Raw genomic sequence first — 112020 nt, forward strand, 5'->3', positions numbered from 1 at the left:
AATAGTGTGCCGTGTCGGTAGCACGTGCCATATTGGATCCCATGACTTCCACTTTGCCCGTGCTGCTGCTGTTCATCGGTCTCCTATTGGGCGCCGTTCTGGGCTGGTTGGCCCACTCCCACTCCGCCTCCCGCTCCGCGCCGAGCGAGGAGCACCGGGCGCTGCAAGAATCGCAGCGCCGCCAGGCCGAGCTGCAACCGCTAGAAAAGGCCATGGATAGGCTCGGATTCCAGCTCCAAGAATTGGAAGAAGATCGCACCGCCCACTTGGCTTCCCTGTCCAGCCAAGTGCAGGCGGTAACCCGCACCTCTTCCCGGCTAACGGAGCGCACGGATCAGCTCGTTACCGCGTTGCGCTCTCCCAATGTGCGCGGCCGGTGGGGCGAGATTCAGCTAGAGCGCGTCGTCGAACTCGGCGGCATGACAAGGCACGTGGACTTCGATTCCCAAGTTTCAGCTCCCCTAAACGGCCGCATCGTGCGCCCGGATATGCTCATCAACTTGGCCGGCGGCAGGCATATCATCGTCGATGCCAAGGTCCCGTTTTCTTCCTACCTCGACGCGCTAGAAACCGAGGATCCAGAAGAACACGCTGGCTACCTGCGCCGCCACGCGCACCAGCTGCGCAGCCACATCCAGGCGCTGTCCCACAAGGACTATATTGAGGCCTTCCAGCCCACCCCGGAATTCGTGGTGCTTTTTGTGCCCGCGGATCCCTTCCTCGATGCGGCGCTGTCGGTCGATCCTGAGCTCATCGAGTTTGGTTTTGAACGCAACGTCGTCATCGCCACCCCGAGCTCGCTCTTCGCGCTCTTGCGCACGGTGGCCATGGGATGGCACCAGGAAGATATTTCCGCCAAAGCAAAAGAAGTCCAGCGCCTAGGCCGCGAGCTCTATTCGCGGCTCAATACGCTCTCGGAGCACTACGGCAAGGTGGGCCAGAGCCTCGAAAAGGCAGTGGAGGCCTATAATTCCACGCTCTCTTCGCTGGATTCGCGGGTGGGCGTGACCGCCCGCAAGCTCCACGAAATGGAGATTCCCGGCCGCACAAACCGGGCGCCTCGCGAGCCCTCCCCCATTGATACGTGGCCGCGCGGGACAAATTATTCCTAAATTCTAGGCGGTTTCACTGCGTGGATATAGCCATTGGCCCGCGCCAGGCGGTAGGATTTTGCGACGTGTCACTAGCCAAACAACGAAAGCCTACCGCCGCGCAACGCCTAAGCATGCCGAGCATCTCGCTACTGAAAGGCCTTGGGCTATTGGCGGCACTTTTGATCACCGGCGCATTGATTTCCATTCTTGCCGGCTCCATAGGCTGGATGTACTTTGCCTTCCTCATCATCAGCTCGCTACTCATAGCGCTCATCGTTGAGGAACGGGGCTTATTCCTGTCCATCGCGTCCATCCCCATCTTCTACGCGGTAACCGTGGTGACGGCGGGAATCGTCATCACCAAGTCCAATGCCCCGGAAGGCACCAGTTTTTCTAAGACGTCGCTGCTGACCTCCGTGTACCCGCTGGTCCAGAACTTCCTGTGGTTGCTTATCGCGGTCCTCGGCGCGGCTGCAATCGGCATCCTGCGCTGGATGCGTTTCCGCAAGACCGCCCAGCGCGCCGTCAACCAGCAAAAGGTATCGCGGCGCGCGGACATGAAGCGGGATCGCCAAAACCGCGCTGAGCGGCTCTCCGTGGCGGAACTCATGGCGCGCGATAGAACCGAAAACGGACAGGTTCAGTCCCCACGCGCCTCCCGCCGCAGATCGCATGCACAGGCGCAACCGCCGCAGAAGCCGCAGGATCGCATCCGCGGACGCGACCGAGAAGAGCGCCGCCGCGAGCAACAGGCAGAACGCGAAAATCGCTTGCAGCCGGATCCGAACCGGCGCGCGGGGGACGTGATACCACCGGCTCCCGAACGAGGCCCCTCCTCTTCAGCAAAAGACGAGGCTGCCAAGAAGCAGCGGTGGGACGATAATCTCTATGAGTAAATAAAACCGTGAGCTCCCGGCGCTCTTTACGAGGCCGCGGGGCTCACGGTTTTTCGTTGCCTCTAGGCGGTTACGCGCTAGGTGCGCGCGGGGCGCAGGTCGCGCGGCAGCGCGAAGGTGATGGATTCGGTGGAGGTGGTTACTTGCTCCACATCATTAAAGCCGCGATCATCCAAGTACTCGAGCACCTCGCGCACCAAAAGCTCTGGCACGGAAGCGCCACAGGTCACGCCAACGGTCTCTACGCCGTCCAGCCATGCTTCATCGATTTCTTCGGCAAAATCCACCAAATGGGAGTCGCGCGAACCCGCCTCGAGTGCAACCTCTACCAGGCGCACCGAGTTGGACGAGTTCTTAGAACCCACCACGATCATCAGATCGCACTTCGGCGCGATGGCCTTGACGGATTCTTGCCGGTTTTGGGTGGCGTAGCAAATATCATCTGACGGCGGGTTTTGCAGGTGCGGAAAACGCTCGCGCAGCTTATTGACGATGACTACGGTCTCATCCACCGAGAGCGTGGTCTGCGAAAGCCAAATGAGCTTTTCATCCTGCAGGTAATCCGGCAGCTTGTCCACGCCGTCGATACCATCGACCAGGTGCGTAACATCGGGGGCCTCGCCCGCGGTGCCTTCTACCTCTTCGTGGCCTTCGTGGCCCACGAGGAGGATGTGGTAGCCATCGCGCTCAAAACGCTGGGCCTCCTTGTGCACCTTGGTCACCAAGGGGCAGGTGGCATCCAGGGTCAGTTGCTTGCGCTCTTGCGCCTGATTACGCACCGCCGGGGAAATGCCGTGGGCGGAAAAGACGAGGTGGGCACCCTCTGGGGCCTCGGCGGCCTCTTCAACGAAGATGACTCCGCGCTTGGCCAAAGATTCAACGACATAACGGTTGTGGACGATTTGCTTGCGCACATAAATGGGTGCGCCGTATTTTTCTAGCGCCTTTTCTACGGTCTCGACGGCGCGGTCCACTCCAGCGCAGTAACCGCGCGGTGCCGCGAGGAGAACATTTTTACCATCAGTCATGCCTCCCAGAGTATCGAAAGGTAAAGCAAAACAATAGTAAGGCCTATCCAGCAGGGAAAGCGCCCATCTAGGCCACCCAAGCGGGGCGCCACGGGCCCTGAGCACCTACACTAAAAGGCACTGTATGGCGCTGTACAAGGAAAGGGTGGCTGCGTGAACCAACCGGCAAATACTCCAGAGACCCCGTGGCCCGTGGGCCAGGTCAATGACCAGGTGAAGGGATGGATCGAGCGCCTAGGATACCTGTGGGTGGAAGGCCAGTTAACGCAGATTAATTACAAGCCCACCTGGAAGCTGTCCTATCTCACCCTGCGCGATGTCCAGCAGGAAAAGTCGGTGCAATTGACTTGCTCGTCCTCAATGCTGCACAACTTGCCCACGCCGCTAAAAGATGGCGACCGCGTCATCGTGCACGGCAAGCCCGCCTTTTATGCCGGCCGCGGATCCTTTTCCCTGTGGACCACGGAGATCCGGCACGTAGGCATCGGCGATTTGTTGGCGCGCATCGAAAAGCTACGCGCGCAGCTTGCCGCAGAAGGCCTCTTTGATCCCGCGCGCAAGCGCCCGCTTCCCTACCTCCCGCAGAAAATCGGCCTGATTACAGGCCGCGGTTCTGCCGCCGAGCGCGATGTCATGGCGGTTGCCCGCGACCGGTGGCCGGCCGTGCAATTCCGCGTCATTAATACTGCGGTCCAGGGGGCGAATACCGTCCCCGAGGTGATTTCCGCCCTGCAGGAGCTCGACGCCGATGCGCAGATCGATGTCATCATCATCGCCCGCGGTGGCGGTTCCGTCGAAGACCTCCTGCCCTTTTCTGAAGAAGCCCTGCAACGCGCCGTCGTGGCCGCAAGTACCCCGGTGGTCTCCGCGATTGGCCACGAGCCGGATAGCCCGGTGCTCGATAACGTGGCGGATCTGCGCGCGGCGACCCCCACGGATGCCGCCAAGCGCGTGGTCCCGTCGGTGGCAGAGGAACGCGCCGTCATCGCTGAGGCGCGGTCCCGCATGGCGGCGGCCTTGCGCGGCTGGGTAGAACGCGAGCGCCGTGGATTGGATAATATCCGCTCCCGCCCGGTGCTGGCCGATCCGATGACGCCCATCCGCGCCCGGCGCGAGGAAGTAGAGCGCATGCGCACGAGTATGCGCCGCGAGCTGCGGGTGCTGCTGGATCGCGAGACCCGGCACGTGGAATCCCTGCGCGCGCGGGTTTCTGCTTTGGGGCCTTCGGCCACGCTTGCCCGTGGGTATTCTATTGTCCAGGTCTTGCCCAAAGATGGCAGCGATCCGGAGGTCGTCAGCTCTTATGAGCAATCACCGCCCGGCGCGCAATTGCGAATTCGCGTGGGCGATGGTTCCATCACCGCCGTGTCCATGGCCTCCCAGGCCGCCGATTAGCCAGAAATAGTAGGAGAATTGCTGATGTCAGATGAAACCATTGGTTCCGGCCAGCCGGGCCAGGATGCCTTTACTCCCGTAGAGGAGTTGAGCTACGAGCAGGCGCGCGATGAGCTCATTGAGACCGTCAAGATTTTAGAGCTCGGCCAGATGGGCCTGGACGAGTCCCTGAAGTACTGGGAGCGCGGCGAGGCGCTTGCCCGCACGTGCGAGTCCCACCTGGATGGCGCCTCCAAGCGCGTGGAAGATGCCCTAGAGAAGGCAGAAAACAACGAGCAGCAGGCCGAGGAGGGTGAAGAGTAGTGCAGATTTATGGTTACCCGGGAAAGCGGATTGATTTCGTATCCAAATCGGCATCGGCAGGCTCCATCATGGGCGGCGATTCCCGCGCGCTGGTAGAGGAGTTCTTCGGGCCGGCGCATACCAGCACCCAGGTTTCGGGCACCGAGGAGGAACTCAGCTACTTTTCCCGGTCCATCGTGCTGCTGCTTGCCGATGCCCACGTGGTCCAAGTCTCCATCTACCCGCAGCGTTCCCAGCGCGAGCGCGTGGATGTCTACCTAGAAAAGATGCGGCTGAGCGGCCTGGATGCCGCTGGCTTAGAAGAAGCCACCGGTAATACTGAAGGAATCACGGTGGAAGCGGACTCTGAGGGGCTCAGCGAGGTTACTTTCCGCTTATAGGCTTGGCCTTGATAAAGGCCTCGGTGGCGGCGGCGAATTCTTCATCGGGGGCCGCGCCAGAGATGATGAGGCGGGCATCGCCCAGGTCAACAATCCACAAGCGGCGCACCGAATCGTCATCGCTTGCCAGCACGCGCACCTGCTGACCGGCTACCTCGCGCGTAGAGTTCAGCCCGCGGTAGTTCGCGTCGTATTTTTCGCCCGCGTCTTCTGCAGAAACCTGCGTTTGGGTGGATTCCACGTAATTTCCGTCCGCAGTCAGCCAGCTGACGACGGTGGCTGTCTCGCCGCCTAGCTGCGAGCGGCGGGCCGCATTGGCTTGCCAGCCTTCAGGCATCTGGGGATCTCGGATGGCGCCAATACCGGCGCGGGCCTGCGTATCCAGGAAGGTCTCCTCGTCTACCTCTTGGACTGGGCCTTGCGCTGTTTCCGGATTGACCGAGCAGAGCCCGGTCGCGCCCACCACGAGCAACATCATGACGACCACTACGAATAGGGACAAAATGATGTCGCGAGCGCCTTCGAAAATCTTCGGTCTTTGTTCTGCTGCCACGCGCCTTAGTATCGCATGAGCCGCCGTGAAAGTGCCACATGCCTCCCGCGTGCGCACATTCGCGCCGTTAATGCCGCCAATAACAAGGAAAATCCCCACAAAAGGGGCCCCAAATCGGACCTATTGGCGCCAAAAAGTGCCAGAATAGGAAAAGTAGAACACTAAGCGCGTGGGAATTACCCCCACGGTGAGAACACATGGAAGGCAACCACTACACATGTCCGAAAATACTTCTTATTTGCCCGACCGTAACTTGGCCATGGAGCTGGTGCGCGTGACCGAAGCCGCCGCCTTGGCCTCTGGCCGCTGGGTTGGTCGTGGCATGAAGAATGAGGGCGATGGCGCGGCAGTCGATGCCATGCGCAAGCTGATTAACTCCGTGGCGATGAAGGGTGTCGTCGTCATTGGTGAGGGCGAAAAGGATGAGGCCCCGATGCTCTTCAACGGCGAAGAGGTCGGCACCGGTGAGGGTGCGGCGATGGACATCGCCGTGGATCCCGTGGACGGCACGCGGTTGATGGCTGAGGGCCGCCCCAATGCCATTTCCGTGATCGCCGCCGCTGAGCGCGGCACCATGTATGACCCGTCCGCGGTCTTCTACATGGAAAAGATCGCCGTGGGCCCAGAAGCCGTCGGTTCCATCGATATCAACCAGTCCGTGCAGTGGAATATCGAGTCCGTGGCCAAGGCGAAGGGCCTGCGCACCGCGGATGTCACCGTGGTGGTTTTGGACCGCCCGCGCCACGAAAAGCTCATCCAGGAAATCCGCGAGGCTGGCGCCAAGGTGCGCCTCATCATGGACGGCGATGTGGCAGGCGCCATCGCTACCTGCCAGGATTCCAACTCCATCGACATGATGATGGGCATTGGCGGCACCCCTGAGGGCATCATCACTGCCTGCGCCATGCGGTGCATGGGCGGCGAAATCCAAGGCAAGCTGTGGCCAAAGGATGAAGAGGAAGCGGAAAAGGCCCGCGCCGCCGGACACGACCTGGATAAGGTCTTGGGCACCAATGACTTGGCCTCCTCCAAGAACTGCTACTTCGCCGCCACCGGCGTGACCAACGGTGACATGCTGCGCGGTGTCTCCTACCGCAATAATGGTGCCTCCACCCGTTCGCTGGTCATGCGTTCCAAATCCGGCACCATTCGCTACGTCGATTCCTTCCACAAGCTAGCTAAGCTGCAGGAATACTCCGTCGTGGACTACTCGGACCCCACCAAGAACTAAACCTCACCCCCAAATGGCGGGGCGGGCTCGGGCTTTTCGCGCTCTAGTTTTTAGCTTTTCGCCATACTGGGGGTAGACGCACACATTCAATTAACCGAGGTGATTTTCATGACCGAATACCGTACCGAACATGACACTATGGGCGAGGTTAAAGTTCCCGCCGATGCCCTGTGGCGCGCACAGACCCAGCGCGCGGTAGACAACTTCCCCATCTCCGGCCGCGGCCTGGAAAATGCGCAGATCCGCGCGCTCGGCCTGCTCAAGGCTGCATGCGCACAGGTCAATAAGGATTCCGGCAGTCTGGATGCGGAAAAGGCAGACGCGATTATCGCCGCCGCGAAGGAAATCGCAGAAGGCAAGCACAACGACGCCTTCCCCATTGACGTCTTCCAGACCGGCTCCGGTACCTCGTCCAATATGAACACCAACGAGGTCATCGCTTCCTTGGCACATAAGCAGGGCGTCGAGGTTCACCCGAACGATGACGTCAACATGGGCCAGTCCTCCAATGACACCTTCCCCACCGCTACCCACGTGGCGGCTACGGAAGCTGCCGTCAATGACCTCATCCCTGGCCTAAAGGTCCTGCACGAGTCCCTGACCAAGAAGGCGAAGGAATTCGCGGACGTCGTCAAGGCCGGCCGCACCCACCTCATGGACGCCACCCCAATCACCCTGGGCCAGGAGTTCAGCGGCTACGCCCGCCAGGTAGAGCTCGGCATCGAGCGCATCGAGGCTACCCTCCCGCGCTTGGGCGAGCTCGCCATCGGTGGTACCGCCACCGGTACCGGACTGAACACCTCCGCAGAGTTCGGCGGCAAGGTGACCGAGGAACTCAAGAAGCTCACCGGCGTTGAGAAGCTGAAGGAAGCAGAAAACCACTTCGAGGCACAGGCTAACCGCGATGGCCTCGTAGAGTTCTCCGGCGCCATGCGCTCGGTCGCCGTATCCTTCAACAAGATTGCCAATGACCTGCGCATGCTGGGCTCCGGCCCGCTGACCGGCCTGGCAGAAATCCACCTGAAGGACCTGCAGCCTGGTTCCTCCATCATGCCGGGCAAGGTCAACCCGGTTATCCCTGAGGCGGTTACCATGGTGGCCGGCCAGGTCGTGGGCAATGACGCAGCCGTTGCTTTCGGCGGCGCACAGGGCCAGTTCGAGCTCAACGTCTTCATCCCGATGATGGCGCGCAACGTGCTCGAGTCCGCTCGCCTGCTGGCCAACTCCGCCCGCGTCTTTGCTGAGAAGTGCGTGGACCACATCGAGGCCAACGAGGAACGCATGAAGCACTTCGCGGAGTCCTCCACGTCCATCGTGACCCCGCTTAACTCCGCCATCGGCTACGAGAACGCCGCCAAGGCCGCAAAGCACGCCCTCAATGAGAAGATCACCGTCCGCCAGGCCGTTATCGACTTGGGCTTTGTTGACGGCGAGAACCTCACCGAGGAAGAGCTGGACAAGCGCTTGGACGTATTGAGCATGACCAACCGCGAGCGCGACAATATCTAATTTAGTCCGCGTTTAGCGCTACAACCCCCGCTCGGAAATCACTTTTGAGCGGGGGTTTCGCATGCCTCGACGCGCTTCCCAGGCATGGCAAGCGCGGGTAAAGAAAGGGGCATCGGCAAGCGCAGGCTGTGAACTACAACATAGATTCAGCGTACACATCTACAAAATCACCCATTTTGCACTTGGTGCAAGTTTGCACCGAGTGTAAAGTTGCATTTTGTGCAAGAAGAACTATCACTACGCGAGCAGAAACGCCTAGAAACGCGGCTACGCATCGAGGATGCCGCCACAGAATTGGTGGATAAGCATTCCTTTGGCGAGGTCACTATTGAAGAGATCTGCGAACTAGCCGGTATTTCTCGGCGCACATTTTTTAATTATTTCGATTCGAAGGAATCCGCCGTGCTTGGGGCGCCAAGCGCTGACTTCACCGCGGAAATGCGCGAGTATTTCCTCCACGAGCCCACCACCAACATCATGGAGCTCGTCCTTAACCTGGTGGAACAGCACATGGAGAGCCATCACGTTAATCCCACGATTCGGGAGAGACGCAAGCGCATTGCTAATGACCCAGAGGCGGCCGCCGCCTCCATTAGCCGCAAGCGGGCGAAATCCATCGAGCTTATTGGGCTCATTGAGGAGCGCCTTGACCGGGAACCGGAACTGCGCGTCCTCGAGGGTCATTCCACGGCAACGGAGGCCATGGTCATCGCCGGTGTGGTCCGCGAGGCCCTCTGGCTTTCCATCGCCGCCCCCGATAGCGATTGCAGCGACGCCCTGAGTTCGCGTCTGAATGATTCACTGACTTTGATTAATGATGTTATGAAAGGAATCCGATGGTAGATACAGCCGAAAAGGCTCCTGCGCAGGGCCAGTCGCGGGCGGATAACCTGGGGCTCATTTTCTCTGCGCTGGTGCTCACCATGTTGATGAGCTCCCTGGGCCAGATGATTTTCTCTTCCGCTTTGCCAACGATTGTTGGTGAGCTTGGCGGCGTTGACCACATGAGCTGGGTCATCTCCGCATTCCTTGTCACCATGACCATCGCCATGCCGATTTCCGGCAAGCTGGGTGACATGCTGGGCCGCAAGTGGCTCTACATTGGAGGCATCGCCGTCTTCGTCGTGGGCTCCGCCATCGGCGGTTTCGCCGATTCCATGACGGTGCTCATCATCGCCCGCGCCGTGCAAGGCTTTGGCGCTGGGTTCATGATGATTTCCTCGCAGTCCATCATCGCTGAGGTCACCTCCTCCCGTGAGCGCGGCAAGTTCATGGGCATTATGGGCGGCGTCTTTGGCCTGTCCTCTGTCCTTGGCCCCGTCTTGGGCGGCTGGTTTACTGATGGCCCCGGCTGGCGCTGGGGCATGTGGATGAATATCCCGCTCGGCCTGCTGGCCATGGTGGTCTGCATCCTGGTACTCAACCTGCGTGTGGGTCAGGCCGATATGAAGCGCTTTGACTGGCTCGGCGCCACCTTCATCGCCATTACCACCGCCTCCCTTATCCTCATGACCACCTGGGGCGGCACCGAGTATGACTGGGATTCCTCCATGATCCTCGCCCTCGGCGCCATCACCCTCGTCGGTGCGATCATTACCATCATCGTGGAATTGCGCGCTGCCGAACCACTCATCCCGGTTCGCCTGTTCAAGAATCGCAATATGGCCCTGACCACCCTATCCGGCGTCATCTTGGGCCTGGCCATGTTTGGGGTGCTGGGCTATATGCCCACCTACTTGCAGATGGTCCATACCCTATCGCCCACCAGCGCTGGCCTGATGATGATTCCGATGATGATTGGCCTTATCGGCACCTCTACCGGCGTCGGCTTCATCATCGCCCGCACCGGCCGCTACAAGATTTACCCGCTTGTCGGCCTTACCATCACCGCCGGTGCACTGTTCTGGATGTCCCGCCTCTCGGTAGACACCTCGCTCACGCAGCTGGGCTTCGAATTCCTGGCCTTCGGCATTGGCCTGGGCATGGTGATGCAGGTGCTCGTCCTCATCGTCCAGAACTCCTTCCCACTGTCCCAGGTGGGCACGGCCACTGCGGCGAATAATTTCTTCCGCCAGATCGGCTCTGCCCTGGGCGCTTCCCTGGTCGGTTCCATGTTCATCAACAATATGCAGGATGAGATGGCCAACCGCCTGCCGCGGGCCATCCAGCAGCTCGGCCCTGAGGGCGCGGCTTATGCCGAGAAGTTTGGCAATGCGGACGGCAATGCCAATAGCCTGACCCCAGATTTGGTCTCTTCCCTGCCAGAGCCGCTCGAGCAGGCAGTATTGAATTCCTACAATGACGGCCTTACCCCAGTCATCGCGCTGATGGTGCCACTCGTCATCATCGCCCTACTCGTCCTGCTTCCCCTGCGCGAAGAGCGCCTGAAGGAGACGATCGATTAGGGGAGCTGCATGCGCTGCGCGAAAGCCTGCCGCTTGCCGATGCTCCCATCGAGTCCGCCCTTGGCTACCCACTCGGCGGCCTCGCGAAGTAGAAAACGACTAAAGGCCGTAGCACCCGGGATAATTAATCTGCTCGGCAGCGCTACGGCCTTCGTGGTTACGAGGCACAGTGTATTTAGCGGTTCTTTTCCTCCGGCTTGGGAAGCAGGAGTTCGTAGACATCGGTATCGCGCCACTGACCGGCCAACTCGCCATAGGTCATCTTGGCCATGTGGGAGTAGGTGCCGACCTTTTCAAAGCCGCGGGACTTGTGCAGGCCCGCAGAGCCTTCATTTTCTGGGAAGATCCAGGAGTGAATGGCCCACTTGTGCAGGTCCTTGCACACCTCAATGAGGCAATCGAGCAAGGCCCCGGCGATGCCACGGCCTTGGGCATCAGATCCCAAGTAGATGGAATCCTCCACCACGCCGTGGAAGACGGTGCGCGAGGAAATCGGGGCGGCCGAAACCCACCCCAATACCTTGGAATCATCGTCCGCCTCAACGGCTACGTGCACCGAAGCCATGATCTTGGAGTTCGTAAACTCCTCGTAGGTCAAGGAACGGGTCTCATAGGTGGCATGGCCGGTTTGCAGGCCCTGCTCGTAGATCTCCCGCATCTGCGGGTAATCGGCCGACGTGAAGGGCCGGATACGGAAATCCTTTTTCTTTTCGTCCGCAGACGTTTGCTTGGCGTTCTCGCTCATAGGCACCATTATTACTGGTCTTGGGTGATTTTTGCCATATAAATTTGATTAAATTCGCTGTCTGCGAACACGCTTTCATCCCTCCCCTTAGTCATTGCCCTCCAACAGATCCGTTACCAGCTCCGCAATGGCAGAGCGCTCCGAACGCTGAAGGGTAATGTGTGAGAAGAGCTCATGGCCCTTGAGCTTTTCGATGACCGCCTGTACCCCATCGTGGCGGCCCACCCGCAGGTTATCGCGCTGGGCAACGTCATGGGTGAGTACTACTCGCGAGCCTTCCCCCAAGCGCGAGAGCACGGTAAGCAAAACATTGCGCTCCAGCGACTGCGCCTCGTCCACGATAACGAAGGCATCGTGCAAAGAACGGCCGCGAATATGGGTCAGCGGCAGGACCTCGATGAGCCCACGCTCGTGGATCTCCTCCAGGACATTGTCAGAGACTAGACCTTCCAAGGTGTCATAGACCGCCTGGGCCCACGGGTTCATCTTCTCTGACTCAGACCCCGGCAGGTACCCCAGCGATTGCCCGCCGACGGCGTACATGGGCCGGAAGACCACGATGCGGCGGTGCTCACCGCGCTCTAAGACCGCCTCCAAGCCGGCGCATAAGGCCAGCGCGGATTTGCCGGTGCCTGCCCTACCGCCGATGGACACGATGCCAACCTCCGGGTCCAACAGGAGATCGAGGGCGATGCGCTGTTCCGCCGAACGACCCTGCAGGCCAAAGGCATTTCGATCGCCGCGTACCAGGCGCATCGCCCCGTCCGGCATGATGCGGCCCAGGGCAGATTGCGCTCCGGCAACCAAGGTGATGCCGCAGTGCACCGGCAAGTCTTCCACTGGGGTGTCATCGTCCGTGACGACCCCATCGAGCAGCACTTCGCCATCGCTGTAGAGGGCATCGATGAGATCCGTGGTGGTATAGGCGGTGGCCATGCCGGAGTACCCAGTCAAAATGACGTCCTGGGCGTGGTATTCATCGGCCTGCACGCCCACGGCGCCGGCCTTGACGCGCAGCGGTACGTCCTTGGTCACTAGGACCGTGTCCTTGCCCTCGTGCGCGAGGTTCAAGGCGCAGGCCAAGATGCGGTGATCTCCTTCCGGCCCGCGGAATGCGGCCGGCAAGAGCGACTGATCTTGGTGGTTGAGCTCTACCCGCAAGGTACCGCCGGCCACGTTGACCGGAACGGGTTGGTCAAGCGCCTCATAGGTAGCGCGCAGCTCTTCCAAAAAGCGAAGAGCTTGGCGGGCGAACCAGCCAAGCTCCGGGTGATGACGTTTTCCTTCCAATTCAGAGATAACCACGACGGGAAGGACAACCTCGTGTTCGGCGAATTTTCGCAGCGCCCACGGGTCAGATAATAAGACCGAGGTATCAAGGACGTAGGTCTTGGTAGCGACGTCATTTTCCGTGGTGCCTAGTGGAGTAGAAAGTACAGAGGGGCGAGTCATGATGGCAGGAATCTTCCTTTGTGAAGCGGTAGAAAGCTGTTCTTCCTTGTCTATCTCCCCCAGGACCGCTAATGATCGCGATCCTTTAGGGGTTGCCACCCAACCTAAGCACCCAAGGTTGAAATCACATGGGTGGAAGATGAACTTTAAGAAAACGACAAATCCCTGCGGGAAAACCCGCAGGGAAAGTGACGAGAGTGTTCGGCGTGCCGCTTGGGCAGGCGCCGAATTTTAGCCTCTAGGCCTCGATATCAGCCTTGAATTGGCCGTCTTCACCCTCGGTCCAGGAGATGGTGCCGTTGCTAAACTCTTGGGTCCAGCCGTTCGCCTCGGCTGCGTCAGCCTCTGGCTTGGTAGGCAGGCCAACGGAGGAGGCGAGGCCGCCCTCGTTCACCCAGGTCTCAGCAATCTTGCCGATGACCGGCTGTGCACCCGTCTCCTCAGAGTATGCCAAGTACTTGCCACCCTCGAAGGTAGCCAGGGTGCCCTCATCGGAGGACTCTACGCTCTGCACGTCGCCCCACTCGGCCTGCTTTTCCTCGATGGCAGCTGCAAGATCAGCGGGAACTTCTTCCTCGCCATGTGCAGTGGTGATGGTCTGGGTTTCGCCCTTGGCGCCCTCTGCGTCACCGTCCTTGGAGCCGGTTGCCTCTGCGGCAGCGGAACCAGCGGCATCGGTGGCATCGGATGCGGCAGAACCAGCAGCATCCGAGGCGTCTGCGGCTACGGAGCCAGCGGCATCCTTTGCGTCATCGGCGGCGTCCTCTGCATCCGAGCATGCAACGAGAGCAACGGAGAGGGTTGCGGCCGCGAAGCCACCTGCGATACGACGAGTCATCTTGCGCATTTCTAGATCTACCTTTCGATTTTCAGCCGAAAATTAGTTCACTGTAGTTTTAGGCCGCCGTTGAGGCGAGCGCAGCCCACCGTAGACCCCAAGTGCACTATGCCGCCACTCTGTGCACCGAGGTTTGCGCGGTTCAGGCTTCAGTTTATCGCCGTTTGCGCTGCTTAGGGCGTTTCTTTTGTTTCTGTAACGGATTGTTAACAATCCTTCGAGACTGTTTGGCTTTAGCTTTTTCGCGGGCCGTGCGCTTCGGCTTCTCCTGCCTGGAGGAGCGGGCGGTACGCCCCTTAGCGATGCCCACAAAGTCCTGGATGGCCTCATTATCCTCCGCCTTCCGCCAGACCAAGGCAATTTCGGTGACCGGCACCTCGCTGCCCTTCAGCGCAAGCGGAACCACCTGTTTCTTGCTGAGGATTTTTAGCAGCGGCAGCGGTGCGATGGCGATGCCCACATTGGCCGCGACCACCTGCAGGGCCTCGCGCACGGCGGCGATATCGACCTCACCGGCATCGGTGAGGCGGTAGTTGAGGTGTTCATCGGAGACATCGGCAAGCGCCAGCGCCTCGCCCACCTCCGCATAAACTGAATCTTTCGGGACCGCAATGCCAGGGGCCTCCTCATAGAGGCGGACCACGTGGAAGGAGTCATCCAGGCGCGCATCCGGCAGGCGCGTTAACGCCAGATCCACGCGACCTGCGAGCAATTCCGCCATGCCGTCATCCGCATCGATGGTAGATAAACCGCCGTGGGCAGTATTGTCCTGAAATCTCTGAAACCATTTTCCAGGTTCCGTACCGGTCACAAAGGCTAAGCGCAGCATGGAGCACAGTCTACTGAAAGTGCTACGGTTAAACCGTGAGTGAACAACATAACCAACAGCAACCGTCCGGTACCGCGATGCGCGCGCAGACCGCCGCTAAGAAGCTGAATATCTATCTGCCCGCCGCGCCTGAAGAATTTCAAAATAGCGCGGTCAGTCACGAGGAACTGCGCGAGCTGCAGCACAATCCCCCGCAGTGGCTGCAAACGCTGCGCCGCGAAGGCCCCCACCCCCGGCAGGAAGTTGCCCACAAACTGGGCATTTCCGTTACCGCGCTAAAGAAGAATGACATGGATAAGCCGCTGACCACCGCGGAGATCAGCGAGCTTTTGGAAAAGCAGCCGGAATGGCTGCAGCAAGCCCGCGCCACGCTAGCGCAGGCTCGCGGCCACGACGTCCACAAGGACGCCGCAGAGGATTCCTCAGAAGATAAGGACTAAACCAGCTTCCAGTCCTCGAGGCCCTCATACAGCGGGTAGTCCTCGGCGATCTTATCGACGCGCCGGCGAAGTGCCTCGACATCGGCATTATTGCCCTGCGCCAAGGCGGTACCGATGACATCGGCAACCTCGGTGAAGGCTTCCGCATCGAGGCCACGAGTGGCCAAGGCGGAGGTGCCGATGCGCAGGCCCGAGGTGACCATCGGCGGGCGAGGATCGTTCGGGACCGCATTGCGGTTGACGGTGATTCCTACCTGGTGCAGGAGATCTTCTGCCTGCTGACCATCGAGCTGCGAATTGCGCAGATCCGCCAGGACGAGGTGGACATCGGTGCCGCCGGAGACGACGTCGACGCCAGCTGCCTGTGTATCTTCCGCCAAGAGGCGATCAGCCAGAATGCGGGCACCCTCGAGGGTGCGCTCCTGGCGCTCCTTGAATTCCTCGCTGGCCGCAATCTTCATGGAAATGGCCTTTGCCGCCACCGCGTGCATCAGCGGTCCACCCTGCTGGCCGGGGAAGACATTGGAGTTCAGCTTCTTTGCGTATTCCTGCTTGGCCAAGATCATGCCGGAGCGCGGACCGCCCAAGGTCTTGTGCACGGTGGTGGAGACGATATCGGCGTGCTCTACCGGGTTCGGGTGCAGGCCCGCGGCAACCAGACCCGCGAAGTGGGCCATATCAACCCACAGGTAAGCGCCCACCTCATCGGCGATTTCGCGGAAGGCCGCGAAATCCAGGGTGCGCGGGTAGGCGGACCAACCGCCGATGATAACCTTTGGCTTCTCCTTAATTGCCTGCTCGCGCAGCTTATCCATGTCCACGCGCATGGTCTCTGGGTCCACGCCGTAGGCTGCGACATCGTAAAGCTTGCCGGAGAAGTTCAACTTCATCCCGTGGGTCAGGTGCCCACCGTGGGCCAAGGACAGGCCGAGGATCTTATCGCCCGGTTCCGCGATGCTGGCCAGGACTGCGGCATTAGCCTGCGCGCCGGAGTGTGGCTGCACGTTAGCAAATTCCGCGTTGAAGAGCGCCTTCGCACGGTCGCGGGCGAGATCCTCAACAATATCGACGTGCTCACAGCCGCCGTAGTAACGACGCCCCGGGTAGCCCTCGGCGTATTTATTGGTCAAGACAGAACCCTGTGCCTGCAGGACGGCGCGCGGCACGAAGTTCTCAGAGGCGATCATTTCCAGGGTTTCACGCTGGCGGGAGATTTCTCCCTGGATAGCGCCGAAAACATCTGGGTCAAGATCGCGCAGGTCAGTATTGAAAGAAGCCATATAAGACTAGTCCTCTTCTCGGTAGGAAGCAGTATGAGCCATTACATATCATAACCTTTCGGCTACCTTACAGGGGCAAATTTTTCATTCCCTTGTTACGGCGTGCGACAATTAAGCCATGGCGCGCAACCTGGATTCGAGCCCCTACCTCGACTTTGACCGTGAAACCTGGCGTGAACTACGCAAATCGATGCCGCAGGTGCTGACAGAAAACGAGCTTGAAGAACTTCGCGGCATCGGTGACCGCATTGATTTGGACGAGGTCGCAGACGTCTATCTCCCCCTCTCCCGCCTTATCCACATGCAGGTCACCGCCCGGCAGCAGCTCACCGCCGCCACCGAGGCCTTTTTGGGCAACCCGCCCACGCACGTGCCCTTCGTCATTGGCGTGGGCGGTTCCGTGGCCGTGGGTAAATCCACCACCGCCCGCCTCCTCCAGGTGCTCTTGCAGCGCTGGGACTCGCATCCGAAGGTGGATCTGGTTACCACGGACGGATTCCTCTTTCCCACCCAAACGCTTAAAGAGCGCGGTCTAATGAAGCGCAAGGGTTTTCCCGAATCCTATGACCGCCGCGCGCTCATGCGCTTTGTCACCGACGTCAAGTCCGGAAAGCCCGTGGTCAAGGCGCCACTGTATTCGCATATCACCTATGACATCGTCAAAGATCGCTACCAAGAGGTCAACCAGCCCGATATTCTGATTTTGGAGGGCCTCAACGTCCTTCAGACCAGCCCCACCCTCACCATTGCGGATCTCTTTGATTTCTCCGTCTACGTCGATGCCCGCACGGACGATATTGAGCAGTGGTACATCGATCGCTTCCTCACGCTGCGCAATACCGAATTCCGCCGGCCGAATGCGCACTTCGCCGCCTATGCGGATATGGATGATGAGCAGGCGCGCGCCCAAGCCCGCGAAATTTGGCAATCCATTAACCTGCCGAACCTGGTAGAAAACATCCTGCCCACCCGCGTGCGCGCCTCGTTGGTATTGAAAAAGGGCTCGCATCACCTCGTTGAAAAGGTACGAATGCGAAAAATTTAGCCGCTACTTGCCAAAGCGGCGCGAACGCTGGGAATAATCACGCAGCGCGCGCAGGAAGTCTACCTTCCGGAACGCCGGCCAATAGGTATCGGTGAACCAGATTTCTGAATAGGCCGCTTGCCACAGCAGGAACCCGGAAAGGCGCTGCTCACCGGAGGTGCGGATCACCAAATCCGGATCCGGCAGGCCCTTGGTATACAGGTGTTCTGTGATCGAGTCTGCGGTAACTCGCTCCGCCATCTCGGCCGCGCTGGTACCCTTTTCGGCCTCGCTGCGCACCAATTTTTGGACGGCATCAACGATTTCTTGGCGCCCACCGTAGCCCACAGCCACATTGACGATGACGCCCTGGTTATCCTTGGTTTCCTCGGCGGCATCGACCATGCGCTGGGTTACCGGCGCGGGCAATAAATCCAAGTTGCCTACAAGGCGCACCTGGCAATCCAAATCTCCCCGGGACAGGTGCGTGACCACATCTGAGATGATGTCAAAAAGCAGCTGCACTTCCTGCTGGCTGCGCTTCAAGTTCTCCGTGGATAAGAGGTAGATGGTGACTACCTCAATATCGGTATCGCGACACCACGCGATCATCTCTCCGATTTTCTTCGCACCCTGGCGGTGGCCATGGCTAATATCAGTAAACCCGGCTTCCCGCGCCCAGCGGCGGTTGCCGTCAGCCATGATCGCCACGTGCTTCGGCTGTGGCCTGCCCTTGATAAGCCGCACGAGGCGCGCTTCATACAAGGGGTACATCAGCCGCTTGAGAAATGTCACGTTGATTACTCCAGCCGGCTAGAAAATCGACTTCTTGCGGTTATCGTAAAGGCCAGCTTCCTTCAGCGCCGCATCCACTGCCTCTTCATCGAATGGATCGATCCCGTGGTCTTCAGCGAACATGGTACGCCGGCGAAAGCGCGAAAAGCGGCGGTGGAAGTTCCAGCCCGCTACCAGCACGGCAACGCCTAGGATGGCGAGAATAAGCAGTCCGATGGGCGAAGCCTTACCAAACTCAGGGCCCATTGGTCCGCCCTCAGCACCTTCTGTGCCTTGCGCAAGAACAGTGACATCGTGTGCGGCAAGGAAAAGGGAGTCATAGACGCTCATATTTTAAGTCTCCTCGTTCTTTTCAATGCCCGCAAATAAATCATTTTCCGGCAGCGAGGTCGATACTCGAGTCTTAGCTAGCTCAAACTCCTCCGTCGGCCACAGACGCTGCTGGACCTCCACGGAGGTGGCCAAGAATGCGCCCGCAGGATCGATCTGCGTGGCGTGCGCCCGCAGCGCATCGTCGCGGTTTTCGAAGTAATCGGCGCACTCCACCTGAGTGGTAACGCGAGCCATGATATCGCCAAAAGCCGTATCCCAACGCGCCAGCATAGGGCCATACGGGCTGGGCTTTCCCTCCTCAAGGAGGAGATCGTGGAACATCTTCATGCGTTGGTATACAAAGCCATGCGAGTAGTACAGCTTCAGCGGCTCCCAAGGCTCGCCCAATTCTGGGTGGTAGTCAGGGTCGCCTGCTTTATCCCACGCAATCATGGATGCTCGGTGAACCATCAAGTGGTCCGGGTGCGGATAGCCGCCATTTTCGTCGTAGGTAATGATGACCTGCGGGCGGAATGAGCGGATAACGCGCACCATTTCCTGGGCCGCTGCATCATCGCCCATCAAGGCAAAGCAGCCTTCTGGCAAGAGGTCTTCCATGCTCTTGCCTTCCTCAGGATCCGGCAGGCCGGAATCAACGTGGCCTAACCACTGGTGCTGGACCCCAAGCGCGCGGGCTGCCTTAGCCATTTCCTCGCGGCGTACCTCAGCCATGTTTTCCTTAACACCAGGACGGTCCATAGCCGGGTTAATAATGTCACCGCGTTCACCACCGGTGCAGGTTAGCACCATTACATCCGCACCTTCTGCAGCGTAACGGGCCGTAGTCGCAGCACCCTTGGAGGATTCATCGTCCGGGTGTGCGTGGATTGCTAGGAGGCGAAAGTCGCTCACTGAAAATCCATCCCCTTTAAAACTAGCTTTTAGAACAGATCACTATCTTAGTAGATAATGGGAAAATGGTACTCCTCGGTTAAAGTAGGGCTATGACTTCCGCCGGAAATTCTCGCTCCGCCGCGCGCTACGGCTCGCGCGATAAATCACAAAAGAACTCTGGTAGCTGGACCAATAAGGCGCTGGTGTTGATTTTCGCCGCCATGCTCGTCACCCTTCTTTATTACGGTTTCCAGTATTTTCGGGAAAAAGAATCCGTCAATGCGCAGATCTCTATGGTCACCCAGGAGGTTCTCAGCGATGACACCACGCGCGTCTGGGTCGATGTGACCCGCAATCACACCGATGAAGACGCCTATTGCATCGTGCAGGCCTACGATTACTCCAAATCCGAGGTGGGCCGCCGCGAATTCGCCGTTCCTGCCGGCGGAAATGAAACCCACCGCATTGCTGTCGATGTCCCCACTAATGCCCGCGCCGTCGCCGGTGGCGCCTATGGCTGCTCCGGCAATATCCCGGATTACCTGGATATGGACAACCCCGACTACGCGGAAAGTCGCTAGCCCCATGTGCTAGGATTTGTACAGCCTAGAACTGGGCATTTGCCTGGTTGCATACTTAACTTCGGTCCCGCCATCATCGCGGGGCTTTGACCACTATTCCACAGCACGGAAGGTTTTAGAATGGCTGAGCAGCAAAAGCAGTACATCACCCCAGAAACCAAGGCAAAGCTCGAGACCGAGCTGCAGGAACTCATCGATCACCGCCCTGAGGTTGCGGCGGAAATCAATGAGCGCCGCGAAGAGGGCGACCTGAAAGAAAACGCCGGCTACGATGCCGCCCGCGAGATGCAGGACCAGGAAGAGGCCCGCATCAAGCAGATTTCTGAGCTGCTGGCTAACTCCACCACCGAGCGTGGCACCATGCAGGAAGGCGTTGCCTACACCGGCAGCGTCGTTCACGTGTACTACAACGGCAACAAGGACGATAAGGAAACCTTCCTCATCGGTACCCGCGCCGCTGCGACCGACAACAAGGACCTGGAGACCTACTCCGAGCAGTCCCCGCTGGGCGCCGCCATCATCGGTGCACAGGAGGGCGAAACCCGCGAGTATTCCGCGCCAAACGGTAAGACCATCTCGGTGACCATCGAGTCGGCTGCCCCATACGATTCCGCCAAGGCTGCCACCCCGCGCGAGTCCTAATTTCCTCCGTCCACCCCACTACCGCCTTCACTACTCTGGAGAAAGAGCACATCCCCATGAAGAAATTCTCCCGTTTCGCCACCGCTGGATTAGTATTTACCGCCGGCCTTTCCTTGGCCGCCTGCCACCCGCCGAACGAGCAGGATTCTGAATCCGGCAAGATCGACAACGCATCGACCTTTACCGGCGAGGCACCGGCACAGAAGAATGCTGAGACGTCTTCCTCTGCTGCTACCACCGAGCCTGGCGTGGATCCGGAGGGCCTGCAAAACGGGGTCGAGGAACCTGAGCAGCTGCCAAACGCTACCGCGACACAACTGCCGCAATAAAAATAAAAGAATTGGGCTGAAGGATACTTTCCTTCAGCCCTTTTTCTTTCCCCAATTCACTACCTAGGATTCTCGCGCCCAATTGCCGATGACCCCTGGCACGACCGCCGGCGGCTCGCCCAACAGATCCCGCTTATTCGGATCGCGCTCAACCTGCGTGGTTACCGCCTTCACCCGGTTTTTGTCATTTCCCTGACCCCGGGTTCCCATCATTGGTGCAAAGGCCCGCATGCCAGCAGCCGGTCTCCCGGCACCGGATTTAGCACCTGCGCTATTGGCTGCACCTCCCCCGCGCACCACAGCTTCACGCGCAGCGCCCCTTTCGAGGTGTCCGCGGCTACCGTTACCGCCGCTGCTATTGCCAGCGGCTTCTCCTGCGGCCCGAGGAAGCGCGCCTCCCACGCCGCGGGCGCCGACCCCCTCACCGGCACCACCGCGTAAGCCTGCTCCGCCGCGCGCAGCGGTTCCGCCAGCGCCCAATCCAGGGGCGGAATTTACCAGTGCGCCCATATTTCCTCCTGCTCCAGAACCAGGCTTTCCGCCCGTACCGATGGCCCCGCTGCCGAGCCCGGCCAGCGAATTGAATCCGCCTCCGCGAAGCGCGCCAGTGCTTCCACGTCCAGTTCGCCCGCCGAGTCCAGGACCACCCGCTGCACCGGCAATACCGGTTCCTGTGCCTACCCCGGATCCGGCTCCGGTACCAGAACCTGTTCCACGTCCAGCACCAAGCGGTGCTCCCATCCCGGTAGAACCGAGTCCACCGCTACCGCTGCCAGCTCCAGCACCAATACCCGCGGTACCGGGAGCGGCACCTGCGGTTGGCATAGATCCTAAGTGGCCATGCGATGCCGTCGCCCCAGGAAGTGAGGCCCCACTGGTTGCGACATCGCGACCGCTGATGTCTATACCGTCGCCCACACCTAGCTCAGAAAGCGCCCTTCTGCCATCTGCATGCAATTGTTCCTGGAACGCGGCGGTTTCCTCTGGAGTCATGCCGACGGATTCCAAATCGTGGACCGTACCATTAGCCACGTCAAAGTTTCCCGGCCCCACATCACCGCGGGCAATAGCTTCCTGAATTGCACGCGGCCAGACGACGTTATCGGTGTTGTATTTCTGGCCATCGCCCTCTACGCCTGACAAACCAGCATCTACGCCGCCGCCTCCGGAGGCTGGCGACTGTTCCATCAGCGGATGTTGATTAGGCATGGCGTCGATGGCAAACCTCTGGAGATCCGGCTGCAGCTTTGCCAACGCCGCCTTCTCTGCGATTTTTCGCTTCGCTGGGTCAGGGATTTTCATAATATCCATCGCCATGGCCATCGCCGAAGGCTGAATCATCATCAACCGCGAGTGGAACCCAGTAAGCTTTTCTCCCATTGCTGCGGCATTGGCCACAAAGTGCTTTCCCGAGGCTGCCACTTCCCTAATCTTCGCCGCCGCGCGCGACGTCGTTTCGCTGTCATTCTCACTTTCCAGGGACCCTGCGGCTTCTTCAAGCCCGCTGACGATCTCCCGAACCTCAGAACCTAACGACGCCCAACGCGCATTAGCTTCAGACACACTCCAAATCTGCGTTGACATCAAGTCCGTCGCCAACTTGGTAATCGATGTGCCGACGTTAACTACCGGAGGAGTAAAGGCGAAGGGGCTATACCCCGGCTCCGGCTGGTCCATAATCGGCATCGATTCAACACCAATCTCACCACCCGCATCAGCGATATCCATCGCCCTACTATTTGCAACTTCTTGGGCTTCAAAGCCTCGAGCCTCTTTACTCAAGGAAGCGGTCAACCAATCCAGTTGCTCGGCAAACTTAGTGATGGATCTTACTGCGGATCCCGGATCAGTAGAAAGTACCTTTTCATGTACCTCACCAACATGATCCAATCCGATAACCGGTGTAAACCCTCTATTTAGTGGACTGTCTTTATAATTTGCAGCGGATTCTGCAGAATTCACAATTTCTAGAATTTCACGAGCATTCTTATCGAGATTTTCGATACTTAGCTTCATCATTCCCCCCGACTCGTTATCATTTCAAAGCCAGATATATTTCATTGACTTGTTTGCAAATTTGTTCAGGTTCGCCCAAAAAATCTACGAACGTAATTGTCACCAGTCCCCGTGAAGTATTAGTTGAACTCATACAACTTGAGCGTGTAAAAATCTCACTCCGATAAAGTATGTTTTCGTTTCCATCCTCTCTTTCAAGTTGCACAATATAATCTGCATCCAAGTCTTTAGCAGCCATGTGCACATTTTGGGCGCTAATCGAAAATTCAACGCCATCGTCCAACCGTTGAAAGCTACAGCTTCTAATCCCTGAGGTAGTATCGGTCGAGTCTTCTACACGCCTAAAGCCTTTCAATTCCAGCTTTCCCGACGGAATCTCCGTACATGGATCGAATAGCTCGAAATCTGGGTCAGCAGGATCAAATTCTCCCAGTGGCGGTAGTACCCCGGAATCCTCATCTCCCGTGGCGCCGGTCTCCCCCCGAAGACCGGCGCCGGCACTCGAATACTCGCCTTCGGGGTGTTCCGAATCCCCCGGATTGTCTTCCACATCATCCCCCTGGCTCCCGTTGGCATCACCCGCGCCATCGACTGAACTAGTGCCATCAGTTTCTGCCGTCATCGCGGCATCTTCTGATGCGCTCTTCGAGCCGACTTCCGCAGCGCAGCCACTCAGCGCGACCGAGCTGACTACCAGCGCTGCTACGGTTGCCTGACGTTTCACAACAATCCTTCGGTTACTCCCTTTAGACGAGCTGGAACGAGAAGAAAATAGAGGAGAGAACTCTCTACCTTCCGGTTTCCCGTTCCCGCCACATAGCATGCATCAATCGTGCAAGAATTTCTCGTTGAGAGCGCAAATTAGTCAATTTTTAACTATCTCATTAGTCTCATTCGCCACATTTAAATCTTTTCAAATGGTGAAATTAGCTGCTCATTAGCTGTCTTAAACCTGAATCCCCGCTCCTACCCGCTTAAAACCTAAAGAACGACTTAATACCCCCTGAATTACCCCAATAATTACACGCCCGTAAGCCAAAGGAAAACACAAAAATGGCCCGCACCGAAGTGCGGGCCGAAAGCGCGGAGAGGCTTAGTTGCGCTGAACGTAGCTCAACAGGCGAAGGATTTCGGTGTAGAGCCAGACCAAGGTCACGGCCAAGCCAAGGGCTACGCCCCATGCCTGCTTGGCAGGAGCACCGGCACGGATAAGGCGGTCTGCTTGGTCAAAATCGGTCAGGAAGGACAGAGCAGCCAAGACAATGCAGACCAAGGAGAAGATGATGGCGAGGGGGCCACCATCGCGCAGCGGATTGAAGTCGAAGAAGATGGCACCCAAGAAGTTAGCGAGAGCCATTACCGCGACACCTGCAATGAGGCCGACCAAAATCTTAGTGAACTTTGGAGTGACCTTTACTGCACCGGTCTTGTAGACAATCAGCATGCCGATGAATACACCGATGGTGCCAACGATTGCCTGGCCAATCAGTGCCATGCCATTAGAACCACCGATGGTGCTGTTGGCGAAGACGAAGGAGAAGCCACCAACGAAAAAGCCTTCGAATACTGCGTAGATGAGGGTCGCAGCCGGGGAACCCCACTTACGGCCAAAGGAGGCCACGAGTACGGTGATGAATCCGCCGATACCGCCGACCAGCATAAGCATCATGGCGGTGCCCGGGTTCATGGTGCCTAGGTAGAAGTTGATAGCAGCGGCCACGATAATGATGCCGAGGGTGATGCCCGTCTTGGTGACGACGTCATCCACGGTCATGGGGCGAGGGGCTTCGCTCGCGTAGCCGGAGCCGGGGTTCTGCTGCTGGCTAGTTTCAGTCAGCGAGGTCATAACCGGATTGCTTGAACGCACGGTTGTCCTTTCTCAGTGATGTACGAATCATCTTTCTCATGTAGATCAACGTCATTACGCCTCACAAAGTTCCTCATTTAGAATAATTTGTTCAAGATTCCAAGAAATTTATTGCTGGACCGGCCCCTCCTGTGACCTGTCCCGAGTTTTGTTGCTAGGAACTTGCTCTCGTGTCGGGTGAGCCGCCGGAAAGGTTCTCGGCGTAGAACCACAGCTGATTGCCAAGGATTTTCTGACTACAAGGCGGTCCACTATGGTGAACAGCTCCTCCAGGGCTCTAGCGGCCCTATTTCCTGCCGCTCTGCTATCAATATTTCGCTAGCCATCACACCCTGTCAGGTGCACCGCGGATTTACTATCCGCAGTTTCGATATAAACTTAAAAGAGGCATCTTCTTCATGAGCTAATCCTCGTGTGCCTAGACAGTCATACTTCGGCTGAAAGTGAAGGAATATCTTGCGTTTTACACTCATTTCCATTGCCACAGCAATCATCATGACGCTGGCGGGCGCTAGCGCATTTTTCATCCCTGCATTCATCGCAGTCGGAATTGCCATCGACGGCAACAACCGGAAAAACCGTACAACCTAAAATTATTGACGCGGGTTCAGACAAGGAGCTGTGGACCGGCCGGGATATAGGCTGCACGCGTCTTTGGCTCGCAGATGAGGTGTGCGAATGGCATGCGAACAGGCTAGGCTCTCCCAGCCAGTTCAAACGCTAGGCTCAGCCATACGAAAAATCTCGAGACACCTTAGGAGCGGTGTCTCGAGACTTCACAACGTGCCCCCAGTGGGACTCGAACCCACACTGAATCGATTTTAAGTCGACTGCCTCTGCCGATTGGGCTATGGGGGCGGGGTGCAAGGAATAGTGTAGGACACTATTCCTAAAAAGAGTTAATGAGGGGTAGATTCACTAACCAGACCTGCAATGATGCCGTCCAGGATGTCTTTTTCGCTGATGAAGAAGCTGCGTGCATCGCTGGTGCGCTCGATAAGCTGCATGATTCCCTCAACGGCTACTGCCCCACCGCCGATGACATCGGCGCGGCCAGGGTGAATGACGGGATTCAGGGCGCGTTCCTCGGAAGGGATGCTAACGAGTTGCTTGAGCAGCACCCGCAGGGCATCAAAACGCAGCTCCGAGCCGTGGATTGCATCGGGGTCATAGCGCTCTAGGCCCTGGGCAAGGGCGGATAGCGTGGTAAACGTGCCCGCACAGCCCACAATGGTGCGCGCCTTGGACATGGGGACGATCTTTTCCACCTCGCCCATACGCTCTGCCACGTATTCGGAGGCGATCTCGATTTCTGATTCTGTGGGCGGGTCGGTGCGCATGATGCGTTCGGTCAGCCGCACGCAGCCCATGTACGCGGAGTGCGAACCTAGAATCTCTTCATCGGCGGTGCCCACGACGAATTCGGTGGACCCGCCGCCCAAGTCAATGACGCAGAAGGGGCCACGGTCCGGCTCCATATCGGCTACCGCGCCGTTGAAGGACAGGAGTGCTTCTTCTTCGCCGGAGATAACCTCCGCCTTAGCGCCGGATTGGATCTGACCCAAAAGCTCAGCGGTCATATCGAAAAATTCCTGCTGGTTTTTCGCATCGCGGGTGGCACTCGTTGCCACCATGCGCACGCGGGAAACCTTCTCAAACTTCATCTGGCGCACATAGCCCTCCAAGGCCACGCGGGCGCGCTCTAAGGCATCGGGGGCAATTTCACCCGTTGCATCCACGCCTTGGCCCAGGCGAATGATTTCCATGGTGCGGGTAATATCGCGCACCTTGCCGTCTTCATCGATCTCAGAAATTAACAGGCGAATGGAATTGGTACCGCAGTCAATGGCTGCCACGCGAGTCATGTCTTACTCCTATTCCGCGTTGGAAAAATCGAACTCCGCCAGGTCAATGCCCAGATCTTCCACCGTGGGCCAATCCTGCGGAATCGCCGTTCCGCGAAGCTTACCGTGGTCGGCCGCCATGGCCACGGCCTCGGTGCCGAGGCGGAAGTGCTGTGGGCCTTCGGCAAGTGCATAGGCGATGAGCACGTGCAGGCACTTCACCCGCTCGGGCATGCCGCCGCCAGAGAAATCAGTGCCCAAGTCCTCAATCTTGTTGCGCTTGGCCAAGAAGTGCTCGTGGGCGTGGTGATAGTCCGCGGCGAGCTCTTTGTCCTCGGCTAAGCGGGACTCCATCCACTTCATCACGTGGGCGACCTCCAACCGGGAGGCTTCCGCGGTGAGGCGGGGATCGGTGAGGTAATACAGCGTGGGAAATGGGGTGCCATCCGGCAGCTTGGGAGAGGTTTTAATCACGGCCGGTTGGCCGTCCGGCGTGCGGAAGGATATCTCCAGCACGCCGCGTGGGGTGCGGCCCAATTGCTCGGAAACGATGACTAAATCTGCATCAGTGACGGTCATGCGAACAATTATCGCACATCGCCGCTTTCCTCAGGCGCTGGCTCGATCGGCAGGTGATGCGACTCGCCCGCTGGGGCCTCTTCCTCGGGCGGTTCTGCCACCGAATCCCACAGCACCTCAAACCACGGGCGCGAATCCTCCTGCTCCTTGCTATTGGTCGTGACCTGGTTATCGGGCTGGATATTCGGATCGAGGATGCGGTACGCGGTCTCACCCTGCTCTACCACGCCGAAGCGCCGCCGGGCTTCCTGCTTGATATAGTCCTCGGATTTATATTTATCGATCTCTTCCAACAGGGCATCTTTTTCATCCTGCTTCGCGGCAATCGATTCATTGAGCCGGGCAATTTCGGAGCGGCCGTGGTAGTAATTGCGCAGCGGCACCGCGATGATGACGAGCATCAACAAGACAAAGACCACGATGACGGTCATGCCGACGATGCTCATGCGATCGGGCTTGCGGTTCTTCTTTTCCTGCGCCCGCTGGGATTTGCGGATATCCGCAGCACGCGAGGCCACCGGAACCCTAGTGCGGCTCCGGCGGCGCTCCGTCTTCTTCTCACGTGCCATAGGGTTACTATCCTAGCGCCGCCACACCAGTAACACGGGCGTGGCACGCGCGGAAATTCACCAACTTTCTCGGGCGGTTTCAGCGCCCGGAACAGGTGCTGCGCAATGGACCTTTCGCGGCCACCCTACACAGAAAATGGTGACACAACGAGCAAGTCCCCGCCGCACCTTTTCGGGGTGCAACGGGGACTAAATTCCTAGCGGCGTCTAGCTTCTAGACTAGACCGCCAGGCCTTAAGCGTTGAAGCGTGGGAAGGCGGAGCGGCCGGCGTAGACGGCGGCATCGCCAAGCTCCTGCTCAATGCGCAGCAGCTGGTTGTACTTAGCCACGCGCTCGGAACGGGCCGGGGCACCAGTCTTGATCTGGCCGCAGTTGAGGGCGACAGCCAAGTCAGCGATGGTGGTGTCCTCGGTCTCGCCGGAGCGGTGGGACATCATGGTGCGGTAGCCGTTGCGGTGCGCGAGCTCTACGGCATCGAAGGTCTCGGTCAAGGTACCAATCTGGTTGACCTTTACCAGCAGCGCATTGGCTGCCTTCTTATCGATGCCCTCCTGCAGGCGAGCCGGGTTGGTGACAAAGAAGTCATCGCCGACGATCTGGACCTTATCGCCAATAGCGGCGGTCAGGGTGGTGTAGCCTTCCCAGTCGTCTTCCTGCAGTGGGTCCTCGATGGACACGATGGGGTACTCGTTGATGAGCTCCTCGTAGACCTTGGACATCTCCTCGGCGGTGTGCTCGCCGCCTTCGAAGTGGTACTTGCCGTCCTCGTAGAACTCGGAGGAAGCGACGTCGAGGGCCAGGGCAACGTCCTTGCCTGGCTCGAAGCCGGCCTTCTTGATGGCCTCAACGATGACGTCGAGCGCAGCGCGGGTGGAATCGACGGAAGGAGCAAAGCCGCCCTCATCGCCCAAACCGGTGGACAGGCCCTTGTCCTTCAGGACGGCCTTCAGGGAGTGGTATACGCCAGCACCGATGCTGAGAGCCTCGGTGAAGGTCTCTGCGCCGATGGGGGCAATCATGAACTCCTGCACGTCCACGCCGGAGTCAGCGTGGGAACCGCCGTTCAGGATGTTCATCATGGGAACGGGAAGAACGTGAGCGTTTGGGCCGCCGATGTAGCGGTAGAGCGGCAGCGCGGCGGACTCGGCCGCGGCCTTAGCGGTAGCGATGGAAACACCGAGGATGGCATTGGCGCCGAGGCGGGACTTATTATCCGTGCCGTCCAGCTTGATGAGCGCCTGGTCAATGAGGCGCTGGTCATCAGCTTCGAGGCCAGCGATTTCATCGCCGATTTCCTCGTTGATGTTTTCTACGGCCTTCTGCACGCCCTTGCCCAGGTAGCGGTCGCCGCCGTCGCGCAGCTCGTGTGCCTCGTGCACACCGGTGGATGCGCCGGAGGGAACGCCGGCAACGCCGTGGGCGCCGTCCTCCAAGAAGACCTCGGCCTCTACGGTCGGGTTACCGCGGGAATCCAGAATCTCGCGTCCAAATGCGTGGATGATACCAGCCATGCTGTAACTCACTCCTTATAGATGATGTTCGTCGCTGAGCCACTTAGTTCAGTTACAGGCCCAATTGTTCCAGAAAACCGCAACGCGTGAGGCTAGCGAGCCGGTTGCGGTACCGAGTAGGCATTGGCCGCGTGGGCTACCTTGTCCAGATATTCCCTGGACTGGTTGTAATTTAAGATGGCCTCTTCCCACTGATCCGGGTTACTGAGATCCCTATCACCAAAGCACAAGAGGTTCGCCGCGCCCAGGGCGGCATCGTCGATCTGGTTCGGGTCGGCCTTGCCATCGCCATTGGCATCGCCGCCGACGGACTCCCACGAGGTCGGGATGAACTGCAACGGACCTACCGCGCGGTCAAATTCCGTATCGCCATCGATCTCGCCATTATCGGTATCTGGGGTGTGCGCGGTGTTATTCGAGCCATCCAGGGTGATGCCGACGATCGGCGGCTGCGGATAGCCGTTGTCATCCAGCTTGGAGGACTTAAACCAGTTGCCGTTATAGGTGCCGTGCCGGGTTTCTACAAAGCCCAAACCCGCGAGTGTATTCCACCGCAAATTGCACCCCGGGTGCTGCTGCCGAGCGATAAGTTCCGCGTTGCCATAGGCACGCAGCGCCTGCGGCGGGATATCGGTCGCTTCTGCCAAATCCGATGCCCAGTGGGTGAGCTTATCGGCCGTGCGGCCCGGCGCGTTGACATCGATATTGGCCACCTCTTTTCCACCTACGGGCGGGGTGGCATCTGGGACCGAGGAATCATCGGTGGAATTGGATACAAATAGCCCCATTACCAGCGCAATGATGATTACTACGGCTAGTCCGCAGCCCCCGATTGTTCGCAGCAGCCTGTTCATGAGTAGCCATCCTACTAAGTGACATTCACCCCGCCGGATAACTACACGCGCCCGCCGCGCGTAAAAGTCCCTGAGACTCTTAGCCGGCTTTTACTCCCGCGATTTCCCCTCCGCCCAGAGGCGGTTTTGTTCTTCTACGCCCACTATGTCCACCGTGCCATCAAAGAGATACGGCGCGCGGGAGCGCATCTTTCGCACGAAGCTAGCGGCGACATCGTCAAGCGAGAAGGTGGAAATCTCGGCGTGAAAAAGCACCTGCAGGAAGATATCCCCAAGCTCTTTGAGCAAATCTTCCTCGGGCGCGCGCTGGCGCACGGCCGCCGCAAATTCGCCTGCCTCTTCTTCTAGGTACGGCAAGAGGGATTCATGGGTCTGCTCGCGTTCCCATTCGCCGATGCGCCGGGCCGCCGCCATGGCGCTGCGCGCCTGCATCACGGCATCGTCAAGCGACTCGGCTCTAATGACCTGCTCGCCGGTGGCAATGCGCGCCTGAGTTTCTGGATCGTGTTCATCGGTGGTGACCAAGGTGCCGGTGGCATCATCGCCGCTTAAGAGATCCGAGAAATTCCACCGCACTGATACCGGCACTTCCCCGGTGAACTGAACGGGTCCATATAACCTGCCATAGGCGCGCATGGGGATCATGGTGGGCCAGCGTTCATCGAGCAACAGGACTGTCATAGCTACAAAGTCTATCCCGTGTAAATTCTCAAGTTCCCTTTAGCGGGGCGGGCGCGGTACTTTAGGCCAATGACCTCCAGCCAAAATAAGTCCCACTCGGTGTCGTTGTGGACGCTTGTCGCGCTGATTATTGGATCCACCGTCGGCGCGGGCATATTTTCGCTACCCCAAAATATTTCCTCCGTGGCGGGCCCAGGTGCCATGCTCATCGGTTGGTTGGTGGCGGGCGTCGGCATGCTCTCGGTTGCCTTTGTCTTCCAGATTCTGGCCTACCGCAAGCCCCACCTGGATTCCGGCGTCTATTCTTATGTGCGCGCTGGCCTGGGTGATTTCATCGGCTTTACCTCGGGCTGGGGCTACTGGCTGGGCTCAGTGATGGCGCAGGTGGGTTATGCCACCCTGTTTTTCAATACGATTGGGCATTACCTGCCGCTTTTCGATGCCGACCACCAATGGCCCTCTGCCATCGCCGTCTCCCTCCTATCGTGGGGAATCTTCGCCGTTTTGGCCCGCGGCGTGCAACAGGCCGCATTCATGAACCTGGTGACCACGATTGCCAAGATCGTCCCCATCCTGGCCTTCATCGTCTTGGTCGCGTTCATCGGCTTTAGCTGGGATAAATTCACCCTGGATTTCTGGGGCCAAAATTCCAATGCCAGCGTCTTTGAGCAGGTCCAAGGAATCATGCTCTTTACCGTCTGGGTCTTTATCGGCGTAGAGGGTGCCTCCGTCTATTCCAAGCAGGCCGCTAAGCGCACCGATGTCGGCCGCGCTACCGTCATTGGCTTTTTCTCCGTGCTGGCGCTCTTGGTTTCCGTATCCACCTTGAGCTTTGGCGTGATGACCAAAGAGGAGCTGGCCGCGCTGCCGGATAACTCCATGGCTTCGGTGCTTACGGAGGTCGTCGGCCCGTGGGGCGGCGCGCTGATTTCCATCGGCCTGTGCCTCTCGGTCCTCGGAGCTTACGTTTCCTGGCAAATGCTGTGTGCTGAGCCCATCGTCATGATGGCCATCGATGGCCTTATCCCCCGCCGCATCGGCACCATCAATGTGGCCGGCGCCCCGTGGGTAGCCCAGCTGATTTCCACCTCCGCCATCCAGATCTTCATCGTCGTCTTCTACGTCAACGAGGCGTCTTATGCCGCGATGGTACAGCTCGCCACCATCATGTACCTCCTGCCCTATATCTTCTCCTCGCTGTATCTGTTGCTGCTAGCGATACGCGGCAAGGGCGTGACCCACCCGCACGCCGGGACGCGGTTCGATCTATCTGGGCCGGATATTCCCAGGCGCGAAAACCGGCGCCACTTTGGCATTGCGCTGGTGGCCTTTGTGTACTCGCTGTGGCTGATTTACGCCGCCGACCCGGTTTATATTCTCTTCGGCGCCCTCGCCGTTGTGCCGGGACTTATCCCGTATGTGCTCACCCGCCTATCGCGACGCGAGAAGCTTTTTAACCGATTTGAGTGGTCCATCGTCATCGTGGTGTTGGTGGCCGCCATCATCGCTGCGGTCGGCCTCGCCCAAGGATCGCTGGAGCTCTAGCCGCCTCGCCCGCCAGCCACGGGCCATCGCAAGTGGTCTTCAACACAGACAGTTTAGTACGGTTATAACACCCCACTTATTCCCGTGACTATCACTTTTTGGAGCACTTGTGACTCAAACGAATGTTGGCGTCATGCCCTCTGCCACTTATGCCGGTTCGGACACCGAAACAGGTAAGGCCTGGGCCGAGCGGATCAAAGAATTAGCGGAGCAGCGCAATGCCGTGATCCTGGCCCATAATTACCAGATCCCGGAGATCCAAGACGTTGCCCACCACACCGGTGATTCCTTGGCGCTCTCGCGCAAGGCGGCGGAAACCGATGCAGATATCATCGTCTTTTGCGGCGTGCACTTCATGGCGGAATCCGCCAAGATCCTTTCGCCAAATAAGAAGGTTCTCATCCCCGATGAGCGCGCTGGGTGTTCCCTGGCAGATTCCATCACCGCCGATGAGCTGCGCGCCTGGAAGGCCGAGCACCCCGATGCCCTCGTGGTCAGCTACGTCAATACCACCGCTGAGGTCAAGGCGCTAACCGATGTCTGCTGTACCTCCTCCAATGCCGTCGACGTGGTCAACTCGCTGCCGGCGGATAAAGAGATCCTCTTTTGCCCAGACCAGTTCTTGGGCGCCTACGTCAAGCGCGAGACCGGCCGGGAAAATATCCGCATTTGGGCCGGTGAGTGCCACGTGCATGCAGGCATTAGCGCCCAGCAGCTAACCCAACAGACCCAAGACAACCCGGACGCGGACCTGTATATCCACCCGGAGTGCGGGTGCTCCAATTCTGCATTGTACCTGGCCAACGAAGGTTTAGTGCCGCAAGAGCGCGTGCACATGCTCTCTACTGGGCAGATGATCACCCAGTCCCAGAAGCAGCCCCAAAACAAGGTGCTCGTTGCCACCGAGACCGGCATGCTGCACCAGCTGCGCCAGGCCGCACCAGACATCGATTTCCAGGCCGTCAACGATCACGCCGAGTGCAAGTACATGAAGATGATCACCCCAGAGGCCCTGGAGCGCTGCCTGGTGGAAGAGACCGATGAGGTTACGGTGCCAGAAGATACCGCGAATGCGGCGCGCAAGTCCCTCGAAGCCATGATTTCCATTGGCAACCCCGGCGGGGGCGAGTAAATGGGAAACCTGCGCCTGCCGGATTGCTCCGGGCTCATTGCCACGGCCTTGGATGAGGATTTCGCTTATGGGCCGGATTACACCTCGCTTGCCACAGTGCCGGGTAAGGCCCGTTGCACGGCGGAGTTCACCGCGCGCGAGGCCGGTACCATCGCAGGCTTGGGCCTTATAGAGCAGGTCCTTGATGCGACCGCCCAGCGCTTGAGCCAGTGGGGCGTGGATACAGGCCCCACGCTTGGCGATGCCCCCTCTATCACCCTCCACTCCACCGACGGCGACCGCGTTGCCCCAGGCCAGGTCATCGCCACGGTGCAGGCGCCTACCCTCTTGGTGCTCACCGCTGAGCGCACCATGCTCAATATGGTCTCGCACGCAAGCGCCATCGCGACGCAGACCCGGCGTTGGGTCGATGCCATCGCAGCAGCGGCGGCGGACACAGGAACGCCGGATGGCGTTAACCAGGCCCAGGTGCGCGATACCCGCAAGACCCTGCCTGGCCTACGCGCGCTGCAGAAATACGCCGTGCGCGCCGGCGGCGGGGCAAACCACCGCATGGGCTTGGGCGATGCCGCCATGATTAAGGACAATCACGTGCTCGCCGTGGGCGGCAGCGTAGCAACGGCCCTGCGCCGCGTGCGCGAACACGCCCCGGATATCCCCTGCGAGGTCGAGGTCGATACCTTAGACCAGCTCGAGGAGGTGCTCCCGCTGCACCCGGATATGGTCCTGCTGGATAACTTCGCGCTTGCCGATGTCCACACCGCCGTCCACCGCCGCAACACGCTCAGCCCAACCACGGCGCTAGAAGCCTCCGGCGGGTTGCAGCTTGAAAACGCCGGCGAGTACGGCACCTCGGGCGTGGACTTTATCGCCGTCGGTGCCCTCACCCACTCGGTGCGCGTGCTGGATATCGGCTTGGACTTCTCCTAAGCGCCGACCGGCTACTCGCCTACGCTGATGACCGACCCGGCGCCGGCTTCCTCGCCGGAGACGTTGATGGGTTGGACATCAAAAAGCGCGCTCAAGAAGTCCGCCGCCCACTGGATGAGCTCCTCATCGCGCAGCTTGGGCGAAGTGACATTGCGCCCAGCCTTGGGGAAAGGCACATTGATGGCCTTGGCCGCGGCCCGGAAGCTCGAGCCCGGGTAGAGGCGCTTTAGGCGCACCTGCTTGGAATCGGGCAGTTCCACCGGGTGGAATTTCACGCGGGTGCCCTGCACTGTAATGTCTGCCACCCCGGCGCGGCGGGCTTGGTGGCGCAGACGCGCCACGGCGAGCAAGCGCTCGACCTCCTTGGGCAAGGGGCCGAAGCGGTCTTCCATTTCCTCCCGCGCCGCCGCGAGATCCTTGTTGTCCTGCGAGGCCGCGAGCTTGCGGTAAACCTCGAGGCGCAGGCGCTCGGAGTCGATATAGGACTCTGGAATGTGCGCATCCACGGGGAGATCGATGCGGATTTCCTTCGGACCCTCGTCTGTTACCGCAGGTGCCTCGCCGCGGGCCAGGGACTTGAAGGCCTCGACGGCCTCGCCCACCAAGCGCACGTAGAGGTCGAAGCCCACGCCTGCGATATGGCCGGATTGCTGGGCGCCTAGCACGTTGCCGGCACCGCGCATCTCCAGGTCCTTCATGGCCACGGCCATGCCGGCGCCCAGATCGTTGTTCTGGGCGATGGTGGCCAGGCGGTCATAGGAGGTCTCGGTCAGCGTGGCACCCTTGGGGTACAGGAAGTAGGCATAACCGCGCTCACGGGAGCGGCCCACGCGCCCGCGCAGCTGGTGCAGCTGCGACAAGCCCATATGGTGGGCATTTTCCACGATGAGCGTATTGGCATTGGCGATATCCAGGCCGGTTTCCACGATCGTGGTACAGACCAAAACGTCATACTCACGGTCCCAGAATCCCTGGACGGTCTTTTCCAGCACGTCCTCATTCATCTGACCGTGGGCGACGACGATGCGCGCTTCTGGCACCAAGTCGCGCAGTTCGCGCGCCTTCTTTTCAATATCGGAGACCTTATTGTGGATAAAGAAGGTCTGGCCATCGCGCAACAGCTCGCGCCGAATAGCGGCCGCGACCTGCTTGTCCTCGTAGGCACCGACATAAGTCAACACCGGGTGTCGATCCTCTGGCGGGGTGAGGATGGTCGACATTTCGCGGATGCCAGCCATGGACATCTCCAGCGTGCGGGGAATCGGTGTCGCGGACATGGTGAGCACGTCAACGCTGGCTTTCAGCGCCTTAATGTGTTCCTTGTGCTCTACGCCAAAGCGCTGCTCCTCATCGACGACGATAAGGCCCAAGTTCTTCCAGTGCACGCCGGTTTGCAGCAGGCGGTGCGTGCCGACGACGATGTCAATCGAGCCATCGGCAAGCCCCTTAAAGATCTCCGTAGCTTCCTTCTTGGAGGTAAAGCGCGATAGGACCGCCATCTTGACGGGGAAACCGGCCATGCGCTCGCTAAAGGTATCGAAGTGCTGCTGCGCCAGCAGCGTGGTCGGCACCAGGACGGCGACCTGGGTGCCATCTTGGACCGCTTTGAAGGCGGCGCGAATGGCGACCTCGGTCTTGCCATAGCCCACATCGCCGACGACCACGCGGTCCATCGGCACCGTGGATTCCATGTCCTCTTTCACCGCGTCGATGGCCAGCATCTGGTCTTCGGTTTCAACGAAGGGGAAATTATCCTCCATCTCCGCCTGCCAGGGGTTATCGGGCGCGAACTGGTGGCCCGGTGCAGCCTGGCGCTTGGCATAGAGATCCACCAATTCGCCGGCGATCTCGCGCACGGCGGCGCGCGCCTTCTTCTTGGTGTTCTTCCAATCCGAGCCGCCCATCTTGGAAAGGTGGGGCGATTCGCCGCCGGTGTATTTGCTCAGCAGATCCAGCGAATCCATCGGCACCCACAGCTGGTCCGCCGGCTGCCCGCGCTTGGAGGGCGCATACTCCAGCACGATGTATTCGCGCCGGCTGGTCTCATCGCCAGATTGGATGGTGCGCTCGGCCATCTTCAAAAACTTGCCGATGCCGTGCGTTTCATGCACCACAAAATCGCCCTGCTTGAGCGCCAGCGGGTCCACCTTATTGCGGCGCTTGGCCGGCCGCCGCTTAGCGTCTGCAATATCGCCAACGCGGTTACCGGTCAGATCCGTTTCCGTGACCACGACGAGCGGGAGTGCCTCAGCGTCTTTGAGCTTGCGCACCTTGGGAAAGACCAAGCCGGCATGGCTAAGCGCCTGATACAAGGTGACCTCGCCCGCGCTGGGTTCCCAACCGGGGGTTGCCACCTTGGTGCGAATGCCCTGCTCGGCAAAGCGTTCCACCATGCGCTTGATGGCGCCCTGCGCGGGCGCGATAAACGCCGCGCGCCCGCCGACGTTGGTATGCGCGAGCAGCTGGGCCATCATGGCGTCGATTTCTTTGATATCTCCGCGCGGGGTGGGCCCGGGCTCGAACTCGAGCGGCAGGGTTTCTTCCTCTGGCCCGGCCAGCATGCCCGGTGGGGAAAATGTCCACAGCGGCTGGCCGGCCTCGCGAATGGAGACCTCCAGAGACTCAAAGGAGCGGTAGCTCGAACCTTCGGTATCGAGCCCTTCCGTGGACAAGGGGCCATCCGCGCCCATGGCCGCGGCCTCCCATCCGGCGGCCAGGAATTCCGCGTCGGTCTTTTCCAGATCCTCCACGCGGCGCCTGATCTTTTCCGGCGCCATCATCACCACGTGCGTGGCGGCGGGGAGGAACTCGGAGAGGGTGATCAGTGGGGCATCGGAAAGCACGGGCAAAACCGCCTCCATGCCTTCAGCCGGAATATGTTCGCTGACCTTGGTCAAAAGCTCCACCAGCGCCGGGTTTCCGGTATGCGTCGCCGCCAATGTGGCCGCGCGCTGTGCCACCGCATCCGTAATCGGCAGCTCGCGGGCGGTAAAGATATCCACGCGACCGACCTCGATTTCCGGGATGGTGCGCTGGTCAGCAACAGAAAACTGGCGGATATCGGTGACCTCATCGCCCCAAAACTCTACGCGCACCGGGTAATCCAGGGTGGTGGGAAAGACATCGATAATGCCGCCGCGGGTGGCAAACTCACCGCGCTTGGCCACCATGTCCACGTGCTTATACGCCCGAAATTCCAGGCTGCGCACCACATCATCGAAGTTATACTCGTGGTCTTCTTCCAGATGCACCGGGGCGCGGCCCTCGATGTCCTGCAGGATGGGCTGGGACAGCCCGCGTGCGGCCGTTACAATAATGCGCAGGTCATCAATGTTGTGCAGCACCTGCGCGCGCTTGCCGATGATATCCACGCCCGGGCTCAGCCGCTCGTGCGGCAGCGTCTCCCACGACGGGAACATCGCGACTTTATCGCCCATCATGGCGGTAAGCTCCGCGGTGAGATCCTCGGCCTCGCGGCTGGTGGCCGTGACCGCCAGCACCGGCGCATGGTGGGCCAAGGTGCCAAGAGCCCAAGGGCGCGCCTGATCGATACCCGTAATGTGCAGGTCCTGGCCCACATTGGCCACGAGCCCCTTAAGCTTCGGGTCTGTGGCCGCGACCTTAAGCAGACCTGCCAGCATTGGCGTCGCCATTTACTTCCTGCCTCCTAGCTTGGGCTTAATTTCCATACCGGACAAACCATTCCAGCATAGATTGACTATATGCGTAGCGACGACTTCCTTATCCGGTTTATCCGGGCTGCGCTCATCCAACCACCACTGCGCCGTGGTAGACACCATGCCCACGAGGGCCTGCCCGTAAATATTGGCCAGCTCCGGATTAATACCGCGGTGTTCAAAAGCCTCGCCCAAGATATAGGCCACCTGCCCCACCGCGGCATTGAGCAGCGTGGAAAAGCTGCGTTCCTCGCCCGGCTTCGAATCGCGCACCAAGATGATGAAACCATCGGTTTCTTCCTCAACGTAATTCAGCAGCGCCATCACGGCCTGCTCGATGCGCTCGCGCCAACTGCCTTCTTCTAAAGAATCCTTAATGACTTCTTCCAGCGCCAGCATCTCCCGATCCACGACCACCGCATACAGGCCTTCCTTGCCCCCAAAATGCTCGTAGACCACCGGCTTCGATACGCCGGCGCGGGACGCAATCTCTTCGACGCTCGTGCCTTCAAACCCCAATTCCGCAAAAGCAGCGCGCCCAATAGAAATCAATTGCTCGCGGCGCTCGCGCCCGGTCATTCTCTGTCGAACCATGCCCTCTACCCTATCCTTTGCCCCACCCCTACCTAGTAATTTGTTATTTACCCGGGGGCGTCAGGTACGCTATGACTACAGCATTCGCTGTGGTTCCCCATGGTGTAATCGGCAACACTGCGGTTTTTGGTACCGCCATTCTAGGTTCGAGTCCTGGTGGGGAAGCATTTTTATTGCCCGTTGACCGGTTTTCTGGTTACGGGCTCTTCTTTTTCTCCCGGTTGCCTTGAATTCTTGGGTCATTGCAGCAAAGCAAACGCCTCACAGGAAAGTGAGGCGTCGCGGTAAGTATGGGAATCAATGCGGTATGGATACCCGCTATTTATGGGTGATAAGTCTGAGACTTGGCCCATCTGGCGCTTGCTTTTAGTCTGAGACTATGGCTCCAGCACCTAGCCGGAACATACGTCATCTCTTCAACTCTGTCAAAGACTTCTCGTGGCTCATCTACAATTTCAGTGGGTCTGTCCGATAACCAGCAGGATGCGCAACGCCTTCGATTAAAACAGGTAGGTGCACAAGAGGAGATGACGAAGGAGAAGGGCTGCTCCTGCAACCACATTATTGAATCCCCACCGCTCAACGCTGTTGCTACCAGTTGGTCCGCCAATAAGAAAACCGTCCGGTGCGCTAGATGCGCATCGGACGGTTCCGCTGGGTTCTCAAAAAGAACCAATTATTGAGTGCTCTGTATAGTCACAAAGCCTATACAGAAGCAATATGACCTATTTAGCGGTCGACGCTAAGTACCAGGCCGTTCTTGTCGATGTCGATGTCAACGCCACCAACTTCAACTTCCCAGTAGCCGTCGTTGTCCCACTTGACCTTGCCTTCACCATTGTGGGCACGCTGCAGAACCTGGGTCACTTCATCCTTGGTCAGGCGCTCTTCGGTGAGGTCACGCTCTGCCTCACCGGAGTAACCGGTGATTTCGGTTGGCAGGTCGTTGGTAGCTGCGTTGCCACCAGCCTGGCCGCCCTGACCAGCGTTGCCGCCGTTCGCGTTAGCATCAGCACCAGAGGTAACGGTGACGGTTTCCTTGCCACCATTCTGGTTGCTCTGGTTGCCCTGATCAGTCGACGCAACGGTCTCAGTAACGGTCGCTGGGGCGGAGCTGCCGTTATCGCTGCAGGCCACCAGAGTCAGGCCCAGAGCGGCGGTTGCAGCTGCGATGGAAACGCGGCGGTAATTCTTCATTTTCATGTCTTCAACCCTTCTTGTGAGTCTTGTGAGTTTTCCCAACGTTTGCTGGGGAGGCGGTGTCTAGCCTCTGAGAACTCCAGCTCGACACGATTAGTGAGTATACCTATAGGGACATATCAATCAACTATCGCAAGCCCGAAATGTGAGGCATATATCACAGTAGCGCGCGACGTGACCGTGGTTATGCTTGCCTTAATACACTTAGCCGACCCTTCAAGACCAAAAGTCGCCACCGCATGAGCTGAGGGCGGGTCAGGTGTTTTGTGTGAGAGGTCGCGATTATAGATATTTGCCCAAACCGTCGGAGCAGGCCACGGCCATTTAGTTGATGGCCTATTTCCAGCCCTGCCCTTTTACTTCTTGGCGTAGCGCATGCCTTCTATGACGTCATCATTGTCAAAGATGACGGGCTGGCCGTATTCCAGATCGGGGCCGTCGTCGTATTTATGCATCAGGTAATCATTAAGCTACTGCATGTCCTTCACCGTTACCGCCTGGTAAGGCATATCGAAGGCAAGCTTTTCTAAGAATAGGTAGCCATCCTCATATGGCACGGCAACGCCGGTATGTCCGATGAAAAGCGTGGCCGGTTCGGTCAAGGTATCGTGCGAGAATACCGAGACCACTCGGGCATCGGTATCCGCGAACTCGATGCCGCGGTCTTTAAAATAAGCCTTGATATCGGCGATGTGCTGCCCTGGATCTTGTTCCATGGTGGTTTCCACATTCCCATAGAAGGCCTCGAACTTGGCGCGCTCGGCTTCATCAAAGATTTGATCCGGCGCATTATCTAGGGACTGTTGATCTAAAAACAGCAAGGAGTCATTGGGATTGTCCTGGTCATCAACGGAAAAGAGCGAATCCGCCAAGGTGAAGGTATTGATGCGGCAATTGGTACCCACATAATCCGCGTGATGGTCATTCCAGGCCTTTGAAATGGCCTCCACATCGTAGTCCGGATCCTGCGTCCCGTAATCCGTGAAGCCTTCGGCCACCATGCTGTCCGTTGGTACGGCAGTGTTGTATTCGTCTACCAATTCAAAAAAGCCGTCGATGCTTTCTTGTGGCACTCCGGCATCGGCAAGCGCGGTGCGGGCTACTTCTTGCGATTGCTTATCGACGAGATTGCTCATCGTCATCCCCGCCAGAAGCTGCGACGCATCGGCATCTGCGGTCGGAATCTCCGTATGCTGTGCGCTCGCCGACTTTGAGTGCGCGGCGGCACTAGAGGACGACGCAGATTCGGAACCACTCGCAGCTTGATTCGTGTCACCACTATCGGGATTCGAGCAGGCCGCTAACAATAAACACGCTGCCACGGAAGGGACAGTTAGGTAGGAAAAGCGCATCATCACATGCTAGCGAAAAAGAGCACTCACACGATAGGCCGGTAGACATTTTGCGGGTATTTCTGGCAATTTTCGCACCTATTAGCGAATTTACTCGGTGGGCACATCCTTATGTCCGACCCACCTGATTTAGTAACTGACGTTGCAACTTCGCACCTTTGGCCGCGATTCGACGAGTGGTGCACAATTTTCACTCCCCCACCTACATTGAAAGGAACGCTCACCATGAGTACCCCCTCCTCTTCTCCGTCTCCGTATTCCAATAACTCTCAACCCGCGGGCCAACCACCGGTGGGTCAACCACCAGCTGACGCGCCGCAGAAGAAAAAGGGCGGGTGCCTCAAATGGGGCGCAATCATCATCGGTGTCCTCATTGTTATTTCCATCATTGCGGGTTTGGGCGGCAGCGATGATGAAAACAGCAGCAGCACAAACTCCACGGACCAAACCACCCAGCAAGACACTGTGGAGGCCAACCCAGAAGAAGAGGCTCAGGAGGTTGACGCAGGCGAAGATTCTCACGCTGCGCAGGATGACCAGGACGTCCCGCGCGAATTCAAGAATGCCCTGAAGAGCGCAAAGGTGTACTCAGACACCATGCACATGTCCAAGCAGGGATTGTACGACCAGCTCAGCAGCGAGTACGGTGAGCAATTCAGCCCGGAAGCCGCCCAGTACGCCATTGATAATTTGGAAGCGGACTACCACGATAATGCTCTTCAAACGGCTCGCAATTACGAAGAAATGATGAGCATGTCCCCCAACGCCATCTATGACCAACTCGTCAGCGAATACGGTGAAAAGTTCACCGCAGAAGAAGCACAGTACGCAGTGGATAATCTGTAGTCACCCTCACTAGCATTGAGGCACCACTGCACTCGAAAGGATTCCTGCCATGAACGCTCCACACTCCACGTCTTCCCCGGAACCTGATGACGACTCCCAGGAGCCGTTGCCTTTAACCAAGGATCCATTCCTTAGGTGGAGCGTTCTTGTCCTTATTATCCTTGTCATCATCGCCATCGTCACCAACCTGCCTTAAAGCTGGCGACGGCATGGTCCGACTAGGCGTCTAGTCCCCTAGCGCTTGCGCCGGCCGCGGCGAAAACCTTTTAGCTCCGCCTTCTTGGCAATCGCGGCCACCTGTGCCGCGGTGTAGTTCACCGGCGCGACCCCGGCGCGCGGCAGGACCCAGCCCCGCCAGTAGGAGATGATGGCCATGCCACTGCCGACGATCGGAGAAACCACCATGCCCATGGCAAATTGGTCATAGGATGCAAAGGTCACCATGACGATGCCGGTAACGATGGATGGCACCGCGTAGAGGGGGCTGCCGCCGAAAATGGACGGGATTTGTCCAGAGGCGACATCGCGGACCATTCCCCCACCAACGGCGGTAAGAACTCCCAAAAATACGCACGGGATCATGGGCATGCCCGCAGCCAGTGCTTTCACGCAACCGGTGGTAGACCACATGCCCAAAATGATGGCATCGCCGTGCTCGCGGAAAATCTCCCACGCCTTTCCCTTCAGTTCAATAAGGAAGGCGGTCAGCGCGCCGGCGCAGGCAAGGCCCAGGTACCAGGGGTCTGAAATAGCGGCGGCGGGGCCGTCATCGATAAGCATGTCGCGGATCATGCCGCCAGCCAGGCCAGAGAAGAGGGCGAGGAAAATAAATCCCACGATGTCGAATTCGCGGCGGCGGGCAATCGTGCCGCCGATGATGCCGTTCAAAGCCACTCCGATCAGATCGAAGGCCTGGTACATCGTGTTGATGAGGGGATCCACGTCGTGCATAACAACTACTGAACATAGCCGATCACACCGGTTTCGCCCTTTCCAGGGGTAGCTGGCGAGTAAGGTTGATAGACGGTCTCTTATGGCCGGATTACAGTGTTCTCCCGCTTTGTCTCGGTTATCTCGAAAGTTCTTTCATGTCTAACTCAAATGCCAGGTACTTCATCTGGTCCAATGGCCTGCAAAATTTAGGCGATCAGATCGTTGCCTCCAAAACGGTGCTGCCAGCACTCTTTAATGCGGCAGGCGTTCCCGCCTTCTTCACCGGCCTGCTTACCCCTATCCGGGAATCTGGCTCCATGCTGCCGCAAGCCGCCCTTACCCCCTGGGTGACCACGCACCGCGCCCGCAAGCGCTTGTGGATGATCGGCTCGACCGGCCAAGCCATCTCCGGCGCCGTCATCGCCCTCGCCGCATTCTTTATCCGCGGCGCATGGCTGGGCGTGGTCGTGCTTCTCGCCTTGGCGGCGCTGTCCTTATTCCGCGCTCTGTGTTCTATTGCGGGAAAGGACGTGCAGGCGCGCACGATTTCCAAGGGCCAGCGCGGCCGGGTCACCGGATCAGCAGCGGCCTTGGGCGGCGGGGCCACCCTGTTAGCCGGTGTCATCTTATTCCTCTTGGGGGATCTCACGATTTCCACTATGGGCATCGTTTTATTGGTCGGCGCTTCTACCTGGGCCATTGCTACGTGGGTATTTTCGCACGCGGAAGAGCCGGTGCCGGAGGGGGAGCAAGAGGGCATCGATAAGAGCTGGTGGTCAGATACCTGGAAGCTTTTTACTGGCGATGCCCAATTCCGCAACTTCGTCATCGTTCGCGCCCTGTTGCTGGTCTCGGCACTTTCTACCGCATTTATCGTGCTGCTGCACGATGACCTTTCCGGTATCTACGGCTTCGTGCTTGCCTCCGGTCTGGCTTCGCTCGTAGGTGGGCGCGTTTCTGGCATATTTTCGGATAGATCCTCCAAGAACACTATGGCGGCTGGTGCGGCCATTTCCTCCGTCATCATCCTGCTCATCGTGGTTAGTTCCCATTGGGCCCCAGACTCCGTGAATGCTTGGGTCATGCCGCTCGGCTTCTTTGCCGTCAACCTCGCGCATACGGCAGTCCGCGTGGCCCGAAAGACCTACGTTGTGGATATGGCCGGCGGCGATAAAAGGACGCAGTACGTGGGTGCCGCTAATACAATGATGGGCATTATTTTGCTCATCGTGGGTGGTATTTCTTCCGTCATCGCTCTCGCGGGGCCAGAGGCAGCGTTGATTTTCTTGGCGCTCGTTGGCTTTGTTGGCGTGTGGCGCGCGGGCAGCCTAAAGGAGGTTTCTCGCACATAGTTTAAATAGGGACTATATGATGAAGCCCGAAGAACTAATCAAACTCAACCCCCAGGAGTTTTGTTGACCGTGGAAGCAACTACCCCAAGTGCCGTCGTCGTCCTCGCGGCGGGCGCCGGCACGCGCATGAAATCCACAAAGCAAAAGACTTTGCACGAAATTGGCGGTCGCACGCTGCTTGGACACGCGCTGCACGCCGCGGCGGGAATTAACCCAGACCACCTCGTGACCGTCGTGGGCCACCAGCGCGAGCAGGTCTCACCCGTCGTAGAAAAGATTTCGAATGAGCTGGACCGCGAGGTTGTGCAGGCCGTGCAGGAAGAACAGCGCGGTACCGGCCATGCCGTGTCCTGCGGGATTTCCCGGATTTCGGATTTTGAAGGCACCATCATCGTTACCAATGGTGACGTGCCGCTTTTGACCCCAGAAACCATCGAGGGGTTGCGCGATACCCACACTGCTCAAGGCAATGCGGTCACGGTGCTGTCCATGCGCCTTGCAGATCCCACCGGTTATGGCCGCATCATTCGCGACACGGATGGGTCTGTCTCCGCCATCGTGGAGCACAAGGATGCCACCGATGAACAGCGCTTGGTTGATGAGGTCAATTCCGGCGTTTTCGCTTTCGATGCGGCAGCATTGCGCGATGCCCTGACCAAGCTTGATACCAATAATGCGCAGGGCGAGCTTTACATTACCGATGTCCTCGAAATCGCCCGCACCGCTGGGCATGGCGTGGGTGCGCACGTGGCCGCGGATCCGCAGGAACTCGCCGGCGTCAATGACCGCGTGCAGCTGGCCGCCGCTGGCCGCGAGCTCAACCGCCGCATGGTGGAAAAGGCTATGCGCGGTGGCGCCACCATCATCGATCCAGAGACCACTTGGATCGGTGTCAATGTCACCATCGGCACCGATGTCACCATCCACCCCGGCACCCAGCTGTGGGGTGCAACGAGCATTGCCGATAATGCCGAGATCGGCCCAGATTCCACGTTGACGAATATGCAGATCGGTACCGGCGCGTCCGTCGTCCGCACCCACGGCAGCGATTCCGTCATCGGCGTCAACGCCAAGATCGGGCCTTTTACCTTTATTCGCCCGAATACCATCGTGGGCGAAGACGGCAAGCTCGGCGGCTTCGTGGAGGCGAAGAATGCCGAGCTCGGCCGCGGTACCAAGGTGCCGCACCTTACCTATATTGGTGATGCCACCGTGGGCGAGGAATCCAATATCGGGGCATCCTCGGTCTTCGTCAATTACGACGGTGTGAACAAGCACCACACCACCATTGGCAGCCACGTGCGCACCGGCTCGGATACGATGTTTATCGCTCCGGTCAATGTCGGTGATGGCGCGTACTCCGGTGCGGGTACAGTAATTAAAGACGATGTTCCCGCGGGAGCACTCGTAGTCTCCGGTGGCAAACAGCGCAATATCGAAGGCTGGGTTGAAAAGAAGCGTCCGGGCACCCCAGCGGCACAAGCCGCAGCCCGTGCACAGGACAACGAAAAGTAAAGGGGCATATTCTCCTATGACTGGCAAGGTAACTGGTAGTAGCAAGAACATGAAGCTCTTTTCTGGGCGCGCACACCCAGAATTGGCAGAGGCAGTGGCAAAGGAACTTAACACCGATCTGGTTCCTACCACCGCCCGGGACTTCGCCAATGGCGAAATCTTTATCCGCTTCGAAGAGTCCGTGCGCGGCGCTGACTGCTTCGTCATGCAATCGCATTCCCAACCGCTCAATAAGTGGTTGATGGAACAGCTCATCATGATCGATGCGTTGAAGCGTGGTTCCGCCAAGCGCATCACCGCAATCTTGCCGTTCTACCCATATGCGCGCCAGGATAAAAAGCACTTGGGCCGCGAGCCCATCTCCGCCCGCCTGGTCGCAGACCTCCTGCAAGCAGCCGGCGCGGACCGCATCGTCTCGGTGGACCTGCACACGGACCAGATCCAGGGCTTCTTCGACGGCCCTGTGGACCACATGCACGCCCAGCCCATCTTGACTGACTACATCAAGTCCAAGTACGCCACCGATAACATCGCCGTCGTCTCCCCCGATGCCGGCCGCGTGAAGGTTGCCGAAAAGTGGGCTCACGACTTGGGCGATGCCCCGCTGGCTTTCGTGCACAAGACCCGCTCCAATACCGAGGCCAATAAGACGGTCTCCAACCGCGTGGTGGGTGAAGTTGAGGGCAAGGACTGCGTGCTTCTCGATGACATGATTGACACCGGCGGCACCATCGCCGGTGCTGTGCGCGTACTCAAGGAAGCAGGTGCAAAGAAGGTCATCATCGCCTGCACCCACGGCGTATTCTCTGACCCCGCCCGCGAGCGCCTGTCCGAGTGCGGCGCCGAGGAAGTCATCACCACCGATACCCTGCCGCAGTCCACCGAAGGCTGGTCCAACCTCAAGGTCCTGTCCATCGCCCCGCTTCTGGCTCGGACCATCCACGAGATCTTCGAAAACGGTTCCGTAACTACCCTTTTCGACCGCGCATAAGCGTTTAGCCGGTCGCACTACACCTCACACCCCGCCCTTCGCGCTCACCGTGAACGGCGGGGTGTTGGTGTTTTCCATCCCCGTGAGCGCCAAGGGCGGCGCAGGTACACGCAAGCACTACCGCACTACCGCCTGCTGTTCTCCCACCCGCCCTTCGCGCTCACTGCGTAACCCGAGCTACAGACATACGCGCCGCCGGTGAGCGTGAAGGGCGTAATCAGAGGAAAGGGCGCGAAGGAAGATTAACGGGGTGGGTTTTGGTTTCGTCGGCCGAGAGATGCTAATCTAACTCAGTCTCGGCGAGGGCGACTCAAAAATTGGGAAGCCGTTATCGACGCGATTGAAGTTAGAGCATGTTGCTTTTATTGACGCCTGCGATGACTCGTCCAAGACGTTCATCGGCAGGCTTTCGTCGTTTTTATAACTTCGATAGCCTCGCCGCACTACACCGACAAAGGAGATTGCATCATGGCAGAGCGCCCAATTATTAAAGCAGAACCACGTACCGTCTTTGGCAAGGGCTACGCCCGCCGCCTGCGCCGCGACTGGAAGGTTCCCGGCGTAATCTACGGTAGCGACCAGGAGCCCGTACACTTCGCAGTGCCGCTGCTGGACATCCAGTCCCTCGTTCGCAACAACGGTGTCAACGCCGTTCTGGAGCTCGAGATTGAGGGCGAGCAGTACCTGACCATGGTCAAGAACGTTGACCAGAACGTGCTCACCATGGACATCGACCACGTTGACCTGCTGCTGATTAAGCGCGGCGAGAAGGTCGAGGTTGAGGTTCCGATTACCCTGACCGGCGAGTCCGCACCGGGCACCATGCACATCCAGGATGCAGACGTCCTCATGGTTGAGGCTGACGTACTGAACATTCCGGAAGAGATCGAGCTGTCCATCGAGGGCCTCGAGGACGGCGAGGTCATCACCGCCGCCGACATCACTATGCCGGAAGGCACCACCCTGGTGGCAGACCCAGAGACCGTTATCCTCTCCATCACCCTGCCTGAGGTTGACGAGGAGCTCGAGGAGGCCGCTGAGGCTGCCGAGGAAGGCGGCGCCGACGCTGGTGCCGACTCCGTCGACGAAGAGGGCGAAGGCGAGTCCTCCGAGTCCGACGACTCCGAGGAGTAATTTCCCACTCCCCCAAACGCATATCGCCGTGAGCATTGCTGCTCACGGCGATATCGTGGTTTTATAGATGGTTTTATAAATCTTGTCCGGCAAGTTCACGAATTCTAGGCGTGATTTCGATCTTGCCTTTGCCTTCCTTAGCGCGTTTGATAATGAGCCGCGCAGCAGCAACTTTGCTACTAGGAATCTTTTCAGTTTCGCGATCATCTTCAGGTAGTTTTTCGGGCATGGGACGCACCTCCTTAATCACTACGATACTTCTCCAAGTCCACCGCTGTAAGAGGTATTTTTAGCAACCGAGCAGCAATGATACTCGGCGGCATATTCTATGGAGCATGGAAGTGTATTTCCAATAGAATTTCAATCTATGCGACAATAATGCAGTGACTCCACTACTCGTAGTAGGCCTTGGCAATCCTGGCCCGAAATATTCAGGCACGCGGCACAATATCGGCTTCGACGTTGCCGATGAGCTCGCCGGTGAATTAATGAGCAGCTTTTCGGTACATAAGAAGACTAATACCGAGGTTGCGGAAGGAATGCTATCCGGCCGCAAGGTAATCTGCGCTAAACCGCGGTCCTTTATGAATCTTTCTGGCGGGCCGATCAAGGCACTCGCCCAGTACTTCCATCTGGCGCCCGCGGATATTGTGGTGGTGCACGATGAATTAGAGTTCGACTTCGGGACCGTGAAATTGCGCCAAGGCGGTGGCGATCACGGGCACAACGGTCTGCGCTCTACTACGAAGTCGCTCGGTACTAAGAACTATCAGCGTCTTTCCATCGGCATCGGAAGGCCGCCAGGCCGGATGGATCCGGCATCGTTTGTGCTCAAGCCATGGTCCAACCAAGAAAAGGTGGAAATCCCTATCCTCTGCGCTGACGCGGTAGCAGAAATAAGGAGTGCGCTAGACTAGCTGGCATGAAATTGGCTACTCTTCGCACCGCGTTCGGCACCTCCGCAATCCGCATTGAAGGCGATAATGTGGGAGTGGAGCTGGACTACGAAGACGTAGGAGCGCTGCTGCGCAGCGAAGATTGGCGCAAGGCCGCACAGCTATCCGGCGAGCCGATAGTCTTTGATCAGCATGATTTAGAAGCAGTCGTCCCAACGCCAGGAAAAATCATCTGCGTAGGCCTTAATTACGCCAAACATATCCGGGAAATGGGCCGCGACTTTCCCGAGCACCCCACGCTGTTTATCAAGTTCGCCGATGCCCTGACCGGCCCCTTCGATGACGTCTATATCCCCGAATACGCTACCCAGAAGCTGGACTATGAGGGTGAGCTAGCGGTGGTCATCGGCGAGCGCGCGCACCGCGTAACCCGCGCGGACGCATTGGATTACGTGGCGGGGTATTCCATCATGAATGACTACACCCTGCGCGATTTTCAGCGCCAGACCAGCCAATTCCACGCTGGCAAGTCTTTTTATCGCACCGCAGGGTTTGGGCCTTGGCTGACCACCCCTGATGAATGGGCGCCAGGTGGTAGCGCGCGGCTGACCACCACGGTTAATGGCGAGGTGCGCCAGCAAGACAATACCGATGACCTCATCTTTTCCATCGCTGAGCTCATCGAATTTTGCTCACAGCTCTATCCCCTCAACCCCGGTGACGTCATCGTGACCGGTACGCCCGAAGGCGTTGGGTTTGCCCGCGACCCGCAACAATTCCTCCAGGATGGCGATACGGTAGCCATCGATATCGAAGGGCTCGGCCATATTTCTAATACCACTCGCTACGGCGAGCCCGGCCTCTAAGCCTGTTGCACATACCCCGCACATGCTGTGGCTGGGTTCTCACTCCAACGAGGGCACACCAGTTTTCTAGATAGGGCTACCAAGCCGTTAAGCTGGAAGAATGAGCACCAAAAGCAGCAAATCCCCTAAGAAGCTGAATAAGAAGGCCTACGAAAAAGAGCTCGAGCGGTTGCAAGCAGAGCTCGTCGATATGCAGCAGTGGGTCGTTGAAACCGGCGCCCGCGTGGTCATCATCATGGAAGGCCGCGACGCCGCCGGCAAGGGTTCTGCCATTAAGCGCATCACGCAGTACCTCAACCCCCGTACCTGCCGCATCGAGGCACTACCGGCCCCGAACTCGCGCGAGCAGGGACAGTGGTATTTCCAGCGCTACGTGGAAAAGCTGCCCACCAAGGGCGAAATCGTCATCTTTGACCGCTCTTGGTACAACCGCGCCGGCGTTGAGCGCGTCATGGGCTTTTGCACCGACCAAGAATACGTCCGTTTCTTGCACCAGGCTCCCACCTTTGAGCAGATGCTTGTGGAAGACGGCATTATCCTGCGCAAGTACTGGTTCTCTGTCTCCGATGAAGAGCAGATTAAGCGCTTTGAATCCCGCCGCAATGATCCGCTGCGCCGCTGGAAGCTCTCCCCCATGGATCTGCAATCCATTACCCGCTGGGAGGACTACTCCCGCGCCAAGGATGCCATGTTCATCCACACCGATACCCCGACCGCGCCGTGGTACACCGTGGAGTCCGAGGATAAAAAACGCTCGCGCATCAACGTCATTTCGCACCTGCTCAATACGATCCCTTACGAGAAGATCGAGCGCGAGTTGCCGGAGATCCCGCACCGTCCCGATTCCGATGGCAAGACCTACGAGCGCCCAGACCGCGAAGAGTTCCGTTACGTACCGGATGTAGCCGCCAAGCTAGAGGACTCGTCTAAAAAGAAAGGGAAGAAGAAAGGCAAGAAGGAGGACAAAAAGAAGTAGTCCCCCGAAGGCGTACTACTATGTCCGACTATGAGCATTGACACCGTGGCAAAAGCACGCTTAGGGGATAAAATCCTCACCGCGGTGGCAGCGCTCATCGCGCTGTTTTATCTCATCGGGGCTTGGGCGGCTCCAGGAGCTATCGAGCTCATCCAAGCAGCGCTTTCGCTTTTATTCTTGCCCTTCATCTGGGTCTGGCGTACCAAACCAGTACTCAGTGCAGCTGGCTTTATTGTCCTCCTTGGTGCGTGGGCCGCGGCGTGGATAAGCCAGCTACCAGCCAACCTCGGGGTTACTCCATGGGCATTGACCGCGCCGATGGCCGTCTACGCCACCTCCCGCTACGTGGAACGCCGCTCAATTCCCCGCGCGGTGCTTACCGCGGCGCTTTTGGGTTCCTTTATATCGCCCGCGATGTGGCGCATTGACCCCGAGTCCTTTTTATTATCTTTCCAGCTCGATCGCCGCTACATCACCTTGCTGGTGGTGCATTGGGCAGTGCTCGGCAGCGCCTATTTCATCGCCGCACGCTATTTTGACCTGGATAGGCAACGCGAGCGCTTAGCCCAAGAACGATTCCACCAAGCGCAGGAGGAAGAGCGCTTACTCGTCGCCCGGGAATTGCACGATGTCTTGGCCCATTCCCTCACCTTGATCAAGGTTCAGGCAAATGCCGGGATTATCGCCGCGCGAACGGATTCGACCGCCGCAGAGGACACCTTGAAGAGTATTCGCGATGGTGCGGATTCCGCGCTGGAGGAAGTGCGCGGCATCGTCACGGCACTACGCAGTACGGGGCCTACGGCTTTGGAACCCGCGCAGCAGCTCGAGCATGTACAGGGCATCATCGATGGCTTTCGCACCGCTGGTCTGGAGATTGACGCGGAATTGCCTTCCTCCTTCGAGGTTTCCGCGCTGACTCAGCTAGCCCTGGTGCGCATCATTTCTGAAGGGCTGACCAATGCCTTGCGCCATCAAGGCCCCGGCACGCATGTGCAGCTAAAACTTACGCTTTCCGATGCCGCACGAGTCACCCTCACCTCCACCGCTACGTCGCCTACGCCCAGTGAGGTATCCGGCAGCGGCGTGGGTTTGGTGGGAGTTAAGGAACGCGCCCAAGCGTTAGGCGGACACTTAACCAGCAATGGTGATGCCCAGAAATTTACACTGACTGCGGAACTACCACTACACAAGGACAACCATGCCTAAGATTCGCGTCATGCTTGCAGACGATCAAGCAATGCTCGTCGCTGCCTTATCGACCATCTTGAACGCGCAGGAAGATATTGAGGTGGTGGCTACCGCAACCTCCGGAGCCGATGCCGTTTCCTTGGCACTTCGCCACCGCATCGATGTGGCCATTTTGGATATACGAATGCCGGGCATGGATGGAATTGCCGCGGCCCAAGCCATTCTTTCCCGCACCCCTAACTGCCAGATTATCATGCTCACCACGTTCAATGAAGAGGATCTGGTATCGCAATCTATTGCCGCCGGTGCGCATGGATTCTTGCTAAAAGACGCCGACCCAGAGGTTCTGGTAGAAGCCGTACGCGACGTTGCCAGGGGCGAGTCTGTCCTCGCCGCCCAGGTAACGGGCCCTGTTTTAGAGGGCTACCGCAAGGCGCTAACGCACAGCCAGCTCAGTCCGCACGAGCGCCAAGGACTGAGCCTAGTTACTCGGCGCGAGATGGAGGTGCTCACGCTCATCGCGCGCGGTGCTACAAATAGCGAGATTGCCGGCCACATGTCTATCGCAGATACCACGGTAAAAACGCATGTCTCCGCTCTGATGTCCAAGCTAGCTGCACGCGACCGCGTGGCTTTGGTACTGCTGGCGCACAAAGCTGGCATTGCCTAGCCTCCTACTGTGGTAGGACTACCCCGGCGCGAAGACCGTCTCGAGGGCTGAAGATCAAGGCAGTAGCGCGGCTCATACTTTTCGTATGAGCTATGAGGTTTCTTTCGAACACATCACAAAGTCTTTCGGCTCCCAGGCAGTACTGCGGGATATAAGTTTTCACGTTTCGCCTGGCCGCGTACACGCTGTGCTCGGGAGAAATGGCGCCGGCAAGTCCACCTTGTTTTCCATTTTCCTCGGGCTGCTACCCGCCGATTCGGGAACGGTGCGCGTGGCTGGCAAACCATGGTCACGGGAAGTTCTCGACCATGTTGGTGCCTCGGTTAACGGGCCGGCTTTCTATGGCCACCTTTCTGCTACGGATAACCTCCGCGTGCATACCCGCCTTCTCGGATTGCCTGATACTGAAATCGACCGTGTCTTGCACATTGCTGGTCTAGCCGGGGCTGGTTCTAAGAAGGCAAAGTCTTTTTCCACCGGAATGAAAGCCCGCTTGGCCTTAGCCCAAGCCCTACTCGGTGATCCAGAAATCTTATTGCTCGATGAACCGCAAAATGGACTCGATCCACAGGGCATCGCGGAGCTCCGCAAACTCCTCCAGCAGCTCGCCGCCGCTGGGCACACAGTCGTGGTCAGCTCCCATCAACTCGGTGAGGTCCTTCACCTAGCCCACGACATCACTATTTTGTCCCAAGGCACTATCCGGTACTCCGGCTCCCTACAAGAACTGGCCCCCAGCGGTGAATTGGAAGCCGAATTCTTCCGCCTGACTTCTGCAGATGGTGAGACCGATGAGTAACCAGTATCGACGGTATCTCTCAGCGGAACTACTGCGCAGCCGCGGCAGCGCCCTGCAGTGGTTACCCTTGCTCGCCCTGCCTCTGGTGGTAATGACGGTATTCTTTTCAGCCTTCGCCTCCTCCGCCGAGGACGCTACCGGGGTTCTTGGCTGGCAGTCCATGTTTATCACCGGCATGTACGCTCCACTCATAGCGCTTTTTGCTGGCGTTCCAGAGCGCCGCGAGGTGCTCAGCCGCGGCGGCGGCACCCTATGGCGCCGGCTTCATCCTCGCTACGAGCACGCGTCCCGGTTCCTCTTCGTCGTGGTAAGCCTCGCAGTTTTTCACCTTCTTAATTTCGGTCTGTCCTGGGCGGCGGTTGCAGCGCAAGGGCGTGCAGACCACCAGCTGCTTCTCATCGCTGGGGCTTATTCTTTCCTCGGAGCCATCGGCATCGCGGGGCTTGCGACCGCATGCGCCCGCAGGCTGGGCCTTGCCGTCACACTTATCCTCGCGGTTATCTGGCAGGTCATTAGCGTGCTTCCTCGCGTTGTCGAGGGGCAGCTATGGTGGGCCTTCCCACCCGCCTGGCCGCTGCGGTTACTGTTACCTGCGCTGCGTATCCACCAAAATTCGGTTCCGCTCGAGCCTGGCGATCCACTCCTGCAGGAAAGCCCTCTTCCTGCACTGGCGTTATGCCTCATCCTCGCTGTAGCAGGCTCTTTGACCGCGACCATGACGCCTCGGCGAGTACGTCCGCTTTCCCGACGCCGACGCGTAGCGATACCCACGACCAGTACCGCCGCCACGCCAGCTCAAGGGTGGCAGCCTGCGAGTGCCTCTCGTGCCGCTGCCTGCTCCCGCCTTTCCGATGCGCTCCGGGGCTTTCACCGGGCCATAATGACGCCAGCGGTCATTACGTGCTTGGTATTAAGCGCCTTAGCGCTGATCTTTATTGCCCTTTACTACCCACCACGCTATGTACAGGGATTCTTCGTATTTCTGCTTCTCCCCGTGGGTGCCGGTGTACTTCCTGTACTGGTCTGGCCGGGGTTCTCGGGCGCGTGGCCGATTGTCTATACAGAATCTCGCCACTGCTCTACTGCCCTTCTCCTGTGGTTACTGGGCATCATCGCAGCGGTGTGCACGTGTGCTTCGGTCGCAGTTATCTTCGCGGGTGAAGCCACCCTAGCTGTGCTCGCCCAACTGCCGCTAGCCATCGGCGTCGGGTACGTGCTCGCGGTGGTCTCGCTCATCATGGTGATCCGCTTTGGTATCTGGAGCTCGCTAGTTCTCACCATCATCGGCACCATTGTCTCCGTGACGGTAGGCGGCGATGTCCTTGCAAAGACCGTCCTCTGGCTCGTTGCTTTCCCCGCCTGGCCGATGAATGCGGATTCTCCTGGCCGCTACGCCTGTGCTGCGATAATGACCCTGCTTTTCGCCGCCATTACTTCGTGGGCCGCCAGGCGGTTGCTGCGCACACGGGCACTTCGCCCTACCGATTAAATAACTAAGGCCCGCGGGGACTCCGCGGGCCTTAAACTATGCGAGCTTAAAGCTCAGAGGGAGATACGCGCTTGGGCAGGACCACCGGGCGGGCATTAGAAAGCCCTTCCACCACGCGGATGACCTGGTTGGAGTAACCAAACTCGTTGTCGTACCAGACATAGAGCACCAAGTGCTTGCCGGAGGCGATGGTGGCGATGCCATCGACGATGCCGGCATTGGTATTGCCCACGAAGTCGCTAGAGACGACCTCTGGGGAGGCGATGTAGGAAATCTGCTGGCGCAGATCCGAGTGCAGGGAGACGTTACGCAGGAAGTCATTGACCTCATCGCGGTCGACTTCTTGCTCCAGCTCCAGGTTAAGCACCGCCATGGACACATCCGGGGTGGGAACGCGGATGGCGTTACCGGTCAGCTTGCCCTCGAACTCCGGCAGGGCCTTGGCCACGGCCTTGGCGGCACCGGTGGCGGCAAGAACCATGTTCAGGCCAGCGGCGCGGCCACGGCGCTCGCCCTTGTGGTAGTTATCAATGAGGTTTTGGTCATTGGTAAACGAGTGCGCGGTTTCCACGTGGCCGTGCGCCACGCCGTAGCGGTCATTGATGACCTTGAGCACCGGGGTGATGCCGTTGGTGGTGCACGATGCGGCGGAGAGGATCTTATCGTCATCGGTAATAGCGGAATCGTTGATGCCAAAGACGATGTTTTTAATATCGCCCTTGCCCGGCGCGGTCAGCAGCACGCGAGCCACGCCCTTGGCCTCCAGGTGCTGGGACAGGCCTTCCTTATCGCGCCAAACACCGGTGTTATCCACCAGCACGGCGTTGTTGATGCCGTATTCGGTGTAATCGATCGTGGCTGGGTCATTGGCGTAGATCATCTGGATCTTGGTGCCATTGGCCCAGATAACCTGTTCTTCCTCATCCACGCTGATGGTGCCGTTGAAGGCGCCGTGGACGGAATCGCGGCGCAGGAGGCTGGCGCGCTTGATGATGTCCCCTTCGCCCTTATTGCGCACCACGATCGCGCGCAGGCGCACGCCGCCGTAAGCAGCCTCGCGGGCGACGAGGATGCGGGCAAGGAGGCGGCCGATGCGGCCAAAGCCGTACAGCACGACATCGGTTGGGTCGATGTCCTCGCCGGCACCGACGATTTCCGTGAGTTCATCTTCGAGGTAGCGGCGCAGGTCATCTTCGCCCGACTCTTCAAAGCCCAAGAGGAGGCGTCCGACGTCGATGGACGCGGAGCTTAGGTTCATATCCGCTAACTCGGACAGGATGGGCAGGGTTTCTGCCGTGGAGAGCTGGCGCTGGGCAATGCGGCGTCCGTAGCGGTGGGACTTGATGATGTCGATATCGGTCTGCCCCACCAGCGGGCGGCCGAAAATGGTGGCGACGACGTTGTTATTGCGGTGCAGTTGGTGGATGAGGGGAATCATCTGTTGCGCCAATTCGAGGCGCTCGTTCCAGTCATCATGTCCAATATGTGCGTTCGCAGTCACGAGGCTCCATCCATTTCTATTTCGGGGGTGGCTAGAAATCTTCGCCCCAAATTTTAGCGTGTATCAGTGTTTGTTTTGGCATAGGGAGTCCAGAATGTCTGCGACACTACCCCCGCAGATTTTGGCGGCCGGCTCACCTACGAGGCAGTAGGCTACGGCATCATCATGCTGCGCTCGGCGTTCCTTGAGCACGGAATTAAGCATGGGATATATCGGGGGTAAATCGGGGTGGGCGCGGGTGTAGTCGGTCTCTAAACCGCGTGCATGCCGCCCCGAAAAAGCGCGGGTGGATACGGTGGCCCCGCCGCGTTGGAGAAGCTTGCGGTTGTAGTCACTGGTTCCGGCTTCTTTAGTCAGCAAAAAGGCAGAGCCGCACGATGCGGCGGCCACGCCGGGCAGGCTTAATACCTGGGTCACGTCTCTTGCCGTACGCAGCCCACCTGCGACAATCAGCGGGATGTTCGGTGCGACCGCGTGAACGGCTTCATGGACGGCGGCGATGAGATCTGGCAGGGGCCGATCATCGGGAAGCGCGGTGCGGTCCCACGTGCCGCGGTGCCCGCCGGCAGCGGGCCCTTGTACGCACAGCGCGTCCACTCCCAGCGTGGCGGCGGTGCGGGCCTCATCGGGCGTGGTGACGGTGGTCCAGGCCTCGGCGCCCGCGGCGTGGATGCGGGCAAGCTGCTCAGAGTCAAAGGTGCCGAACATAGACCACACGACGCGCGCGCCGCCCTGGAGCGCCAGCTCGAGCTTGTCATGGAAGCCGAAGGAATAATCGGGATCCGGCAGCGTGGCACCTTCGGCCGCAGCCAATTCCGCGGCGGCGGCCAACTGCTCGGGTGTTAACGGATCCTGCGGGCAAAACAGGTTCACCCCAAAGGGGATGCCGGCGCAGGCATCAATCTGGCTGCGGGCAGAGTCCACGCTGGCAGACCCGAGTCCCAGGGTGCCAAAGGAACCGGCCTGATGCGCGGCGCGCACCAGATCCACGGTGGTAGGCCCGCCCGCCATGGGCGCTGGTATTACGGTTCGTCGCAAAGATTGAATAACCTGACTCATAGGAAACTACTGTACCAAGCTAGAAAGGCGCATTCGTGGCAGCTTTGACAGATTTTATTGCCCGGATTTTCTGCGGTCCCTCGCCAGTGCAGCAGGGGCTGGATCCGGCCGAGTTGGAGGCAGACTGGCTCATCATTGGCCTGGGAAATCCCGGCGCGAAGTACGCCGCCACGCGCCATAACGTGGGATATATGGCCGTGGACGATGTGCTTGCCCAAGGCGGCGACGTGCTCGAGCCGGTGCGCGGGATGGACCTCGAGGTAGCCCCGCTGCGCTGGGGCGATACCCGCGTACTGGCGGTGCGCACGATAACGTTTATGAATCTCTCTGGCGATCCGATTGCCCCGCTGGCGCGGGCTTTGGGTGTTGCGGCAGACCACATCATCGTCATTCACGATGAGCTAGACCTGCCTGCCAATAAGATTCGGCTAAAGCAAGGTGGCAATGAAAATGGGCACAACGGGCTGAAATCGCTCACGCACAACCTGGGCACGCGGGATTATGTGCGCGTGCGCATTGGCATTGCGCGCCCGCCCAAGGGCTCGTCGATTCCGAATTATGTTTTAGCACCTGTCGATGCCGGCCCCGGCTTCGATACCGCCATCGCCACCGCCGCCGAAGCCGCCCAACTCATCGCAACGCAAGGGCTCGTACAAGCCCAAAACCGCATTCACTCGCGCTAGGACTGGGAAAATTTCTCCAGCGCCTGCGGGCTGCCGGCGGCGACGATGAAGTCGGTGGGGGCGAGCTGGGTGGCATCGGCAAGCGGGGCCCAAGCACCCTCCACCTGGCAGACTGAGACCAATTGCACGTGGTGGGTGCGCCAAACCTCGCCCAGATCGAGCGGACGCCCTGTAACCGAAGAGGGCGCGGCCATCTGCGTCACTCCGTAATACGGGGCGATCTCAGCAAAGTCGCGGAAGCGCCCGCCCAAGAGGTAGGCCACGCGGCGGCCGGTATCGCGCTCCGGGCGGATGACGTGGTGGGCACCAATCTGGCGCAGGATGCGCTCGTGGGCCTCCGAATTGGCCTTAGCCCAAATATCCTTGACCCCCAGCTCCACCAGGTTGGAGACGGTGAGGATGGACGCCTCCAGGTGCGAGCCGATGCCCACGATAACTCGCTCCACCTCGTCGATGCCTAGTTGGCGGAGCGCCGCCGGATCGGTGGTATCCGCGGAAATAGCCTCGGTTAAGTGTGGTGCTCGTTCGCGCACGATCTTTTCATCGGAATCGATTCCAAGGACCTCTACCCCATGGCCCATCAGCTCGCTAGCCAGGGAGCAACCAAACCGCCCCAAGCCAATGACGACAACAGGGGCAATGTCGAGGGTGGCGCGGGAGTGGCCCAACGCCTTGAAAATGCTAGCCAATGAAGGGCCTTTCTTCGGGGTAGCTGTAGCGGCGGCCGAGGTTCTTGGCCGCCAACGCTGCTACCAGGGTGGTTGGGCCAACGCGGCCCAGGTACATGATGAAGCACAGCACGATTTGTGAGGGCGCGGACAAACTGGCGGTAATCCCGGTGGATAGGCCCACGGTGGCAAAGGCGGACATGACCTCGAAGGAAATCTGATCGCCGCTAAATTGCGGGTCGAAAAAGCGCAGCGCCGCCACGCCGAGGGTCACCACCAGCACGCCGGCAAAGCTCAATGCTAGCGCCTGCCGGGTAACACTGTGGGGAAGGCTGCGGTGGTAGATGGAGGTCTTTTCCTTGCCCAAAAACTCCGCCGCCATGGCGGCCAATAGCACGCACGCGGTGGTGACCTTGATGCCGCCAGCGGTACCGGCCGAGCCGCCGCCGATAAACATCAAGGTATCGGTGCCCATGAGCGTTACCGGGTGAACCTCACCGTAGTCGAAGGTATTAAATCCGGCCGTGCGCGGGGAGACGCTGGCAAAGAACGAGTTGAGGAGCTTCTCGCCCCACGTCATCGGCGCCAGCACGCCATTCCACTCCGTCAAGGCAAAAAATATCGTGCCTGCCGCAATGAGCACGCCGGTGGCCGCCAGCGTCATCCGCGCGGTAATTGAGATGCGACGCGTCGCCTCTGACCCGCGACGCACGTGGCGCACCAATTCCGCCCAGACTGGAAAACCCAGCCCACCACCGATGACCGCTCCGGCCAGCGGCAAGAGGATCCAGGCATCGCCGACAAAGGGCACGAGGTTATCGCTATTGGTGCTAAACCCAGCGTTATTAAAGGCCGAAATGGCGTGGAAGATGCCCTCCCATAACGCCCGCGGGAAGGAATGCCCGTAGCCCACCATAAGCCGCGCGGTGACCGCCGCGGCGATAATGCTTTCTACCACCGCGGTAAAGGCGAAGGTGAAAATCAGGGTGCGGCGAATGCCACCGGCGAGGATGGGCCGGTTTTCATAGGCGCCGGTCTTGCGCGCCTTAAAGCTAATCCGGCCGGTCAAGAGCAGGCCAGATAGCGAGGCCAGCGACATAATGCCCAAACCGCCCAATTGGATAAGGGCCAAGATGACAACTTGCCCGGCCGGGCTCCAGAAGCTGCCGGTATCGACCACGACCAAGCCGGTCAGTGAGACCGCAGAGGTCGCGGTAAAAAGCGCGGATAAAAACGAGGCGCGGGAATCTCCGGCCTCGGCGAACGGCAGTAAGAGCAGAACCGTTCCTATCAGGATGAGCAGTAGAAACCCGGTGGCGGTTAGCCGCGCCGGTCCCCACTGCCGCAGAAAAAGCAGGCGCTTCACAAGCCGGAAGTATAGACCTGTCCAGCCCCAAGCGGAACTGCTAGGCGGGGACGACGCGGATAAATATCACGGAAGGATATCGCGGACGGATGTCGCGACCATGGCTAGAATCGGGCCCATGACTTCGCCGTACTCCGCAGCTAGGACCATCGTGATTACCGGGGCATCGTCAGGCATTGGTGCCGCGGCCGCCCGGCAGATTCACCGCACCCGCCCGCAGGATAACCTCGTCATCATCGGCCGCAATCCGGACAAGACCGAGGCCATCGCCAAGGAGGTGGGAGGTAAGTATTTCCTCGCCGATTTCGAGTCACTGGCTCAGGTCCGCCAGCTGGCCGATGACCTGCAGCAGCTAGAGCGCATCGATGCCTTGGGCAATAATGCCGGCGGTATTTTCGATGGACCCACCATGACCGCCGATGGATTCGAGTGCACGTGGCAGGTCAACGTGGTCGCGCCGTTCCTGTTGACGTCCCTGCTACAAGACAAGCTGCGCGAGAGTAACGCCACCGTGGTCAACACGGCGTCGTTGGCCAATATGGTGATGTCGAATTTCGATCCGGCAGATCCCAATACACTGGAGCATTTCAGCCCAGAGCGCGCCTACGGCAATGCCAAGCTGGCGGATATCTTGCTCGCCCGCTTTATCGATGCCCACGGCATCAACGCGGTGTCCTTTCACCCGGGCGTTTTAGCCACCGAATTTGGCAAGTCCTCCACGGGGCTTACGGGCAAGTTGTACTCCGGGGTCATCGGCAAGGCCTTTGGCACCGCAGAGGCCGGCGGCGAGAACTTGGCCTACTTCCTTACCGGTACCGAAGGCATCCATTTCCAGTCCGGGGAGTATTACAATAATAGGCGCACGCTGGGCGTGCAGCGCCCGATTGCGAAGAATACCTCCGTGGCCCACCGCGTCTTTGAGGATCTGGGCCGCCGCCTCAATGTGGAGTGGTAGCGCTCAAGCATTAGACTATGGCGCATGAGTTCTGTCGCTTTTGAGGCCTCGCGCCGCCGCACGTTCGCCGTTATCGCCCACCCGGATGCCGGTAAGTCCACGCTGACGGAGGCGCTGGCGCTGCATGCGCACGTGATTAATGAGGCCGGCGCAGTCCACGGCAAGGGCAACCGCAAGTCCACCGTGTCTGACTGGATGGACATGGAGAAAAACCGCGGTATCTCCGTGGCTTCGTCTGCGCTGCAGTTTGAATACGCCCCGGAGGGACACGAGGGCGAGCCTTATATGATCAACCTGGTCGATACCCCAGGTCACGCGGACTTTTCGGAGGATACCTACCGCGTGCTTACCGCCGTGGATGCCGCAGTGATGCTTATCGATGCCGCCAAGGGCCTCGAGCCGCAGACCCTCAAGCTCTTCCGCGTCTGTAAGGCGCGCGGCCTGCCCATCGTCACGGTGATCAACAAGTGGGACCGCGTGGGCCGCGAGCCACTCGAGCTCGTCGATGAGATTGTGAACGAAATCCAGCTGCAGCCCACCCCTCTCTACTGGCCGGTGGGCATCGCGGGCGATTTCCGCGGCCTAGCTCACATCAATGATGACGGCGAGGCCGATAATTACATCCACTTCATCCGCACCGCCGGTGGTTCCACCATCGCACCGGAGGAGCACTACGATCCCGCAGGCGCGGAAGAAAAAGAAGAGGATGTGTGGGAAACCGCGGTGGAAGAAGCCGAGTTGCTTGCCGCCGATGGCGCACTGCACGATCAAGAGCTCTTTGAACAGTGCGTGACCTCCCCACTCATCTTCGCCTCGGCCATGTTGAACTTCGGTGTCCACCAGATCCTGGATACCTTGTGCGCCATCGCCCCAGCCCCGCACTCCCGCGAATCCGATCCCAAGGCCGTGGAAGCGGCCACCAGCGCCATCGATGAGGTGCGTGAGGTGGCCGATGACTTTTCCGGCGTCGTCTTCAAGGTGCAGGCAGGCATGGACCAAAAACACCGCGATAACCTGGCGTTTATGCGCGTGGTCTCCGGTGAATTTGAGCGCGGCATGCAGGTCAACCACGCCCAATCCGGGCGCACCTTTTCCACCAAGTATGCCCTCACGGTCTTTGGCCGCACCCGCGATACCGTGGATACCGCCTACCCGGGCGATATCGTCGGCCTGGTCAACGCGGGCGCACTAGCGCCCGGTGACACCATCTACTCCGGTAAAAAGGTGCAATTCAAGCCCATGCCCCAATTCGCCCCTGAGGCCTTCCGCATCCTGCGCGCGAAATCACTGGGCAAATACAAGGCCTTCCGCAAGGGCTTGGAACAGCTCTCTGCCGAAGGCGTGGTGCAAATCCTGCGCAACGATGCCCGCGGCGATGCCTCCCCGGTCATGGCGGCGGTCGGCCCCATGCAGTTCGAGGTCATGCAGGCCCGCATGGAATTCGAGTACAACGTCGAAACCGTCACCGAGCCCATCCCCTACTCCGTGGCGCGGCGTACCGATGCCGAATCAGCCCCAGAGCTGGGCCGTCAACGCGGCGTGGAGATCTTTACCCGCCAAGACGGCGAGCTCATCGCCCTATTTGGCGATAAGTGGAAGCTCGCCTTCATTGAAAAAGAACACCCCGAGCTGACCATGGAGACCTTGGTCGCGGATTAGTCCCCCGTGGCAGCGTCGTCGTTGCCAGATCACGCGGGTTAATCCCGCGCCCGCGCATCCCCTGGAATTTTCTCCCCCAACGCCTCCGTCAGGCGTTTTTAAAACAGCAGCATGACCGGGATGACCACGATCTTCATGAACTGCGCCACCACGATGGTGGAGGTATAGCCGGTGAGGATGCGCGAATCTGAGCTGGTACCCGTGGCGTAATTGACCACCGCGGGCTGGCCAAAGAGGCCGGAAATACCGCCGGAGGTACGGGTTTCGGATTGCCCCATAAAGCGGCTGGCCACCGCGAAAATCCCGATGATGATAACGGCAATAATCGCAGCCAGCACCATGGATTTCAGGCCCATCCAGGAAAAGGCGGTGGACACAAAGGCCTCGCCGGAAGACAGTCCTACCGAGGCCAGGAAGATGGCAAGCCCCCACTGCTGGAATGCCGTATTGATAGGAGACGGAATCTGCCACGGAATGCGGCTGGTGCGGTGCAGGGCGCCGAGGACCAGACCGGTAATCAATGGGCCCAATGCAAACCCCAATTCGAAGGACGCACCACCTGGCAGCGGAACGACGATGAGGGAAATGAGGTAGCCGATGGTCAGTCCACCGCCGAGTGCAACCCAGTTAAGCTGCGAATACGCGGTCACGGAATCGCCAAAGTAATCGCGGACATCGCCCAGACGGTCTTGCTTGACCACGATCTCTAGATCATCGCCGGATTCGAGGTGGGTTTCATTGGTGGCAAGAAATTCCTCATCGCCGCGGCGCACCCGCACGATCCGCGCGCCATAGCGCGAAAAGAGGTTTAATTCCTTGACCTTGCGGCCCTCAATGTCCTCATTGGAAATGGCCACGGTCTCATTGACCAGGGCTTATCCACGAACGGGGTTTGGGGCTGGCGCTTTCCCAGGGCACTGGTAAGCTCTTTGGCTTTTGCCTTGGTCACCAGCACGCGCAGGACATCGCCGCGGTGCAATTCCGGGTTATCGCCCGGCACGTCGATGTCACGGCCGCGGCGGATGGTAGCGATGATGAAATGATCCGCGAATTTCTCGCGCAGCTCGGCGTAGGAGATATCGCGGGTGACCTTAATCGTCCGCGAGCGGAAAATCTTTTCCGCCGAGTGGTCTTGGTCCTTCTGCGCTGGCCAGCTATGCCGCAGGACGAATGCCACAAGGAGGATGGCCACGGCCACGCCGACCGGATAGGCCAAGGAGTATCCCACGGCGGGCAGCTCCTCGCCGGATTGCTGCTGGGCCACGGCAAGCGACGCCGTGGACGTCGTTGCACCGGAGAATACGCCGGTCACCGTCAGCGGCGATAACCCCATGAGGCTGCCGATGCCCAGCGCCGCGGCCGCCGCGGCTATTACCGCCACAGTGGCGAGCAGCATGTGTTTTAGCTGGGTGGAAAAGCCCTTGAAGAAGGCCTCGCCGGCAGACAGGCCTTGCATATAGATAAAGAGTCCCAAGCCCAGCTCCTGCAAGGAACTGAGGATATTGTCATCTAGATCAATAAAGGATCCGAAGGCTAAGCCGACAAAAAGGGTACCCGCCGCGCCGAAGCGCAGCGGGCCAAAGGGAATCATGCCAAATAGCGTGCCGAGCACGATCATGAAGAAAATGCTCAGCCAAATATTGCCATCAAAAATCGCTAACACGCTGTGCAATCTTAGGAGCTTGGCGCGATTTAGCTAGCTGAAAATGCTTGGCACCGTGCACCGAATACCGCCATTAGTGCAGCGCACGCGATTATCCCTCCTGATGCCGCCAAGAACCAGGAGGGCGATCTCACACCGCCGTGCAGAGGTGAGCTAGTCCAGCAGGAATTCTTTCCACTTTGGCCACTCAGCATGGGTTTGCGCCTTGCCAGCCTGGTAATTCGCCCGCAGCTTATCCACGTTGCGCTCGGTGGAGGCCACCTGCATATCTTCTGGGAAAAACAGCTGCGCCTTGCCCTGGCGCTCTAGCTCGAGGAGCCGGTCCTTGGCCGCGTTATAGATGGGCGGGCGGCCAATGAGGGCATCGGCAATAGCGGGGTACTTGCGGAAGATGCGGCGGGTGATCGCCGGGCGCGCCACCTCAGGGCGGACATACCCGCGCGGCTTGGAGCCGATGAAAAGGAATTTCTCGTAGCCGGCCTCCTCTGCCTGCTCGATGGTAATGCCGCCGGATGAGCCCAGGGCACCGTCCACATAGGGCGAGCCATCGATGATGCGGATGGGCATAAGCAGCGGCAGCGTGGACGAGGCGCGCACCCGCACATACAGATCTTCCGGTTCTGTCACATCATCGCGGGTCCAATACACGGATTCGCCGGTATCGGCCCGCGCGGCGGCAAGCACCATATCCGCTGGGTGCTGGCGGTAGGCATCCCAGTCAAAGGGCATATCCTTATCCGCGGAGCGCTCATAAATATATTCCGCATTGAAATAGCCATTGCCGCGCACCAGCGAGCCCACGCCACCGAAGCTGGGGTTATTGACAAAATCCGTGAAGGATTCTTCCGCGCGCTTGGCATCGTGCGAGAGGTAATTGACCGTGTGGGAGGCGCCAGCAGATACCCCGCCCACCCATCCAAAGGTGACGTTTTCTTGGATGAGTTTGACTATGCAGGCGGCGGTATAGGAATTGCGCATTCCGCCGCCTTCGATCACTAGGGCGGTGTTGCTGGCATCAATCATGGTCTCCCATAGTACGCGCGGCGATGTTACGGCGGTCAACCCGCTACCTGACTGCGCGGCTAGACTTGAACGCTATGGGATTATTGGATGCTCTTGCCAAGCTCACCGGGAATGGGGCGCCGCAGTTGGCGCGGCCCGATTCCGCGGCGACCACCATGCAGGTGGACCGGCTGGATATTAGGACCGCCGGCCAGCTCATCATCATTATCACCGGCCAGCAGGGCGCCCGGGCCCTTGCTGAGCGCGCCGCCTCGCGCGAGTCCGCAACCCTCATCTCCCCCACCACCACGGCGCATTTCCCCGCCGTAAAGAAGGATGTGCTGCCGGTCAAAGATCCCAAGCACGGCTGGATTATCCCCATCACGCCCTCACTGGCGAGCGCGCTTTCCCAGGCAGAGCTTGCGGGTACTCCGCTTGCCGATGCCCCCACTTCCAGCGAGTACGAGCTATCCCCCAGCCTCGCGGTGGTGGTGGAATAATGCCTATCTACCCCTTCCAAGGAAAACGCCCGCGCATCCACCGCAGCGCGTGGATCGCGCCGAATGCCACCATCATTGGTGATGTGGAAATCGGCCCGGATTCTTCCGTCTTTTATGGATGCGTGCTGCGCGGCGATGTTGGCCCCATCCGCATTGGCCGCCGGTGCAATATTCAGGACAATAGCGTTATCCACGTGGAACGGGAGGCACCGTGCATCCTTGAAGACGATGTCACGGTAGGCCACATGGCCATGCTCCACGGCACCCACGTGGGTGCCGGCAGCCTAGTGGGCATGTCCGCTACCCTGCTATCTCGCTCCACCATCGGGCCCGGTTCGCTCATCGCCGCCGGCGCGCTGGTGCGCGAGGGCGCGGAAATCCCGGCGCGCTCTTTGGCCGCCGGCGTCCCAGCCACCGTGCGCCGCGAGCTTTTCGCCGAGCAGTCCGCGGCGTTTATCCCACACGCCGCGCGTTATGTGGACCTTGCTCAGCAGCAGTCTGCCGCTGAGCTCGCACTTGATGATGTCTACTTTGACTAGCGCATCCCTATAGGTTCACGACACCCATGATGATGAGGAAGACGGCGACGATATAGCCGCCGATGAGCGTGACCCGCGTGCTGTTTTCGCGCGCCGCCGCAAAGACTCGCCCCGCAGCTGAGTCTGGGTGGGCGCGCACCACGGCGATGAAAAGCCCGCAGATCACCGGCAGGGACAGCGCCAGGGTGGCGTACCACAAGAGGCCGCCGTATTGGGCGGCGAGCGATAGATCCTGGGTGGCCAAGAACATGAGGCCGAAATAAAACGGCACGGAGGTCAGCGATTGGACCACGCCCATCACGAAGCCGATCAGCACGGTGGTGATGGAAGGCGTGCGCAGCGGCTGCAGCATGCGCCCGATCAAGGCATTGGGTTTGCCTTGGGAGTGCCAGGCGCCAAAGGCCAGTGCGATGCCGACGATAATGAGGATGCCGCCGGCAATCGGTGACTCCAAGATGGCCGCGATCTGTTCGCGCACGCCCAAAAGGACGAACATCACCACGGCCGCAGCGGCGAGAACGCCCAGCCAGTCGCCCAGGATGACCAGGCCTGCGATCCAGCGGTACTTCCCGCGCGGGAGCATGATGCCGATGGCTACAAGGATGCCAATGAGCAAGGCATTGACCGAATCCAAGAGGGCGAAACTTACCGCGTGAATCATGCGCGATAGTCTACCTATCCTTCCCGCCGCCCTGTGCTTTCTGGCCGCGCGTGGGTTATAGGTCACATTAAAGAGCTACTATGCCCACCTGCACCTTATTTTGCACCACATGTGCAGGATTGCATAGACTATGCACGATTTTAGAAGCAGCGCCCACCTCTCTCACTCATAAAGGAGCTCGCCCATGTCCAAATTCCTCTACCGGCTGGGAAGCTGGTCCTACCGCACGGTATGGCCCTTCCTCGCCTTCTGGCTCATCGTCTTAGTGGCGATGGTTGGCCTCACCGCCGGCTTTGCCAAAACCCCGAACCCCAACTTCGCCATGCCGGAGATGGACTCCACCACCACTCAAGAAGAGATGATGGAGCACTTCGATCAAGATACCGATGCCATGAGCGCCCCGGAGGGCACCGTGGTCATCCAAGCCCCTGCGGGCAAGGAGCTAAGCGATGACGCTGTTGCCGGGGGCATCGACAAGCTGCTCCAAGACCTCAAAGACACCGGTGCGCTAAAGAACGAGGATGAGTTGGTCAGCCCGGTCCTCGCCGCCGCCGGCATGGAAAAGCAGATGGGCGAGCAGATGCGGGCACAGGGCATGCCCGAAGAGCAGATTGCGAAGAACCTGCAGCAACTTTCTCCGCTCAGCGAGGACAAGACCACCGGCTCCGTCACCATCGCCTTCGATGCCGCTGATGTCATGGACATCAATGATGACGATATGGCTGCGGTCACGGATGTCCTGCACAAGCATGACGGCGAAGGCCTTTCCGTTAAGTACCAGGGCAATGCCTTTGCGATGGCCGATGCCGGCATGAATGGCAGCGCTGAACTCATCGGAATGGTGGTTGCCGCCATCGTGCTGCTGGTGACCTTCGGCTCTTTCGTAGCTGCCGGCATGCCGCTAATTTCCGCCGTCATCGGCGTGGGCATTGGTATCCTCGGCGTGCAGCTGGCCACCATCTTTACCGATACCGTCTCCGATATGACCCCGACGCTGGCCTCCATGATCGGCCTGGCCGTGGGCATCGACTATGCCCTCTTCATTGTCAACCGCTTCCGCAATGAGCTCATCACTTCCTCGGGCCTAAATAACCTGACGCCCAAGGAACTGGCCAAGGAACTGAAGAAGATGGATAAGGGCACCCGCGCCCACGCCATGGGCATGGCGCTGGGCACCGCCGGCGGCTCCGTTGTCTTTGCCGGTACCACCGTGGTCATCGCGCTGGCGGCCCTGACCATTATCGGCATTCCGTTCCTGTCCACCATGGCTATCGCCGCCGCCGGAACCGTGGTCATCGCCGTGCTTGTGGCCAATACCTTTATCCCCGCCGTGCTGGGCCTGCTGGGCACCAAGATCTTCGCCGGGCGCGTGCCCGGCCCCAAGGTCCCAGACCCCGAAGACGAGAAGCCAACCATGGGCCTGCGCTGGGTCCGCCGCGTGCGCGCCCACCCGTGGCTGCACCTCGGCGTGGGCGTCATCGTGCTTGCCATCCTGGCCATCCCGTTTGCGAATATGCGCCTAGCCATGCCTACCGATGGCTCCGCCAAACCCGGCACCCCGCAGCGCGAGGCCTACGAGATGTCCGAGGAGGCCTTTGGTCCAGGCCGCAATGCCCCGATGATCGCCTTTGTCAATGTGGAAGACGTCTCCGAGCAAGACCGCATGCCGGTCTTCCAGGATCTGCTCCACAAGTTCAATGACACCGAAGGCGTAGACAACGCCCAAATCATCCAAACCACGGACAATGGCGATGCCGCCCAGATCATGATCACGCCGACGACAGGTGCGACCGATGAGAAAACCACCGAGACCTTGGAACGCCTGCGCGAGTACCGGGGCGAGTTTTCTAAGGACGGCGGCTCCTACGGCATTACCGGCATCACCCCGATCTTCGACGATGTTTCTGAGCGGCTCAATAGCGTGCTTGTTCCCTATGTGGCCATCGTCTTGGGCCTTGCCTTCATCGTGTTGATGCTGGTCTTCCGCTCCATCTGGGTCCCGCTCATCGCCGCCGCAGGCTACGGGCTGTCCGTGGCCGCCACCTTCGGTATTACCGTCGGCATCTGGCAAGAGGGCATGTTCGGCCTCGTCAACGACCCGCAGCCGCTGCTATCCTTCCTGCCCATCATGCTCATCGGCCTGACCTTTGGCCTGGCCATGGACTATCAGGTCTTCTTGGTCACCCGCATGCGCGAGGGCTACGTCAGCGGCAAGACCGCTGCCAACGCGACCTCGAATGGCTTTAAGCACGGCGCGCGCGTGGTCACGGCAGCAGCACTCATCATGATTTCGGTCTTCGCAGCCTTCATCTTGATGGACGAGCCATTCATCAAGACCATGGGCTTTGCCCTGGCTATGGGCGTGCTTATCGATGCCTTCGTTATCCGCATGATGGTCATCCCCGCCACCATGTTCCTCCTAGGAGACAAGGCGTGGTGGTTTCCCAAGTGGTTGAATAAGATCGTGCCTAATATGGATATCGAGGGCGAAGCCCTGCACAAGGAGCGCGAGGCGCTCCTAGGCTTTCAACACGACAAGGTAGGAAAGGTTCATCGTGACTAGTTTGCGCGAATCCAAGAAGCGAGCAACGCGCCAGGCCATGTCTGATGCCGCGGCCCGCCTCGCCTTGGACGGCGGCGCTGAGGCAGTCACGGTCTCAGGTATCACCAGCGCCGTCGGGGTCTCCCCGCGCACATTCCACAATTATTTTTCTTCGGTGGCGGATTCCCTCTTGCACTACACCGCGGATGTCCTCGAGGCATTCGCAGAAGATATTCCCACCGCATTTCCCGGCGAGCCCATCTCTTCGGTCTTGGAATTAACGCTCATTGATGCCCTCGACAACGAATACATGGAGCTGCGCTCGCTGCACAGCCTGTTCAAAATCGGCGAAGCGATGGAAAACCTCAGCCACACCGCCGAGGAAAAGAAGAAATTCGATAGCGTCACCCACAGGATCATCGCTGCTTTTCAAGAGCGCTACCCCGAATATTCGACCTTCGAGCTCACCATCATTTTGAACGCGTGCGGCAGCACCGGCAATGCCTGCCAGCAAGAGCTGAAAAGGCGCTGCGAAATGGGCAAGGCGCCCAGCAAACGGGAACGCGATGAGCTGGTCCACCACGCCTTTGCCACCCTGCGCGGCCTCGTATGAGGTTTCAGTATCCTCGTAGGTAATTATGGATACTTCAAATTCGCTTGCCCAGGCCACCCGCGATGCCTGCTTTATTCAGGCGGGCCTTGACGCCGCCTTCCGGGCCCGCCTGGGTGATACCACCGACGTGGAATTTAATTTCCTCACCCCCTCGACGGATGCCGAGGGGCGCCTTAGCCACAATCAGCCCGTGGAAATCCGCTGCAGCTCGTCCTCCAGCGTCAAAGACTTCCGGGGCACGCGCATCGCCGTCATCGATCGCGCCGCCTCGCCCACCTGGCGGTGGGCGATGCAAGCGGAAACCGATCTGCCGCAGGGCGGGGATGATCCGGCGAAGTTTATCCCCCTCGCCCGCCTCCTGGCCGGCAATGCCCCGGTGCTGCGGGCGCGGCAAGGCGATCATGAGGCGATCATCGCCGTGGATTTTCATCCGCGGCTCGATTTTCCCACCAGCATTGCCGCGGGGCTTCGCCGCAGCGCGCCGGACATTGATGAGCAGCGCGCGGTGCACGAACTCGCCCACCACTTGGGCATTACGCTCGCAGAGACTGGCGCGGGCTCCCCTGCGGAGTCTGCCGAGCATTATTCCGATGGAACGACGCTGCATTTTTCTAGAGCACTGGGTGCGCCGCAGATCACGGCAATCGAGCCGGGCATGAAGGATACCCGCATTATCGAGGATGCTTTCTATTACGGCATGGAGCACCAGCTGTATTTCCAGGGCAATTTCCCGGAGGCCACGGTGCACCTCGATCTGGACGGTGCCACGGCGGAGATCCGCCACTCTGGCGGGAGGGACGAGGCCACGGCGGTGCTCATCGCCACCATTTCGGAGGATCAATTCTTGTGGTCTTGGGCCGATCCCGCGGTCAAGGACACCGCAGCCGCGCAGGCTGCCGCGAACCTGTACCGCTTCGGCATCGATCACCAGGTACCGGCGCTAATCCGGCCCGCGCTACCCTTGGACTACGCGCGCGCCCGGCAGGTACCGCAGCTGGCCCTGCCCATCCTGGGCATGTGGACGCTGGTGGGCACCACGCTTGCCGATGGCCGCGTCGGCCTCGCCCTCCTCGATTCCGAGGCGCTGCATCTGCCGCAGCCCACGTCAGCGGCCACGGAGGCAACGCTCGCAGTGACCCCGCCCCGAGAGATCAATGAGGCGCAGGCCCGATCGGCCTACGCCTCCTTCCGCGGGATTAACCTTTAGCTAATACGCCGCGGATGGCGTCTACATCCACCTCCGCGACGCTTGCGGGGTTAAAGGCCGCGTCATTGGATTTATCTACCAATACCGCGCGCACGCCATCGGAAAAGTCATCGCGGCGATACATATAAGCGCCCAGTTTCTTTTCCAGCTCGAGGGCATCGCGAATGCTCGAGCACTGCGCCTCTGCCCGGTAGAGCTCCAGCGCGGCCACGATGGAGGTCGGGCAGGCCTGCGCGGTGAGCTTATCCACCAGCTCCTTCAGCTCCGGGTATTCCTTAGCGGCCGCGGTGATGTCCTGCCAGGAATCGTGGCGGAAGCTGGCCTCGATCCCCTCGATGAGCTCTGCAAGCGGGGCCTCATCTTCTGGCTGCACGGAGTGCTGTTCCAGCGCGGCATCAATGCCCTTATCAATGACGTCGCTGGCAAACGCATCGCCGTCTTTTACGTAGTCAGTGGCCAGCCCGCTCCACACGAGGTCTGCGGCGTACATGCGGTAGCCGGTAATACCCCAGAACTTTGCGAGCTCTGGCGAGGCCTTACCGCGCGTGCCCACCGCGTTTTGGGAGGCATAGGCCATGCCCACATCCGTGACATAGCCAATATTCATCTCCGGCATGGAGGCGAAGGTCTTGTCCGTGACCACGCAGTGCGAGCCGTGCGCGGAGACACCAAGGCCGCCACCCATAGCGATGCCATCCACCAGCGCGATGACCGGCTTAGGGTATTCCGCGATATCCCCGTTGAGGGTGTACTCCGAGGCGAAGAAGTCATCGACCTCGTCGTACTTGCCGTCGACGATGCCATCGCGAGCCATGCGGACATCGCCACCCGCGCAATAGGCCTTGGGATTGGTAGAGGTCAAAAGGACCTGCTCTACCTCGTCATCACCCCGCCACTTATCCAAGGCAGCGGCGATGAGATCGATCATTTCTGGGCTGAGAGAGTTGAGAGCCTTTGGGCGGTTGAGCTCAATGACTCCGGTATGGTTGCGGATTGAGGACACGATAGGTGCATCATTAGTCATATCCTCTATTGTGACACACAACTCATGTACCTAGCTACCGTTTGCGACTTCACAGATAGGTCTTAATTTTGCTTCCACAGCTTATCGCCCTAGACATGGACGGCACCCTGCTCGATGGAAACGGCGACTTGCCGCCAGGATTCGCGGCGACCAGCCAGCGCGCAACCGAGCTTGGCGTCACCCTCGTTCCGGCATCTGGGCGCCAGCTCGCCACCCTGCAACAGATGTTTCCTCATGAGGAGACCTTTATTGCAGAAAATGGCTCCGTGGTCGTGCACAATAACGAGCTGCTGAGCACCACTCCCCTGCCGTCATCGGCCGTCCGCGCTGCGGTAGCGGCGCTCGACGCGGTGTCCCAACCCCACACCGTGGTGCTGTGTACGCCAGCTACGGCGTTTGTGGAAAGGGGCATCGACAGCCAAGCCTCCACCGAGATCTCCAAGTACTATAAATCCATCAGCTGGGTAGATGATCTCCATGATCTGCTCGATGAGGAGATCATCAAAATCGCCGCCTTCTGCGCCGATGGCAGCGAAAGGCACCTCCACGATCCGCTGCGCGAGGCCGTGCCTGAGCACAATATCGCGGTATCTGGGGCAGTGTGGCTCGATGTCATGGCGGCCGGGGTAAATAAGGGCGTGGCGCTAGAAACCATGGCGTCGCTGCTGGATATCCCCCAATCCCGCACCGCGGCTTTTGGAGACTTCCTCAACGATTTCGAACTCCTCCAAGCCGCCGGAACCGCCATTGCCATGGACAATGCGCATCCTAAGCTCAAGGCGATTGCCGATACCATCGCCCCGCCCAATACCGAGTATGGGGTGCTGACAGTGCTGAATCAGCTTTTTGACAGCCAACAGGATTAGACTTTCTTTTTTCACCATCTATCCGCCAAAACATTGCCAATTTCCCGCGCCACGCCGTGCTCTCTACTTTGGGTAATGGCGCTTCTCGCGGTCTAAAATTGGCCGACTAGTACATTTTCGTAGTGCAATGGGAGTTCACGTGAATCGTTTTCTGCGCTCGCTGCTGGGGAAGAAAGATTCCGAGCGTAATGAGGCCACGCCGCCCACGACGCGGCAATCAGATGGGCCTACAGGTGATTCCTCCACTGGGGCTTCCACGCCTAATTCCGGTATCCCTACCGGGCCGGATCCACATGCCCGCAATAATCACGAGGCGCGCACGGAACACCAGCCGCCCACCTCGAATGCACAGGATGGCACTAAATCCTCGCACGCACAGCCCACGGATCCCACCCGTGGGTTCGCTCGCCAATCCCGCCAGGTGGGTAACCCCACGCCTCAAGACAAGAAGCCTTCTCGAAACCAGGGCGCACAGACCCCCAAATCCGCTGCGGCCAAACGCTCTGCCCAAGACAAGCAGAATAATTCTGCCCAGAAGAAAACCGGAGCAAAGCCACACCAGCAGGTAAAACCGGCCACGCCCAAGAAACCACAGAAACCGCAGCAACCAGCCGCCGAAACGAAGGAATTTCCCGCCAGCCCCTCCGGCACTTCCCGCGCGTCCGGGACCTCTGGCGCTTCCCGAACTTCTACTCCCGCCGGTTCCAAAAATTCTTCCCGCTCCAATAACTCCGCTGGCACTCCTCGGCCTTCCGACGCCAATCGGTCCACCGGCACCGGCACCGCGAAGCCTTCCGACGATGCGAAGAACTCCGCGCAGGGAACCACGGAATTTCCCGCCCAGCAGTCGTGGCCTGCCCAAAGGCCAGAGCAGCGCAAGCCTGAACAGCGCAAACCTGAGCAAGGCAAAGCCGAGCAGCGTAAGACAGAGCCGCGCAAGCCGGAGCAGCGTAAGCCAGAGCAGCACACATCTGGGCAGCAACAACCTGTTCAGCGCGAGCAGGAGCAGCGCCAGCAAGAGCAGCGTCAGCAGGAACAGCGCCCGCCAGAACAGCGTAAGTCTGCACCGCACCAACCGGAGCAGCAGGCATCCGGATCCGGGCGTCCGCAAGCAGAGCAGCGCAAGCCTGCCTCTGCGCAAGAGCAAGAATCAGGGATTCCTGCTGGAGAAAAGGCCGCCGCAATGGGGGCTTCTCAACCACAGCGCATTCCTGCCGAACAGACCGCACGGGAGCACCAGACCGCGGCCGTTCAGGCTGGCCAGCAGTCTTCTCCGCACGAGACACAAGACGCCAATAAATCGAAATATCCCTTGCAGAACCAGCAGAACGACTCCGAAGTACTCGCAGTCCCGCCAGAGGATAAAAACGTGCGCAAGAAGCGGCACGCGCGGCTGCGCCAAGTCAAGGGCCTTGACGGCCTGCGCGGCCTCGCCGTTATTGCCGTGGTCTTATACCACTTCTTCGGTGATGCCCTACCCGGCGGTTACCTGGGCGTGGACATGTTCTTCGTCCTCTCCGGCTTCCTTATTACCTCGCTCCTCGTGCGCGAGTACCGCACGTCCGGAACGATTAGCCTGAAGGACTTTTGGGTGCGCCGCTTTAGGCGCATCTTGCCCGCCGCCGTCGCCGTACTCGTTTTCTGTACCGCAATCGTCGCGTGGATTGGCGGCGATTTGGCCGTCGGCCTGCGCCAGCAATTCTTCGGCACCCTGTTCTTTGTCAATAACTGGACGCAGATTGCTACTTCGCAGTCCTATTTTGCCGATAACGAAGTACAGGTCTTTGCCCACTACTGGTCGCTCGCGGTTGAAGAGCAGTTCTACCTCATCTGGCCGCTGCTCATCCTAGTTATTTTCCGCGCCTCGTCGCGCCAGCCGCGCCGCCTTCCGGTCGTGGTCGCCAGCGTGTTGGGCTTGGCATCCTTTGCGGCCATGTGGTTCATCTTCACCCCAGGCGAAGACCCCACCCGCGTCTACTACGGCACGGATACCCACGCATTCGGCTTGTTGACCGGCGCGGTCCTCTCCTTGTTGATGACCTCTACGAAGTCCGATCCCAACGCGGATTCCTGGGCCACCTCCGGCAAGGTCGAAACCCGCGCCGCCGGCATCATCGGCTTCTTGGCGCTTATCGGCTATGTCGCGCAGCTATTTCTCATGCCTGACGATGCCGAATTTACCTACCGCGGCGGCCTTTTCCTCACCAGCATCCTTGGTGCCCTCATGGTGTGGGGCGTCATCCACGAGTACGGCCCAATGACGCCGCTGTTTAGGACGAAGGTCATGCGCTGGTTCGGTCAGCGTTCCTTCTCGCTGTACCTGTGGCACTGGCCGGTCATCATGATTTTGGAGGCACTGTTCCACGGCAATCAGAATTCTGAGAATACGTGGATTCTGGGCCTTGTCGCCGTCCCCATCTCCCTGATCCTTTCGGAGATTTCTTATCAGTTCATCGAGAACCCATTCCGCCGCGGCGGGTACAAGAAGACATGGAAGAACTACTGGGCTGCGCGCCCAAGCTTCAGCGAGCTCAAGGACGGCTTTGGCAAGGCCATGTGGCCAGTGGTCCCGTTGTTGGTTGTCGCTTCTTTGGTTGGCGTTGTCTACGGCGTGGTCAACTCCAACGATAAGACGGAATTGGAGCAGCAGCTCGACCAGCTCCAGCAGCAAAACCAGAATAATAATCCTGTCCCGCCAGAGGCGGCCGCACCCTCCACGCCGCCTGCCGAAGATAAGGAAGACGACGCAAAGAAAGAGGACGATACTAAGACCCGTCCGATGCCACAGGGCACGAATATCACCGCAATCGGTGACTCGGTAATGCTGGCGGCCAGCGATGCCTTAAGCCAACGCTTCCCCGGCATTTATATCGATGCCGAAGAATCCCGCCACTACGCGTCAGGTATCCAAATCCTCCAACAGATGAAGAACGCCGGCACGCTGCGCGATACCGTCTTCTTGGGCTTTGGTACCAACGGCGCCGCCCAGCCGAACCAAATCAGCCAGGCCATGGATATCATCGGCGAGGATCACACCGTGGTCATGGTGGTTCCCTATGGCGACCGCGAGTGGATGGCGCAGTCCCAGAAGGACGTCATTGACGCCGCCAAGGAGTACGACAACGCCTATATCGCGGACTGGTGTGGCTATGCCAAAAACAATCCGGAGATGCTCTACTCCGATGGCGTGCACCCGCTTCCCGAAGGCGCCAGCGGCTACTCCGATGCCTTCTATAACGCCCTGAAGCAGTACTCCAAATACGACAAGAGCGTCTCTTCGCAATGCCAGGCTTAGTGAAGTCCACGAGGGCAGGCAGCTAACCCCAACTCGGCTAGCCTGCTGCCCCGGCTCCTCACCTCGGCCCCGGCGCCAAACCCGGCCTCAGCTCCAGCCCGCCCTTCGCGCTCACGGGTTCCGTTCTCACGAGCGGGTACCCCGCTCCCTGTGAGCGCGAAGGGCGGGTTCGCAAAGCGCGGGGCTGTAGATCCCGGCTCGAAGTAGTCGCAAAAATAAAGACCGCACTCATGGTTCACATGAGTGCGGTCTTTCGTATTAAGCGGCGAGATTAGTCGACGGCGAACTCGCCCATCTTGTCCCAACCGGTGCGGCCATCGATGTGGACATTGATGATGTCTGGGGTCTCTACGAGGTACTTGGGGAATTCGTCGCAGGCGCGCTTGAAGTGCTCGCCCTGAACGTGCTCTACGTCCTTGCCATCAGCGTAGGACTCGAGCAGCAGGAAGCGCTGAGAGTCTTCCGGATCGCGGTACCACTTGAAGTCGATGCAGCCGGGCTCGGCGTTGCAAGCCTCGGTGTACCAGTTGATCTCATCAAGGAAGGTATCGGCGTATTCAGGCTTTACGTGGAACTGTACGTTAATCAAAATCATGCCCCCGATTCTACCAATGATATGTCCACTACGTCATGGCTGCTCTGCCATGCACGCGGGTCTCGGAAGAATCGGGGGCAGGTTCCGCGAAAGCTAAGAACTAGTTAAGGAAGTACTCCGCGATGTAGATGAACTCGCCGTCAAAGGCGGTGGCGACGCCATAACCGTACTCAGGTCCGGGGGTTACCTCGAGGCCTCGGTTGAACCAGTTGAGGCGCTCTTGGGCTTGTTCTTCGGACAGACGGTAGACGTTGCCCTGGCCTTCCTCGGTGTGGGTAACGCCGTTTGCCACGTCGCCGTAGTACGTTAGCTCACCGTTTGCGCCCTGGTTTGCCCATTCCTGCGCGATGGCGGCAGCGTTCTCATCTGGGTGGTGACCGGCCTGAGCCAAGTGGTCCGCGGTGGCCGCCTGCAAGTCAGCGGCAACCTGTGGAGCCTCGGGCGCCTGTGCCTCAGGGGCGGCTTCAGCCGTGGCCGCTTCTTCCGCGGCCACCTCCGGCTCGGCATCGGGTGCAGCTTGGAGGAAGCTGGGCAAAGTAACGTTGTACTTTTCAGCAAGGGTGGACACCTGCTGTACCTGCGGGGCCGCGGTGAGCTCCGCAGAAGCCGCTGCCGTGGTACCGGACAGGGCGAGTACGGTGGTCAGGACTGCTGCGGTGGCGCTTCGAATCGGCTTCATGTTTTTCAGCTTGTCATAACTTTTCAGAGGGCGAAAGGTTATTACCGGATACGCTCCACTTCGATATGGCTTTGTTATATAAACGGCATTCTGAGTGATCTGGGTTACTGCGCGAGAGGTATAACGTCCCAAGAAGTCTAATAAATACCTACATCGAGTTCATCGAATTGCCGCTGCAGTTCTTCCGAGTCAATGGAACGCGCAACGTCGGGCCCGGCGATGGCCGCAAAGCCATCGAGGACAGAGGTCCCGTAATTATGGCCCACACCGTCGGGCACATCCTTGGCCCCAGGCAGGTCTGCGGCAACTTGCAGGTAGGTAATAATAGGCATCCACTGCATCACGCGCTCACGGGAATAGGAGGTATCTTCCTTCATCCAATCGGGCTCTTTGAAGGCCAATTCGGGCGACCACCAGCTCACCGGATCGGATGGGTGCTGGATATACAGCATACGGGTCCTGCCCCACTCTTCTTCCGGCACGCGTCCCCAGCGGCGAACTTGGTCCACGTCGTTGGCAAAGCGGACCACGAGGCCGCCGGCGTAGACCGGCGAGATTTCCGTGGACCCGGGATCGCGGCGCTCCACAAACTGCGAGCGCAACCGATTAAAGTGCGGCGGGCCAGTCAATAAGATGCCATCGACGGAATTGGCGGTATCGCGCACACCAGAAAAGGCTGCCTCGATGCCGGTTGTGCCTAAGGACTCGCCGTAGAGGTAGAGCTTGGGCCGGTCATCTTCTGGCAGTGAATTCCACCAGTCCACGATGGGGTTGATGAATTCTTCCCCGGCGCGCTCTACTTGGCTACCGCCGCCAAAGAAGTGAAAGACGGACGGCATGGCGGAATACTGTGCGGCGGCGATGGCGGTATCCCCGCCATAGAGCAATTCGAAGGCTTGCGCGGAATAGGACGATACCCAGCCGGTGCCGGTGGTCATGGTCAATAGGAGGGCCTTGCGGTCTTGGGCGTGGGTGCGCTCGAGTTCATCGATAAGCAGCTGCGCCCGCCCCTCATTGGAGTCGCGGTTGCCCAGGCCGGCGTAGGCACGGATGGGCTCCTTGGCGGGTTTGCCGGTCACCTGCTCTAGCTCGTCCTTATGCGCACCGGAGCTTAGGAAGCGGGAGCCTTGCAAGCCCACGCCGTCCCAGTCGACATCGGAAGTAGGCGATCCGGAGCGCTCGCTGAGGGTGGGGCGCTGGGTGTCCGGATCGGGGTCGGCGTTTTGGGCGGTAAATACCCTATCGCCCAAGCTCACGATAGCACCGGGAATGATGTTTTCAACGGTGTAGATGGCAATGACCGCAACGATTATTACCGCCCCTAGGCGGCGGTAGGTGGAGCGAAACCGCTGCGGGAAGCGCCGCGCCAACCAGCGGACCAGAAAGATAATGGAGCGCAGGATCAGCAGGAAGAGGGTAAATACCGCCAGCGCCAAGGGCACCACCAGCAGGTAGCTGGACATGGATGGCGCGGGCACGGAATATACGCTCGCGAGCTCACGCTGCCAGCGCACGGCGATAATAACGAAACCGACCAGCCAGGCAATGAACGCACCTGTGGCGATGCGCGCGAGCAGCCTGTAGCGCTTTGGCTCCCAGGCGGAGGCGGCAAGCCAGGGATACTTATCCGCCCATTTACTCACGACGAAGCGGTACCACACCAGCTTCACGCCGATGCCCACCACGTAGCCGAAACCGGCGGCAAGGCCCGATATCAGGCCTTGATAGGGCCAATCACGGGGCAAAATGGACGGAGTAAGGCCCAGCGTAGACAAAATGGCGGCGCCGATAACGCCCCACGGATCGAGGTGGCGGACGATATCGGCGATGCGAGCTTCTACTGCTCGAGCTTCTCCCCTAACTCCAGCCATTCCATCTCCAAATCCTCATAGGCGCTGCGGTTACCCTTTAATTCCGTATCAAGCCGGGTCATCGCTTCGGTATCGACTTCTTCTGCCGCCGCGGCCAATTTCTCATTGATCTGCGCAGCGGATTTCTCCAGCTTCTGCATCTTCCGCTCAAGCGCATTCATCTTCTTGGTGATTTCGCGCTCTTGCTGGGAAGAAAGCTTCTTTTCCGGCTTCGGCGCCGGCGCGTCCGTCTTCTTTTCTCCCAGGTTTATAACCCCAGTGTTCTTGCCGGCCTCGATTTCTTCGCGCTTGCGCAGGTACTCGTCGATGCCACCGGGAAGGTTCGTCAGCTTGCCATCGCCAAAAAGCGCGTACGTATTATCCGCAATGCGCTCGATGAGGTAGCGATCGTGCGAGATGACCACCAGGGTGCCCGGCCATGAATCGAGCAGGGATTCCAGCTCCTGGAGGGTATCGATGTCCAGGTCGTTAGTGGGCTCGTCGAGCAGCAAAACATTGGGTTCTGCCATAAGAACGCGGGTGAGCTGGAGGCGGCGGCGCTCGCCACCGGAAAGATCACCGACCGGGGTACGCTGGCGCTTGGCGGAAAAGCCGAGGCGCTCGGCCAGCTGGGAGGCGCTGAGTTCCTTTTTGCCTAGCTGCACGTAGGTGGCAACGTCCTCGACGGCATCGAGAAGCCGGCGCTGCGGATCCAAGTCATCGAGTTCCTGGCGCAGCCAGCCCAAGCGCACGGTTTGGCCCTCGATGCGCTTTCCGGCCGCGAGCTCGTATTCGCCGGCGAGCGTGCGCAGTAGCGTGGTCTTTCCGGAGCCATTCACGCCAACGAGGCCGATGCGCTCGCCCGGGGCTAGGCGCCAGGTGAGGTGATCGACCAAGGTGCGGCCATCCGGGGACTTCACGGTGGCATCTTCTAGCTCGATGACCACGCGGCCCTGGCGCTGCTTGGAAAAGGACATGAGCTCGACTTTGTTGCGCGGCTCGGGAACATCAGAAATAAGCGCTTCCGCAGCCTCAATCCGGTAGCGCGGTTTCGAGGTACGCGCCGGTGCCCCGCGGCGCAGCCACGCCAATTCCTTGCGGGCCAGGTTTTTGCGGCGTTGCTCCATCGCATCGGCCTGGCGAGCGCGCTCGGCGCGGGCGAACGTCCAGTCGTTGTAGCCACCCTCGTAGGCATCAACGGTGCCGTCGTGCACCTCCCACGTCCAGGTGGCGATGGTATCGAGGAACCAGCGATCGTGGGTGACCACGATGACGGCGAGGTTGCGCTTGAGCAGGTGATCCGCCAGCCACTGCACGCCTTCCACGTCAAGGTGGTTCGTGGGCTCATCGAGCACCACGAGGTCTAAATCCTGCACCAGCGCGGCGGCAAGGTTGACGCGGCGGCGCTCACCGCCGGACAAGGAGCTCACGGGAGTCTCCAGCCCCAGGTCCACGATGCCAAGGCCGCCGAGCACGTCGCGCACCTTGGCATTAGAGGCCCATTCGTAGGTCTCGAGCTCGAGGGGCTCAATGATCGCCTGAGCGATGGTGAGCTCTTCGGGCAGATCAAAGCGCTGCGTCACCACGGCCATGCGCAGATCCGAGGTATGGGATACGCGGCCGGAATCCGGCGGCTCGATACCGGTGAGCACTTCCAGCAGGGTGGTTTTGCCGCCGCCGTTCACGCCCACGATGCCGATGCGGTCCCCGGTTTGCACGCCGAGGGATACCCCATCAAGGAGAGTTTTTAAGCCATAGGATTTGGTGACTTGCTCGAGGTTAATCAGGTTTGCCATAACAGGGACTCATCTTAATACCTCCCCACCGCTACCCCCGCATTCCCAATCATCTTGCTACCGAAATTCACTTGCAATACCCTGCGCATGTATGAAGAAGCACACACTTACCCTCTGCACTATCCTCTCTGCCACAGCTCTCACCATCGCTGCCTGCTCGGCGCCTGAAGAAGACACCGACGCCCAAAACACCAGCGAATCCACCACTGCGGAAAGCCACGAACACGACCATGACCACGATCATGATCACGAGGGCCACTCCCACGACGGCATGGAGGCCGAAGAAGGCCAGACCGAGGTAGCCCAGCTTCCCACGCGCATCGTTTTCTCCCACGCTGGGGGCCTGACCACCTACGATGCCAAATCCGGCGACGTTCTCGATGAAGAGGACATGAACGCCTTCCTCCGCCTTAACGATGCCGGCAATGACCGCCACGTCATGGTGACCAAGGGCGATAACTTCCTTACCTACGATACCGGCCGCATCACCAAGGAACACGGCGACCACAACCACTACTACACCGCGGATCCGAAGCTGGGCGATGACAAGATTAAGGCGCCCCACGCCGGCCACGTGGTCCACCACGATGGTTTTACCGCCCTGTTTTCTGATGGCGATGGCGTAGCCAAGATTTATAAGACCGAGGACATCGGTTCCAAGGACGCCAAGCCCGTCAACACCGTCAAGACGGGCGAGGGTCACCACGGCGTGGCCGTCCCGCTTGAGGATGGCTCCGTGGTCATCACCAAGGGCACCGAGGACGAGCGCCACACCATCCAGCACCTGGATAAGGACGGCAAGGTCCTGGATGAGACCACCGAATGCCCCGGCGTCCACGGCGAAGCGGCCGCTGGAAACGGTAAGCTCTTCTTCGGCTGCGAAGACAGCCCCGTAGTCTTTGACGGCTCCAAGTTCCACAAGGTGGACGTCTCCGATTACGCCGGCGCCGAAGGCTACCAGCGCTCCGGAAACGCCGCGGGTTCTGAGGAATCGAACGTCATTCTGGCCGATAATAAGACCGACAAGGACGCCGAGCACGAGCACCCCACCTCCGTGACGCTGATCAATACCGAGGACTACTCCGCCAAGAAGGTGGACTTGGACGGTTCCTACTGGTTCCGCTCGCTGGCGCGCGGCCCAATGGGCGAGGCACTGGTGCTGACCACCGACGGCAAGCTCAACATCATCGATCCAGACTCCGGGGAAATCACCAAGCAGATCGACGCGATTTCCAAGTGGAAAGAAAACGAGGAGTGGCAGCAGCCGGGCCCGATCCTGAAGGCCGCCAATGGCTATGCCTACATCACGGACGCGCAGAAGAAGGAGCTCGTCGTCATCGACCTCTTGCGCGGTAAGGAAACCGACCGCTACGAGCTGGACTTTGAGCCCACCGAAATGGCCGTGCTCTAAATATCCAGCGCTCTAGCGCTTGTGCTTGGCGATGCCCCTCCTCCATCGCCCTAAGCTAGAGCACTTCCGCACCCGCAGCCGGGCCCTGGGCGACAACGCCCTTGGTGCCCGGTATTTCTATGCTGACCTGCGCTGCGATTTCCTCCGCATCTTCCTGCGAAGCACATAAGAAGGCGCAGGTAGGCCCGCTGCCGGAGACGATGCCATTGAGCGCGCCCGCATCCATGCCTGCCTCCAAGGTTTTGCGGAGATCTGGGCGCAGGGATAGCGCGGCGGGCTGCAAGTCATTGTGCAGGTGCGCCGCCACGCGCTGGGCATCGCCGGAAATAAGTGCCTGGGAAATCTCCGTGGTATCGAGGGCCGGTGCACTAGCCCGCCCCGCATCGCGCAATTCATCGAGCTTGCGGAATACGCTAGGCGTAGAAAGGCCGCGATCAGAGGCGATCAGCGCCCAGTGATAGGTGCCCCTTGTCATCATGGAAGTCAATTGCTCCCCGCGCCCAGTCCCTAACGCCGTACCGCCCAGCAGGGTAAAGGGAACATCGGAGCCAAGGGCGGCACCCAAGGCATCCAGAATGTGATCGCCTACCGAATCGATCCCGTAATAACGGCCGTAACAGCGCTCGGCAAGGCGCAGCGCAGCCGCAGCATCCGCGGAACCGCCCGCCATGCCACCGGCGGTAGGAATCGCCTTGTGGATCTCGAGTCCGACCTCCGGAATCTTGATGCCCCCGCGGGTGACATACAAGTGCTGCATGATGCGGTCCACCGCAGTCCAGGCCAGGTTCGTATCGTCCTCGGGCACGCCCGCCTCGTGCGGACCGGATACCTTGAGGTATTGCACGCGTGGCTTATCCACTTCGGCATTGCCTAAATCAGTCAGCGTTACCGTATCGTGCAGGCTCAAAGACTGAAAGACCGTGACCAGCTCGTGAAAGCCATCCTCCCGCGGCTCGGCCACGCCAAGGTGCACATTGACCTTGGCGTGCGCATGCGCGGTATAGGTAATCGGCTCGTTTCCGTGCGATGCGTTCACTGTAGTCCTGCCAATCGTACAAAGTCTGCAACAGCGAGCTTCTCCCCGCGCTGCTTCGGATCGATTCCGGCCGCGCGCAAGGCCTCCTCGGCGGCTGCGCCGGAGCCGTAGTGGCCCGATAGCGCGGCGCGGAGGGTTTTGCGGCGTTGGGCAAAGGCGGCATCGACAAGCGGCCATACCGCAGCGCGCGCGGCATCGTCGACCGGCCAAGGCGGGGTATCGAAGACATCGATGCGCACCAAGCCGGAGGCGATATTGGGCGCGGGCCAAAAGACATTCTTGCCAATGGTCCCAGCCTGGCTCACCGCGCCATAAAAGCCAGCCTTCACGGAAGGCACGCCGTAGATCTTGCTGCCGGGCTCCGCAGCGAGGCGCTGCGCCACCTCCAGCTGCACCATAACGAGCACGCGGCGGATGGAGGGAAAGGTTTCCAAAAAGTGCAGGAGCACCGGCACCGCCACGTTATAAGGCAGGTTGGCCACCAGCGCCGTAGGTGCAGCGACATCTTCGCTGGTCACGCGCAGCGCGTCCTTTTCCACCACGCGCAGGCGCTTAGCGTAGTCCTCCGCGCGCTCGCCCACCGTTTCCGGCAGCTGCGCGGCCAAGCGCGGATCGATCTCCACCGCGGTGAGATCCTGGACGGTCTCCACCAACCCGAGGGTCAGCGACCCCAACCCAGGGCCGACCTCCACGACGTGGTCTGTGGGGTCCAGGTCCGCCGCCGCGATGATGCGGCGGATGGTATTGGGGTCGTGGAGAAAATTCTGCCCCAACTTCTTGGTGGGCGTGATATCCAGTTTCTCCGCTAAAGCTCGGATTTCTACTGGGCCTAAAAACGCGGCGCCCGGGGAATCAGTCATGTTTTCTAACCTAGTAGAAGAATGCAGAAAGTCGCACCCCGCGTCGTGGTGACGCGGAATGCGGTGACGCGAGGTGCGGTGCAGAATGCGCGGTGTGGCGCGTGCTTTTTAGCGCAGTCCCAACTTGGCGGTACATGCAGGCCATGCGCCCCAACCCTGGGCGGCCTGCACCTTTTGTGCCACGGCAATTTGTTGCTCGCGGGTGGCCTGCCAAGCCTCAGGGGCGTATTCGGTACCGCCGAGACCAGCCCAGGTGGACGGCGCGAACTGCAGGCCCCCGGAGAAACCATTGCCGGTATTAATGGACCAGTTACCGTTGGACTCACACTGCGCGATGGCATCCCATACGGAGCCATCAGCCACGGCAGGGGCAGCCGCGCCCGAGTTACCGCCTTGCGGTTCCGGCTCCGCTTGTTTGGTGCCTCGGGCGATGGTCGCAGGCTTTGGTCCTACAACGACCTCATCCTTGATGACCTCTTCGGATTCCTTCTTGCCGTTTTTCAGCACCACCTTGCGGGTGATCTCGCGCTTACCCTTTTCGCCCTGCTCGCGCACCTCTTCGGCGCCGGCTTCCAGCTCAGGGTCATCCACGAAATTCGGCTCGGCGTCGAATTCCTCGGTGACATCTTCGGTCTGGATGTCTATCCGCTCTACCTTGATAGACATGCCCTCGGTGACCTTTTCTTCCTTGGCCGGGAAGACGCGGTCATCCTCACCGAGCTTGATACCGCGCTCCTTGAGCACATCGCCCACGGTCTTGGCGGCAATCTTGGTGTAGGTATTCTTGCCGCCATCGTTGATCTTGATGATCTTCGGGGAGACGACTTCTAGATCCATGCCGTCTTTTAGCTGGGCATCCTTATCCACGTCATCCTCGCCAGACTTCACGGCAGCTCCTGGGTTTACACCCTGCAGGTTATTGAGCAGATCAGAAACGGTGAGATCGGTGGTAGAAAGCTGCTGCTGTTCACCATCGATGGACACGGCAACCGGCTTGGCGGTGCGCACGGAAATCTCATCACCATCGGCCACGGACTCAGACGGTGCGGGCGAGACGATATCCTCTTCTCCCACCTGGACGCCGGCGGCCTGCAGTACACCGTCTACGTCCTTGGCAAAGGTAGCCAGCTCAACCTTGTCGCCGTTGACGTCTACGACCAGGTCCTTCTGCGCGGCAACCGCCACGACACCGCCGACGGCGAGGGTGCTCAAGACGCCACCCGTTGCCAGGCGCAGCGGCAGGGAACGTGAATTATTGATGCGCTTAATGTGGTGAGGTGCCATGTGTAGTTAATCTCCGGTGGTGCTGTCTATCCAGTATCACAATTGTTGCCGCTGGCCTAGGGAAACCAGCGGCGGTACCGCGACTGCCCCACTGTGGAGCAACGCTGCGGGAAGGTAGAGGCATAAAGCCTCAACGAACAATCAATAACAATACGATAACGGGTGGGGAAAGTCGAGAAGCGCTGCGCCACAGCTATAACGGGCGAAAACAGTTGTCACATCCAGCACCCATGCCACCAGCGACCAGCGGATTTAATTTTGTGACGATCCTCACTACTGCTCTGTATTGAGCCCATATACGCGGTCAAAAGTCTCATTGACCTCCGCCGCCAAGGCCTGCGTGGTCTGGTGGCGCGCCCGGGCGATGCAGTCATAGGTGTGCCCGATGAGGGATGGCTCGTTGCGCTGCCCGCGGAAGGGCTCCGGGGTCATAAATGGCGCATCGGTTTCCACGAGCAATTGCCCCGCCGGGGCCAGCGCCGCCGCCTGACGCAGCTCCGCATTGCGCTTGAAGGTGACATTGCCAGCAAAGGACAAGACGTAGCCGCGCTCGAGCGCCTCTTCTGCCACGCGCAGCGGCGAGGAGAAGCAGTGGAGCATGACGGTGGTGGGCGTGGGGGCATCGGCAAGAATGCGCAGCAGGTCTTGGTCCGCCTCGCGGTTGTGGATCATAAGCGTCTTGCCGGTGCGCACCGCCAGATCGATATGCCAGCGCAGGGATTCCTCCTGCTGGACCAAGCTCGCGGTCGTCTCCGGTTCGTGGTGGACCCAATAGGCATCCATGCCGGTCTCCCCCACCGCCACGCACCGCGGATCCGCCACCATCTCCTCCAACGCGGCTTTGGTGGGCGCGTCTAGTTCATTCGCCCGCACCGGGTGGATGGCGCAGGCGGCATACACATTGGGAAAAGCGCGCGCGGTCGCAAGGGCCGCCTCGGACTCGCGGCGGTCATCGCCAACCGTAACCAGGCGGGATACCCCTGCGGCGCGGGCGCGGTTGACCAGCACCTCATCGGTGTCTTTATGCGAGAAAAGGTGGGTATGCGCATCGCTGAGGCCGCTGAGCCCTGGGGCCGGAATGGGAGTAGGACGTGGCTTCTTTTTAGACATACCCGCAATTGTAATATTGGCAGCTATGTTGATCAGACCAGCGGACCTGAGCGATGTCCCCGCCATGACCGATACCCTCAACTGGGCCATCGAGCATACCGACGTCATCTTTGACTCCACCCCAGTTACCGTGGCAGAGCGCGAAGAACACCTGCGTCATATTCAGGAATTGGGATGTCCCTTCCTCGTTGCCGAAACCAATGCTGGCGAATACCTAGGCTGGGCGCTCTATCACCCCTACCGCGATCCCCGCATCTGGCAGGGCTGCTATGAAACCACGATTTATCTTTCCCCCAATGCCCAAGGCCAAGGCGTAGGCACCGCGCTTATGAGTGAGCTAGTAGACCGCGCCCGGGCAGATGACAAGGTGCATGCGCTGCTCGCCTTAATCGTGTCTACTAATACAGCATCATTAAAGTTGCACGAAAAGTTCGGGTTTGAAAACGTGGGAACTCTCAAAGAGGTAACCTACAAATTCGATCACTGGCTTAGCCTCACCCACTTAGAACTTCTGGTGTAAAGGACTTTTTGATGCATATTCGCCCCGCCGAGCTTGCCGATGCCCCCTCCATTTCCGCCATCTACAACGCCGCCTCCGCGGCTAAACCGGCCAATAACCTCATTACCTGGCAAGAAGAGGTTTCTGAGCGCGAGGATTGGCTAAAAGAATTGTCCAAGGCCGGCTCGCCCGTGCTCGTTGCCGTGGACGATGATGAAATCATCGGCTGGGCCGCCTACTTTCAATTCGTCACGCCCGCCATCTATTACGGCACCGTCGAAGATTCCGTGTATATCTCCCCCGCAGCCCAGGGCAAGGGCGTGGGCTCTGAGCTTCTCGATGCCCTCATGGACATCGCCGCCGATGATCCCTATATCGAGACCATGATTACCTATATCGTGGATACCAATGCCGGTTCCATTGCGCTGCACAAGAAGTTTGGGTTTAAAGAAACCGGCCGCATGCCCAATATCCACACCAAGGACGGCGTGCGCCTGGGCTTAGTTCACCTGCAGCGCGATTTCCAGCACTAGGCAGAGCCTTTAAGGCATAGCAAAAGCGCGGTGGCCTCCCCCTCTCATTGGGATTGGCCACCGCGCCTTTGTATCTACGCTGGGGTTACCCAGCTAGTTCATCACCGGTGCCCATTCCGGGCCGGTTTCGCCGAGCTCTGGATCCAGCTTGGAAATGAGCGGCTTCGGCTTTGCCAAGGTCGTACCCGGTGCCACCTGGATGCGCTCCCACTTGGCCTGCTGCTGGGTGTAGTCACCCATAATCACCGGATATTCGTGGTTTTCTGGGGGAAGCCCCGCACCCACGAGCTCAACCGGGATATCGTCCTTGACCTCGCGCACCTCAGGCTGCGCGGCCCATTCGCCGGTGCGGCCCAGGGTCTCGTGCACCTTTTGTGCGGTAAACGGTAGGAACGGGGTGAGCATGACGTTGCAGTCAGACACGACCTGCAGGGCGGTCCACAACACGGTGGCCAGGCGCTCGCGCTGGGTTTCATCCTTGGCCAGCTTCCACGGCTCCTGGGAGGCGATATAGGCATTCGCCTCGCCCACCACGTGCATGATGGAGACAATGGCCTGCTTGAACTTGGATTGCTCCAGCAGGTTACCGGCGGTGGTAAAGGTCTCCTCCGCCAGCTGCAAAATGGCCTCGTCGCGCGCCTCTAGGGCTGCTGGAACCGGAACCTCGCCGAAGTTCTTGTGCGCCATGGACACAGTGCGGTTGACCAGGTTGCCCCAGCCATTGGCCAGCTCATTATTGACGCGGCGCACGAATTCATCCCACGTAAAGTCCGCGTCGTTGTTTTCCGGGCCAGCCACGGCAATGAAGTAACGCAGCGGATCCGGGCCAAACTCCGCCAGGAAGTCTTTAACGTAGATCACCACGCCCTTGGAGGAGGAGAACTTGGAGCCGGACATCGTCAAGTATTCCGAGGACACGATTTCCGTGGGCAGGTCCAGCTCGCCGTACTGGTGCAGCTCGCCGCCCTTCGAGCCCTTGCCCGCATAGCCCAGCAATTCCGCCGGCCAGATCTGCGAGTGGAAGGTGATATTGTCCTTGCCCTGGAAGTAATAGTGGCGGGTTTCTGGGTCCTGCCAGAATTCCTTCCACGCCTCCGGCTGGCCGGTGCGGTGCGCCCACTCGATGGAGGCAGACAAGTAGCCCACGACGGCATCGAACCACACGTACAGCTTCTTCGCGTTATTGTCCTGCCAGCCGTCCACCGGAATGGGAATGCCCCAGTCGATATCGCGGGTCATTGTGCGCGGGCGCATATCCTCCAGCAGGTTGAGGGAGAACTTCAGCACGTTCGGGCGCCAATCCTCGCGGGTGGAAAGCCACTTTTGCAGCTCGTCCTTAAGGGAGGGCAGATCCAACAGGAAGTGCTCGGTCTCCACGAACTGCGGGGTTTCGCCGTTGATCTTGGATACCGGGTCAATGAGGTCTACCGGGTCCAGCTGGTTGCCGCAGTTATCGCACTGATCACCGCGGGCGCCATCCGCGCCGCAGATGGGGCACGTGCCCTCGATATAGCGATCTGGCAGCGTGCGGCCGGTGGACGGCGAGATTGCCCCCTTGGTGGTCTCTTTAAGCATGTAGCCATTCTCATTGAGGCCCTTGAAAAGTTCCTGCACCACCGAGTAGTGGTTGCGGGTGGTAGTGCGGGTAAAAAGGTCATACGACAAGCCGAGGTTGGCCAGATCGTTGACGATCTGGCGGTTATAGCGGTCCGCGAGTTCGCGGACGGATACGCCTTCCTTATCGGCCTGGACCAGCAACGGGGTGCCGTGCTCATCCGTGCCGGAGACCATGAGTACGTTGCGGCCGCGCATTCGCTGGAAGCGGGCGAATACGTCAGAGGGAACGCCAAAGCCAGCCACGTGACCGATGTGGCGCGGGCCATTGGCATATGGCCAGGCAACATTTACTACTAAAGACTCAGTCATGGAGTCCAGTTTATCGAAGCACCTGCACGAACACACGTTGAGGGCACATAACCTCTACAGCCGAAAAGCGCCCGCCTCCTTCCCTCGTGCGGGAAAGCGGCGGGCGCTGCTACCAAAGGCGGTAGATGCTTTATCTACTTGCGCTTCATCGGGTTCTTCAAACGCTCGTTGCGACGCTTCTTGAGTTCCTGCGTGCGCTGGTAGTCGCGGTGCAAGCGGCGCTCGCGGGCCATCTTGCGCTGGAACTGCTGCGCCTCGCGGTACTCGAGGTAAATAATGTCATTGCTCAAGTCCTTGTAGATGGCGAACATCAAGCCAATGACGATGAACAAGAACGGCAGCGCCGCCACGATGGTGACGTTCTGCAGGTTGGACAGCGCGTCCTCATTAACCAAGAGCAGGGTCAGGCCAACGGCTGCGGTCAGAGCACCCCACATGGCGGATAGCCACGGCTTCGCGGTTGCGGCACCATTCTGGGTCATCGATCCCATCACGGTGGAGGCGGAGTCCGCAGACGTAATGAAGAAGGTGGACAGCAAGATGACGGCAACGACGCCGGCAATGAAGCCACCAGGCAGGTTGTGGAGAAGGTTAAACAGCTCTACCTCGGCGGATTCGCCGGTGATGGATTCGCCGTTTTGCTCCATGTGGATTGCGGTGCCACCGAAGATGGCGAACCACAGGGTGGAAACGCCGGCTGGGATGAGCAGGACGCCCAAGCAGAACTCGCGGACGGAACGGCCGCGGGAAATGCGTGCCAAGAACATGCCCACGAATGGGGACCAGGAGACCCACCATGCCCAGTAGAAGATGGTGTAGCCAGACAGCCACTCGCCGGCGGTGCCGTTTTCGGACTCGGCGGTACGGCCGATCATCTCGGTGAAGTAGTTGAAGTAGTTACCGATGGAACCCGGAACCTGGTTCAGGATGGTCACGGTTGGACCCAAGATGAACACGAAGATGGCCAGCACCGCAGCCAAGACCATGTTGGCATTGGACACGTACTGAATGCCCTTGCCCACACCGGAGAGTGCGGAGAGCAAGAAAGCCAGGGTCAGGACCAAAACAATGCCGATAACCACGGACTGGGTTGGGTTATCGATGATGCCGGATGCCTCCAGGCCAGCCTGGATCTGCAGCGCGCCAAGGCCCAGGGAACAGGCGGTACCGAAGACGGTGGCGAAGATGGACAGGATGTCAATGAACTTGCCCAATCCACCATTAGCCCGGCGCTCGCCGATGAGCGGGACGAAGGCCTGGCTCAACAGCTGCTTACGGCCGATGCGGTAGGTGGAGTACGCGATGGCCAAACCAACGATGGCGTACACAGCCCAGGGGTGCAGCGTCCAGTGGAACATGGCATAGGCCATGGACGAGCCCACGTTTTCCGTTCCCCGGCCGGGCGTGCCGTCGCGGTAGTTCGCCAGCGGCTCGGAAGCGCCGTAGAACATCAAGCCGATGCCCATACCGGCAGCGAACATCATGGCAATCCACGAAGGCGTGGAAAACTCCGGTTCCTCATTAATGTGGCCCAACTTGATGGTGCCAAATTTAGAGGAAGCGATGAAGATAACGAAGGCCACGAAGACGGTGCCAAAGAGCACGTAGGCCCAACCGAACTTATCGACGACCCACGTCAGGGCCGCGGAAGAAAAGTCCGCGAAGTTATCCGGCGCGGCAAGGCCCCAAATAACGATGGCGGCAACAAGCACACCAGCGATACCCATGATGGTCCAGTCAATCGGGATATTATCGCGGTCTGCGGCGATTTCGATTTCCGGATCGTCATACTCTTCGGGGTGGAACCCCTCAGAGTTGATCATGTCCTGGATTTGGCTCGTCGCCGTCTGCTCATCCAGCGTCTCTTCTACCGTTTGATAATCCTCAATCGGCTGATCGCTCGAAGCAGTAGAAGTGGCCCCAGCAGGAGATTCGCCGGGCCCCTTCCCTTCTTCGGGCACACCAGCGCCGTTATTTTCAGTATTAGTCATGCTTTCTACATTGGTGGCGTGACCCCAATTTTTCAAACCACTTTTCTATCAAAACCCCAGCTTACGCACATTTTTGAGCGTTTCCTTAAGGTTTCCTGCATGACTATAGGTGGCATATCCCCACGTAGACGGCTTTTAGGCGCCACACGCCCGGAAAGTATAACGATTCGATAACTTATACAGAAGCGTGAAACTACCTGCTAGCACGGTTAATTGTGACCTTTTATACACTGCATAGAAATAAGCTGCTGTCACCTCAACAAGTGCTCAGCTAACGGGCACTCAGCGGGCCTCTAGTGCGGCATCATAAAGCTCCCGATTGGATACCCCACTCCCCTTGGCGGCCTGCTTGCACGCGTCCTTCAAGCGCATGCCAGCCTCGGCCAACTCCAAGGCCTGTGGGACGAGATCCGCGGCGGTCACGGCAGCGCCGGTTCCGCCTTCAATGACCACGGTAATCTCGCCCTTGACTCCCTCGCTCGCCCATTCGGCCAGCTCAGCTAGCGAGCCGCGGCGCACTTCCTCGTATGTCTTGGTCAGCTCGCGGCACACCGCGGCGGGGCGATCGCCGCCGAGGACCTGGGCGGCATCGGCAAGCGTATCGGCGATGCGGTGGGGCGATTCAAAAAATACGATGGCACGCTTTTCATTGCGCAGCGATTCCAGCCACGCCTTTCGCGGACCGGGCTTGCGCGGAGGGAATGCATCGAAGAGGAAGTGGCCCACGCCCAGACCAGAGAGGGCGAGCGCCGTGGGCACCGCCGAGGGGCCTGGAAAACACGTCACGGGAATATCTCTTTCGGCGGCCGCGGCCACCAGTGACAGGCCGGGATCGGAGATGATCGGCATGCCGGCATCGGTGACCACGAGGACGGTGCCGTGCTGGGCGGCATCGATAAGCTGCTGCGCACGCGCCTGCTCATTGTGGTCAAAGTTGGATACCACGGACCCGGAAATTTCGATGCCCAGGGCCTGCGCCAGGTTGCGCACGCGGCGGGTATCTTCGGCGGCGATGACATCAGCATGCGCCAATGCCTGCATCAGGCGCGCCGAGGCATCACCGACATTTCCCAAGGGCGTGGCGGCAAGGATAACGCCGCGCGGAAGTGGGTCCAGACCTAAAGCTGACATGCCTCTAGCATTCCACATTCTCCTATGCGCCCGCGCGCAGGCTCGTGGCCTAAACTCTTCTTCGTGACTATTGCTACCGCTGCCCCCGCTAGCTCACCGCGCACCCCGCATAACCGTGTGATGCCGCCGGCACCGCGTGCCTATACGTGGGGCAAGGCCGATTGGATTAGCACCGGCATCATCGCGGTTCTCGCGCTCATTACCCGGTTCGTGGGCCTTACCGCGCCGGTGTCCCAGGGCACGCCCGTCTTCGATGAAAAGCACTATGTGCCGCAGGCCTGGGACATGGTCAAAAGCTGGGATAACTTATTCATCGGCGGCATTGAGACCAACCCGGGCTTTGGACTCGTCGTTCACCCGCCGCTGGGCAAGCAGATCATTGCCCTTTCAGAATGGGTCTTTGGTTATACCCCGCTGGGCTGGCGCTTGATGACGGCCCTCTTCGGCGTCGCCACCGTGCTGATGACCATGGCGCTGGCCCGCCGGCTGTCCTTTTCCTGGCAGGTGGCCACCTTTGCCGGCATTTTGGCCGTCTGCGATGGCGTACTCTTGGTCTCCGCGAAGTTTGGCATGCTGGATATCTTCCAGGTCTTTTTCATCGTCGCCGCCGCGTGGGCGCTAGCCCGCGATCATCAACAAATGCGCGAGCGCCTGCACGACGCCCTGCTGAGCGGCGGAATAGGCACCTCCCCCTTCGGCCCGCGTTTTGGCTTCCGGTGGTGGCGCTTTACCGCTGGAGTCTTCCTAGGACTATCGCTCGCCGTGAAGTGGTCCGGGCTGTACTACATCATGTTCTTCGGCCTGCTCTGCGTCTTTAGCGACCTCGCGTTGCGCCGCAAGTACGGCATTCGCCGCTATATTGTGGGCACGCTCATTCGCGATACACCCGCGGCACTTGCCTCCCTAGTAGCCGTGCCAATAATGATTTATGTGTGGAGCTGGCGCGCGTGGTTCGCCTCAGAAACCGCGGTCTACCGGCACGCCAAGGTGGATGGGACCATCGGGGAAGACTCGTGGCTCATGCACTTACCGGAACCTATGGCCGGCTGGTTTTATTACCACTCTTCTGTGTTAGATTTTCACGCGAGCTTGACCTCTTCCGGTGGCCACCACCACCCGTGGGATTCCAAGCCGTGGGCATGGCTGGCCGGCGCTCGGCCCATCTTGTACTACTCCAGTACGGATCTGGAATGCAGCGGCGGTGGCGAATGCCGCAAGATGCTCTACCTCTTTGGCACCCCGGCGATCTGGTGGCTGGTGGTCCCCGCGGTGCTATGGGGGCTGTGGTCCCTTATCATCCGCCGCAACCGCGCCTTCCTCATCCCCCTCGTGGGCTTCGCGGCCGGATTCCTCCCGTGGCTCGCAGCCTTTGACCGGCAGATGTACTTCTTTTATGCCACCGCGTTTATCCCCTTTGTCATCGTGCTTCTTGCCCTCATACTGGGCCAAATGGTCGGGCACGGTAAGCCCATCAGGTGGCGGTGGGTAACGCGCATCGCTGGTGGAACGATGCGGCGGGGAACATTTGCCGCCGCCTGCTACCTCGCGCTGGTGGTCGCGATGTTCTTCTACTTCGCGCCCATCTTATACGGCTTCATCATCCCGGAATCTTGGTACCAGTCCATGATGTGGCTGCCCAGCTGGAAATAGGTGGCAGAGGCCCGTTCGCCTTAGTGTGGCTGCGCGTTCAGGGATTTCCACCACGCGCGCACCAGGTAGCCCTTCTCGGCCGCCCATGCCCAGGCCAGGCTGATGGTCGATAGCGCGGTGGCAATAAGCAAATAGACCTGCTCCATGGTGACGGTGCCCAGCGCAATATCGCGCACGCCAAAACCAAAAAGAAACGCAAACATCGTGGCTGATACCGGGAACAACCCGGTCACAGAGGCTGGGCGCCACGCGCTCCACAGCAGTCCGCACGCCATACCAAAGCGCACGGCCGCGCCCTCCATCAGGAGGTTGGCGCGCTCTGGATCGGCCGCGGGGTCCAGCACCGACCCCTCTGCACCCATCGGCACCAGACCGGAGGCGCGTACCACCTGCACGATGGCCCACACTGCAAAGACAAGTCCCATGACCACCAAGGCGATGCGCGCCACCGTGAGGTTGGCCTGCCTAGCGCTCGATGCCCGCTTCCACTCCGGTTCCACCCCGGCGAGGATCACCTCTGAGAGGTCCGTCGGCGGGGCCATTCCGGAATCCGCCGGTTCCACGAAGCTTAAGGAGCGCGATAGCGCCGCTGCCTTATCGCGAAAGGCCCGGCACTCCGCGCAGTGTTCCAGGTGGGCGTCGATGACATCTGCGGAAAGCTCCGCCTCTTCCCCATCCAACTGGGCGGAAATCGCTGCTTGTACTTGGCTATGCGTCAACATTGCTTAACGCCCTATCCAAGCTCGCCCGGCCAGAACCAAAAATAACGATCATTATGAGCGACATGCACAGCACCAACGGGTACTCGATGCCGCCGTCGCCAGCGAAAAGGCCATTGCCCCAGTGCACGAAGTACAGCGCGCCCACCATATCCACGGCCAGCGCCGCCGCGGCGAAGGTGGTCAACAACCCAATGACGAGGAAGGCGCCGCCTACCATCTCCCCGATTGCGGCGGCATAACCGGCAATCTGTGGCTGCGGGATGCCGAGGGCAGAAAACTGCCCTACCGTCTCATCCATTCCGTCCATGAACATCTTGTCCACGCCGTGCGCGATAAAAATGAGTCCGAGGACCAACCGAAAAAGCAGCAATGCGGCATCGCGAACGGCAGGTCTATTCATGGTCAATAGACTACATCGAATGCCCACCCCAACGCGAAGATGCCACCGCCCCACCCGCCTAGCTTGCAATTTCACCATCTAGCAAGACTCACGCTGCGCCTCACCCGCCATCGCTGCTTCAATGGGAAAGACAAGGACAATAGGCACGACATACCAACAGGAGAACCTCCCATGGACACTGAAACCACCACCGAAGAACGCACCCCGCTGGCCTACGATGAGCACGGGGTAGCCCGCACGCCGTGGGCCGTGACATCGTCGCTGTTGACGAATTATTACGATACCGAATGGGGCCTTCCCATTAGGGACGAGGCCGGTCTTTTTGAGCGCCTGAGCTTGGAGTCCTTCCAGTCTGGGCTGTCTTGGGCCGTGGTATTAAAAAAGCGCCCGGCCTTCCGCGAGGCCTTTTGCCATTTTGATCCAGAAAAGGTCGCGGAATTCGGCGAGGCCGAGGTGGAGCACTTGCTTGCCGATGCCACCATTATCCGCAACGAGCCCAAGATCCGCGCCACCATCAATAATGCGAAGGCCACCATTAAACTGCGCGAAGACGGTGGACTAGCGGATTTCATTTGGAGCTTTCAGCCCGCAGAAAATATCTATCCCGAGGTCATGGAGGATATTCCGAAGAAGAGCCCCGAGTCGCAGGCAATGTCGCGGGAATTGAAGAAGGCCGGATTTAAGTTTGTGGGGCCGGTGACCTGCTTTGCGCTCATGGAAGCCATCGGTATGGTCGATACCCATCTCTTAGGCTCCCACCGCCGGGCAACCTCCGGCGTATGGCCGGAGGAAACCGAAAAACTGCACGGAAGCGAGGCGCAGCGGGCTAATTAACCCGCGCGGCGAGCGGCCAAGTCATCGCGGCGCCCTACCCCATCGGGCCCGGCGTGTGGGCCATCAAAGTCGCCGTCTTCATCGTCGCTGTAGCTTAAGGGAAGGTGCTCAAAGTCGGGGCTTTCATCATCGATTTCGACGACGACCGCACCCGGACGGCGCAGGTTGCGGGGGATCTTCAATGCCTCATCATCAGTATTGTGAACGCCCAACCGCGCCCGGCGCAGGTGCTTTACGCGGCGGCGCAAGAGTGCTTGCTCTTGGCGGACTTGTGCGCGCAGCGCCACCAGATAGATGCCGGTCAAGACGCCGACGATGCCTGCCAGCCACCAAGTCCATCCACCGGCCACAATGCCCAAGGCCACGGTGAGGACCACGGCGATGGCTAGGCCAATGAGCGTGCGCTGGCGGCGTTGATAGCGAGTGGCGGACTTTTCCTTATCCGCCACTGGGTCCCATCCACCGCGGCCAAGGCGGCGCTGGGCAAATGCCACCTCGTCCTCAGAAAGGTCGGTATTCAGCGCCGCGTCCTCAGCACCACGGGCGCCGTACTCATCTGCTTCCGCGGATTCCTCGAGTGCACCGTCGTTCTCCGGCTCTTCCGAGTCGGTCTCTGCGGTGTCTGCCTCTTCGGCATCGATAACAGGAGCAGGATCGACCGCACCTGGGTACATCAGATCTACCGGGGAGGTATAGGTCTCGTCATAGTCGTACGCATCCTCGGCAATGTCTGCTGCCACCGGCGCGGTGAAAGACTCGGTGGAATTGGCAACCACATCGCCGCGGCGGCGCTTGCGCTTTGCATCGCCTTCTTCCCCGGCGGCGCGCTCGTCATCATCAAGCAAGACATCATCGGCATCGTCAACGTCCGCATCTGCATCGTCGGAATCATTGGACGTGCGTGCGCTATCGGCTGCTTCTGTGGAATCGGTCGCGTCGGGTGAGTCAGCAGCTGCTGGAACCGCGGATTCCTCAATGACTTCACCCTCGATGGTCTCTGCCGGCCCACCAGCCTGGGTGGCCTGCTCGTCGCGCGCGTCAGCCTCATCCTCGTCTGCGGCGGAGCGGTATGCGCGGCCACCTACGCCAAAGGGTTGCGCCCGGGCGCGGCGGGCAGCGCCAGCAATGGTCCGCGACTGCGCGTGGGAAGAACGGTCTTCTGCTTCCTCATCGATCAGCACGTCATCGACGTCTGCCTCGCTGTCCGGGTCCTCAGCGGCAGCGGATACGACCTCGTAGTCGTAATCCTCATCCGAGCCGCTGCAGTGGACATCATCGGCCCGCAAGCGCGGGCGGCGGCGGCCGGCGACATTGCCGGAATCACCGGAAAAGAGCACGCGGGTATCCTCAAATGCCTCGCCGGTATGGCTCATCGGGCGGTTGCTCCTACCCAGTAGCCACGGCGCGAGCACGAAGAGCCACACCACGATGATTGCGATAACTGGCACAGCTGTGGACACGACTTAAGGACCTTCCCTTGGGATACAGATGATTACTCCACTGTAATCGCTAAAACCGCACTTTAGGGCCCACATAAGCTGTAAATTACAATGTTGTTACTTATGTGAAAATTGTGAAAGCATTACCCAGATTTAAGGAAGGTTTTCACACCAAACGCCCAGCTTGGCGCAGCCGCTCCACCGCCGTGGATGAGAAGTCTTCCTTGACTAGGGCCACGAAATGGTGATCCCGCCAAGCGCCATCGATATGCAGGTTGCGGCGCAAATACCCCTCGGACCGAAAACCATTGGCCCCCAGCACGCGCCCGGAGGCGGGGTTTTGCTCCAAGTAGGTAGCAGTCACCCGGTGCAGGCCTACCCGTCCAAAGGCGTGATCCACTCCCAAGGCGGTAGCTGCGGTGGCAACGCCTGCGCCTTGCACGGCGGAATACACCCAATAGCCAATCCAACAGTCCCGGATGCTGCCATGCTGAATATTGCCAAGTGTTACCTGGCCGACGAATTTTCCCTCGAGTTCAATGGCCAAGGGGATCACCTGCGCATCGCGCGCGGAGTTGCGCAGAAAAATGAGGTAATTCCACCAGGCCCGCGAGCTGTGGGCCTCTGTCCAAGTGGTCGCTTGGGTCGGCTCCACCGGCCGGAGCAATGGTTCATCCTCAATGCGCTGGCGCCGCCACTCGGGACCATCCGAGCGCAGCAAGGGTCTCAGCCGCATTCGCCCGCCAGACGGCAGTGTCCCCGAGGAAGGAAGCTGCACCGTCGGCGTCGCTTCCGGCCAACCGGGATGCAGATCATCAGTGGGCCCGGTAACTGGATGACGCAGCTTGGCTGAGGCGGTACCGAAAGGGTCAAGCATTAGCTGCGCTGGGTGAGGAATAAGACGTCGACGACATCGCCCGGGCGGATCTCGGTGACTTCTTCTGGCACTCGAATCATGGCATTGGCCTCGGAAAGTCCGGCCAGAAGGTGCGCCGGCGCACCGCTAGCCCCGCCAAGGCCTTCGACCAAGTAATCGGCGGTTTCGGCATCGCGCATCAAGCGGGCACGGATGAAACCACGGCGCCCGGGGCGGGAATCAATGTGGTTGAGCGCGCGGGCACGCACCACCCGGCGGTGGGCGTTGCGCTTGCCCAAGGCCAGGCGAATCAAGGGGCGAATATAGATTTCGAAAATAACCAGCGACGATACCGGGTTCGAGGGAAGGAGGAAGGTGGGGATGCGCTCATCTCCTACCAGCCCAAAACCTTGCACGGATCCTGGGTGCATAGCCACGCGGGAGGTATCGATATCGCCGATTTCCGCCAAAATCTCGCGGATCTGTTCGGCACCGGCGCCACCAACGGCACCGGTAATCACGAGGACCTCGCTGCGCGTGATATGGGTTTCTAGCACTTCCCGGATGCGACGGGGCTCGCCTTCGGCAATGCCCACGCGGACCACGTCCGCCCCCGCTTCTTTTGCAGCGGCAGCCAAGGAGTAAGAGTTCACATCAAAGACTTGGCCTAGGCCCGGTTCCTTGTCCACATCAACGAGCTCGCGGCCAAAGGACACGATGGTCACACGAGGTCGCGGATAAACCAGCACCTTGGAGCGCCCCACGGCGGCCAGCAGGCCAATCTGCGCCGGGCCAAGGACGGTGCCGGAGGACACAGCGACATCGCCGGGCTGAATATCATCGCCCACGCGGCGGACGAAGTCGCCCGAGCGCACCGTCCGGTGCGCCGTGATGCGCTTGCGGCCGCGATCGGTCCACTCGAGGGGCAGGACGGCATCGGCAAGCGTGGGCAAGGGCGCGCCCGTATAGACGCGTACGGCCTGCTTGGGCTGCAGGCGCAACGGCTGCTTCGAACCGGCCGGAACCTCGCCCACGACGGGCAAGGAGCGCTCGACCTCGGGTGGGGCGGGCTGCGCGGCGGCGTCCTCGGCCTGCTCGGCAGATCCCTCCCCTTCGCTGCTTTCCTGGTCCTGATTCTTCGGGCGGCGCACCTTCAGCCCGCGCTCGCCGCCGATATCAACGGCGCGAACCGCATACCCATCGATGGCCGCCTGGGGAAAGCCCGGTAAGGGCTGATTGGCCTGCACCTGCTCGGCGCACATTAACCCCAGCGCATTAGAAATGCTCATCCGCACCGGCTCCGGGGTCGTCGCCGCATCAGTAACCAGCGCCAACTGGTCATCTACTGAACGCATACGGTCTCTGCCCGCCCTTTCTTCTTGCCCTTTTACCTTGCTGCCCTCAACGCACGTGCGCGCGGCAAGATAGTTAGTTAAGGCCTTGTTCCGCCTCGAAATCGGACATGATTTGTTTAATAGCTTTATACAGCGCTGGGCCGTATTTTTCATCGCGCAGGCCAAAGTCCACGTTGGCTGGGATATAGCCACCGGGGTTGCCCAAATCGTGGCGCTTGCCCTCGTGGACCACTACGTGGACGGGCTCGCCTTCCTCAATGAGCAGCTCGATGGCATCGGTAAGCTGCAATTCCCCGCCCTTGCCCGGTTCGATCCGGCGCAGCGCATCAAAGATCTTCCGGTCCAACAGGTAGCGCCCGGTAGCCACCAGGTTAGACGGCGCATCCTCCGGGTCCGGCTTTTCCACCATGCCGACGACCTTTTTCACGCCCGGCGCGTCAGTATCTTCTACGTCGAATACGCCGTAGTTAAACGTCTGCTCCTGCGGCACCGCAAAGGCACACAGCACGCTGCCGCCGAGCTCGGCGCGAACGCGCGCCATATCCGCCATGACGGTGGCCGGCAATACGATGTCATCCGGCAGCATGACGGCAAAGGAGTCCTCGTCTTCTGCCAAGACGTCTTCCGCCAGCCCCACGGCATGGCCCAAGCCCAAGGGCTTTTCTTGCTCTACCGCGATGGGCTCAATGAGCTGGTGGGCGCGGTTGACCTTGGCTACCTGCTCATCCTTGCCGCGGGAATCTAGGGTTTCTACCAGATCCGGAAATTCCGCAAAATGGCGCATTACTTCTTGCTTTTCGGGTGCAGTAATAACCGCAAGCCGGCGCGCGCCCACAGAGGCTGCCTCCTCAGCAATCAATTCAATGCCGGGAGTATCCACAACGGGCAGCAATTCTTTGGGGACGGTTTTCGTGGCGGGCAGAAAGCGGGTGCCCATGCCAGCCGCTGGAACTACAACCGTGGTGATTCCGGTGGCGGAATCTTCGCGTTCATTAGCCATGGATCTTAGGGTACAACGGCGCACTATTTTCCTGTGTAGCGCTACGCCACGGACGCTATTATTTATTTATGCCTTCTTCCAGCGATATCAAAGAGCAACTGCGCACCCGCCTGCTTCGCGCGCGCCGCGGCCTCACCGCCGATAAGCGCGCGGAATGGACCACTGCCTTGCGCGAGCAGTTAGAACCTGAGCTTGCCGGTGTATCGAGCATCGCCGCCTATTGGCCGCTGGGCACAGAGCCGGGCGGGGCGGATTTCATCCCGTGGCTTTCCCGCCGCGTCGACCGCGTATTATTGCCCATCACCTGCGGTAACGGCGTTTTAAACTGGGCAGAATACAAGGGCACGCACAGCATGCAGCCTGGCCAGCTGGGCATATCCGAACCCGCCGGCCCGCGTTTTGATAGCCGCGTGCTGTGCGGTTGCGATCTGATTTTGGCCCCAGCCATGGCCATCGATGCCGCCGGAAACCGCCTGGGCAAGGGCGGCGGCTATTACGACCGCGCACTTTCCTTGGTGCCGCGCAACCACCCCGCGGTACTCGCCATGGTCTACCCCACCGAGTTCCTTGACTCTATCCCGGCCACCTCCCACGATCGCCGCGTCGAGGCCGTGGTTACCGCCGCAGGAATCCACCGCTTTTCTTCCTAAACCGAGGGAACCGCGCAGGCGGTAGCGCAGTCTAATTGTGCATGGCTTATTCCCCGTCCCTGCGAATCTCACAGTTCTTCCGCACCCTGCGCACCCCTGGCCACCGCCGCGGCGTGCTCGTGCGCCGCGCCATCGCACTGGTCTTGCTCATCGCCGCGCTGGCCTCCGCAGTCTCTCGCGCGAAGGAACTGCCGCAGGTACTGGTCTTTAGCCACGATCTGCCCGCCGGCACGGAGCTTTCCGCCTCCGATGTCTCCCTCGAGCGCCTGCCTTCTTCTTCCATTCCTAGCAGCGCGCTTGCCGATGCCCCCTCCGATCTCGCCGGCCGCATCATCACCGCCGCCGCGGGCAAGGGCGAGGTTGTCACCAGCCAGCGGCTCCTGGGCCAAGAGTTGGTCTCTAGCCTCGTCGCGAACTCGGGATCTGCCGATTCTAAGGGAGGCGGCTCCGGCCGCATGATCCCGGTCAAACTTGCCGATCCTGACATCATTCCCCACCTGCACCACGGCGATACCGTCGATATCGTCACGGCCAGCGATGCCACCGATTCAGAGCCCGCGACCGCCCGCGTCATCGCTTCCGGCGCCCGAGTGGTCTCCACCACCACCGCGGAGGGCGAAGTTTCTTCTGCCACCGTCTTGCTCGCGCTGCCTAATGAGCACGCCAACGATGTAGCCGCCGCTTCATTAAACCAACCGCTGACCGTGGTCATCGTGGGCGATCGCGCCCAGCCTCAAACGCCTGTTGACGCCGATTCTGCTTCCTAAGGACCGTGAGAACCTTATGTGTACTGGCGGTGTTTATTCCTGCGCCGATTCCGCGATTTCAACGGCTTGGCCAATGTAATTAGCTGGATTTGTCAGGGACTCAAAGTCCAACTTTTCCTTAAGGCCCGCGAGCTTCGGGTGGGCTGCGCAAAACTCTTCCAGGCAGGTGCCTTTTTCTCTATTTTCTCGGGCGAATTCCTGAAGAACATCGTGTGCGGCGCTGTGGCCAATATGCGGCGCCAGCTCCATCATGATTCCCTCAGTCATCAACGACACACCGGCGCTTTTTACGTTGTCTTCTAATGTCTGGACATCAAAACGCAAGCGAGGAAAGAGCTGGTCCAATTTTTCTAGCGCTCCATCGACTGCGACGAAGATTTGTGGAATCAGGTTGCGATGGACCTCGGATAGGCGATGATCGCGTTCAAAGGTAGCCGGAGCTTGTGTCAGCATGTTCGCCGCCATGCCGCTAGCCATGCTGGCTCCCACGGAAATTTTCATTGTGGCAAAGGGATTAAGTTTTTGCGGCATGGTGGACGAACCGGAAGTATGTGCATCCATATCCTCGCGAGCCTCGACCAGATCGGATTGCTGCATAGCAAAGAGATCTTCTGCAATCTTGGCCAGACTTTGCCCCAAGGTAGCCACTGTCGTCGCAAGCTCTGTCATGGTATCCGAGCTCGCATGCCATGAAATCGGCTGATAGAACAGTTCCAGTTCTTTGGCAAGGCGCTGGCTTAGCTCGGGGCCCTGTTCTCCAAAAGACGCCAGCGTACCTACAGCACCAGTAAATTGAATCTGTTCCGTGCGCTCACGCATCGCTTCCAAGCGTTCCCTGCTCCGGCGCAGTTCTGCATTCCACCGAGAAAAACGCGTACCCAAGGTCGTCGGCAATGCATACTGCCCATTGGTGCGCGCGACCATTAGCGTCCGGGCATGCTCGTGAGCAAGTTTTGCGGTAGCTGCAATAACGGCGTTCAAGCGTTCCAGCATTAGGTCAGTCGCTGCCTTGATCTGCAGGGCCCGCGCGGTATCCAAAATATCTTGAGTCGTCGCCCCGAAATGGACCCAACCGCGCTGGTCTTCCGGAATCGCCTCCCGCAACGCATCGAGAACAGCAACCGAAGGATTGCCAACCCCGCCGCTTTGGGCTTTTTCTATCAGCGCATTACTGGCGACTGCATTTTCTGAGATTGCCTCGGCAGCTTCCTGCGGGATGATTCCCATGTGTCCCTGCGTCCGCGCCATTGCCGCTTCAACAGCGAAAATCTTCCGTATAAGTTGCGCTTCTTCCCAGTGGGCTTCCATGTCCGCTGTGGCATAGCCTTTCTTCTGAAAAGACGAGTTCAGTGCGCCGATTCCCATGATAAATTCCTTACTTTTACAGATGTAGGTTGTGGCCCCAGAACTTGCTTAGAGCAAGACCAGGCTGGATACGATCATCACGACAAAGCCAACTCCCATTGGAAGCAGCGTGCGGCGAATAAGCTCGGTGGTAGAAATCCCTACGCCACCGGCAACGGAAATGATTACCCCGGAGACCGGGGACACCGCGCGGAATAGGCCGCTGGCAAACTCCATTGGGGTAATAACTGCTGCTGCCGAAGCGCCGAGTCCGCGGCTAACGTCAGGCACCAGGCTGGCAAAGGAAGAGAATGCGCCGACACCGGAACCGGTCAGGAACGTCACCAAACCCACAATCAAGGTGAATAGGAGGGTGATGACGATTGCGCCTGCACCGAGTTGCTGTCCTCCATCGATCAGCATGGAAATGGCGCCTGTGGCCGTTAAACCGGTGGCAAAGATTTGTGCCGCGATAATCAATGCGACGATGCCACCGAACATCTTTCCCATGCCCGTAAAAAGGATGTAGCTTGTTCGGTCGCGGTGGAAAAAGAACGGTGGCGAATGATTTCGCACAGCAAGGCTATGAGCCACACTATTACGAATGCTCCAACCGTGGTTAGCTCGATGCTGTCATTCACCAAGGGGCTAAAGATCACCAACAAGATAATGGGCAGTGCGAGAAATACCCCGTACCACTTCGGGCCAGCCTCGCCAGAACCATCGCCCAAGGTGTCGGTTTCTTTGTAGTCTTCCAAATCCCGCTTGTCGTAGTGCTGCTGCACGAAGTAGTGAGTTATAGCAATCGCAATGGCAGTGGGAATGGCCACGATCAGCTGATATTGGACGAAGTAGACGACAGGGGATAGATCAATGGTCCGCGCCGCCAGCACCGAGGTTCCCGAAGCTGGCCCCATAGGCAATGCCGAGGCGGATACGATGACCGCGCCTGCCGCCGCGGGGCTGACTCCTACCGCTTTTAATACCGGAAGCAAAAGCACCAGAAGCAAGATAGCGAGCCCAGCAGCGCTGGGGATAAACATGAAAAGCACCACGCCAAGGAAATACGTAAGAATGAGCGTGATGTAGGGGTGCTTGAATTTTGAGATTGGGGCGGCAAGCACCTCGACCAGTGCCTGCGAGGCGCCGATCTTATTCATATATGCCGAAAAGCCGCCGGCGGCCATGATAATGAGGCCGACGCCTGTTAATTGGCTACCAGCAACTTGTTCGAATATTCCGATGATGTCCAACCACCGGGAGCCGGTGGAGTCTTCCTCATCTAACACTCCGTAGCCTGCTTTGGCCGCGGTTGAAACTGCAATGAGAATAAACCCGGCGAGCAATAAAATGATGACAGGCTTATGACCTTTAACGAGGAAGTAGCCTGCCCCAATTGTGACTGCCAAGGCAAATAAAGCGAGTGCGATATTCATGCTGGGTTCCCTTCTGCCCACGCATTAGAATACTGTTATTTTTACAAACAATATTTTTTATATTCCACTTTCACACTAACACTAAATACCTATACCGCAACCGATGTCCATTAGTTATCCAGGTAACATTGTCTCCTGTTTTAATCCCTCAGGTTGTGATGACTTTTAGCTTGAACTAAACTCCCAGCGTGCTCATGGATCGCACCCACCCTTACCTATCCCCAGAAAGGTCCGTTTTCTCCCATGCTCAAGGGCTTTAAAGACTTCATTATGCGCGGCAACGTCGTCGAACTTGCCACCGCAGTCATCATCGGTTCCGCATTCACGGCGATCGTTACTTCCGTGACGGATTCCATCATTCAGCCGATCATTAACTCCTTCGGCTCCGCAGAGGTCGACGGTTTAGGCTTCCAAATCACCGATAATAAGTCCACCCTCGTAGACTTTGGCGCCGTCATTACCGCCGCGATTAACTTCCTGATCATCGCCGCAGTGGTCTACTTCCTCATCGTGATGCCGCTCAACAAGCTCACTGAAGCATCCAAGCGCCGCCAGGGTGTGGACCCAGAGGCACCGGCACCGACCTCGGAAGAACTCTTGGCAGAAATCCGCGATCTCTTGCAGGCTCAGAACGCGGACGCTGTCACCGCCGCAGATAAGGCACTTGGGGATGCCACTGCAACAGATACGATCGAAAACTCCACCGCGTCTGAGGGCAAGCACAGCCGCCACGACGACTAGTTCTTACTAAGCGCAGTTAAGCCCGTGTCCACCTTCGCAATGAGGGAGGACACGGGCTTTTGTTAAGACTGCTTCAGAATTTCCGGGCTCGGGACAAGGATGTGCGGGCTACCCGCCGTGGTGCGGCGGCTGATTCTCCCGGTAAAACTCTTCGCCGCGCTCGGCGGCTTGGGCGCCGTCGCCTTCCACTGCAGCATCATCGAGGGTAACGATGCGCTGGGCATCGGTGCCTTCTCCGCTTGCTAAGTCCTGCCCTACTGGGCGATCCGCGCTGCGGTCATATTCCGGCGCATCTGATTGCCGGAATACGCGCCTGCGCTGGCGACGTGATTGAGAGGTCATGGCAGTATCTCCACCCCTTTCCTTCGCATTATTGCACGCTGGATTCTTGCAATTGATCCACAAGGTGGTGGACCAGCGGGGTCAACGTGGCCATGCCGTCACGCACGGCAGCGCGCGACGGCGCAAGGTTGACCACGACGGTGGAACCAGAAACGCCCGAAATGCCGCGGGATGCGCACGCATCGACCGCGCCGCATGCCTGACCCGAAGAGCGCAAGGCTTGGGCCACGCCTGGCACCATCTTGTCGATGACCCCAGTGGTAGCCTCTGGGGTCTTATCGCGCGGGCTCACTCCGGTGCCGCCGACGGTAAGCACGAGATCTACACCGCCGACGACGCCAGTCTCAATGGCCTGCCGGATCTTGGATTTCTTCGAGCGCACAACCACCGAACCATCGATGCGGAAATTCGCCTCTGCCAAAAGTTCAGTAACCAATTTGGAGGTGCTATCTGAATTTTCGCCGGGATGATCCGTGACTATCACGACGAGCGCGCGGCGCGGCGCCGCCACCCGGTCCTCTTTCTCGCTGGCCAAAAGGTAGGCATCATCCGGCTCCGCCACATCCCGCAAAGCGTCTGTGGAAGCCGAATCCTCCAACCTGGTGGAGTCGGTCAAGTCTTGCTGGGAGTCTGCCATTTTTCTCCTTCAAAGAAACGTCGGGGGCGCAATGCGGACACGGCGCGGGCTGCGTTTTAATCTACTCGCCTGTCAGGGTTACCTCTACCTGACGAGTGTCATCCGAATGTCCATCGGATACTTCCAAGGTGACGGTCGCACCGAAGTCCTGGGAACGCGCGGCAGCGATAAGCGCATCGGCGTTTTCAATCAGCCGGTCATTGACGCGGGTGACGATATCGCCCTGCTTCAAACCTGCTTGATCCGCTGGTCCCCCTGGCTCGACCTCTGCAATGCGCGCGCCATTTCCGTCATCGCGCGCCAGGACCTTAACCCCCAAGGTGGGGTGGGTTACGTGGCCTTTATTGATGAGCTCATCAGCCATGCGCTTGGCAAAGTTGGAAGGAATGGCAAACCCGAGGCCGATAGATCCGCCCTCACCCGAGGTCTTATCGGACAACGATGCAATCATCGAGTTCATACCAACGATATTGCCCTCCATATCCACCAAGGGACCACCGGAGTTGCCGGGGTTGACGGCGGCGTCGGTCTGGATGGCATCGATAAGCGAGGACTCGCCACCCTGCTGAGATGCGCGCACCGGGCGGTTCTTCGCGGATACGATGCCGGAGGTCACCGTGGCATTGAGGCCGAGCGGCGAGCCGACGGCGACTACCTCTTGGCCAACCGCAACCGCATCCGAGTCGCCGAATTGCAGGTGCGGCAAGTCGTGCACGTCCTTGATCTTGATGATGGCAACATCCGTATTGGCATCGGAAGCCACGAGATCGGCTTCGTGCTTGCTGCCATCGTTCAAGGTGACCTGCATGATGCCGCCTTGCTCTGCACCGGCGATGACGTGGTGGTTGGTCAAGACGTAACCATCAGGAGAAATGATGGAACCGGAACCTTCCGCAGCCGAGGTCCGAGTCGCAGTCTGAATGGATACCACGGCCGGCAAAACCTTAGCCGAAACCGCTTCCACCGAGCCCTCCTCCGGTTCCTTACCCATACTATTGGCGGCCGGTTTACTATTGAGCGCCTCATTGACCACGGACGTACCGCTACTGGACTGGTTCTTGCCCACGACCACACCGGTAATGGAACCTGCAGCGATTGCCGCTACCGCAGCAATTGCCGTCGCGGCACCCAGCCCGATCTTCCTTTTCTCCTTTGGCTGCGGCGGCAAAGGCGTTACCCCAGGCACGGGCGGCTGGCCAGGCTGGTTATTCGCAGGCCCCTGCTGGGAGTAATCGCCCTGCTGGGTAGCGAAGCTAGATGTTTCCTCCTGCCCGCGGGTAGCACCCGGCTGAGTGCCACCAAAAAGGCGATTGCTGGGCGGGGTGTGCTGCGCGTGCCACGGTGCCTCGCTCCCGTGCGCGGAGGCTTGTGCCTCCTGCTCGTTGATGCGCGGCTGGTTCCAGCCTTGGGAATAGGTTCCGTTGGAATACGCGGATCCAGAATCCTGTTGGCCGCCGCGCGGCTGGTTATATGGCGTCTGCCCGTTACTCGTGCCGTAGGGATCCTGCGGGACACCGTGCGACCCACCATTATTGCCGCGGTTGTCATCATTCCTCATGTTCATAGGAACACTATGCCTCGCTTCGCTTAGTCACAACTTAAACTATTCTGCCAACCTACTAGAAGTTCCTGTGAAGTTACTGTAGGCGATAAGCTGGTCAAACTCACCACATTTGACGCCCTCTTGACACTCGCACGCGACTGCACCATTACCCCTATTAAGCATCCTTCCACCCTGCGGCGCGCACCACTGTCAACAGAATCACCGGGGCATAAAATCGACCCACCATCAGGTTAGTGTACCTTTATATTTAACTTAGGGTTAGCTTAGTTTTAACTTTAAGTTAATTTCGTTGAATCTTTACGACCCAAGGAGTAGGCAGTGCTGACATGGCTCAAATCTCCCCGCCCACGCCCTCAATTACCTAAAGAGGACGTTGACAAGAAATTCCCCCGGCTTCGTTTCCAGGTCTTTATGGGAATCTTCCTGGGTTACGCGGGCTTTTACCTCATCCGCAATAACATCTCCACCATCGCGCCGCTGCTGCTGGAAGATAACGGGACCATCGACAAGCCTGCAATCGGCATCATTAGTAATGCCGTGCTGATTTCTTATGGCTTATCCAAATTCTTTTCCGCCATGCTCGCGGACCAATCCAATGCGCGTTACTTCCTGCCCATCGGGCTGAGCTTGTCCGCGCTGATGAACCTGATAGTCGGGTTCGTCCCGTGGGTCTCTGCATCCGTAGGCGTCTTTGCCACCGTCATGTTCCTCAATGGCTGGTTCCAAGGCATGGGACACCCGCCATGCGGCCGCGTCATCGTGCAGTGGTTCTCTACATCCGAGCGCGGTTGGAAGGGCTCGCTGTGGAATACCTCGCACAATGTGGGTGCAGGCGTATTACCGCTGCTGGTAGGCGTCGGCTTGGCGATGACCAGCAATCAATGGCAGGTAGCCTTTTGGCTCCCCGCAATCGCGGCGCTGATCATCGCGGCCTTAGCTTTCCTGCTCATCCGCGATAATCCACCTTCAGAAGGACTGCCGACGGTCGATGAATGGCGCAATGATCCCGCCAAGGTTGCAGATATCCAGCGGCAAGAAGGCGATGGAATCTCCACCAAGGATCTCATTTTCAAATACGTCCTGCGCAATCGCATCATTGTCCTTCTGGCCATTGCCAACGTATTTGTCTATGCACTGCGCTACGGCGTGCTCAACTGGATTACGACGTACCTCGCCGAAGTCCACCACATGAACATCAATTCCGGTTTGGTCGCCTTCGGCGCCTTCGAGCTCGCAGGCCTGCTGGGCACCATTCTCTGCGGCTGGATGTCCGATAAGCTCTTCCACGGCAACCGCTCTAAGGTCATCTTGATCTTTATCTTGGCTACGGGCCTGTCCATCGCCGGCTACTGGCTGGCCCCCGTAGGCACCCCGTTCGCGGTCATGGTTATCTTCATCGCGCTCATCGGTGCCTTCATCTACGGTCCGGTTGGCCTCATTGGCTTACAGGCCCTCGACCTCTCCCCGCGCAATGTGGCAAGCACCGCTTCCGGCTTTACGGGCCTTTTCGGTTACCTGCTTGGTGCGACGCTCGCCTCGACCGGTGTGGGCTACCTGGTCAAGTACGCCGGCTGGAATGTCACCTTTATGGTCTTCCTGCTCTTTACTGTCCTCGTGTTGGCTATCTTCCTCTTTATTAATAAGGAAGAAGTGCGCCTCACCGAAGAACGCAAGGCCGCGCTTGAAGCATAAGCCTTCAACTTAGGAGCACGCGCTATTACTGCGCACTCTCCTTACACCGCCTGCCACCCACCCGGGATGGCAGGCGCTCTTTATTGCCCATCACCGGTGCCTAAAAAGGGCCTAAAACATCACAACCCCTCGCAGTTGCCAATAAGCAACTGGGAGGGGTGAGACTGAAAGCAGGCTTAGAACTGCTCTACGTCAACCAGGCCGAGCTTAGCGGCCTTGACCAGGCGGCGCGGGATGCGCACGGTCTGACCATCGATGGTGACTTCCTGGAGGGCGACGTTGTCAGCCTTCCACTGGGAACGACGTGCGTGGGTGTTCGCACGGGACTTCTTAAACTTAGGAGTTGCCATTTTCTCTTCTTCTCCTTACGCGTTCTTCTTCTTGCGGCGAGCCATGGCACCGAAGCGCTGGTTGAAGCGCTCGACACGGCCAGCGGTATCCATAACGCGCTGTGCACCAGTCCAGAACGGGTGGGACTCAGCAGTAACGTCAACGACGATGAGCGGGTACTCGTTGCCGTCTTCCCACTCAACGGTGCGAGAAGAGGTAGCGGTGGACTTGGTCAAAAAGGAGTGACCGGTACCAGCATCACGGAAGACCACTGGGTGGTAATCCGGGTGGATGTCTTTCTTCATAGATATTCCCTCAGGGTTGGACTACGGGTCGGTTCCGCACACTGAATAATGACGGTACGGATCGTGCCCGAGTTGGGATGAACAGTTACAGCTCGCCCGGCGCCACTAAGCGCGCCGACCGATAACCTGAATTATCCTACATTCCACCGCCATATATACGAAATTGCTCACCTGCAGCAACCACAGTCGCCACAGGCGCACATCTACGCCCCATTCGTTATAGTAAGCTTTCGAATCTCCCCAATGCGTTAGGCAGTGCTGCTTGATCATCGACGCAAAGCCGACGGCTTAATGCGCGAGGCTATCGCGACAGCGATTAGGTATATCGCGAGTAAGGCTGTAAGATTTGCTCTTGCTGTTGTCAAAATATACGTATTACGCCCCGTCTACTGGTTTTTGACGACGATGCCGCACCTGCTCACACCTCACTTTTTGAGCACTGCCACCCTCACACGGCAGTCGGCACGTAGTCGTTTATAGCCACGAT

The 112020-nt window shown here is 59.4% G+C and carries 107 protein-coding genes, 1 tRNA gene and 2 pseudogenes (1 of these 110 only partly in view); 51 read left to right on the top strand and 59 right to left on the bottom strand.

The genetic code is table 11. The annotated features are described in order from the left end of the window. The 3 genes from ACP8KU_RS07225 to ACP8KU_RS07235 form a co-directional block, all read left to right on the top strand. Window positions 1–5, top strand: partial view of an AI-2E family transporter gene (locus tag ACP8KU_RS07225; RefSeq protein ID WP_484483530.1) — the final stretch only. Its footprint begins 1465 nt before the window's first position; 5 of the gene's 1470 nt are visible here — the last part of the coding sequence; its start codon lies off the left edge, out of view; its stop codon occupies window positions 3–5. A gap of 36 nt (window positions 6–41) precedes the next feature. Further along, the gene (locus tag ACP8KU_RS07230; protein WP_005282138.1) at window positions 42–1112 is read left to right on the top strand and encodes a DNA recombination protein RmuC; all 1071 of its coding nucleotides are present in this window, start codon (window positions 42–44) and stop codon (window positions 1110–1112) included. Between the two features lie 65 nt (window positions 1113–1177). Further along, window positions 1178–1990 carry a DUF6542 domain-containing protein gene (locus tag ACP8KU_RS07235; protein ID WP_484483531.1) on the top strand — a complete coding sequence of 271 codons (813 nt, stop codon included), beginning with the start codon at window positions 1178–1180 and terminating at the stop codon, window positions 1988–1990. Window positions 1991–2067: 77 nt separating this feature from the next. Here the strand turns inward: ACP8KU_RS07235 and ACP8KU_RS07240 are convergent, their stop codons facing one another. Next, the gene (locus ACP8KU_RS07240) at window positions 2068–3018 is read right to left on the bottom strand and encodes a 4-hydroxy-3-methylbut-2-enyl diphosphate reductase (protein ID WP_005280054.1); all 951 of its coding nucleotides are present in this window, start codon (window positions 3016–3018) and stop codon (window positions 2068–2070) included. 153 nt (window positions 3019–3171) lie between these two features. Here ACP8KU_RS07240 and xseA point away from each other — a divergent pair, with 153 nt between their 5' ends. From xseA to ACP8KU_RS07255, 3 genes are read left to right on the top strand one after another with little or no spacing between them, the layout of a single operon-like run. After that, window positions 3172–4413, top strand: coding sequence for an exodeoxyribonuclease VII large subunit (gene xseA, locus ACP8KU_RS07245; RefSeq protein ID WP_023030920.1), 1242 nt, complete (start codon window positions 3172–3174; stop codon window positions 4411–4413). A gap of 24 nt (window positions 4414–4437) precedes the next feature. Further along, a complete protein-coding gene (locus ACP8KU_RS07250) occupies window positions 4438–4716 on the top strand; it encodes an exodeoxyribonuclease VII small subunit (RefSeq protein WP_005280052.1) in 279 nt (92 codons plus the stop codon). Then, window positions 4716–5096, top strand: a complete 381-nt coding sequence (locus ACP8KU_RS07255; protein ID WP_284831513.1) for a hypothetical protein — start codon at window positions 4716–4718, stop codon at window positions 5094–5096. Before ACP8KU_RS07250 ends, ACP8KU_RS07255 begins: the two co-directional genes overlap by 1 nt. Here the strand turns inward: ACP8KU_RS07255 and ACP8KU_RS07260 are convergent. Beyond that, window positions 5080–5649, bottom strand: coding sequence for a DUF4245 domain-containing protein (locus ACP8KU_RS07260; RefSeq protein ID WP_484483532.1), 570 nt, complete (start codon window positions 5647–5649; stop codon window positions 5080–5082). The genes ACP8KU_RS07255 and ACP8KU_RS07260 overlap by 17 nt on opposite strands. Window positions 5650–5866: 217 nt before the next feature. Here ACP8KU_RS07260 and glpX point away from each other — a divergent pair, with 217 nt between their 5' ends. The 4 genes from glpX to ACP8KU_RS07280 all read left to right on the top strand — a co-directional run bounded on the left by glpX (window position 5867) and on the right by ACP8KU_RS07280 (window position 10794). Next, entirely contained in the window at window positions 5867–6880 is a 1014-nt protein-coding gene (gene glpX / locus ACP8KU_RS07265) for a class II fructose-bisphosphatase (protein WP_484483533.1), read from the top strand. Window positions 6881–6988: 108 nt separating this feature from the next. Then, window positions 6989–8389, top strand: a complete 1401-nt coding sequence (locus tag ACP8KU_RS07270) for a class II fumarate hydratase (RefSeq protein WP_284611067.1) — start codon at window positions 6989–6991, stop codon at window positions 8387–8389. Window positions 8390–8608: 219 nt separating this feature from the next. After that, complete coding sequence (locus ACP8KU_RS07275; protein WP_484483534.1) at window positions 8609–9232, top strand: TetR/AcrR family transcriptional regulator; 624 nt, start codon at window positions 8609–8611, stop codon at window positions 9230–9232. Beyond that, entirely contained in the window at window positions 9226–10794 is a 1569-nt protein-coding gene (locus ACP8KU_RS07280) for an MDR family MFS transporter (protein ID WP_484483535.1), read from the top strand. The genes ACP8KU_RS07275 and ACP8KU_RS07280 overlap by 7 nt, the downstream gene beginning before the upstream one ends. A gap of 175 nt (window positions 10795–10969) precedes the next feature. On the opposite strand, the gene ACP8KU_RS07285 is transcribed toward ACP8KU_RS07280, so the two are convergent. From ACP8KU_RS07285 to ACP8KU_RS07300, 4 genes are all read right to left on the bottom strand, one after another. Further along, a complete protein-coding gene (locus ACP8KU_RS07285) occupies window positions 10970–11548 on the bottom strand; it encodes a GNAT family N-acetyltransferase (RefSeq protein ID WP_005280037.1) in 579 nt (192 codons plus the stop codon). Window positions 11549–11626: 78 nt separating this feature from the next. Beyond that, entirely contained in the window at window positions 11627–12991 is a 1365-nt protein-coding gene (phoH2, locus tag ACP8KU_RS07290; RefSeq protein ID WP_237799662.1) for an RNA 5'-3' helicase PhoH2, read from the bottom strand. 238 nt (window positions 12992–13229) lie between these two features. Further along, window positions 13230–13829, bottom strand: a complete 600-nt coding sequence (locus ACP8KU_RS07295; protein ID WP_330931522.1) for an LGFP repeat-containing protein — start codon at window positions 13827–13829, stop codon at window positions 13230–13232. Window positions 13830–13983: 154 nt separating this feature from the next. Then, complete coding sequence (locus ACP8KU_RS07300) at window positions 13984–14658, bottom strand: LysR family transcriptional regulator substrate-binding protein (protein ID WP_284644190.1); 675 nt, start codon at window positions 14656–14658, stop codon at window positions 13984–13986. 35 nt (window positions 14659–14693) lie between these two features. Between ACP8KU_RS07300 and ACP8KU_RS07305 the strand changes: the two genes are divergently transcribed. After that, window positions 14694–15098, top strand: a complete 405-nt coding sequence (locus tag ACP8KU_RS07305; protein WP_005282109.1) for a DUF5997 family protein — start codon at window positions 14694–14696, stop codon at window positions 15096–15098. On the opposite strand, the gene glyA is transcribed toward ACP8KU_RS07305, so the two are convergent. Continuing rightward, window positions 15095–16378: a serine hydroxymethyltransferase gene (gene glyA / locus ACP8KU_RS07310; RefSeq protein ID WP_023028595.1), complete on the bottom strand. Its 1284-nt coding sequence runs from the start codon at window positions 16376–16378 to the stop codon at window positions 15095–15097. The genes ACP8KU_RS07305 and glyA overlap by 4 nt on opposite strands. 118 nt (window positions 16379–16496) lie before the next feature. On the opposite strand from glyA, the gene coaA reads away from it, so the two are divergent. After that, window positions 16497–17423: a type I pantothenate kinase gene (gene coaA, locus ACP8KU_RS07315; protein WP_023017688.1), complete on the top strand. Its 927-nt coding sequence runs from the start codon at window positions 16497–16499 to the stop codon at window positions 17421–17423. 3 nt (window positions 17424–17426) lie between these two features. Here the strand turns inward: coaA and ACP8KU_RS07320 are convergent, their stop codons facing one another. The 3 genes from ACP8KU_RS07320 to mca are packed head-to-tail and all read right to left on the bottom strand — an operon-like array spanning window position 17427 to window position 19421. After that, window positions 17427–18197 (bottom strand): isoprenyl transferase, encoded by a 771-nt coding sequence (locus ACP8KU_RS07320; protein ID WP_005282106.1) that lies wholly within the window; start codon window positions 18195–18197, stop codon window positions 17427–17429. Between the two features lie 18 nt (window positions 18198–18215). Then, window positions 18216–18527 carry a hypothetical protein gene (locus tag ACP8KU_RS07325; RefSeq protein WP_005280029.1) on the bottom strand — a complete coding sequence of 104 codons (312 nt, stop codon included), beginning with the start codon at window positions 18525–18527 and terminating at the stop codon, window positions 18216–18218. Window positions 18528–18530: 3 nt separating this feature from the next. Next, window positions 18531–19421 (bottom strand): mycothiol conjugate amidase Mca, encoded by an 891-nt coding sequence (mca, locus tag ACP8KU_RS07330; RefSeq protein ID WP_023028594.1) that lies wholly within the window; start codon window positions 19419–19421, stop codon window positions 18531–18533. A gap of 92 nt (window positions 19422–19513) precedes the next feature. On the opposite strand from mca, the gene ACP8KU_RS07335 reads away from it, so the two are divergent. The 3 genes from ACP8KU_RS07335 to ACP8KU_RS07345 all read left to right on the top strand — a co-directional run bounded on the left by ACP8KU_RS07335 (window position 19514) and on the right by ACP8KU_RS07345 (window position 20955). Then, a complete protein-coding gene (locus tag ACP8KU_RS07335; RefSeq protein WP_005280027.1) occupies window positions 19514–19984 on the top strand; it encodes a DUF4307 domain-containing protein in 471 nt (156 codons plus the stop codon). A 120-nt stretch (window positions 19985–20104) separates the two neighbouring features. Next, window positions 20105–20626 carry a transcription elongation factor GreA gene (greA, locus tag ACP8KU_RS07340; protein WP_005280026.1) on the top strand — a complete coding sequence of 174 codons (522 nt, stop codon included), beginning with the start codon at window positions 20105–20107 and terminating at the stop codon, window positions 20624–20626. 56 nt (window positions 20627–20682) lie between these two features. Continuing rightward, complete coding sequence (locus tag ACP8KU_RS07345; RefSeq protein ID WP_005280024.1) at window positions 20683–20955, top strand: hypothetical protein; 273 nt, start codon at window positions 20683–20685, stop codon at window positions 20953–20955. Between the two features lie 63 nt (window positions 20956–21018). Here the strand turns inward: ACP8KU_RS07345 and ACP8KU_RS07350 are convergent, their stop codons facing one another. The 3 genes from ACP8KU_RS07350 to ACP8KU_RS07360 form a co-directional block, all read right to left on the bottom strand. Continuing rightward, a complete protein-coding gene (locus tag ACP8KU_RS07350) occupies window positions 21019–22683 on the bottom strand; it encodes a hypothetical protein (protein WP_484483536.1) in 1665 nt (554 codons plus the stop codon). Between the two features lie 307 nt (window positions 22684–22990). Continuing rightward, window positions 22991–23695 (bottom strand): DUF3558 domain-containing protein, encoded by a 705-nt coding sequence (locus tag ACP8KU_RS07355; RefSeq protein ID WP_237799660.1) that lies wholly within the window; start codon window positions 23693–23695, stop codon window positions 22991–22993. Between the two features lie 369 nt (window positions 23696–24064). Next, window positions 24065–24838 carry a Bax inhibitor-1/YccA family protein gene (locus ACP8KU_RS07360; protein WP_023030908.1) on the bottom strand — a complete coding sequence of 258 codons (774 nt, stop codon included), beginning with the start codon at window positions 24836–24838 and terminating at the stop codon, window positions 24065–24067. 456 nt (window positions 24839–25294) lie between these two features. Here ACP8KU_RS07360 and ACP8KU_RS07365 point away from each other — a divergent pair, with 456 nt between their 5' ends. Continuing rightward, window positions 25295–25429, top strand: coding sequence for a hypothetical protein (locus tag ACP8KU_RS07365; RefSeq protein ID WP_255342632.1), 135 nt, complete (start codon window positions 25295–25297; stop codon window positions 25427–25429). A 193-nt stretch (window positions 25430–25622) separates the two neighbouring features. On the opposite strand, the gene ACP8KU_RS07370 is transcribed toward ACP8KU_RS07365, so the two are convergent. The 7 genes from ACP8KU_RS07370 to ACP8KU_RS07400 form a co-directional block, all read right to left on the bottom strand. Further along, a tRNA-Leu gene (locus ACP8KU_RS07370) sits at window positions 25623–25696 on the bottom strand. A gap of 41 nt (window positions 25697–25737) precedes the next feature. Further along, window positions 25738–26703, bottom strand: a complete 966-nt coding sequence (locus tag ACP8KU_RS07375; protein ID WP_284611058.1) for a Ppx/GppA phosphatase family protein — start codon at window positions 26701–26703, stop codon at window positions 25738–25740. Window positions 26704–26712: 9 nt separating this feature from the next. Next, complete coding sequence (locus tag ACP8KU_RS07380) at window positions 26713–27261, bottom strand: DUF501 domain-containing protein (RefSeq protein WP_284628324.1); 549 nt, start codon at window positions 27259–27261, stop codon at window positions 26713–26715. An 8-nt stretch (window positions 27262–27269) separates the two neighbouring features. Further along, window positions 27270–27830: an FtsB family cell division protein gene (locus ACP8KU_RS07385; protein WP_005280016.1), complete on the bottom strand. Its 561-nt coding sequence runs from the start codon at window positions 27828–27830 to the stop codon at window positions 27270–27272. Window positions 27831–28064: 234 nt separating this feature from the next. After that, the gene (gene eno, locus ACP8KU_RS07390; protein ID WP_023017681.1) at window positions 28065–29342 is read right to left on the bottom strand and encodes a phosphopyruvate hydratase; all 1278 of its coding nucleotides are present in this window, start codon (window positions 29340–29342) and stop codon (window positions 28065–28067) included. A gap of 92 nt (window positions 29343–29434) precedes the next feature. After that, the gene (locus ACP8KU_RS07395; protein ID WP_005280013.1) at window positions 29435–30196 is read right to left on the bottom strand and encodes a lytic transglycosylase domain-containing protein; all 762 of its coding nucleotides are present in this window, start codon (window positions 30194–30196) and stop codon (window positions 29435–29437) included. 90 nt (window positions 30197–30286) lie between these two features. Further along, entirely contained in the window at window positions 30287–30877 is a 591-nt protein-coding gene (locus tag ACP8KU_RS07400) for a MazG nucleotide pyrophosphohydrolase domain-containing protein (RefSeq protein ID WP_284644188.1), read from the bottom strand. 69 nt (window positions 30878–30946) lie between these two features. Between ACP8KU_RS07400 and ACP8KU_RS07405 the strand changes: the two genes are divergently transcribed. From ACP8KU_RS07405 to nadC, 3 genes are all read left to right on the top strand, one after another. Next, window positions 30947–32422, top strand: a complete 1476-nt coding sequence (locus ACP8KU_RS07405) for an amino acid permease (RefSeq protein ID WP_126318701.1) — start codon at window positions 30947–30949, stop codon at window positions 32420–32422. Between the two features lie 133 nt (window positions 32423–32555). Next, window positions 32556–33554, top strand: a complete 999-nt coding sequence (gene nadA / locus ACP8KU_RS07410) for a quinolinate synthase NadA (RefSeq protein WP_042403631.1) — start codon at window positions 32556–32558, stop codon at window positions 33552–33554. After that, window positions 33555–34484: a carboxylating nicotinate-nucleotide diphosphorylase gene (gene nadC, locus ACP8KU_RS07415; protein ID WP_237800411.1), complete on the top strand. Its 930-nt coding sequence runs from the start codon at window positions 33555–33557 to the stop codon at window positions 34482–34484. Window positions 34485–34495: 11 nt separating this feature from the next. Here nadC and mfd read toward each other — a convergent pair whose 3' ends face one another. The 4 genes and pseudogenes from mfd to ACP8KU_RS07435 form a co-directional block, all read right to left on the bottom strand. After that, a complete protein-coding gene (gene mfd, locus ACP8KU_RS07420) occupies window positions 34496–38137 on the bottom strand; it encodes a transcription-repair coupling factor (RefSeq protein WP_484483537.1) in 3642 nt (1213 codons plus the stop codon). Continuing rightward, window positions 38138–38755 (bottom strand): TetR/AcrR family transcriptional regulator, encoded by a 618-nt coding sequence (locus ACP8KU_RS07425; RefSeq protein WP_005280007.1) that lies wholly within the window; start codon window positions 38753–38755, stop codon window positions 38138–38140. Window positions 38756–39484: 729 nt separating this feature from the next. Next, window positions 39485–39958 (bottom strand): hypothetical protein, encoded by a 474-nt coding sequence (locus tag ACP8KU_RS07430; RefSeq protein WP_005280005.1) that lies wholly within the window; start codon window positions 39956–39958, stop codon window positions 39485–39487. A gap of 353 nt (window positions 39959–40311) precedes the next feature. Further along, window positions 40312–41310, bottom strand: a pseudogene (locus ACP8KU_RS07435) (DUF4300 family protein). A 222-nt stretch (window positions 41311–41532) separates the two neighbouring features. Here ACP8KU_RS07435 and ACP8KU_RS07440 point away from each other — a divergent pair. Next, window positions 41533–42153 carry an Ltp family lipoprotein gene (locus ACP8KU_RS07440; protein WP_005280001.1) on the top strand — a complete coding sequence of 207 codons (621 nt, stop codon included), beginning with the start codon at window positions 41533–41535 and terminating at the stop codon, window positions 42151–42153. A gap of 49 nt (window positions 42154–42202) precedes the next feature. Then, window positions 42203–42349 (top strand): hypothetical protein, encoded by a 147-nt coding sequence (locus ACP8KU_RS07445; RefSeq protein WP_005280000.1) that lies wholly within the window; start codon window positions 42203–42205, stop codon window positions 42347–42349. A gap of 38 nt (window positions 42350–42387) precedes the next feature. Here ACP8KU_RS07445 and ACP8KU_RS07450 read toward each other — a convergent pair whose 3' ends face one another. Beyond that, a complete protein-coding gene (locus ACP8KU_RS07450) occupies window positions 42388–43104 on the bottom strand; it encodes a trimeric intracellular cation channel family protein (RefSeq protein ID WP_005279998.1) in 717 nt (238 codons plus the stop codon). 137 nt (window positions 43105–43241) lie between these two features. On the opposite strand from ACP8KU_RS07450, the gene ACP8KU_RS07455 reads away from it, so the two are divergent. The 4 genes from ACP8KU_RS07455 to ACP8KU_RS07470 all read left to right on the top strand — a co-directional run bounded on the left by ACP8KU_RS07455 (window position 43242) and on the right by ACP8KU_RS07470 (window position 48078). Further along, window positions 43242–44438: an MFS transporter gene (locus ACP8KU_RS07455; RefSeq protein WP_284644184.1), complete on the top strand. Its 1197-nt coding sequence runs from the start codon at window positions 43242–43244 to the stop codon at window positions 44436–44438. 69 nt (window positions 44439–44507) lie between these two features. Beyond that, the gene (glmU, locus tag ACP8KU_RS07460) at window positions 44508–45953 is read left to right on the top strand and encodes a bifunctional UDP-N-acetylglucosamine diphosphorylase/glucosamine-1-phosphate N-acetyltransferase GlmU (RefSeq protein ID WP_284644182.1); all 1446 of its coding nucleotides are present in this window, start codon (window positions 44508–44510) and stop codon (window positions 45951–45953) included. A 16-nt stretch (window positions 45954–45969) separates the two neighbouring features. Next, the gene (locus ACP8KU_RS07465) at window positions 45970–46944 is read left to right on the top strand and encodes a ribose-phosphate diphosphokinase (protein WP_005279993.1); all 975 of its coding nucleotides are present in this window, start codon (window positions 45970–45972) and stop codon (window positions 46942–46944) included. A gap of 468 nt (window positions 46945–47412) precedes the next feature. Continuing rightward, window positions 47413–48078: a 50S ribosomal protein L25/general stress protein Ctc gene (locus tag ACP8KU_RS07470; RefSeq protein WP_005279991.1), complete on the top strand. Its 666-nt coding sequence runs from the start codon at window positions 47413–47415 to the stop codon at window positions 48076–48078. A gap of 73 nt (window positions 48079–48151) precedes the next feature. Here ACP8KU_RS07470 and ACP8KU_RS07475 read toward each other — a convergent pair whose 3' ends face one another. Continuing rightward, the gene (locus ACP8KU_RS07475) at window positions 48152–48307 is read right to left on the bottom strand and encodes a hypothetical protein (RefSeq protein WP_005279990.1); all 156 of its coding nucleotides are present in this window, start codon (window positions 48305–48307) and stop codon (window positions 48152–48154) included. Between the two features lie 154 nt (window positions 48308–48461). On the opposite strand from ACP8KU_RS07475, the gene pth (ACP8KU_RS07480) reads away from it, so the two are divergent. The 7 genes from pth (ACP8KU_RS07480) (at window position 48462) to ACP8KU_RS07510 (ending at window position 54965) form a co-directional block, all read left to right on the top strand. Continuing rightward, window positions 48462–48995, top strand: a complete 534-nt coding sequence (gene pth / locus ACP8KU_RS07480) for an aminoacyl-tRNA hydrolase (protein ID WP_302525191.1) — start codon at window positions 48462–48464, stop codon at window positions 48993–48995. Between the two features lie 5 nt (window positions 48996–49000). Further along, window positions 49001–49840, top strand: coding sequence for a fumarylacetoacetate hydrolase family protein (locus ACP8KU_RS07485; protein WP_005279988.1), 840 nt, complete (start codon window positions 49001–49003; stop codon window positions 49838–49840). A 100-nt stretch (window positions 49841–49940) separates the two neighbouring features. After that, on the top strand, window positions 49941–50816 hold the full coding sequence (gene ppk2, locus ACP8KU_RS07490; protein WP_484483538.1) for a polyphosphate kinase 2: 876 nt from the start codon (window positions 49941–49943) through the stop codon (window positions 50814–50816). Window positions 50817–50846: 30 nt separating this feature from the next. Continuing rightward, a complete protein-coding gene (locus ACP8KU_RS07495; protein WP_484483539.1) occupies window positions 50847–52025 on the top strand; it encodes a sensor histidine kinase in 1179 nt (392 codons plus the stop codon). Beyond that, the gene (locus ACP8KU_RS07500; protein WP_484483540.1) at window positions 52018–52677 is read left to right on the top strand and encodes a response regulator transcription factor; all 660 of its coding nucleotides are present in this window, start codon (window positions 52018–52020) and stop codon (window positions 52675–52677) included. The genes ACP8KU_RS07495 and ACP8KU_RS07500 overlap by 8 nt, the downstream gene beginning before the upstream one ends. 85 nt (window positions 52678–52762) lie before the next feature. Then, window positions 52763–53476, top strand: a complete 714-nt coding sequence (locus ACP8KU_RS07505; protein ID WP_284899964.1) for an ATP-binding cassette domain-containing protein — start codon at window positions 52763–52765, stop codon at window positions 53474–53476. A gap of 91 nt (window positions 53477–53567) precedes the next feature. After that, window positions 53568–54965: an ABC-2 family transporter permease gene (locus tag ACP8KU_RS07510; RefSeq protein WP_484483541.1), complete on the top strand. Its 1398-nt coding sequence runs from the start codon at window positions 53568–53570 to the stop codon at window positions 54963–54965. Between the two features lie 46 nt (window positions 54966–55011). Here the strand turns inward: ACP8KU_RS07510 and ACP8KU_RS07515 are convergent, their stop codons facing one another. Next, on the bottom strand, window positions 55012–56466 hold the full coding sequence (locus ACP8KU_RS07515) for a glyceraldehyde-3-phosphate dehydrogenase (protein WP_005279979.1): 1455 nt from the start codon (window positions 56464–56466) through the stop codon (window positions 55012–55014). A 63-nt stretch (window positions 56467–56529) separates the two neighbouring features. Next, window positions 56530–57525, bottom strand: coding sequence for a nitronate monooxygenase (locus ACP8KU_RS07520; protein ID WP_484483542.1), 996 nt, complete (start codon window positions 57523–57525; stop codon window positions 56530–56532). A gap of 35 nt (window positions 57526–57560) precedes the next feature. Between ACP8KU_RS07520 and pth (ACP8KU_RS07525) the strand changes: the two genes are divergently transcribed. Beyond that, window positions 57561–58208 (top strand): aminoacyl-tRNA hydrolase, encoded by a 648-nt coding sequence (pth, locus tag ACP8KU_RS07525; protein ID WP_484483543.1) that lies wholly within the window; start codon window positions 57561–57563, stop codon window positions 58206–58208. On the opposite strand, the gene ACP8KU_RS07530 is transcribed toward pth (ACP8KU_RS07525), so the two are convergent. After that, a complete protein-coding gene (locus ACP8KU_RS07530; RefSeq protein WP_484483544.1) occupies window positions 58205–58897 on the bottom strand; it encodes a potassium channel family protein in 693 nt (230 codons plus the stop codon). The genes pth (ACP8KU_RS07525) and ACP8KU_RS07530 overlap by 4 nt on opposite strands. Continuing rightward, window positions 58890–60242: a TrkH family potassium uptake protein gene (locus ACP8KU_RS07535; protein WP_484483545.1), complete on the bottom strand. Its 1353-nt coding sequence runs from the start codon at window positions 60240–60242 to the stop codon at window positions 58890–58892. The genes ACP8KU_RS07530 and ACP8KU_RS07535 overlap by 8 nt, the downstream gene beginning before the upstream one ends. 118 nt (window positions 60243–60360) lie before the next feature. Between ACP8KU_RS07535 and ACP8KU_RS07540 the strand changes: the two genes are divergently transcribed. Both ACP8KU_RS07540 and ACP8KU_RS07545 read left to right on the top strand, forming a co-directional pair. After that, window positions 60361–61197 carry an SDR family NAD(P)-dependent oxidoreductase gene (locus tag ACP8KU_RS07540; RefSeq protein ID WP_484483546.1) on the top strand — a complete coding sequence of 279 codons (837 nt, stop codon included), beginning with the start codon at window positions 60361–60363 and terminating at the stop codon, window positions 61195–61197. A 24-nt stretch (window positions 61198–61221) separates the two neighbouring features. Next, window positions 61222–62856: a peptide chain release factor 3 gene (locus ACP8KU_RS07545; RefSeq protein WP_484483547.1), complete on the top strand. Its 1635-nt coding sequence runs from the start codon at window positions 61222–61224 to the stop codon at window positions 62854–62856. Window positions 62857–62954: 98 nt separating this feature from the next. Here the strand turns inward: ACP8KU_RS07545 and ACP8KU_RS07550 are convergent, their stop codons facing one another. The 3 genes from ACP8KU_RS07550 to ACP8KU_RS07560 all read right to left on the bottom strand — a co-directional run bounded on the left by ACP8KU_RS07550 (window position 62955) and on the right by ACP8KU_RS07560 (window position 65542). Then, window positions 62955–63713, bottom strand: a complete 759-nt coding sequence (locus ACP8KU_RS07550; RefSeq protein WP_484483548.1) for an aspartate-alanine antiporter-like transporter — start codon at window positions 63711–63713, stop codon at window positions 62955–62957. Further along, window positions 63665–64519, bottom strand: coding sequence for an aspartate-alanine antiporter-like transporter (locus ACP8KU_RS07555; RefSeq protein ID WP_484483549.1), 855 nt, complete (start codon window positions 64517–64519; stop codon window positions 63665–63667). The genes ACP8KU_RS07550 and ACP8KU_RS07555 overlap by 49 nt, the downstream gene beginning before the upstream one ends. 153 nt (window positions 64520–64672) lie before the next feature. Beyond that, window positions 64673–65542 carry a patatin-like phospholipase family protein gene (locus ACP8KU_RS07560; protein ID WP_023030883.1) on the bottom strand — a complete coding sequence of 290 codons (870 nt, stop codon included), beginning with the start codon at window positions 65540–65542 and terminating at the stop codon, window positions 64673–64675. 74 nt (window positions 65543–65616) lie between these two features. Here ACP8KU_RS07560 and ACP8KU_RS07565 point away from each other — a divergent pair, with 74 nt between their 5' ends. Both ACP8KU_RS07565 and ACP8KU_RS07570 read left to right on the top strand, forming a co-directional pair. Then, on the top strand, window positions 65617–66021 hold the full coding sequence (locus ACP8KU_RS07565) for a hypothetical protein (RefSeq protein WP_035108604.1): 405 nt from the start codon (window positions 65617–65619) through the stop codon (window positions 66019–66021). Next, on the top strand, window positions 66021–66560 hold the full coding sequence (locus ACP8KU_RS07570) for a gamma carbonic anhydrase family protein (RefSeq protein ID WP_005279967.1): 540 nt from the start codon (window positions 66021–66023) through the stop codon (window positions 66558–66560). Before ACP8KU_RS07565 ends, ACP8KU_RS07570 begins: the two co-directional genes overlap by 1 nt. A 7-nt stretch (window positions 66561–66567) precedes the next feature. On the opposite strand, the gene ACP8KU_RS07575 is transcribed toward ACP8KU_RS07570, so the two are convergent. Next, window positions 66568–67221, bottom strand: coding sequence for a hypothetical protein (locus tag ACP8KU_RS07575; protein ID WP_005279966.1), 654 nt, complete (start codon window positions 67219–67221; stop codon window positions 66568–66570). A gap of 184 nt (window positions 67222–67405) precedes the next feature. Here ACP8KU_RS07575 and ACP8KU_RS07580 point away from each other — a divergent pair, with 184 nt between their 5' ends. The 3 genes from ACP8KU_RS07580 to ACP8KU_RS07590 are packed head-to-tail and all read left to right on the top strand — an operon-like array spanning window position 67406 to window position 71583. Beyond that, complete coding sequence (locus tag ACP8KU_RS07580) at window positions 67406–69784, top strand: MMPL family transporter (protein ID WP_484483550.1); 2379 nt, start codon at window positions 67406–67408, stop codon at window positions 69782–69784. After that, window positions 69777–70376: a TetR/AcrR family transcriptional regulator gene (locus tag ACP8KU_RS07585; RefSeq protein WP_126318662.1), complete on the top strand. Its 600-nt coding sequence runs from the start codon at window positions 69777–69779 to the stop codon at window positions 70374–70376. Before ACP8KU_RS07580 ends, ACP8KU_RS07585 begins: the two co-directional genes overlap by 8 nt. A 25-nt stretch (window positions 70377–70401) precedes the next feature. Further along, window positions 70402–71583 carry a DUF6882 domain-containing protein gene (locus tag ACP8KU_RS07590; RefSeq protein ID WP_126318661.1) on the top strand — a complete coding sequence of 394 codons (1182 nt, stop codon included), beginning with the start codon at window positions 70402–70404 and terminating at the stop codon, window positions 71581–71583. Here the strand turns inward: ACP8KU_RS07590 and ACP8KU_RS07595 are convergent. After that, a complete protein-coding gene (locus ACP8KU_RS07595; protein WP_023028560.1) occupies window positions 71573–72607 on the bottom strand; it encodes a 3-hydroxyisobutyryl-CoA hydrolase in 1035 nt (344 codons plus the stop codon). The genes ACP8KU_RS07590 and ACP8KU_RS07595 overlap by 11 nt on opposite strands. Window positions 72608–72675: 68 nt before the next feature. On the opposite strand from ACP8KU_RS07595, the gene ACP8KU_RS07600 reads away from it, so the two are divergent. Continuing rightward, window positions 72676–73473 carry a Cof-type HAD-IIB family hydrolase gene (locus ACP8KU_RS07600; protein WP_023028559.1) on the top strand — a complete coding sequence of 266 codons (798 nt, stop codon included), beginning with the start codon at window positions 72676–72678 and terminating at the stop codon, window positions 73471–73473. 139 nt (window positions 73474–73612) lie between these two features. After that, window positions 73613–76768, top strand: coding sequence for an acyltransferase family protein (locus ACP8KU_RS07605; protein ID WP_484483551.1), 3156 nt, complete (start codon window positions 73613–73615; stop codon window positions 76766–76768). A gap of 271 nt (window positions 76769–77039) precedes the next feature. On the opposite strand, the gene ACP8KU_RS07610 is transcribed toward ACP8KU_RS07605, so the two are convergent. The 4 genes from ACP8KU_RS07610 to ACP8KU_RS07625 all read right to left on the bottom strand — a co-directional run bounded on the left by ACP8KU_RS07610 (window position 77040) and on the right by ACP8KU_RS07625 (window position 81688). Next, window positions 77040–77363 carry a putative quinol monooxygenase gene (locus ACP8KU_RS07610; RefSeq protein ID WP_005279956.1) on the bottom strand — a complete coding sequence of 108 codons (324 nt, stop codon included), beginning with the start codon at window positions 77361–77363 and terminating at the stop codon, window positions 77040–77042. Window positions 77364–77463: 100 nt separating this feature from the next. Further along, window positions 77464–78042: a hypothetical protein gene (locus ACP8KU_RS07615; RefSeq protein ID WP_126318652.1), complete on the bottom strand. Its 579-nt coding sequence runs from the start codon at window positions 78040–78042 to the stop codon at window positions 77464–77466. A gap of 137 nt (window positions 78043–78179) precedes the next feature. Then, window positions 78180–79913, bottom strand: coding sequence for an alpha/beta-hydrolase family protein (locus ACP8KU_RS07620; RefSeq protein WP_484483552.1), 1734 nt, complete (start codon window positions 79911–79913; stop codon window positions 78180–78182). Next, window positions 79880–81688 carry an ABC-F family ATP-binding cassette domain-containing protein gene (locus tag ACP8KU_RS07625; protein WP_284623145.1) on the bottom strand — a complete coding sequence of 603 codons (1809 nt, stop codon included), beginning with the start codon at window positions 81686–81688 and terminating at the stop codon, window positions 79880–79882. The genes ACP8KU_RS07620 and ACP8KU_RS07625 overlap by 34 nt, the downstream gene beginning before the upstream one ends. A gap of 91 nt (window positions 81689–81779) precedes the next feature. On the opposite strand from ACP8KU_RS07625, the gene ACP8KU_RS07630 reads away from it, so the two are divergent. After that, window positions 81780–83099, top strand: a complete 1320-nt coding sequence (locus ACP8KU_RS07630; protein WP_484483553.1) for a hypothetical protein — start codon at window positions 81780–81782, stop codon at window positions 83097–83099. A 55-nt stretch (window positions 83100–83154) separates the two neighbouring features. Here the strand turns inward: ACP8KU_RS07630 and ACP8KU_RS07635 are convergent, their stop codons facing one another. The 4 genes from ACP8KU_RS07635 to ACP8KU_RS07650 all read right to left on the bottom strand — a co-directional run bounded on the left by ACP8KU_RS07635 (window position 83155) and on the right by ACP8KU_RS07650 (window position 87389). After that, window positions 83155–84135, bottom strand: a complete 981-nt coding sequence (locus ACP8KU_RS07635; RefSeq protein ID WP_005279951.1) for a 4-(cytidine 5'-diphospho)-2-C-methyl-D-erythritol kinase — start codon at window positions 84133–84135, stop codon at window positions 83155–83157. After that, complete coding sequence (gene rsmA, locus ACP8KU_RS07640) at window positions 84132–84995, bottom strand: 16S rRNA (adenine(1518)-N(6)/adenine(1519)-N(6))-dimethyltransferase RsmA (RefSeq protein WP_005279949.1); 864 nt, start codon at window positions 84993–84995, stop codon at window positions 84132–84134. The genes ACP8KU_RS07635 and rsmA overlap by 4 nt, the downstream gene beginning before the upstream one ends. Window positions 84996–85103: 108 nt before the next feature. After that, window positions 85104–86279 (bottom strand): resuscitation-promoting factor, encoded by a 1176-nt coding sequence (locus tag ACP8KU_RS07645; protein WP_005279948.1) that lies wholly within the window; start codon window positions 86277–86279, stop codon window positions 85104–85106. Between the two features lie 273 nt (window positions 86280–86552). After that, on the bottom strand, window positions 86553–87389 hold the full coding sequence (locus ACP8KU_RS07650) for a TatD family hydrolase (protein ID WP_035108602.1): 837 nt from the start codon (window positions 87387–87389) through the stop codon (window positions 86553–86555). A gap of 25 nt (window positions 87390–87414) precedes the next feature. Here ACP8KU_RS07650 and ACP8KU_RS07655 point away from each other — a divergent pair, with 25 nt between their 5' ends. Both ACP8KU_RS07655 and ACP8KU_RS07660 read left to right on the top strand, forming a co-directional pair. Continuing rightward, window positions 87415–87909 carry a GNAT family N-acetyltransferase gene (locus ACP8KU_RS07655; protein WP_081445489.1) on the top strand — a complete coding sequence of 165 codons (495 nt, stop codon included), beginning with the start codon at window positions 87415–87417 and terminating at the stop codon, window positions 87907–87909. Window positions 87910–87920: 11 nt separating this feature from the next. Beyond that, window positions 87921–88421: a GNAT family N-acetyltransferase gene (locus ACP8KU_RS07660; protein ID WP_126318642.1), complete on the top strand. Its 501-nt coding sequence runs from the start codon at window positions 87921–87923 to the stop codon at window positions 88419–88421. A gap of 93 nt (window positions 88422–88514) precedes the next feature. On the opposite strand, the gene metG is transcribed toward ACP8KU_RS07660, so the two are convergent. The 3 genes from metG to rsmI form a co-directional block, all read right to left on the bottom strand. After that, entirely contained in the window at window positions 88515–90347 is a 1833-nt protein-coding gene (gene metG / locus ACP8KU_RS07665; RefSeq protein ID WP_484483554.1) for a methionine--tRNA ligase, read from the bottom strand. Window positions 90348–90481: 134 nt separating this feature from the next. Beyond that, complete coding sequence (locus ACP8KU_RS07670; RefSeq protein WP_484483555.1) at window positions 90482–92338, bottom strand: BCCT family transporter; 1857 nt, start codon at window positions 92336–92338, stop codon at window positions 90482–90484. A gap of 282 nt (window positions 92339–92620) precedes the next feature. After that, the gene (rsmI, locus tag ACP8KU_RS07675; RefSeq protein WP_284610314.1) at window positions 92621–93469 is read right to left on the bottom strand and encodes a 16S rRNA (cytidine(1402)-2'-O)-methyltransferase; all 849 of its coding nucleotides are present in this window, start codon (window positions 93467–93469) and stop codon (window positions 92621–92623) included. Window positions 93470–93589: 120 nt separating this feature from the next. On the opposite strand from rsmI, the gene ACP8KU_RS07680 reads away from it, so the two are divergent. Continuing rightward, window positions 93590–95119, top strand: a complete 1530-nt coding sequence (locus ACP8KU_RS07680; protein WP_484484163.1) for a dolichyl-phosphate-mannose--protein mannosyltransferase — start codon at window positions 93590–93592, stop codon at window positions 95117–95119. Window positions 95120–95139: 20 nt separating this feature from the next. Here ACP8KU_RS07680 and ACP8KU_RS07685 read toward each other — a convergent pair whose 3' ends face one another. Both ACP8KU_RS07685 and ACP8KU_RS07690 read right to left on the bottom strand, forming a co-directional pair. Beyond that, entirely contained in the window at window positions 95140–95841 is a 702-nt protein-coding gene (locus ACP8KU_RS07685; RefSeq protein WP_023028545.1) for a zf-HC2 domain-containing protein, read from the bottom strand. Continuing rightward, window positions 95828–96241, bottom strand: coding sequence for a DoxX family protein (locus tag ACP8KU_RS07690; RefSeq protein WP_005279936.1), 414 nt, complete (start codon window positions 96239–96241; stop codon window positions 95828–95830). The genes ACP8KU_RS07685 and ACP8KU_RS07690 overlap by 14 nt, the downstream gene beginning before the upstream one ends. Before the next feature lie 171 nt (window positions 96242–96412). On the opposite strand from ACP8KU_RS07690, the gene ACP8KU_RS07695 reads away from it, so the two are divergent. Beyond that, a complete protein-coding gene (locus ACP8KU_RS07695; RefSeq protein WP_284623143.1) occupies window positions 96413–97075 on the top strand; it encodes a DNA-3-methyladenine glycosylase I in 663 nt (220 codons plus the stop codon). Here ACP8KU_RS07695 and sepX read toward each other — a convergent pair. The 4 genes from sepX to ACP8KU_RS07715 all read right to left on the bottom strand — a co-directional run bounded on the left by sepX (window position 97072) and on the right by ACP8KU_RS07715 (window position 101725). Continuing rightward, the gene (gene sepX, locus ACP8KU_RS07700; RefSeq protein ID WP_302521871.1) at window positions 97072–98535 is read right to left on the bottom strand and encodes a divisome protein SepX/GlpR; all 1464 of its coding nucleotides are present in this window, start codon (window positions 98533–98535) and stop codon (window positions 97072–97074) included. The genes ACP8KU_RS07695 and sepX overlap by 4 nt on opposite strands. Window positions 98536–98680: 145 nt before the next feature. Continuing rightward, window positions 98681–99391 carry a GNAT family N-acetyltransferase gene (locus tag ACP8KU_RS07705; RefSeq protein ID WP_284623141.1) on the bottom strand — a complete coding sequence of 237 codons (711 nt, stop codon included), beginning with the start codon at window positions 99389–99391 and terminating at the stop codon, window positions 98681–98683. Further along, complete coding sequence (glp, locus tag ACP8KU_RS07710) at window positions 99391–100725, bottom strand: molybdotransferase-like divisome protein Glp (RefSeq protein ID WP_284623140.1); 1335 nt, start codon at window positions 100723–100725, stop codon at window positions 99391–99393. The genes ACP8KU_RS07705 and glp overlap by 1 nt, the downstream gene beginning before the upstream one ends. Before the next feature lie 73 nt (window positions 100726–100798). Then, window positions 100799–101725, bottom strand: a complete 927-nt coding sequence (locus ACP8KU_RS07715; RefSeq protein WP_284623139.1) for a UTP--glucose-1-phosphate uridylyltransferase — start codon at window positions 101723–101725, stop codon at window positions 100799–100801. A 68-nt stretch (window positions 101726–101793) separates the two neighbouring features. On the opposite strand from ACP8KU_RS07715, the gene ACP8KU_RS07720 reads away from it, so the two are divergent. After that, on the top strand, window positions 101794–102375 hold the full coding sequence (locus ACP8KU_RS07720; protein WP_284623138.1) for a 5-formyltetrahydrofolate cyclo-ligase: 582 nt from the start codon (window positions 101794–101796) through the stop codon (window positions 102373–102375). Between the two features lie 41 nt (window positions 102376–102416). After that, window positions 102417–103142, top strand: coding sequence for an SAF domain-containing protein (locus ACP8KU_RS07725; RefSeq protein ID WP_484483556.1), 726 nt, complete (start codon window positions 102417–102419; stop codon window positions 103140–103142). A 33-nt stretch (window positions 103143–103175) separates the two neighbouring features. On the opposite strand, the gene ACP8KU_RS07730 is transcribed toward ACP8KU_RS07725, so the two are convergent. Together ACP8KU_RS07730 and dcuC are read right to left on the bottom strand one after the other, a co-directional pair. Beyond that, entirely contained in the window at window positions 103176–104507 is a 1332-nt protein-coding gene (locus ACP8KU_RS07730) for a lyase family protein (protein ID WP_237800443.1), read from the bottom strand. A gap of 48 nt (window positions 104508–104555) precedes the next feature. After that, window positions 104556–105922, bottom strand: a pseudogene (gene dcuC, locus ACP8KU_RS07735) (C4-dicarboxylate transporter DcuC). Window positions 105923–106165: 243 nt separating this feature from the next. Between dcuC and mscL the strand changes: the two are divergent. Continuing rightward, on the top strand, window positions 106166–106663 hold the full coding sequence (mscL, locus tag ACP8KU_RS07740; protein WP_484483557.1) for a large-conductance mechanosensitive channel protein MscL: 498 nt from the start codon (window positions 106166–106168) through the stop codon (window positions 106661–106663). Window positions 106664–106771: 108 nt separating this feature from the next. Here the strand turns inward: mscL and ACP8KU_RS07745 are convergent, their stop codons facing one another. The 3 genes from ACP8KU_RS07745 to ACP8KU_RS07755 all read right to left on the bottom strand — a co-directional run bounded on the left by ACP8KU_RS07745 (window position 106772) and on the right by ACP8KU_RS07755 (window position 109206). Then, window positions 106772–107005, bottom strand: coding sequence for a hypothetical protein (locus ACP8KU_RS07745; protein ID WP_284644133.1), 234 nt, complete (start codon window positions 107003–107005; stop codon window positions 106772–106774). 28 nt (window positions 107006–107033) lie between these two features. Beyond that, window positions 107034–107642, bottom strand: coding sequence for a MogA/MoaB family molybdenum cofactor biosynthesis protein (locus ACP8KU_RS07750; RefSeq protein ID WP_005279920.1), 609 nt, complete (start codon window positions 107640–107642; stop codon window positions 107034–107036). Between the two features lie 61 nt (window positions 107643–107703). Next, a complete protein-coding gene (locus tag ACP8KU_RS07755; RefSeq protein ID WP_284609577.1) occupies window positions 107704–109206 on the bottom strand; it encodes a S1C family serine protease in 1503 nt (500 codons plus the stop codon). A gap of 318 nt (window positions 109207–109524) precedes the next feature. Here ACP8KU_RS07755 and ACP8KU_RS07760 point away from each other — a divergent pair, with 318 nt between their 5' ends. Next, window positions 109525–110898, top strand: a complete 1374-nt coding sequence (locus tag ACP8KU_RS07760) for an MFS transporter (protein ID WP_278722702.1) — start codon at window positions 109525–109527, stop codon at window positions 110896–110898. Window positions 110899–111074: 176 nt separating this feature from the next. On the opposite strand, the gene rpmF is transcribed toward ACP8KU_RS07760, so the two are convergent. Continuing rightward, entirely contained in the window at window positions 111075–111248 is a 174-nt protein-coding gene (gene rpmF, locus ACP8KU_RS07765) for a 50S ribosomal protein L32 (protein WP_005279913.1), read from the bottom strand. 15 nt (window positions 111249–111263) lie between these two features. Beyond that, window positions 111264–111533 carry a type B 50S ribosomal protein L31 gene (locus tag ACP8KU_RS07770; protein WP_005279912.1) on the bottom strand — a complete coding sequence of 90 codons (270 nt, stop codon included), beginning with the start codon at window positions 111531–111533 and terminating at the stop codon, window positions 111264–111266. Window positions 111534–112020 lie beyond the last annotated feature (487 nt).

The sequence above is a fragment of the Corynebacterium sp. LaCa_282 genome (genome assembly GCF_057198125.1).

Excerpts from the sequence above, each read along its gene's own strand:
- ACP8KU_RS07455 (WP_284644184.1), top strand. The coding sequence starts at position 43,242 with ATGTCTAACTCAAATGCCAGGTACTTCATCTGGTCCAATGGCCTGCAA.
- ACP8KU_RS07335 (WP_005280027.1), top strand. The coding sequence starts at position 19,514 with ATGACTTCCGCCGGAAATTCTCGCTCCGCCGCGCGCTACGGCTCGCGC.
- ppk2 (WP_484483538.1), top strand. The coding sequence starts at position 49,941 with ATGAGCACCAAAAGCAGCAAATCCCCTAAGAAGCTGAATAAGAAGGCC.
- ACP8KU_RS07590 (WP_126318661.1), top strand. The coding sequence starts at position 70,402 with ATGGATACTTCAAATTCGCTTGCCCAGGCCACCCGCGATGCCTGCTTT.
- ACP8KU_RS07720 (WP_284623138.1), top strand. The coding sequence starts at position 101,794 with ATGCCTTCTTCCAGCGATATCAAAGAGCAACTGCGCACCCGCCTGCTT.
- ACP8KU_RS07270 (WP_284611067.1), top strand. The coding sequence starts at position 6,989 with ATGACCGAATACCGTACCGAACATGACACTATGGGCGAGGTTAAAGTT.
- ACP8KU_RS07755 (WP_284609577.1), bottom strand. The coding sequence starts at position 109,206 with ATGAACATGAGGAATGATGACAACCGCGGCAATAATGGTGGGTCGCAC.
- ACP8KU_RS07510 (WP_484483541.1), top strand. The coding sequence starts at position 53,568 with ATGACGGTATTCTTTTCAGCCTTCGCCTCCTCCGCCGAGGACGCTACC.
- ACP8KU_RS07630 (WP_484483553.1), top strand. The coding sequence starts at position 81,780 with ATGAAGAAGCACACACTTACCCTCTGCACTATCCTCTCTGCCACAGCT.
- ACP8KU_RS07350 (WP_484483536.1), bottom strand. The coding sequence starts at position 22,683 with ATGGATATCGCTGATGCGGGTGGTGAGATTGGTGTTGAATCGATGCCG.
- ACP8KU_RS07520 (WP_484483542.1), bottom strand. The coding sequence starts at position 57,525 with ATGAGTCAGGTTATTCAATCTTTGCGACGAACCGTAATACCAGCGCCC.
- ACP8KU_RS07240 (WP_005280054.1), bottom strand. The coding sequence starts at position 3,018 with ATGACTGATGGTAAAAATGTTCTCCTCGCGGCACCGCGCGGTTACTGC.
- ACP8KU_RS07650 (WP_035108602.1), bottom strand. The coding sequence starts at position 87,389 with ATGTCTAAAAAGAAGCCACGTCCTACTCCCATTCCGGCCCCAGGGCTC.
- rsmI (WP_284610314.1), bottom strand. The coding sequence starts at position 93,469 with ATGTCAGCTTTAGGTCTGGACCCACTTCCGCGCGGCGTTATCCTTGCC.
- ACP8KU_RS07655 (WP_081445489.1), top strand. The coding sequence starts at position 87,415 with ATGTTGATCAGACCAGCGGACCTGAGCGATGTCCCCGCCATGACCGAT.
- ACP8KU_RS07580 (WP_484483550.1), top strand. The coding sequence starts at position 67,406 with ATGTCCAAATTCCTCTACCGGCTGGGAAGCTGGTCCTACCGCACGGTA.
- ACP8KU_RS07610 (WP_005279956.1), bottom strand. The coding sequence starts at position 77,363 with ATGATTTTGATTAACGTACAGTTCCACGTAAAGCCTGAATACGCCGAT.
- ACP8KU_RS07485 (WP_005279988.1), top strand. The coding sequence starts at position 49,001 with ATGAAATTGGCTACTCTTCGCACCGCGTTCGGCACCTCCGCAATCCGC.
- nadC (WP_237800411.1), top strand. The coding sequence starts at position 33,555 with ATGGGAAACCTGCGCCTGCCGGATTGCTCCGGGCTCATTGCCACGGCC.
- ACP8KU_RS07395 (WP_005280013.1), bottom strand. The coding sequence starts at position 30,196 with ATGAACAGGCTGCTGCGAACAATCGGGGGCTGCGGACTAGCCGTAGTA.
- greA (WP_005280026.1), top strand. The coding sequence starts at position 20,105 with ATGGCTGAGCAGCAAAAGCAGTACATCACCCCAGAAACCAAGGCAAAG.
- ACP8KU_RS07750 (WP_005279920.1), bottom strand. The coding sequence starts at position 107,642 with ATGGCAGACTCCCAGCAAGACTTGACCGACTCCACCAGGTTGGAGGAT.
- ACP8KU_RS07280 (WP_484483535.1), top strand. The coding sequence starts at position 9,226 with ATGGTAGATACAGCCGAAAAGGCTCCTGCGCAGGGCCAGTCGCGGGCG.
- ACP8KU_RS07495 (WP_484483539.1), top strand. The coding sequence starts at position 50,847 with ATGAGCATTGACACCGTGGCAAAAGCACGCTTAGGGGATAAAATCCTC.
- ACP8KU_RS07505 (WP_284899964.1), top strand. The coding sequence starts at position 52,763 with ATGAGCTATGAGGTTTCTTTCGAACACATCACAAAGTCTTTCGGCTCC.
- ACP8KU_RS07430 (WP_005280005.1), bottom strand. The coding sequence starts at position 39,958 with ATGAAAATGAAGAATTACCGCCGCGTTTCCATCGCAGCTGCAACCGCC.
- ACP8KU_RS07345 (WP_005280024.1), top strand. The coding sequence starts at position 20,683 with ATGAAGAAATTCTCCCGTTTCGCCACCGCTGGATTAGTATTTACCGCC.
- ACP8KU_RS07615 (WP_126318652.1), bottom strand. The coding sequence starts at position 78,042 with ATGAAGCCGATTCGAAGCGCCACCGCAGCAGTCCTGACCACCGTACTC.
- glyA (WP_023028595.1), bottom strand. The coding sequence starts at position 16,378 with ATGGCTTCTTTCAATACTGACCTGCGCGATCTTGACCCAGATGTTTTC.
- eno (WP_023017681.1), bottom strand. The coding sequence starts at position 29,342 with ATGGCTGGTATCATCCACGCATTTGGACGCGAGATTCTGGATTCCCGC.
- ACP8KU_RS07695 (WP_284623143.1), top strand. The coding sequence starts at position 96,413 with ATGGACACTGAAACCACCACCGAAGAACGCACCCCGCTGGCCTACGAT.
- ACP8KU_RS07715 (WP_284623139.1), bottom strand. The coding sequence starts at position 101,725 with ATGGCTAATGAACGCGAAGATTCCGCCACCGGAATCACCACGGTTGTA.
- ACP8KU_RS07475 (WP_005279990.1), bottom strand. The coding sequence starts at position 48,307 with ATGCCCGAAAAACTACCTGAAGATGATCGCGAAACTGAAAAGATTCCT.
- ACP8KU_RS07465 (WP_005279993.1), top strand. The coding sequence starts at position 45,970 with ATGACTGGCAAGGTAACTGGTAGTAGCAAGAACATGAAGCTCTTTTCT.
- ACP8KU_RS07685 (WP_023028545.1), bottom strand. The coding sequence starts at position 95,841 with ATGTTGACGCATAGCCAAGTACAAGCAGCGATTTCCGCCCAGTTGGAT.
- ACP8KU_RS07560 (WP_023030883.1), bottom strand. The coding sequence starts at position 65,542 with ATGATTGATGCCAGCAACACCGCCCTAGTGATCGAAGGCGGCGGAATG.
- ACP8KU_RS07690 (WP_005279936.1), bottom strand. The coding sequence starts at position 96,241 with ATGAATAGACCTGCCGTTCGCGATGCCGCATTGCTGCTTTTTCGGTTG.
- ACP8KU_RS07385 (WP_005280016.1), bottom strand. The coding sequence starts at position 27,830 with ATGGCACGTGAGAAGAAGACGGAGCGCCGCCGGAGCCGCACTAGGGTT.
- ACP8KU_RS07570 (WP_005279967.1), top strand. The coding sequence starts at position 66,021 with ATGCCTATCTACCCCTTCCAAGGAAAACGCCCGCGCATCCACCGCAGC.
- ACP8KU_RS07500 (WP_484483540.1), top strand. The coding sequence starts at position 52,018 with ATGCCTAAGATTCGCGTCATGCTTGCAGACGATCAAGCAATGCTCGTC.
- rpmF (WP_005279913.1), bottom strand. The coding sequence starts at position 111,248 with ATGGCAACTCCTAAGTTTAAGAAGTCCCGTGCGAACACCCACGCACGT.
- ACP8KU_RS07730 (WP_237800443.1), bottom strand. The coding sequence starts at position 104,507 with ATGGGAATCGGCGCACTGAACTCGTCTTTTCAGAAGAAAGGCTATGCC.
- coaA (WP_023017688.1), top strand. The coding sequence starts at position 16,497 with ATGGCGCGCAACCTGGATTCGAGCCCCTACCTCGACTTTGACCGTGAA.
- ACP8KU_RS07285 (WP_005280037.1), bottom strand. The coding sequence starts at position 11,548 with ATGGTGCCTATGAGCGAGAACGCCAAGCAAACGTCTGCGGACGAAAAG.
- ACP8KU_RS07440 (WP_005280001.1), top strand. The coding sequence starts at position 41,533 with ATGAGTACCCCCTCCTCTTCTCCGTCTCCGTATTCCAATAACTCTCAA.
- rsmA (WP_005279949.1), bottom strand. The coding sequence starts at position 84,995 with ATGACTGATTCCCCGGGCGCCGCGTTTTTAGGCCCAGTAGAAATCCGA.
- ACP8KU_RS07540 (WP_484483546.1), top strand. The coding sequence starts at position 60,361 with ATGACTTCGCCGTACTCCGCAGCTAGGACCATCGTGATTACCGGGGCA.
- ACP8KU_RS07680 (WP_484484163.1), top strand. The coding sequence starts at position 93,590 with ATGCCGCCGGCACCGCGTGCCTATACGTGGGGCAAGGCCGATTGGATT.
- ACP8KU_RS07575 (WP_005279966.1), bottom strand. The coding sequence starts at position 67,221 with ATGATTCACGCGGTAAGTTTCGCCCTCTTGGATTCGGTCAATGCCTTG.
- ACP8KU_RS07670 (WP_484483555.1), bottom strand. The coding sequence starts at position 92,338 with ATGACTAATACTGAAAATAACGGCGCTGGTGTGCCCGAAGAAGGGAAG.
- ACP8KU_RS07450 (WP_005279998.1), bottom strand. The coding sequence starts at position 43,104 with ATGCACGACGTGGATCCCCTCATCAACACGATGTACCAGGCCTTCGAT.
- mfd (WP_484483537.1), bottom strand. The coding sequence starts at position 38,137 with ATGGCGACGCCAATGCTGGCAGGTCTGCTTAAGGTCGCGGCCACAGAC.
- ACP8KU_RS07595 (WP_023028560.1), bottom strand. The coding sequence starts at position 72,607 with ATGACTAATGATGCACCTATCGTGTCCTCAATCCGCAACCATACCGGA.
- ACP8KU_RS07565 (WP_035108604.1), top strand. The coding sequence starts at position 65,617 with ATGGGATTATTGGATGCTCTTGCCAAGCTCACCGGGAATGGGGCGCCG.
- ACP8KU_RS07425 (WP_005280007.1), bottom strand. The coding sequence starts at position 38,755 with ATGGTTCGACAGAGAATGACCGGGCGCGAGCGCCGCGAGCAATTGATT.
- ACP8KU_RS07445 (WP_005280000.1), top strand. The coding sequence starts at position 42,203 with ATGAACGCTCCACACTCCACGTCTTCCCCGGAACCTGATGACGACTCC.
- ACP8KU_RS07405 (WP_126318701.1), top strand. The coding sequence starts at position 30,947 with ATGACCTCCAGCCAAAATAAGTCCCACTCGGTGTCGTTGTGGACGCTT.
- ACP8KU_RS07625 (WP_284623145.1), bottom strand. The coding sequence starts at position 81,688 with ATGGCAAACCTGATTAACCTCGAGCAAGTCACCAAATCCTATGGCTTA.
- ACP8KU_RS07705 (WP_284623141.1), bottom strand. The coding sequence starts at position 99,391 with ATGCTTGACCCTTTCGGTACCGCCTCAGCCAAGCTGCGTCATCCAGTT.
- ACP8KU_RS07300 (WP_284644190.1), bottom strand. The coding sequence starts at position 14,658 with ATGCTGCGCTTAGCCTTTGTGACCGGTACGGAACCTGGAAAATGGTTT.
- phoH2 (WP_237799662.1), bottom strand. The coding sequence starts at position 12,991 with ATGACTCGCCCCTCTGTACTTTCTACTCCACTAGGCACCACGGAAAAT.
- ACP8KU_RS07380 (WP_284628324.1), bottom strand. The coding sequence starts at position 27,261 with ATGACCGTCACTGATGCAGATTTAGTCATCGTTTCCGAGCAATTGGGC.
- nadA (WP_042403631.1), top strand. The coding sequence starts at position 32,556 with ATGCCCTCTGCCACTTATGCCGGTTCGGACACCGAAACAGGTAAGGCC.
- mscL (WP_484483557.1), top strand. The coding sequence starts at position 106,166 with ATGCTCAAGGGCTTTAAAGACTTCATTATGCGCGGCAACGTCGTCGAA.
- ACP8KU_RS07230 (WP_005282138.1), top strand. The coding sequence starts at position 42 with ATGACTTCCACTTTGCCCGTGCTGCTGCTGTTCATCGGTCTCCTATTG.
- ACP8KU_RS07770 (WP_005279912.1), bottom strand. The coding sequence starts at position 111,533 with ATGAAGAAAGACATCCACCCGGATTACCACCCAGTGGTCTTCCGTGAT.
- ACP8KU_RS07660 (WP_126318642.1), top strand. The coding sequence starts at position 87,921 with ATGCATATTCGCCCCGCCGAGCTTGCCGATGCCCCCTCCATTTCCGCC.
- ACP8KU_RS07325 (WP_005280029.1), bottom strand. The coding sequence starts at position 18,527 with ATGAGCGTCTATGACTCCCTTTTCCTTGCCGCACACGATGTCACTGTT.
- ACP8KU_RS07645 (WP_005279948.1), bottom strand. The coding sequence starts at position 86,279 with ATGGCACCTCACCACATTAAGCGCATCAATAATTCACGTTCCCTGCCG.
- ACP8KU_RS07470 (WP_005279991.1), top strand. The coding sequence starts at position 47,413 with ATGGCAGAGCGCCCAATTATTAAAGCAGAACCACGTACCGTCTTTGGC.
- ACP8KU_RS07400 (WP_284644188.1), bottom strand. The coding sequence starts at position 30,877 with ATGACAGTCCTGTTGCTCGATGAACGCTGGCCCACCATGATCCCCATG.
- metG (WP_484483554.1), bottom strand. The coding sequence starts at position 90,347 with ATGACTGAGTCTTTAGTAGTAAATGTTGCCTGGCCATATGCCAATGGC.
- ACP8KU_RS07745 (WP_284644133.1), bottom strand. The coding sequence starts at position 107,005 with ATGACCTCTCAATCACGTCGCCAGCGCAGGCGCGTATTCCGGCAATCA.
- ACP8KU_RS07620 (WP_484483552.1), bottom strand. The coding sequence starts at position 79,913 with ATGGCTGGAGTTAGGGGAGAAGCTCGAGCAGTAGAAGCTCGCATCGCC.
- ACP8KU_RS07250 (WP_005280052.1), top strand. The coding sequence starts at position 4,438 with ATGTCAGATGAAACCATTGGTTCCGGCCAGCCGGGCCAGGATGCCTTT.
- ACP8KU_RS07545 (WP_484483547.1), top strand. The coding sequence starts at position 61,222 with ATGAGTTCTGTCGCTTTTGAGGCCTCGCGCCGCCGCACGTTCGCCGTT.
- ACP8KU_RS07295 (WP_330931522.1), bottom strand. The coding sequence starts at position 13,829 with ATGACTCGTCGTATCGCAGGTGGCTTCGCGGCCGCAACCCTCTCCGTT.
- ACP8KU_RS07375 (WP_284611058.1), bottom strand. The coding sequence starts at position 26,703 with ATGACTCGCGTGGCAGCCATTGACTGCGGTACCAATTCCATTCGCCTG.
- glp (WP_284623140.1), bottom strand. The coding sequence starts at position 100,725 with ATGCGTTCAGTAGATGACCAGTTGGCGCTGGTTACTGATGCGGCGACG.
- ACP8KU_RS07725 (WP_484483556.1), top strand. The coding sequence starts at position 102,417 with ATGGCTTATTCCCCGTCCCTGCGAATCTCACAGTTCTTCCGCACCCTG.
- glpX (WP_484483533.1), top strand. The coding sequence starts at position 5,867 with ATGTCCGAAAATACTTCTTATTTGCCCGACCGTAACTTGGCCATGGAG.